Origin of the sequence: Pandoraea thiooxydans (assembly GCF_001931675.1) — a bacterium.
Taxonomy (GTDB): domain Bacteria; phylum Pseudomonadota; class Gammaproteobacteria; order Burkholderiales; family Burkholderiaceae; genus Pandoraea; species Pandoraea thiooxydans.
Window position 1 is genome coordinate 3,539,395 of the sequence record NZ_CP014839.1, and the last position, 110,890, is coordinate 3,650,284.

At 62.3% G+C, this 110,890-nt stretch carries 120 protein-coding genes, 1 tRNA gene and 1 pseudogene (2 of these 122 running past the window's edge); 55 read left to right on the forward strand and 67 right to left on the reverse strand.

The window, feature by feature from the left end; translation table 11 throughout:
• The 3 genes in view from PATSB16_RS16160 to PATSB16_RS16170 are tightly spaced (at most 47 nt apart) and all read left to right on the forward strand, a layout consistent with a single transcriptional unit that may run on beyond the window.
• A protein-coding gene (locus tag PATSB16_RS16160; RefSeq protein ID WP_047215089.1) for a 2-aminoethylphosphonate ABC transporter permease subunit crosses the window boundary here: on the forward strand, positions 1-684 show its 3' portion. 195 nt of this gene lie to the left of the window's left edge; 684 of the gene's 879 nt are visible here — the last part of the coding sequence; the start codon falls outside the window, past its left edge; the stop codon is at positions 682-684.
• Positions 668-1,465, forward strand: a complete 798-nt coding sequence (locus PATSB16_RS16165; RefSeq protein WP_047215090.1) for an ABC transporter permease subunit — start codon at positions 668-670, stop codon at positions 1,463-1,465. Before PATSB16_RS16160 ends, PATSB16_RS16165 begins: the two co-directional genes overlap by 17 nt.
• 47 nt (positions 1,466-1,512) lie before the next feature.
• Entirely contained in the window at positions 1,513-2,646 is a 1,134-nt protein-coding gene (locus PATSB16_RS16170; protein WP_047215091.1) for a 2-aminoethylphosphonate--pyruvate transaminase, read from the forward strand.
• A gap of 57 nt (positions 2,647-2,703) precedes the next feature.
• Here PATSB16_RS16170 and purU read toward each other — a convergent pair whose 3' ends face one another.
• From purU to PATSB16_RS16190, 4 genes are all read right to left on the reverse strand, one after another.
• Positions 2,704-3,576 (reverse strand): formyltetrahydrofolate deformylase, encoded by an 873-nt coding sequence (purU, locus tag PATSB16_RS16175; RefSeq protein WP_047215092.1) that lies wholly within the window; start codon positions 3,574-3,576, stop codon positions 2,704-2,706.
• A 61-nt stretch (positions 3,577-3,637) separates the two neighbouring features.
• A complete protein-coding gene (locus tag PATSB16_RS16180) occupies positions 3,638-4,489 on the reverse strand; it encodes an NUDIX hydrolase (RefSeq protein ID WP_047215093.1) in 852 nt (283 codons plus the stop codon).
• 74 nt (positions 4,490-4,563) lie between these two features.
• Positions 4,564-7,044, reverse strand: a complete 2,481-nt coding sequence (locus PATSB16_RS16185) for a GcvT family protein (protein ID WP_047216670.1) — start codon at positions 7,042-7,044, stop codon at positions 4,564-4,566.
• A gap of 164 nt (positions 7,045-7,208) precedes the next feature.
• Positions 7,209-7,592 (reverse strand): carboxymuconolactone decarboxylase family protein, encoded by a 384-nt coding sequence (locus PATSB16_RS16190; protein WP_047215094.1) that lies wholly within the window; start codon positions 7,590-7,592, stop codon positions 7,209-7,211.
• A gap of 98 nt (positions 7,593-7,690) precedes the next feature.
• Here PATSB16_RS16190 and PATSB16_RS16195 point away from each other — a divergent pair, with 98 nt between their 5' ends.
• Positions 7,691-8,593 (forward strand): LysR family transcriptional regulator, encoded by a 903-nt coding sequence (locus tag PATSB16_RS16195; RefSeq protein WP_047215095.1) that lies wholly within the window; start codon positions 7,691-7,693, stop codon positions 8,591-8,593.
• A gap of 30 nt (positions 8,594-8,623) precedes the next feature.
• Here PATSB16_RS16195 and PATSB16_RS16200 read toward each other — a convergent pair whose 3' ends face one another.
• The 4 genes from PATSB16_RS16200 to PATSB16_RS16215 all read right to left on the reverse strand — a co-directional run bounded on the left by PATSB16_RS16200 (position 8,624) and on the right by PATSB16_RS16215 (position 12,732).
• Positions 8,624-9,379 carry a DeoR/GlpR family DNA-binding transcription regulator gene (locus PATSB16_RS16200; protein ID WP_047215096.1) on the reverse strand — a complete coding sequence of 252 codons (756 nt, stop codon included), beginning with the start codon at positions 9,377-9,379 and terminating at the stop codon, positions 8,624-8,626.
• Positions 9,380-9,447: 68 nt separating this feature from the next.
• Positions 9,448-10,068: a LysE family translocator gene (locus PATSB16_RS16205; protein WP_047215097.1), complete on the reverse strand. Its 621-nt coding sequence runs from the start codon at positions 10,066-10,068 to the stop codon at positions 9,448-9,450.
• Positions 10,069-10,125: 57 nt separating this feature from the next.
• Positions 10,126-10,677, reverse strand: a complete 552-nt coding sequence (locus tag PATSB16_RS16210) for an adenine phosphoribosyltransferase (protein WP_047215098.1) — start codon at positions 10,675-10,677, stop codon at positions 10,126-10,128.
• A gap of 75 nt (positions 10,678-10,752) precedes the next feature.
• A complete protein-coding gene (locus tag PATSB16_RS16215) occupies positions 10,753-12,732 on the reverse strand; it encodes a monovalent cation:proton antiporter family protein (RefSeq protein ID WP_047215099.1) in 1,980 nt (659 codons plus the stop codon).
• A 124-nt stretch (positions 12,733-12,856) separates the two neighbouring features.
• Here PATSB16_RS16215 and PATSB16_RS16220 point away from each other — a divergent pair, with 124 nt between their 5' ends.
• From PATSB16_RS16220 to rapZ, 11 genes are all read left to right on the forward strand, one after another.
• Positions 12,857-13,840 carry a KpsF/GutQ family sugar-phosphate isomerase gene (locus PATSB16_RS16220; RefSeq protein WP_047216671.1) on the forward strand — a complete coding sequence of 328 codons (984 nt, stop codon included), beginning with the start codon at positions 12,857-12,859 and terminating at the stop codon, positions 13,838-13,840.
• Entirely contained in the window at positions 13,837-14,379 is a 543-nt protein-coding gene (locus PATSB16_RS16225; protein WP_047215100.1) for a KdsC family phosphatase, read from the forward strand. The genes PATSB16_RS16220 and PATSB16_RS16225 overlap by 4 nt, the downstream gene beginning before the upstream one ends.
• Before the next feature lie 9 nt (positions 14,380-14,388).
• Entirely contained in the window at positions 14,389-15,012 is a 624-nt protein-coding gene (lptC, locus tag PATSB16_RS16230) for an LPS export ABC transporter periplasmic protein LptC (RefSeq protein WP_047215101.1), read from the forward strand.
• Positions 15,013-15,031: 19 nt separating this feature from the next.
• Positions 15,032-15,673 carry a lipopolysaccharide transport periplasmic protein LptA gene (lptA, locus tag PATSB16_RS16235; protein WP_047215102.1) on the forward strand — a complete coding sequence of 214 codons (642 nt, stop codon included), beginning with the start codon at positions 15,032-15,034 and terminating at the stop codon, positions 15,671-15,673.
• On the forward strand, positions 15,666-16,433 hold the full coding sequence (lptB, locus tag PATSB16_RS16240) for an LPS export ABC transporter ATP-binding protein (protein ID WP_047215103.1): 768 nt from the start codon (positions 15,666-15,668) through the stop codon (positions 16,431-16,433). The genes lptA and lptB overlap by 8 nt, the downstream gene beginning before the upstream one ends.
• 109 nt (positions 16,434-16,542) lie before the next feature.
• Complete coding sequence (locus PATSB16_RS16245; protein ID WP_047215104.1) at positions 16,543-18,030, forward strand: RNA polymerase factor sigma-54; 1,488 nt, start codon at positions 16,543-16,545, stop codon at positions 18,028-18,030.
• Between the two features lie 122 nt (positions 18,031-18,152).
• A complete protein-coding gene (hpf, locus tag PATSB16_RS16250; protein ID WP_047215105.1) occupies positions 18,153-18,497 on the forward strand; it encodes a ribosome hibernation-promoting factor, HPF/YfiA family in 345 nt (114 codons plus the stop codon).
• 218 nt (positions 18,498-18,715) lie between these two features.
• Positions 18,716-19,171: a PTS sugar transporter subunit IIA gene (locus tag PATSB16_RS16255; protein ID WP_047215106.1), complete on the forward strand. Its 456-nt coding sequence runs from the start codon at positions 18,716-18,718 to the stop codon at positions 19,169-19,171.
• 43 nt (positions 19,172-19,214) lie between these two features.
• Complete coding sequence (gene hprK / locus PATSB16_RS16260; protein WP_047215107.1) at positions 19,215-20,183, forward strand: HPr(Ser) kinase/phosphatase; 969 nt, start codon at positions 19,215-19,217, stop codon at positions 20,181-20,183.
• Positions 20,184-20,271: 88 nt separating this feature from the next.
• Positions 20,272-20,550 (forward strand): PsiF family protein, encoded by a 279-nt coding sequence (locus tag PATSB16_RS16265; RefSeq protein WP_047215108.1) that lies wholly within the window; start codon positions 20,272-20,274, stop codon positions 20,548-20,550.
• Between the two features lie 134 nt (positions 20,551-20,684).
• Positions 20,685-21,557 (forward strand): RNase adapter RapZ, encoded by an 873-nt coding sequence (rapZ, locus tag PATSB16_RS16270; RefSeq protein WP_047215109.1) that lies wholly within the window; start codon positions 20,685-20,687, stop codon positions 21,555-21,557.
• 8 nt (positions 21,558-21,565) lie between these two features.
• Here the strand turns inward: rapZ and mutY are convergent, their stop codons facing one another.
• A complete protein-coding gene (gene mutY / locus PATSB16_RS16275) occupies positions 21,566-22,681 on the reverse strand; it encodes an A/G-specific adenine glycosylase (protein ID WP_047215110.1) in 1,116 nt (371 codons plus the stop codon).
• A 29-nt stretch (positions 22,682-22,710) separates the two neighbouring features.
• A complete protein-coding gene (mutM, locus tag PATSB16_RS16280) occupies positions 22,711-23,541 on the reverse strand; it encodes a bifunctional DNA-formamidopyrimidine glycosylase/DNA-(apurinic or apyrimidinic site) lyase (protein WP_047215111.1) in 831 nt (276 codons plus the stop codon).
• Positions 23,542-23,620: 79 nt separating this feature from the next.
• On the opposite strand from mutM, the gene PATSB16_RS16285 reads away from it, so the two are divergent.
• The 7 genes from PATSB16_RS16285 (at position 23,621) to pth (ending at position 29,543) form a co-directional block, all read left to right on the forward strand.
• On the forward strand, positions 23,621-25,429 hold the full coding sequence (locus PATSB16_RS16285) for a tetratricopeptide repeat protein (protein WP_072628672.1): 1,809 nt from the start codon (positions 23,621-23,623) through the stop codon (positions 25,427-25,429).
• The gene (gene lolB / locus PATSB16_RS16290) at positions 25,426-26,043 is read left to right on the forward strand and encodes a lipoprotein insertase outer membrane protein LolB (RefSeq protein WP_156884784.1); all 618 of its coding nucleotides are present in this window, start codon (positions 25,426-25,428) and stop codon (positions 26,041-26,043) included. The genes PATSB16_RS16285 and lolB overlap by 4 nt, the downstream gene beginning before the upstream one ends.
• Positions 26,044-26,066: 23 nt before the next feature.
• On the forward strand, positions 26,067-26,924 hold the full coding sequence (gene ispE, locus PATSB16_RS16295; RefSeq protein ID WP_047215112.1) for a 4-(cytidine 5'-diphospho)-2-C-methyl-D-erythritol kinase: 858 nt from the start codon (positions 26,067-26,069) through the stop codon (positions 26,922-26,924).
• A 47-nt stretch (positions 26,925-26,971) separates the two neighbouring features.
• Positions 26,972-27,048 (forward strand) — tRNA-Gln (locus PATSB16_RS16300).
• Between the two features lie 48 nt (positions 27,049-27,096).
• Positions 27,097-28,047 (forward strand): ribose-phosphate pyrophosphokinase, encoded by a 951-nt coding sequence (locus PATSB16_RS16305; protein WP_047215113.1) that lies wholly within the window; start codon positions 27,097-27,099, stop codon positions 28,045-28,047.
• A 143-nt stretch (positions 28,048-28,190) separates the two neighbouring features.
• Positions 28,191-28,814 (forward strand): 50S ribosomal protein L25/general stress protein Ctc, encoded by a 624-nt coding sequence (locus PATSB16_RS16310; protein WP_047215114.1) that lies wholly within the window; start codon positions 28,191-28,193, stop codon positions 28,812-28,814.
• Positions 28,815-28,949: 135 nt separating this feature from the next.
• Complete coding sequence (gene pth / locus PATSB16_RS16315) at positions 28,950-29,543, forward strand: aminoacyl-tRNA hydrolase (RefSeq protein ID WP_047215115.1); 594 nt, start codon at positions 28,950-28,952, stop codon at positions 29,541-29,543.
• Between the two features lie 56 nt (positions 29,544-29,599).
• Here the strand turns inward: pth and PATSB16_RS16320 are convergent, their stop codons facing one another.
• The 3 genes from PATSB16_RS16320 to rsmD form a co-directional block, all read right to left on the reverse strand.
• A complete protein-coding gene (locus tag PATSB16_RS16320) occupies positions 29,600-29,860 on the reverse strand; it encodes a YfhL family 4Fe-4S dicluster ferredoxin (RefSeq protein ID WP_047215116.1) in 261 nt (86 codons plus the stop codon).
• A gap of 69 nt (positions 29,861-29,929) precedes the next feature.
• Complete coding sequence (gene coaD, locus PATSB16_RS16325; RefSeq protein WP_047215117.1) at positions 29,930-30,415, reverse strand: pantetheine-phosphate adenylyltransferase; 486 nt, start codon at positions 30,413-30,415, stop codon at positions 29,930-29,932.
• A gap of 36 nt (positions 30,416-30,451) precedes the next feature.
• Positions 30,452-31,054 (reverse strand): 16S rRNA (guanine(966)-N(2))-methyltransferase RsmD, encoded by a 603-nt coding sequence (rsmD, locus tag PATSB16_RS16330; protein WP_047216674.1) that lies wholly within the window; start codon positions 31,052-31,054, stop codon positions 30,452-30,454.
• 205 nt (positions 31,055-31,259) lie between these two features.
• Here rsmD and nodI point away from each other — a divergent pair, with 205 nt between their 5' ends.
• Complete coding sequence (gene nodI / locus PATSB16_RS16335) at positions 31,260-32,174, forward strand: nodulation factor ABC transporter ATP-binding protein NodI (RefSeq protein WP_047215118.1); 915 nt, start codon at positions 31,260-31,262, stop codon at positions 32,172-32,174.
• Positions 32,175-32,216: 42 nt separating this feature from the next.
• Positions 32,217-33,002, forward strand: coding sequence for an ABC transporter permease (locus tag PATSB16_RS16340; protein ID WP_206093654.1), 786 nt, complete (start codon positions 32,217-32,219; stop codon positions 33,000-33,002).
• Positions 33,003-33,023: 21 nt separating this feature from the next.
• Here PATSB16_RS16340 and PATSB16_RS16345 read toward each other — a convergent pair whose 3' ends face one another.
• Both PATSB16_RS16345 and PATSB16_RS16350 read right to left on the reverse strand, forming a co-directional pair.
• Complete coding sequence (locus PATSB16_RS16345) at positions 33,024-34,394, reverse strand: M16 family metallopeptidase (protein WP_052892723.1); 1,371 nt, start codon at positions 34,392-34,394, stop codon at positions 33,024-33,026.
• Between the two features lie 32 nt (positions 34,395-34,426).
• Positions 34,427-35,827, reverse strand: coding sequence for a M16 family metallopeptidase (locus PATSB16_RS16350; protein ID WP_047215120.1), 1,401 nt, complete (start codon positions 35,825-35,827; stop codon positions 34,427-34,429).
• A 134-nt stretch (positions 35,828-35,961) separates the two neighbouring features.
• On the opposite strand from PATSB16_RS16350, the gene ftsY reads away from it, so the two are divergent.
• Complete coding sequence (ftsY, locus tag PATSB16_RS16355; RefSeq protein WP_047215121.1) at positions 35,962-37,050, forward strand: signal recognition particle-docking protein FtsY; 1,089 nt, start codon at positions 35,962-35,964, stop codon at positions 37,048-37,050.
• Positions 37,051-37,081: 31 nt separating this feature from the next.
• Here the strand turns inward: ftsY and maiA are convergent, their stop codons facing one another.
• Positions 37,082-37,729: a maleylacetoacetate isomerase gene (gene maiA / locus PATSB16_RS16360; protein WP_047215122.1), complete on the reverse strand. Its 648-nt coding sequence runs from the start codon at positions 37,727-37,729 to the stop codon at positions 37,082-37,084.
• A 52-nt stretch (positions 37,730-37,781) separates the two neighbouring features.
• Positions 37,782-38,480: a fumarylacetoacetate hydrolase family protein gene (locus tag PATSB16_RS16365; RefSeq protein ID WP_047215123.1), complete on the reverse strand. Its 699-nt coding sequence runs from the start codon at positions 38,478-38,480 to the stop codon at positions 37,782-37,784.
• A gap of 148 nt (positions 38,481-38,628) precedes the next feature.
• Between PATSB16_RS16365 and ybiB the strand changes: the two genes are divergently transcribed.
• Positions 38,629-39,603: a DNA-binding protein YbiB gene (gene ybiB, locus PATSB16_RS16370; RefSeq protein WP_047215124.1), complete on the forward strand. Its 975-nt coding sequence runs from the start codon at positions 38,629-38,631 to the stop codon at positions 39,601-39,603.
• Between the two features lie 28 nt (positions 39,604-39,631).
• On the opposite strand, the gene PATSB16_RS16375 is transcribed toward ybiB, so the two are convergent.
• Positions 39,632-40,012, reverse strand: a complete 381-nt coding sequence (locus tag PATSB16_RS16375) for a nuclear transport factor 2 family protein (RefSeq protein ID WP_047215125.1) — start codon at positions 40,010-40,012, stop codon at positions 39,632-39,634.
• A 244-nt stretch (positions 40,013-40,256) separates the two neighbouring features.
• On the opposite strand from PATSB16_RS16375, the gene rpoH reads away from it, so the two are divergent.
• The 6 genes from rpoH to cydX all read left to right on the forward strand — a co-directional run bounded on the left by rpoH (position 40,257) and on the right by cydX (position 46,110).
• Positions 40,257-41,189 (forward strand): RNA polymerase sigma factor RpoH, encoded by a 933-nt coding sequence (gene rpoH / locus PATSB16_RS16380; RefSeq protein ID WP_047215126.1) that lies wholly within the window; start codon positions 40,257-40,259, stop codon positions 41,187-41,189.
• Between the two features lie 113 nt (positions 41,190-41,302).
• Positions 41,303-42,328, forward strand: a complete 1,026-nt coding sequence (locus PATSB16_RS16385; protein ID WP_047215127.1) for an IS110-like element ISPath1 family transposase — start codon at positions 41,303-41,305, stop codon at positions 42,326-42,328.
• Positions 42,329-42,961: 633 nt separating this feature from the next.
• On the forward strand, positions 42,962-43,255 hold the full coding sequence (gene cydP / locus PATSB16_RS21280) for a cytochrome oxidase putative small subunit CydP (protein ID WP_072628674.1): 294 nt from the start codon (positions 42,962-42,964) through the stop codon (positions 43,253-43,255).
• Positions 43,245-44,822: a cytochrome ubiquinol oxidase subunit I gene (locus tag PATSB16_RS16395; protein ID WP_047215129.1), complete on the forward strand. Its 1,578-nt coding sequence runs from the start codon at positions 43,245-43,247 to the stop codon at positions 44,820-44,822. The genes cydP and PATSB16_RS16395 overlap by 11 nt, the downstream gene beginning before the upstream one ends.
• 15 nt (positions 44,823-44,837) lie before the next feature.
• Complete coding sequence (gene cydB, locus PATSB16_RS16400; protein WP_047216676.1) at positions 44,838-45,977, forward strand: cytochrome d ubiquinol oxidase subunit II; 1,140 nt, start codon at positions 44,838-44,840, stop codon at positions 45,975-45,977.
• A 10-nt stretch (positions 45,978-45,987) separates the two neighbouring features.
• Positions 45,988-46,110 carry a cytochrome bd-I oxidase subunit CydX gene (cydX, locus tag PATSB16_RS16405; RefSeq protein ID WP_047215130.1) on the forward strand — a complete coding sequence of 41 codons (123 nt, stop codon included), beginning with the start codon at positions 45,988-45,990 and terminating at the stop codon, positions 46,108-46,110.
• A gap of 62 nt (positions 46,111-46,172) precedes the next feature.
• Here cydX and cyoE read toward each other — a convergent pair whose 3' ends face one another.
• The 4 genes from cyoE to PATSB16_RS16425 all read right to left on the reverse strand — a co-directional run bounded on the left by cyoE (position 46,173) and on the right by PATSB16_RS16425 (position 49,668).
• Positions 46,173-47,078 carry a heme o synthase gene (cyoE, locus tag PATSB16_RS16410; RefSeq protein WP_047215131.1) on the reverse strand — a complete coding sequence of 302 codons (906 nt, stop codon included), beginning with the start codon at positions 47,076-47,078 and terminating at the stop codon, positions 46,173-46,175.
• An 18-nt stretch (positions 47,079-47,096) separates the two neighbouring features.
• Positions 47,097-48,227, reverse strand: coding sequence for a COX15/CtaA family protein (locus PATSB16_RS16415; RefSeq protein ID WP_047215132.1), 1,131 nt, complete (start codon positions 48,225-48,227; stop codon positions 47,097-47,099).
• A 73-nt stretch (positions 48,228-48,300) separates the two neighbouring features.
• Positions 48,301-48,948, reverse strand: a complete 648-nt coding sequence (locus PATSB16_RS16420; RefSeq protein WP_047215133.1) for an SCO family protein — start codon at positions 48,946-48,948, stop codon at positions 48,301-48,303.
• Between the two features lie 6 nt (positions 48,949-48,954).
• Positions 48,955-49,668, reverse strand: coding sequence for an SURF1 family protein (locus PATSB16_RS16425; protein ID WP_047215134.1), 714 nt, complete (start codon positions 49,666-49,668; stop codon positions 48,955-48,957).
• A gap of 118 nt (positions 49,669-49,786) precedes the next feature.
• Here PATSB16_RS16425 and PATSB16_RS16430 point away from each other — a divergent pair, with 118 nt between their 5' ends.
• On the forward strand, positions 49,787-49,990 hold the full coding sequence (locus PATSB16_RS16430; RefSeq protein ID WP_047215135.1) for a twin transmembrane helix small protein: 204 nt from the start codon (positions 49,787-49,789) through the stop codon (positions 49,988-49,990).
• Positions 49,991-50,076: 86 nt separating this feature from the next.
• Here the strand turns inward: PATSB16_RS16430 and PATSB16_RS16435 are convergent, their stop codons facing one another.
• The 8 genes and pseudogenes from PATSB16_RS16435 to bioC form a co-directional block, all read right to left on the reverse strand.
• On the reverse strand, positions 50,077-50,937 hold the full coding sequence (locus tag PATSB16_RS16435; protein WP_047215136.1) for a cytochrome c oxidase subunit 3: 861 nt from the start codon (positions 50,935-50,937) through the stop codon (positions 50,077-50,079).
• Between the two features lie 40 nt (positions 50,938-50,977).
• Positions 50,978-51,199, reverse strand: a complete 222-nt coding sequence (locus PATSB16_RS16440; RefSeq protein ID WP_047215137.1) for a DUF2970 domain-containing protein — start codon at positions 51,197-51,199, stop codon at positions 50,978-50,980.
• Positions 51,192-51,764: a cytochrome c oxidase assembly protein gene (locus tag PATSB16_RS16445; protein ID WP_047215138.1), complete on the reverse strand. Its 573-nt coding sequence runs from the start codon at positions 51,762-51,764 to the stop codon at positions 51,192-51,194. The genes PATSB16_RS16440 and PATSB16_RS16445 overlap by 8 nt, the downstream gene beginning before the upstream one ends.
• A gap of 26 nt (positions 51,765-51,790) precedes the next feature.
• Positions 51,791-51,952, reverse strand: a complete 162-nt coding sequence (locus PATSB16_RS20930; protein ID WP_156884786.1) for a cytochrome oxidase small assembly protein — start codon at positions 51,950-51,952, stop codon at positions 51,791-51,793.
• 31 nt (positions 51,953-51,983) lie between these two features.
• On the reverse strand, positions 51,984-53,573 hold the full coding sequence (ctaD, locus tag PATSB16_RS16450; protein ID WP_047215139.1) for a cytochrome c oxidase subunit I: 1,590 nt from the start codon (positions 53,571-53,573) through the stop codon (positions 51,984-51,986).
• Positions 53,574-53,657: 84 nt separating this feature from the next.
• Positions 53,658-54,839: pseudogene (gene coxB, locus PATSB16_RS16455) on the reverse strand (cytochrome c oxidase subunit II); the annotation flags it as partial.
• A gap of 21 nt (positions 54,840-54,860) precedes the next feature.
• Positions 54,861-55,331, reverse strand: coding sequence for a DUF2244 domain-containing protein (locus PATSB16_RS16460; RefSeq protein ID WP_047215141.1), 471 nt, complete (start codon positions 55,329-55,331; stop codon positions 54,861-54,863).
• Positions 55,332-55,511: 180 nt separating this feature from the next.
• Entirely contained in the window at positions 55,512-56,432 is a 921-nt protein-coding gene (gene bioC / locus PATSB16_RS16465; protein WP_047215142.1) for a malonyl-ACP O-methyltransferase BioC, read from the reverse strand.
• A gap of 104 nt (positions 56,433-56,536) precedes the next feature.
• Here bioC and PATSB16_RS16470 point away from each other — a divergent pair, with 104 nt between their 5' ends.
• Both PATSB16_RS16470 and trmL read left to right on the forward strand, forming a co-directional pair.
• Complete coding sequence (locus tag PATSB16_RS16470; protein WP_047215143.1) at positions 56,537-57,286, forward strand: ComF family protein; 750 nt, start codon at positions 56,537-56,539, stop codon at positions 57,284-57,286.
• Positions 57,287-57,307: 21 nt separating this feature from the next.
• Positions 57,308-57,778, forward strand: a complete 471-nt coding sequence (gene trmL, locus PATSB16_RS16475; protein ID WP_047215144.1) for a tRNA (uridine(34)/cytosine(34)/5-carboxymethylaminomethyluridine(34)-2'-O)-methyltransferase TrmL — start codon at positions 57,308-57,310, stop codon at positions 57,776-57,778.
• On the opposite strand, the gene PATSB16_RS16480 is transcribed toward trmL, so the two are convergent.
• The 4 genes from PATSB16_RS16480 to PATSB16_RS16495 all read right to left on the reverse strand — a co-directional run bounded on the left by PATSB16_RS16480 (position 57,751) and on the right by PATSB16_RS16495 (position 60,071).
• Positions 57,751-58,785, reverse strand: a complete 1,035-nt coding sequence (locus tag PATSB16_RS16480; protein WP_047215145.1) for an NAD(P)H-dependent glycerol-3-phosphate dehydrogenase — start codon at positions 58,783-58,785, stop codon at positions 57,751-57,753. The genes trmL and PATSB16_RS16480 overlap by 28 nt on opposite strands.
• A gap of 34 nt (positions 58,786-58,819) precedes the next feature.
• Entirely contained in the window at positions 58,820-59,323 is a 504-nt protein-coding gene (gene secB / locus PATSB16_RS16485; RefSeq protein ID WP_047215146.1) for a protein-export chaperone SecB, read from the reverse strand.
• Between the two features lie 66 nt (positions 59,324-59,389).
• Positions 59,390-59,653, reverse strand: a complete 264-nt coding sequence (grxC, locus tag PATSB16_RS16490; protein WP_047215147.1) for a glutaredoxin 3 — start codon at positions 59,651-59,653, stop codon at positions 59,390-59,392.
• 10 nt (positions 59,654-59,663) lie between these two features.
• Positions 59,664-60,071: a rhodanese-like domain-containing protein gene (locus tag PATSB16_RS16495; RefSeq protein WP_047216677.1), complete on the reverse strand. Its 408-nt coding sequence runs from the start codon at positions 60,069-60,071 to the stop codon at positions 59,664-59,666.
• A gap of 108 nt (positions 60,072-60,179) precedes the next feature.
• On the opposite strand from PATSB16_RS16495, the gene gpmA reads away from it, so the two are divergent.
• From gpmA to PATSB16_RS16510, 3 genes are all read left to right on the forward strand, one after another.
• Positions 60,180-60,926 (forward strand): 2,3-diphosphoglycerate-dependent phosphoglycerate mutase, encoded by a 747-nt coding sequence (gene gpmA / locus PATSB16_RS16500; protein WP_047215148.1) that lies wholly within the window; start codon positions 60,180-60,182, stop codon positions 60,924-60,926.
• Between the two features lie 162 nt (positions 60,927-61,088).
• Positions 61,089-62,627, forward strand: a complete 1,539-nt coding sequence (locus PATSB16_RS16505; protein WP_047215149.1) for a S41 family peptidase — start codon at positions 61,089-61,091, stop codon at positions 62,625-62,627.
• A 76-nt stretch (positions 62,628-62,703) separates the two neighbouring features.
• A complete protein-coding gene (locus PATSB16_RS16510) occupies positions 62,704-63,471 on the forward strand; it encodes a HesA/MoeB/ThiF family protein (RefSeq protein WP_047215150.1) in 768 nt (255 codons plus the stop codon).
• 7 nt (positions 63,472-63,478) lie between these two features.
• Here PATSB16_RS16510 and ptsP read toward each other — a convergent pair whose 3' ends face one another.
• The 9 genes from ptsP to PATSB16_RS16555 form a co-directional block, all read right to left on the reverse strand.
• Positions 63,479-65,215, reverse strand: a complete 1,737-nt coding sequence (ptsP, locus tag PATSB16_RS16515; RefSeq protein WP_047215151.1) for a phosphoenolpyruvate--protein phosphotransferase — start codon at positions 65,213-65,215, stop codon at positions 63,479-63,481.
• A gap of 101 nt (positions 65,216-65,316) precedes the next feature.
• Complete coding sequence (locus PATSB16_RS16520) at positions 65,317-65,586, reverse strand: HPr family phosphocarrier protein (RefSeq protein WP_047215152.1); 270 nt, start codon at positions 65,584-65,586, stop codon at positions 65,317-65,319.
• Between the two features lie 9 nt (positions 65,587-65,595).
• Positions 65,596-66,006, reverse strand: coding sequence for a PTS sugar transporter subunit IIA (locus PATSB16_RS16525; protein ID WP_047215153.1), 411 nt, complete (start codon positions 66,004-66,006; stop codon positions 65,596-65,598).
• Positions 66,007-66,155: 149 nt separating this feature from the next.
• Positions 66,156-67,094 (reverse strand): glutathione synthase, encoded by a 939-nt coding sequence (gshB, locus tag PATSB16_RS16530; RefSeq protein ID WP_047215154.1) that lies wholly within the window; start codon positions 67,092-67,094, stop codon positions 66,156-66,158.
• Between the two features lie 85 nt (positions 67,095-67,179).
• Positions 67,180-68,214 (reverse strand): helix-turn-helix transcriptional regulator, encoded by a 1,035-nt coding sequence (locus PATSB16_RS16535; protein ID WP_047215155.1) that lies wholly within the window; start codon positions 68,212-68,214, stop codon positions 67,180-67,182.
• 226 nt (positions 68,215-68,440) lie between these two features.
• Entirely contained in the window at positions 68,441-69,730 is a 1,290-nt protein-coding gene (gene gshA, locus PATSB16_RS16540) for a glutamate--cysteine ligase (protein ID WP_047215156.1), read from the reverse strand.
• A 197-nt stretch (positions 69,731-69,927) separates the two neighbouring features.
• Positions 69,928-71,322 carry an ammonium transporter gene (locus PATSB16_RS16545; RefSeq protein ID WP_047215157.1) on the reverse strand — a complete coding sequence of 465 codons (1,395 nt, stop codon included), beginning with the start codon at positions 71,320-71,322 and terminating at the stop codon, positions 69,928-69,930.
• A 27-nt stretch (positions 71,323-71,349) separates the two neighbouring features.
• Positions 71,350-71,688 carry a P-II family nitrogen regulator gene (locus PATSB16_RS16550; RefSeq protein ID WP_047215158.1) on the reverse strand — a complete coding sequence of 113 codons (339 nt, stop codon included), beginning with the start codon at positions 71,686-71,688 and terminating at the stop codon, positions 71,350-71,352.
• A gap of 115 nt (positions 71,689-71,803) precedes the next feature.
• The gene (locus PATSB16_RS16555) at positions 71,804-72,604 is read right to left on the reverse strand and encodes a TorF family putative porin (RefSeq protein WP_047215159.1); all 801 of its coding nucleotides are present in this window, start codon (positions 72,602-72,604) and stop codon (positions 71,804-71,806) included.
• A 340-nt stretch (positions 72,605-72,944) separates the two neighbouring features.
• On the opposite strand from PATSB16_RS16555, the gene PATSB16_RS16560 reads away from it, so the two are divergent.
• Together PATSB16_RS16560 and PATSB16_RS16565 are read left to right on the forward strand one after the other, a co-directional pair.
• Complete coding sequence (locus PATSB16_RS16560; RefSeq protein WP_047215160.1) at positions 72,945-73,190, forward strand: accessory factor UbiK family protein; 246 nt, start codon at positions 72,945-72,947, stop codon at positions 73,188-73,190.
• A 152-nt stretch (positions 73,191-73,342) separates the two neighbouring features.
• Positions 73,343-74,857, forward strand: coding sequence for a YifB family Mg chelatase-like AAA ATPase (locus PATSB16_RS16565; protein WP_047215161.1), 1,515 nt, complete (start codon positions 73,343-73,345; stop codon positions 74,855-74,857).
• Between the two features lie 73 nt (positions 74,858-74,930).
• Here the strand turns inward: PATSB16_RS16565 and PATSB16_RS16570 are convergent, their stop codons facing one another.
• Positions 74,931-75,395, reverse strand: a complete 465-nt coding sequence (locus PATSB16_RS16570; protein WP_052892725.1) for a hypothetical protein — start codon at positions 75,393-75,395, stop codon at positions 74,931-74,933.
• A 302-nt stretch (positions 75,396-75,697) separates the two neighbouring features.
• On the opposite strand from PATSB16_RS16570, the gene PATSB16_RS16575 reads away from it, so the two are divergent.
• Positions 75,698-76,222, forward strand: coding sequence for a TlpA family protein disulfide reductase (locus PATSB16_RS16575; protein WP_047215162.1), 525 nt, complete (start codon positions 75,698-75,700; stop codon positions 76,220-76,222).
• Positions 76,223-76,266: 44 nt separating this feature from the next.
• On the opposite strand, the gene PATSB16_RS16580 is transcribed toward PATSB16_RS16575, so the two are convergent.
• The 5 genes from PATSB16_RS16580 to PATSB16_RS21030 form a co-directional block, all read right to left on the reverse strand.
• Positions 76,267-77,157, reverse strand: coding sequence for an N-formylglutamate amidohydrolase (locus tag PATSB16_RS16580; RefSeq protein WP_052892726.1), 891 nt, complete (start codon positions 77,155-77,157; stop codon positions 76,267-76,269).
• 234 nt (positions 77,158-77,391) lie between these two features.
• The gene (locus PATSB16_RS16585; RefSeq protein ID WP_072628675.1) at positions 77,392-78,579 is read right to left on the reverse strand and encodes a glycosyltransferase family 9 protein; all 1,188 of its coding nucleotides are present in this window, start codon (positions 78,577-78,579) and stop codon (positions 77,392-77,394) included.
• A gap of 37 nt (positions 78,580-78,616) precedes the next feature.
• Positions 78,617-79,624 (reverse strand): lipoyl synthase, encoded by a 1,008-nt coding sequence (lipA, locus tag PATSB16_RS16590; protein ID WP_047215164.1) that lies wholly within the window; start codon positions 79,622-79,624, stop codon positions 78,617-78,619.
• Positions 79,625-79,669: 45 nt separating this feature from the next.
• Entirely contained in the window at positions 79,670-80,344 is a 675-nt protein-coding gene (lipB, locus tag PATSB16_RS16595) for a lipoyl(octanoyl) transferase LipB (protein WP_047215165.1), read from the reverse strand.
• Positions 80,345-80,422: 78 nt separating this feature from the next.
• Positions 80,423-80,752 (reverse strand): DUF2917 domain-containing protein, encoded by a 330-nt coding sequence (locus PATSB16_RS21030; protein ID WP_047215166.1) that lies wholly within the window; start codon positions 80,750-80,752, stop codon positions 80,423-80,425.
• Positions 80,753-80,851: 99 nt separating this feature from the next.
• On the opposite strand from PATSB16_RS21030, the gene PATSB16_RS16605 reads away from it, so the two are divergent.
• Positions 80,852-81,787, forward strand: a complete 936-nt coding sequence (locus PATSB16_RS16605; protein ID WP_047215167.1) for a transcriptional regulator GcvA — start codon at positions 80,852-80,854, stop codon at positions 81,785-81,787.
• A gap of 29 nt (positions 81,788-81,816) precedes the next feature.
• Here the strand turns inward: PATSB16_RS16605 and PATSB16_RS16610 are convergent, their stop codons facing one another.
• From PATSB16_RS16610 to PATSB16_RS16645, 8 genes are all read right to left on the reverse strand, one after another.
• Positions 81,817-82,086 carry a DUF493 family protein gene (locus tag PATSB16_RS16610; protein ID WP_047215168.1) on the reverse strand — a complete coding sequence of 90 codons (270 nt, stop codon included), beginning with the start codon at positions 82,084-82,086 and terminating at the stop codon, positions 81,817-81,819.
• Between the two features lie 112 nt (positions 82,087-82,198).
• Positions 82,199-83,371 carry a D-alanyl-D-alanine carboxypeptidase family protein gene (locus tag PATSB16_RS16615; RefSeq protein WP_047215169.1) on the reverse strand — a complete coding sequence of 391 codons (1,173 nt, stop codon included), beginning with the start codon at positions 83,369-83,371 and terminating at the stop codon, positions 82,199-82,201.
• Between the two features lie 214 nt (positions 83,372-83,585).
• Positions 83,586-83,912, reverse strand: a complete 327-nt coding sequence (locus PATSB16_RS16620) for a (2Fe-2S) ferredoxin domain-containing protein (protein WP_047215170.1) — start codon at positions 83,910-83,912, stop codon at positions 83,586-83,588.
• 92 nt (positions 83,913-84,004) lie between these two features.
• Positions 84,005-85,177, reverse strand: coding sequence for a VanZ family protein (locus tag PATSB16_RS16625; RefSeq protein WP_047215171.1), 1,173 nt, complete (start codon positions 85,175-85,177; stop codon positions 84,005-84,007).
• A gap of 19 nt (positions 85,178-85,196) precedes the next feature.
• Positions 85,197-85,802 carry an ABC-type transport auxiliary lipoprotein family protein gene (locus PATSB16_RS16630; RefSeq protein WP_047215172.1) on the reverse strand — a complete coding sequence of 202 codons (606 nt, stop codon included), beginning with the start codon at positions 85,800-85,802 and terminating at the stop codon, positions 85,197-85,199.
• A gap of 10 nt (positions 85,803-85,812) precedes the next feature.
• A complete protein-coding gene (locus PATSB16_RS16635) occupies positions 85,813-86,775 on the reverse strand; it encodes an MlaD family protein (protein WP_047215173.1) in 963 nt (320 codons plus the stop codon).
• Complete coding sequence (locus PATSB16_RS16640) at positions 86,765-87,607, reverse strand: ABC transporter ATP-binding protein (protein WP_047215174.1); 843 nt, start codon at positions 87,605-87,607, stop codon at positions 86,765-86,767. Before PATSB16_RS16640 ends, PATSB16_RS16635 begins: the two co-directional genes overlap by 11 nt.
• On the reverse strand, positions 87,604-88,725 hold the full coding sequence (locus PATSB16_RS16645) for an MlaE family ABC transporter permease (RefSeq protein WP_047215175.1): 1,122 nt from the start codon (positions 88,723-88,725) through the stop codon (positions 87,604-87,606). The genes PATSB16_RS16640 and PATSB16_RS16645 overlap by 4 nt, the downstream gene beginning before the upstream one ends.
• 99 nt (positions 88,726-88,824) lie before the next feature.
• On the opposite strand from PATSB16_RS16645, the gene PATSB16_RS16650 reads away from it, so the two are divergent.
• The 3 genes from PATSB16_RS16650 to PATSB16_RS16660 are packed head-to-tail and all read left to right on the forward strand — an operon-like array spanning position 88,825 to position 91,327.
• A complete protein-coding gene (locus PATSB16_RS16650) occupies positions 88,825-89,721 on the forward strand; it encodes a biotin--[acetyl-CoA-carboxylase] ligase (protein ID WP_047215176.1) in 897 nt (298 codons plus the stop codon).
• Positions 89,718-90,542 carry a type III pantothenate kinase gene (locus tag PATSB16_RS16655; RefSeq protein ID WP_047215177.1) on the forward strand — a complete coding sequence of 275 codons (825 nt, stop codon included), beginning with the start codon at positions 89,718-89,720 and terminating at the stop codon, positions 90,540-90,542. Before PATSB16_RS16650 ends, PATSB16_RS16655 begins: the two co-directional genes overlap by 4 nt.
• Positions 90,539-91,327: an SPOR domain-containing protein gene (locus tag PATSB16_RS16660; protein ID WP_047215178.1), complete on the forward strand. Its 789-nt coding sequence runs from the start codon at positions 90,539-90,541 to the stop codon at positions 91,325-91,327. The genes PATSB16_RS16655 and PATSB16_RS16660 overlap by 4 nt, the downstream gene beginning before the upstream one ends.
• A gap of 15 nt (positions 91,328-91,342) precedes the next feature.
• Here the strand turns inward: PATSB16_RS16660 and PATSB16_RS16665 are convergent, their stop codons facing one another.
• From PATSB16_RS16665 to PATSB16_RS16675, 3 genes are all read right to left on the reverse strand, one after another.
• The gene (locus PATSB16_RS16665; protein WP_047215179.1) at positions 91,343-92,365 is read right to left on the reverse strand and encodes an asparaginase; all 1,023 of its coding nucleotides are present in this window, start codon (positions 92,363-92,365) and stop codon (positions 91,343-91,345) included.
• Positions 92,362-92,841: a D-glycero-beta-D-manno-heptose 1-phosphate adenylyltransferase gene (gene rfaE2 / locus PATSB16_RS16670; RefSeq protein WP_047215180.1), complete on the reverse strand. Its 480-nt coding sequence runs from the start codon at positions 92,839-92,841 to the stop codon at positions 92,362-92,364. Before rfaE2 ends, PATSB16_RS16665 begins: the two co-directional genes overlap by 4 nt.
• A gap of 111 nt (positions 92,842-92,952) precedes the next feature.
• Entirely contained in the window at positions 92,953-93,825 is an 873-nt protein-coding gene (locus PATSB16_RS16675; RefSeq protein ID WP_047215181.1) for a ferritin family protein, read from the reverse strand.
• A 449-nt stretch (positions 93,826-94,274) separates the two neighbouring features.
• Between PATSB16_RS16675 and PATSB16_RS16680 the strand changes: the two genes are divergently transcribed.
• On the forward strand, positions 94,275-94,718 hold the full coding sequence (locus tag PATSB16_RS16680) for a nuclear transport factor 2 family protein (protein WP_047215182.1): 444 nt from the start codon (positions 94,275-94,277) through the stop codon (positions 94,716-94,718).
• 15 nt (positions 94,719-94,733) lie between these two features.
• On the opposite strand, the gene PATSB16_RS16685 is transcribed toward PATSB16_RS16680, so the two are convergent.
• From PATSB16_RS16685 to PATSB16_RS16700, 4 genes are read right to left on the reverse strand one after another with little or no spacing between them, the layout of a single operon-like run.
• On the reverse strand, positions 94,734-95,951 hold the full coding sequence (locus tag PATSB16_RS16685; RefSeq protein ID WP_047215183.1) for a patatin-like phospholipase family protein: 1,218 nt from the start codon (positions 95,949-95,951) through the stop codon (positions 94,734-94,736).
• 50 nt (positions 95,952-96,001) lie between these two features.
• On the reverse strand, positions 96,002-96,628 hold the full coding sequence (locus PATSB16_RS16690) for a PhaM family polyhydroxyalkanoate granule multifunctional regulatory protein (RefSeq protein WP_047215184.1): 627 nt from the start codon (positions 96,626-96,628) through the stop codon (positions 96,002-96,004).
• Between the two features lie 58 nt (positions 96,629-96,686).
• Positions 96,687-97,502: an enoyl-CoA hydratase/isomerase family protein gene (locus PATSB16_RS16695; RefSeq protein WP_237170248.1), complete on the reverse strand. Its 816-nt coding sequence runs from the start codon at positions 97,500-97,502 to the stop codon at positions 96,687-96,689.
• Positions 97,503-97,562: 60 nt separating this feature from the next.
• Complete coding sequence (locus tag PATSB16_RS16700) at positions 97,563-98,714, reverse strand: ABC transporter substrate-binding protein (protein ID WP_047215186.1); 1,152 nt, start codon at positions 98,712-98,714, stop codon at positions 97,563-97,565.
• Positions 98,715-99,058: 344 nt separating this feature from the next.
• Between PATSB16_RS16700 and PATSB16_RS16705 the strand changes: the two genes are divergently transcribed.
• Positions 99,059-100,294 carry a DUF6528 family protein gene (locus PATSB16_RS16705; RefSeq protein WP_047215187.1) on the forward strand — a complete coding sequence of 412 codons (1,236 nt, stop codon included), beginning with the start codon at positions 99,059-99,061 and terminating at the stop codon, positions 100,292-100,294.
• Between the two features lie 24 nt (positions 100,295-100,318).
• Here PATSB16_RS16705 and PATSB16_RS16710 read toward each other — a convergent pair whose 3' ends face one another.
• Positions 100,319-101,308, reverse strand: coding sequence for a fumarylacetoacetate hydrolase family protein (locus tag PATSB16_RS16710; RefSeq protein ID WP_047215188.1), 990 nt, complete (start codon positions 101,306-101,308; stop codon positions 100,319-100,321).
• A gap of 126 nt (positions 101,309-101,434) precedes the next feature.
• Here PATSB16_RS16710 and PATSB16_RS16715 point away from each other — a divergent pair, with 126 nt between their 5' ends.
• The 3 genes from PATSB16_RS16715 to PATSB16_RS16725 all read left to right on the forward strand — a co-directional run bounded on the left by PATSB16_RS16715 (position 101,435) and on the right by PATSB16_RS16725 (position 103,891).
• Positions 101,435-102,259, forward strand: a complete 825-nt coding sequence (locus PATSB16_RS16715; RefSeq protein WP_047215189.1) for an IclR family transcriptional regulator — start codon at positions 101,435-101,437, stop codon at positions 102,257-102,259.
• 67 nt (positions 102,260-102,326) lie between these two features.
• The gene (locus PATSB16_RS16720) at positions 102,327-103,469 is read left to right on the forward strand and encodes a DUF3108 domain-containing protein (RefSeq protein ID WP_052892727.1); all 1,143 of its coding nucleotides are present in this window, start codon (positions 102,327-102,329) and stop codon (positions 103,467-103,469) included.
• A gap of 164 nt (positions 103,470-103,633) precedes the next feature.
• On the forward strand, positions 103,634-103,891 hold the full coding sequence (locus PATSB16_RS16725; protein ID WP_047215190.1) for a BTH_I0359 family protein: 258 nt from the start codon (positions 103,634-103,636) through the stop codon (positions 103,889-103,891).
• A gap of 68 nt (positions 103,892-103,959) precedes the next feature.
• Here the strand turns inward: PATSB16_RS16725 and PATSB16_RS16730 are convergent, their stop codons facing one another.
• Positions 103,960-104,352 carry a rhodanese-like domain-containing protein gene (locus tag PATSB16_RS16730; RefSeq protein ID WP_047215191.1) on the reverse strand — a complete coding sequence of 131 codons (393 nt, stop codon included), beginning with the start codon at positions 104,350-104,352 and terminating at the stop codon, positions 103,960-103,962.
• Between the two features lie 189 nt (positions 104,353-104,541).
• Between PATSB16_RS16730 and PATSB16_RS16735 the strand changes: the two genes are divergently transcribed.
• The 4 genes from PATSB16_RS16735 (at position 104,542) to PATSB16_RS16750 (ending at position 109,651) form a co-directional block, all read left to right on the forward strand.
• A complete protein-coding gene (locus PATSB16_RS16735; RefSeq protein WP_047215192.1) occupies positions 104,542-105,612 on the forward strand; it encodes a homocysteine S-methyltransferase family protein in 1,071 nt (356 codons plus the stop codon).
• 30 nt (positions 105,613-105,642) lie between these two features.
• The gene (gene metH, locus PATSB16_RS16740; protein WP_169834627.1) at positions 105,643-108,357 is read left to right on the forward strand and encodes a methionine synthase; all 2,715 of its coding nucleotides are present in this window, start codon (positions 105,643-105,645) and stop codon (positions 108,355-108,357) included.
• Positions 108,358-108,498: 141 nt separating this feature from the next.
• Positions 108,499-109,209 (forward strand): MgtC/SapB family protein, encoded by a 711-nt coding sequence (locus tag PATSB16_RS16745; protein WP_047215194.1) that lies wholly within the window; start codon positions 108,499-108,501, stop codon positions 109,207-109,209.
• A 166-nt stretch (positions 109,210-109,375) separates the two neighbouring features.
• On the forward strand, positions 109,376-109,651 hold the full coding sequence (locus PATSB16_RS16750) for a hypothetical protein (RefSeq protein ID WP_047215195.1): 276 nt from the start codon (positions 109,376-109,378) through the stop codon (positions 109,649-109,651).
• Between the two features lie 222 nt (positions 109,652-109,873).
• Here PATSB16_RS16750 and PATSB16_RS16755 read toward each other — a convergent pair whose 3' ends face one another.
• Positions 109,874-110,194 carry a DUF1840 domain-containing protein gene (locus tag PATSB16_RS16755; protein WP_047215196.1) on the reverse strand — a complete coding sequence of 107 codons (321 nt, stop codon included), beginning with the start codon at positions 110,192-110,194 and terminating at the stop codon, positions 109,874-109,876.
• A gap of 148 nt (positions 110,195-110,342) precedes the next feature.
• Here PATSB16_RS16755 and argS point away from each other — a divergent pair, with 148 nt between their 5' ends.
• Positions 110,343-110,890, forward strand: partial view of an arginine--tRNA ligase gene (gene argS, locus PATSB16_RS16760; protein WP_047215197.1) — the beginning only. The gene runs 1,210 nt beyond the window's last position; 548 of the gene's 1,758 nt are visible here — the first part of the coding sequence; its start codon is at positions 110,343-110,345; the stop codon falls past the right edge of the window.

Here is a 110,890-nt window from a genome sequence, read left to right on the forward strand (position 1 = left end):
TTTCGCAACGCGCTGTTTCACACCATCACGATCGCCGTGAGCGCCACGGCCGGCTGCTTGATCCTGGGTTTCGTGTTCTCGCTGATCATCGCTTTCATCCCGTTTCCCGGGGCGAAGTTGATGTCGCGCCTGATCGATACGTCGATCGCGCTGCCCACGTTCCTGGTCGCGCTGTCCTTTACCTTCATCTACGGCTCGGCCGGCATCCTCAATGAGTCGCTGATGCATTTGCTGCATCTGCGGCTGCCGCCGATCGACTTCCTGTACTCGCAGTGGGGCGTGATCCTGTCGGAAGTAACGGTCTACACCCCGTTCGTCATGCGCCCGCTGCTCGCCGCCTTTTCACAGATCGATCCGGCGCAGATCGAGGTCGCCAGCAGTCTGGGGGCACGCTTTTGGCGCATCGTGCGGCAGATCATTCTGCCCGCCGCGCTGCCCGCCCTGCTCGCCGGCGGCAGCCTGTGCCTGCTGTTGACGGTCAATGAATTCGGCATCGTCCTGTTCATCGGCGCCAAGGATGTGATCACGCTGCCGCTGCTGATTTACGAAAAGGCGATCCAGGAATTCGACTACACCGCTGCCTGCGTCATTGCAGTGGTCAACCTGACGCTCTCGCTCGGTCTGTACGCGCTCTACCGGCTTGTCGTCGCCCACTTCGGAGGTCGCCGTGCTGGTTTGGTCTAAAACGGGTCGCTGGCTTGCCTGGGCGCTCGTCGCGCTGCTGTTCTGCGTGGTCTATGGCATGCCGGCCAGCATGATCGGGCTGGCCAGCATCAGCGGCCAATGGAACGGCATTTTGCCGACGCACCTGAACCTGCACCATTACGTCAACGCGGTGCATGGCGACTCCTTCGAGCAGCTACGGGCCAGCATCCTGACGGGCGTCGCGGCCAGCGCGGTCGCCCTGATCTGCGGCACTTGGGCGGCGCTGGCGCTGCGCCGGGTCACGCCCATGCCCAAACGATTGCTCGACGCGGTGTTTTTCATTCCGAGCGCCGTCCCGTCGGTATCGGTCGGCCTGGGCCTGCTGGTCTCCTTCAGCCGCCCGCCGGTGCTGCTCAACGGCACCACGCTGATCGTGCTGATCGCGCATTTCGTGCTGATCTCGGCATTCACCTACGGCAACCTCTCGGCCGGCCTGGCAAGGCTGCCGGCCGATTTCGAGCAGGTCGCGGAAAGTCTCGGCGCGCGCCCCTTCTACCGGCTGCGGCGAGTCACATTGCCGCTCATGACGCCCTATCTGATCGCCGCATTCAGCCTGAGCTTCGCCCTGTCGATGGGCGAACTGGGCGCCACTGTCATGGTGTACCCGCCGGGCTGGGTCACGCTGCCGGTCGGCATTTTCGCGCTATCGGACCGCGGCGCGATTTTCGACGCGGCGGCGCTGACCGTGATTCTGGCGTTGTGCACCCTGATCGTGCTGATCGGGCTGTCGCGGATCCCGACCAAGGCATCGGTGCGCTAGCGCAAAGCCCTGTCCAATCGTTTAACGCTGCCTCCCAGGAGACCACCATGATCATCGGCGACGACCCTATTCTCCTTACCCCGGGGCCACTGACGACCTCATCCGCGACCCGGCAGGCGATGCTGCGCGACTGGGGCTCGTGGGACGCCGGCTTCAACCGCATTACCGGCAGCCTGTGCCGCGATCTGGTGGATATCGTGCACGGCGGCGACACCTACGCGTGCGTGCCGCTGCAAGGCAGCGGCACCTTCTCGGTCGAGGCCGCGATCGGCACGCTCGTGCCGCGCGACGGCAAGGTACTGGTGCCGCAAAACGGCGCCTACTGCCAGCGCATCCTGAAGATTTGCAAATACCTGGGACGCGCACATGTCGAACTGAAGATTCCAGAAGACCAGGTGGCCACGCCAGCGGCCATTGAAGCGGCCCTCGAGCGCGACCCGTCGATCACCCATGTCGCCCAGGTTCACCTCGAGACCGGCGCGGGGCTGCTCAATCCGCTACGGGAGATCGCCGCAGTGTGCCAGCGCCATGGCAAGGGCCTCGTGGTCGACGCGATGAGCTCGTTCGGCGCACTCGAGATCGACGTGCGCGATACCCCGTTCGACGCATTGATCGCGGCCAGCGGCAAGTGCCTGGAGGGCGTGCCGGGCATGGGTTTCGTGATCGCGCGCAAGAGCCTGCTGGAGGCCTCGCAGGGCAATAGCCACTCGCTCGCGATGGACTTGCATGATCAGTATGTCTACATGCAAAAGACCACGCAGTGGCGCTTCACGCCGCCCACTCACGTCGTTGCCGCGTTGCGCGCGGCCCTCGATCAGTATCTTGCCCAGGGCGGCCAGGCGGCACGTGGCGCGCGCTACCGGCGTAACTGCGAGACACTGATCGCCGGCATGGCGGCGCTCGGCTTCAAGCCATTCCTGAAACCCGAAGTGCAGGCGCCGGTGATCGTCACGTTTCATGCGCCGGCTGATTCGCATTACGACTTCAGGACTTTCTATGAAGCGGTGCGGGACAAGGGTTATATCCTGTACCCCGGCAAATTGACCACCGTGGAGACGTTCCGGGTCGGCTGCATCGGCGCAATCGACGAGCATGAAATACACAACGCGGTCGATGCCATCGCCCGCACGCTCGAGACCATGGGCGTACGGCACATCGCGCCGCAGGAAAGCGTCGGCTAGCGCACCCCGCCGCGGCGGCGCCCGCTGCCCGCTATCTGCCGCAGCCGACCGGTCGGATTATTTGAAGACCACCGTCTTGTGCCCGTTCAGAAGGATGCGGTGCTCGACATGCCAGCGCACCGCGCGTGCGAGCGCCACGCATTCGACGTCGCGCCCGATCGCGGTGAGCTGATCGGGATCCATGGTGTGATCGACCCGCTCGACTTCCTGCTCGATGATCGGGCCTTCGTCGAGATCGGTGGTGACGTAATGCGCGGTCGCGCCGATCAGTTTGACCCCGCGCTCGAATGCCTGCGCATACGGCTTGGCGCCCTTGAAGCTCGGCAGGAACGAGTGATGGATATTGATCGCGCGGCCCGAGAGCTTCTGGCACAGGTCTGGCGAGAGCACCTGCATATAGCGCGCCAGCACGACCAGATCGACGTCGTTTTCCCGCACCAGCTCCCACACCTTGGCTTCCTGAACGGCTTTGGCTTGCGGCGTCGCGTTTGTCAGCGGCATGTAGTGAAAGGGGATGTCGTAACTGGCTGCGAGCTGATAGAAGTCCCTGTGGTTGGAGACGATCGCCGGTATCTCGATGCGCAGTTGCCCGGTTTTGTAGCGGAACAGCAAATCGTTCAGGCAGTGGCCGAACTTCGACACCATCAGCATGACCCGGGGTTTGGCGCCGGCGTCGACCAGCTCCCAGGCCATCTCGAACTCCCCGGCCAGGGCGTCGAAGTCGTCCCGCAGCGCGGCCAGGTCGCCGTTACCCGTCAATTGCTGGAAGTGGGTGCGCATGAAAAAGCCGCCGGTGAAGCGATCGTTGTATTGCGCGGAGTCGAGGATGTTGCCGCCCCGGGCGGCCAGGAAGCCGGACACGGCATGCACGATGCCGGGCCGATCGGGGCAGGCAAGTTTGAGGATGTAGCTGTTTTCGACGGGGGTCATCACTGCTCCTTGGTTGGCTGGGTCCGCACCCGCTCGCGCCCGAGCGGGTGATCCAGCGTCGCTATTCGTTGGCGGGTTCGCGCAGGGCCGCCAGCCCTTCGCAATCGGCAGATGTGATGCAGCCGGCGCGCCACAGAAAATCGAGCGATACGAGGCTCGCATCGACCGTCATGTGGCCGCGCTCGATGGCCCGCATGACTTGCGCGACCGGCGCCAGCCAATGCCCGCTGGCCTCGCCGTCCTGGTTGCGCGGCACGCAGCCGGCCGGTAACGCCAGATCGTAGATAAAAATCTGCTCGGCCTGCACGCCCTCGGGGATTTCCGCCAGCACATGCAAGGTATTGCCGTAGCGCGCCTGACGCGACATCCATGGCGGCAACCCGGCCTCTTCCCAACACTCCTTGGCAAGCGTCTCGAGCACGCCATAGCCATTGCCGATACCGCCGCCCACGGCGTTGTCCAGTTGGCCCGGGTCGGTGGCCTTGAGCACGCTGCGCCGTGCAATCCAGAGTTGCGGCGCGACCCCCGCGTGGCGGCCCGGCACGTACGCATTCACATGCACCGCGTAGGTGTTGGTGCCGAAGAATCGGGCCGCGGCGCGTTCGATCCAGGCCATCGGCGCGTCGGCAAACGCATTGCGCACCGCATACTGCTCATCGCGCCAGCCGGTGATCACGCCTTCGGCCGCCAGCGCCTGGACCACCGGAGCGAGCGCCTCGGTGCGCGCGGCGCAGTGATCGAAGCGCGGATGAATCCGCACCGCCAGCGAGCTGCACTCGAATACCTCGGGCCAGCGCAGCAGATGCTCGGCGTCGCGACGGCGAATCCAGCCGAAGCGTTGCGCGCCGATGACCAGTGGCACATGTGAAGCGAAATGAAAATGGCGGGCAGCGGCAATACAGGGGAGCGTCATACGGCGGGGGGCGCGGCGCCTGACGGCGCTCATTCCGGGCAAAGCGCCATTTTACCGTTGGTCGCCGGCCGGCCTCAGATTCTCACGCGGTGGCCCTGCGGATCGTAGGGTGCCTTCAGATGTACGCGCGCCTCGAACAACTCGCCGGCCAGATCGACCTGATAGCGGCCTGCGGCGAGGTAGGCGCCATCGCAAATACCCTCGGCACGGCCCACGTAGCCGAGCCCCACCGGGCAACCCAGCGTATGGCCGAATGCGGCGGAGCTGAGGAAGCCGACCGGGACGCCGTCGCGCAAGATGGCTTCGCCGCCCCACAGCATCCTGTCGGGCGCGCCGTCGAGCATGACCGTCACCAGGCGGCGCTGCACGCCGCGCGCGCGGATCTCGAGCAGCGCCTCGCGCCCGACGAACGGGATGGCCTTGTCGAGCTTGCAAGCGAAGCCGAGCCCGGCCTCGAACGGATTGGTGTCGGGCGTGAGTTCCCGGCCCCAGGCGCGATAGCCCTTTTCGATGCGCAGCGACTCGATCGCGTAGTAGCCGCCGTTGACCAGCCCCCATTGCTTGCCGGCGGCCTGCAGCACCTCGAACACTCCCACTGCGAATTCGACCGGCACATACAGCTCCCAGCCCAGCTCGCCGACATAGGTCAGACGCGTCGCGCGCACGGTGGCATAGCCGATGTCGACTTCCCGGCTCGCCCCGAAAGGAAATGCCCGGTTGCTCCAGTCGGCCTTGGATACGCTTTGCAGCAACGCACGCGCGTGTGGCCCCATCACCGCCAGCACCGCGAACTGCCCGGTGACGTCGACCACCGTGCAATGCCTGTCGAGCGGAATGCGCCGCTCGATCATGTCGAGATCGCGCGTGGCCTGGGCCGAGCCGGTGACCATCAGGTACTGGTCGTGCGCCAGGCGCGTGAGGGTGAAGTCGGACTCGTAGGTGCCGCGCTCGTTCAACATGCCGGTGTAGACGGTGCGGTCCGGCGCCACCGCGACATCGTTGGTGCACAGGGACTGCAGCACGCTTTCGGAATCTCGTCCCTTGATGAGAAATTTCGAGAAGGAGGTCATATCGAACAGCGCCACGCCTTCACGGCACGCCCGGTGTTCGGCGGCGCTCCAGGAGTGCCAATTTTGTTGTCCGAACGAATATTCGATGACCGCCTGCGCCGCACTGGGAGCGAAGAAATTTGGGCGCTCCCAGCCCATTTTGCTGCCGAAACAGGCGCCGGCGTCACGCAGCAGGTGGTACAGCGGCGAGCGGCGAAACGGCCGCGCGGTATCGAGTTCGCGGTTGGGCCATGGCATGGCGTAATGCAGGCCGAGGGTTTCCTTGACGCGATCGTGCAGCCAGGCGTCGTTGCCATTGAAACGGGCGAAGCGGCGAATGTCGACCGGCCAAAGGTCCATCGTCGGCTCGCCCGCGACGATCCACTCGGCCAGCGCCATGCCGGCGCCGCCTGCCGAGGCGATTCCCATCGAGTTGAAGCCCGCGCCGACGAAGAAGTTGCGCAGCTCGGGCGCTTCGCCCAGCATGAAATTGTTGTCGGGTGTGAACGATTCCGGACCGTTGTAGAACTGCCGGATCTGGGCGTGCTCGAGGGCCGGCACCCGCGCCAGCGCGTTTTCCATCAGGATTTCGAACTGGTCCCAATCATCGGGCAGCAGCTGGAATTCGAACTCGTCGGGAATACCGTTCATGCCCCAGGGCTTGGCGTTCGGCTCGAACCCCCCCATCACGAGCCCGCCGACTTCTTCCTTGAAATAAATGTAGCCGTCGGGGTCGCGCATGACCGGCAAGTCGGGGTGCACCCCCGCGATACGCTCCGTCACGATGTAGTAATGCTCGGCCGAATGCAGCGGCACGGTGACGCCGCACAGGCGACCGACCGCCTTGGCCCATTGTCCGGCGCAGTTCACCACAATCTCCGCATCGAGCCGCCCTGTCTGGCCCTCCTTGCTACGCCAAGTCACACCGGTGGCCATGCGCCTGCCGGCTTTTTCCTCGGCGTGGACTGCCGTGACGCGCACGTGTTCGGCAATCGTCGCGCCTGCGGCGCGGGCGCCTCGCGCCAGCGCCTGAGTCAAATCGGTCGGGTTCGCCTTGCCGTCGCCGGGCAGCCACACGGCCCCGAGCAGGTCGTCGGTGCGCATCACCGGCCACAACTCGCCGGCCTCTTTGGGCGAGATGACTTCACACTGCACGCCATAGGCGCGGGCGCCGGCCGCGGTGCGCTTGAGCTGCGCCATGCGCTCGGCGGTGCGCGCCACGCTCAGCGAGCCGCATTGCTTCCAGCCGGTACCGAGCCCGGTTTCCGCCTCCAGCTGGCTATAAAGCCTGGTGGAGTAGCGAATCAGCCGGGTCATGCTCTCCTGCGCGCGCAATTGGCCGACCAGGCCGGCGGCATGCCAGGTGGTGCCGCACGAGAGTTGGCCTTGCTCGAGCAGCACGATATCGCGCCAGCCGAGCTGGGTGAGGTGGTATGCCACCGAGCAGCCGATGATGCCGCCTCCGATGACGACGACTCTGGCATGGCTGGGCAGGGTTGCGGGCATCGCGATCTCTCCGATTGACGAGGCGCCGTCGATATCGTTGGGCGCCATGGATCGCATCATAAGCAAGGTTGTTTAATTTTGCAATATTTTGCAAAATTAATAACCATATTGCCACAAAACTGTCACGATCCAAGGCGCGCCGGTTTCGCCATGCGGCCGGTCGGTCAAGCCACCGCGTCGCGCGCCTCGAACACCTCCCTGGCCGCGAACAGACCATTGAGGGCGGCCGGAAAACCCGCGTAGACAGCCATCTGCATCAACACTTCGACAATCTCCTGGCGCGAGCATCCGACATTGAGTGCGCCGTGCAAATGCACCTTGAGCTGCGGCGCCGCATTGCCAAGCGCCGTGAGCGCCGCCACGACCGCAAGTTCGCGGGCCTTGAGATCGAGCCCCGGGCGACTGTAGATATCGCCGAACGGAAATTCGATCAGATAATCGGCGAAATCGGGGGCGATGCCACTGAGTGCGGCAATGACCTTTTCCCCTTGCTCGCCGTCGATTTCCTTGAGCTTTTCCCAGCCGCGCAAATAACGATTGCTGTCCATCGATGTTCTCCTTGGTTTCAGTAGTGCGTTGTGAACAGGTGCACTGTAGGGCGAGCCTCAAGGCGCTTCCAATACCATTTGTGTGATACCTTTTCGGTATGAACAACAGGATCGATCTGCGACAGTTCCGCTACTTCCTGGCAGTGGCCGAGACGCTCAATTTCGGCCGCGCAGCCGAGCGCCTGCATTTATCGCAACCTCCGCTGAGCCGTCAGATCCAGCAACTGGAAGAGGCGCTGGGTGTGGCGCTTTTCACGCGCGCCAAGACCGGTGTCGCACTGACAGAGGCCGGACGCGTCTTTTTGCCGGAAGCGCGACGCACGCTTGCGCAGGCCGACAAGGCGGTGGCCGCCGTCCAGGCGATGCGCGGCCGAGCCGCGGCCCGCCTGGTCGTGGGGCACACGACGGTGTTCGACCCAAGCGCCTTCACCGATATATTCGATGCCTTTGGCCGTCGTTTTCCGCAGTGGCCGCTGATCGTCAAAAGCCGGCATTCGATCGGCCTGGTCAAGGAAATCCGCAACGGCACGATGGATGCGGCCTTGATCGGACTGCATACGGAAGCCCCCGGCCTGAAGATTGAAAGCGTTCGGCAGGAGCCGCTGGCGGTCGCGCTGCCGGCGCATCACCGCCTCGCGAGAAAGCGCAGCATCGGCTTGCGGGAGCTGGAGGGCGATCCTTTTTTTTGGTTCGAGCGGCGCCTGAATCCGGGGTTTTACGACTATTGCCAAGCCTACTTCGATCGCATCGGCTTTGCTCCCACCGTCGTTCCGGAGCCCCCCGATCATCACGTGCTGCTGGGGCTGATCGCCGCCGGTCAGGGCCTGGCCTTGGTGCCCGCGTCGTTGCGTAGCATCAAGCGCAACGGCGTCGCCTTTCGCGCGCTCAAGGAAGGCGACGAGCTATCGATGGGTGTGGCGCTGGTCTACGCCGAGGGACATTCGTCCGAAGCGCTCGACGCGTTCATCGGATGCGTGCGGGCCCAGGCCAGCCGCAGGTGAAATACCGGCGGAGCGCATCGATGCATCGGACTACGCAATGAGCAGTTCCGGACCTCGCTGCCGCAGTTTGTGCAGGATCGGCTTGGCCGGCGCGGCGTCGCTGATGACGTAACGCGCCGCCTCGAAATGACGAATCTGCACCGGCGTCGTACGGCCGAACTTGGTGGCGTCGGCCACCACGACCGCCATGTTTGCCGAGAGCAGCATGCGCGCGCGCAATTCGGCGGCAGCCCGCGTGTAATCGGTCAGTTCGGCCTCCGCGGTAATTGCGCCGGCCCCGACAAACGAGATGTCTGCATGATACTGCGCCAACTGGTTGACCGCGTCCCAGCCCTGCACGGCATCCTCGTTGTCCTGCAGCTCGCCGCCCAGCAGGGTCACGCGATTCTCGTGCTGGCGACCCAGCATGCGCGCGATCTGCCAGTCATTCGTGTAGACCGTGAGGCGGTGCTTTTCCAGCAGCGCCTGCGCAATCGCGCGAGTGGTCGTGCCTGAGTCGATGATCAGCGAAGCGCCATCGGCCACCAGTTCGGCCGCACGCACGCCGATCGCGCGCTTGCCTGGCGCATTGACCGTCTCGCGCAGCGTCGAGTCGGGCTCGGCACGCTCGGTTGCCAGCGCGCCGCCGTGCGTCATCAGCAGCAGGCCGCGCGCCGCCAGGGTATTGAAATCGCGCCGCACGGTCTCGCGCGAGACGCCCAGCTCGCGCACCACGTCACTGATGGCGAGCGCGCCGCTTTTGGCAAGTTGCTCCAGCACGTATTGTTGTCGTTGCTCGGCTAGCATGGGTGAGGAGAAGTCATCGCAAAAGGAAGCCACAGGATACACCGGCGCCGGGCGGTCATCACCGCGCCTCAGCCCGGCAAGGCGACTCGCACGCCCAGTGCGATAAAGGTCGCGCCGGCGGCCCTGTCGAGCCAGCGCCCGGCACCGGGCCGCCGTTTCAGCCAGGCGCCCAGCGCCCCGGCAAACCAGCCGTAGACGCTGAAGATCACCACGGTCTGCAGCATGAATACCAGGCCGAGCATGAACATCTGCAGACTCGGCCGGCCGCCATGGGCGTCGACGAATTGCGGCAGGAACACCAGAAAGAACAGCGTCACTTTGGGATTCATCAGGTTGCCGAGCACGCTCTGGCGGTATACCTGCCACAGTGGCTTGCCGGCCTGCCCGTGAGCCACGCCGAGACCGGCGCGACTCGTCAGGGCCTTGAGCCCGATCCAGATCAGGTAGGCCGCGCCCGCCAGCTTGATGGCCTGGAACGCCCACGGCGAGGCGCGCAGCACGGCGGCCAGACCGAGCGCGGCCAGCGTCGTATGAAACAGCAGGCCGCTGGCGAACCCATAGGCCGCAACCAGGCCGGCAGCGCGCCCCTGCGCAATGCCGCGCGCCAGCACCTGCAGGTTGTCGGGCCCCGGCGCCACGGTAATGACGATCGAAGTTCCGAGGAATACCAGCAGGTGGGGTAGCGTCATGTCGGTTTCAGCACATGCGATGGAATGGAGAATTGCCGTACCGGGCGGGCCCCGCGATCAATGCCCGTCGAACGAACACACCAGGAACAACGGCAAGCCGGCCTCGCGCAACAGCCGCGAGCCGCCGAGTTCGGGCAGATCGACGATGGCCGCGCCCTCGACGACATCGGCGCCAAGCTTTTCGAGCAGCTTCTTGCCGGCCAGCATGGTGCCGCCGGTGGCCACCAGATCGTCGATCAGCAAGACCTTGTCGCCGGCGTCGCAGGCATCGGCATGAATCTCCACGGCGGCGCTGCCGTATTCGAGTTCGTATTCTTCCGACACGGTCTGGTAGGGTAGCTTGCCTTTCTTGCGGATCGGAATGAAGCCCGCGTTGAGCTCGTGCGCCAGGATCGAGCCGAGAATGAAACCGCGCGCGTCGATGCCGGCGACGTATTTGAGTTCGGTCTGCATGTAGCGATGCACGAATACTTCGATCAACAGCCTCAGCGTGCGCGGGTCTTTCAGCAGCGGCGTGATATCGCGAAACATCACTCCCGGCTGCGGCCAGTCAGGCACGGTGCGAATTTGGCTCTTGATGTAATCGGCGGGAGATTGATCGATCTGCACGGCATCCTCGGTAAAAGAGGCGCCGCACTACACCGCGCGCCTCGTGACTGGCCTGTCATTATGCCAAAGCGCGGCTCACTCGCCGAGCAGGCGTGCCTCGGCATCGGCCAGCGCTTCGGACGGCCCGCTCAGCACGACGATGTCGTCGGCAATCAGTCGCGTTGCGACGTCCGGCTCCAGACCCCGGATGCCGCGCCGCCGAATCGCGGTCACGGCCACGCCGAGCTTGCCGAGCTGCAGCTCGGCAATGGTGCGTCCGATCGCCGCCGCGCGCTGTCCGAGCGGCACGGATTGCAGTCGCACCTGTTCGTGGTCGGCAGTATCGTCTTCGTCACCTGTACCGCGGAAATAGCCGCGCAACAGTCCGTAGCGCGCATTGCGGGCTTCCTCGATGCGCCGCAGCACGCGCCGCATCGGCACACCCACCAGCACCAGCGCGTGCGAGGCCAGCATGAGGCTGCCCTCGACGATCTCGGGAACGACTTCGGTGGCGCCTGCGGCGAGCAGTTTATCGATGTCGCTATCGTCGACGGTGCGCACCACGACCGGCAGGGTGGGCTCCAGGTCGTGAACGTTGGCGAGCACCTTGAGCGCCGCCGGCGTACTGTCGTAGGTCACCACCACGCCGGCGGCACGGTGAATCCCGGCAGCCACCAGTGCGTCGCGCCGGGCCGCGTCGCCGAACACCACCGATTCGCCGGCACTGGCCGCGGCCAGCACGATATCGGGGTCGAGTTCGAGCGCGATATAGGCGATGTCTTCCTGCTCGAGCAGGCGCGCCAGATTTTGGCCGCAGCGGCCGTAACCGCAGATGATGACGTGCCCGGCGGTCTTCATGCTTTGCGAGGCGATTTTGGTCATCTGCAGCGCCTGCAGCATCCACTCGTTGGAGGCGAATCGCAGGGCGATCCGGTCGGCGTTCTGAATCAGAAATGGCGCCAGCAGCATCGACAGGAGCATCGAGGCCAGGATCGCCTGGATCAGCGCCGGCTCGACCAGTGCCTGCCCGCGAATCATATTCAGCAGCACGAAGCCGAATTCGCCGGCCTGCGCCAGCCCCAGGCCGGTACGAATCGCCACGCCGGGACTGCCGCCGAACAGGCGCGTGAGCCCGGCAATCACACAAAACTTGAGCGCAACCGGCCCGATCAGCAAAGCCAGCACCAGCGGCCACTGCCGCGCGACCAGATGCGGATCGAGCAGCATGCCGGTGGTAATGAAGAACAAGCCAAGCAGCACATCGCGAAACGGCTTGACGTCGTCTTCCACCTGATGCCTGAAAGGCGTCTCGGCTATCAGCATGCCGGCGATAAAGGCGCCCAGCGCCATCGACAGGCCCAGCAAATCGGTCAGATAGGCCATGCCGAGCGTGAGCAGCAGCAGGTTCAGCATGAACAGTTCCTGCGAGCGCCGCGCCGCCACCACATGAAACCAGCGGCCGACGAGCCGCTGCCCCACCCAGAGCAGCAGCGCGAGCGCGCCGGTGATTTTGAGCGCCGCCAGCGCCAACGCCATGAGCAGCGCTTTCGGATTGCCGCCGAGCGCCGAGATCAGAATCAGCAGCGGCACCACCGCGAGGTCCTGGAACAGCAGCACGCCCATGATGTTGCGGCCGTGTTCGGACTCCAGCTCGAGACGCTCCGACAACAGCTTGCTGACGATCGCCGTGGACGACATTGCCAGCGCCCCGCCCAGCGCGAGCGACGCCTGCCACGACAGCGGATACCACCAATTGATTGCCAAACCCGCCAGCACGCTGGCCAGAATCGTGAGCACGACCTGCGACACCCCGAGCCCGAGGACGACACGCCGCATCGCCTTGAGCTTGGGCAGGGAAAATTCGATGCCGATCGAGAACATCAGAAACACGACCCCGAATTCGGCCAGATACTGCATGCGCTCGGAATCGCCCACCACGCCGAAGGCGTGCGGGCCGATAATGACCCCGACGACCAGATAGCCGAGGGTCGGCGGCAGACGCAGGAAGCGGAACAGGACCACCCCCAGCGCCGCGGCCAGCAACAGGATAAGCGTCAGTTCGAGTGGCGAGATCATCGGCACGACTTTCCGGTAGACGTTCGAAACAGGGGAAAGCGCCCTGGATTGCCGCTTTATGGCGCGCTTACGCGCTCCGGCGCGGCCCGCCATGCGGCTTGCGTTGGTTTGCTATACTCCGCGCATGATAGCGAAAATCAATTCCGACCGGGCACTTGCGCTTGCCCGCGAGGTGTTGCGCATTGAAGCTTCCGCAGTGGAACGCATCGGCGCACAGCTCGATGAAAGCTTTGCCGCGGCAGTCGGCTTGCTGCTGGCATGCAAGGGCCGGGTCGTCGTCAGCGGCATGGGGAAATCAGGCCACATCGCCCGCAAGATCGCGGCGACGTTCGCCAGCACCGGCACACCCGCATTCTTCGTTCATCCCGCCGAGGCAAGCCATGGCGATCTCGGCATGATTACCGCCGAGGACATCGTGGTCGCGCTGTCGAACTCAGGCGAAACGGCGGAGTTGGTCAGCATCCTGCCGGCGGTCAAGCGCTCCGGCGCGGCGTTGATCGCCCTGACCGGTAACGCGGCGTCGAGTCTGGCCAAGCTGGCCGATGTGCATCTCGACGCCAGCGTCGAAAAAGAAGCCTGTCCGCTCAATCTGGCTCCCACGGCGAGCACCACCGCCGCACTCGCACTGGGCGACGCACTGGCGGTCGTCCTGCTCGACGCGCGCGGCTTCGGGGCGGAAGATTTCGCGCGCTCGCACCCGGGCGGCGCGTTGGGCCGACGGCTGCTGACCTACGTCAGAGACATCATGCGCACGGGCGAACAGGTGCCCCAGGTGACGCTTGACGCGAGTCTGTCGCAAGCCCTGCTCGAAATCACCAAGAAACGCCTCGGCATGACGGCCATCGTCGATCGCGACAACAAGGTAGCCGGCATCTTCACCGACGGCGACTTGCGGCGATTGATGGAACGCACGCTCGATTTTCGCGAGCTCAAGCTGACCGAAGTCATGACCGCGCGGCCGCGCACCATCGGGCCCGACCACCTGGCTGCCGAGGCCGCCGAGCTGATGGAGCGCTACGGTATCACGCAGTTGCTCGTCACCGATGCCGACGATCGCCTGCTCGGCGCCTTGAACATTCACGACCTGTTCGCGGCCAAAGTGGTATGACCCAATCGCACGATCTTACCGTCGCCCGGCAGCGCGCCGCTCGCATCGACCTGATGATTTTCGATGTCGACGGCGTGTTTACCGACGGTCGCCTGCTGTATGGCCCGCAGGGGGAATTCGGCAAGCAGTTCTCCACCCTGGACGGTCACGGCGTGAAATTGCTGGCTGCCAGCGGGGTCGAGGTCGGCATCATTACGGGCCGTCGTTCCGAGACGGTGGCGCTGCGCGCGGCCGAGCTAGGCATCGCGCATGTCCATCAAGGCGCCAGCGACAAGCGCGCCGCGCTCGACGCGTTGTGCGCGGCCACCGGCATCGCGCCGGCGTCATGCGGCTACATGGGCGATGACTGGCCCGACTTGCCGGTGCTGACGCGGGTGGGTTTTGCCGCGGCTCCCGCCAACGCCCACCCCGAGGTGCGCCAGCGCTGCCACTGGATCGCCGAGCAAAGCGGCGGCGCCGGCGCAGTGCGCGCGCTGTGCGACTTCGTGCTGCGCGCGCGGGGCAGCTACGACGATTTGCTGAACCAGGTCCTGGCATAGCACCGCCCGATGCAACGCGTAACCCCGACCTCGATCCTGGCGACCATCCTGCTGGCCGCATTGGCCTCCGGAACCTATTGGCTGGTGCAGCGCACGCTGCCGACCAGCGAGCCGTCGGCGGAACGTCCCAAGCATCACACGCCGGACTACTACGCCGACAATATCTCGATTTCGATGCTCTCGGCCACTGGGCAAACCCAGTACCGGATCAATGCGGCCACCATGGTGCACTACGAGGACGACTCGACCACCAGCGTGACACGCCCGGCGATTCGCGCCTTTACGCCCGGGCAGCCGGAGGTGACCGCGACGGCCCTGCGCGGCACGATCAACAGTGACGACTCGGTGGTCGACCTGTACGATCAGGCCGTTATCACGCGCGCGCCCGATGCGACCGATCCTGGCATGAGAGCGACCTCGCAGCACTTCCAGGTGCTGGTCAACGACGATGTCGTGCGCACCGAGATGCCGGTGCAGTTGACGCGCGGGCAGTCGGTGATGACCGCCAGCGGCATGAATTTCAATAACGTTACCCGGGTATTACAATTGCTCGGCAACGTGCGCGGGACCATCATGCCCGCCGAATTGAACGGCTCACGGGGCACCGCCAAACCAACCGGGGCAAAACATTAAAGCCATCACAACAAGACTCATGACCGACCGATCCATCTTCTGGCGCCTGGGCTGCGCGGCGCTGACCATCCTCGCGTGCGCGTTGCTGTTCTCGATGCCAGCGCGTGCCGAACGCGCCGATCGCGATAAGCCGATGAACATCGAGTCGGACCAGATGCGCTACGACGATCTCAAGCAGGTCAACGTATTCACCGGCAACGTGACGATCACCAAGGGCACCATCGTGCTCAAGGCCGACCGCGTCGAGGTGCATCAGGATCCGGAGGGCTATCAGTACGCCACCGCCTATGCCGCGCCGGGCAAGCTCGCGTTCATGAAACAAAAGCGCGACGGTCTCGATGAATATATCGAAGGCTGGGGCGAGCAAATCGATTACAACGGCAAGACCCAGATCGCCACGCTGACCAAGCATGCGGTGCTCAAGCGGCTCGCCGGCGCCAAGGTGATGGACGAGGTGCATGGCAGCGTGATCACTTACGACACGTATAACGAAGTCTATACGGCCGTCGGCGGCAAAGACCAGGTCAGCGAAAACAACCCGGGCGGCCGCGTGCGGGCTACCCTGGCGCCAAAAACCGCCAGCACCCCGGGTGCCGCGGCGCCGAGCGGGGCCGGCACCGCCCTGAAACCCTCCAACAGTCTCGGCAATCCGCGTGAATAGCCCATCCCAACAGCCCGTCAAGAGCGTCCTGACCGTACGCAACCTGAAAAAGCGTTACGGCACGCGCACTGTCGTCAAAGACGTTTCGCTGGATGTAAAAAGCGGCGAGGTGGTCGGCTTGCTTGGTCCCAACGGCGCCGGCAAGACGACCTCTTTTTACATGATCGTCGGACTGGTGCCGGCCGACGCGGGGCAGATCAGCCTGGACGACACCCTGTTGAGCGACATGCCGATTCACCGGCGCGCCAGACTCGGTTTATCGTATTTGCCCCAGGAAGCCTCGGTGTTTCGCAAACTGAGTGTCGAGGAAAACATCCGCGCAGTGCTTGAACTGCAAAACGGCGACGACGGCAAGACGCTGCCCAAGAAAGACATCGACGAGCGCATCGAATCGTTGCTCGACGAATTGCAGATCGCGCACTTGCGCGCCAATCCGGCGATGTCGCTGTCCGGCGGCGAGCGCCGCCGCGTCGAAATCGCGCGGGCGCTGGCCACTCGGCCGCGCTTCATCCTGTTGGATGAGCCGTTCGCCGGTGTCGACCCGATCGCCGTGCTGGAGATTCAGCGTATCGTGCGGTTTCTCAAGGATCGCAACATCGGGGTGTTGATCACCGACCACAACGTACGCGAGACGCTCGGCATCTGCGACCACGCCTACATCATCAGCGAAGGCAGCGTGCTGGCCGCCGGCACGCCTGACCAGATCGTCGCCGACGAGAGCGTGCGGCGCGTTTATCTGGGCGAGAACTTCCGCATGTAATGGGTGCGGGCACGTCCCCCGCCACGCCTCCCCGAACACGCCGCCGCGCTGGTGCGCGCATCGGTTCCCTTGTCCTGGCAAAGCCTCTACAATTGAACCAGGATACGATATGAAACCGACGCTTCAACTACGCACCTCCCAGCATCTGGCCCTGACCCCTCAGTTGCAGCAATCGATCCGTTTGCTGCAACTGTCGACGCTCGAGCTGCAGCAGGAAGTGGAACACGCGCTGACACAAAACCCGATGCTGGAGCAGGCCGACGACTGGCTCTCGGGCTCGGTTCGCGTCAACACCGACGGTTCCTTGCGCAGCGAGCGCGGCGCATCCGCCGCCGAGCCACCGCTTGGCGGCAGCCGCGAAGCGGCATCGCCCGAGGGCGGCGGCGACCAGGACGGCAGCGATTATGGCGAACCCCTGCGGGACACCGCCGGCGACTGGACGCTCAACGATTTCAGTCGCAATGGCAACGCCCAGGACGACGACGACGCGTCACAGCCGCAACTGCATGTCGACCAGACCAGCCTGCGCGAACATCTGCTCGCGCAACTGAATCTGACCCAGGCCAGCCAACGGGACCGTGCCCTGGTGGGCTTCCTGATCGAATCCCTCGATGAAGACGGCTATCTGGGAATTACGCTGGATGAAATCCAGCATGAGCTGTTGTCGGAGCTCGAGCTCGAAACCGAGGAACTGAATGCCGCACTGGCCCTGCTGCAAAGCTTCGATCCGGCGGGCGTGGGCGCGCGCAACGCCGCGGAATGCCTGAAACTGCAGTTGCAGCGCCAGCCGGCCAATGCAGTCCGGGCGCTGGCGCTGCGGATCGTGCAGGACCATCTCGAGTTATTGGCGGCCCGCGACTTCACTCGACTCAAACGCCTGCTCGGCGCGAGCGACGCCGAATTGCGCGCGGCTCATGCAGCGATCCGCGCGCTCGATCCATTCCCCGGCTCGGCTTATGGCGGCCCCACCACGGACTACGTCATTCCGGACGTCCTGGTGCGCAAGTCAGGCAAGACCTGGCACGCGGAGTTGAATCCGGAGATCATGCCGAAGCTGCGCATCAACGAAATGTATGCGCGGATTCTGCGCAGCAATCGCAACGACCCGGGCGCCGGCAATCTCCAGCAGCAACTGCAGGAGGCGCGCTGGCTGATCAAGAATATTCAGCAACGCTTCGATACCATCCTGCGCGTCGCGCAAGCCATCGTCGAGCGGCAAAAGAATTTTTTCACGCACGGTGAAATCGGCATGCGGCCCTTGGTTTTGCGGGAAATTGCTGATACGCTAGGCTTACATGAATCGACCATTTCACGCGTAACGACCAGCAAGTACATGCTCACGCCGTTCGGCACGTTCGAGCTGAAATATTTTTTCGGCAGCCATGTGGCAACCGACACCGGCGGGGCGGCCTCCTCGACCGCCATTCGCGCCCTCATCAAGCAACTGATAGGAGCAGAAGAGTCCAAAAACCCCCTTTCCGACAGCCGCATAGCTGAACTGCTGGGTGAGCAGGGTTTCGTGGTGGCACGGCGCACCGTTGCCAAATACCGCGAAGCGTTACGGATCCCGGCAGTCAATTTGCGCAAATCTTTGTAAGGTCCGATGCGCTAACCCGCATCGGGGTCGCCCTGCCGCGGCGCTCATTCCGTGACGATGCAAGCAACCGCCAACTGAATCGCCACACCCAACACCGCGGCGCCCCAGCAAGGAGAGCAGCTATGAATCTCAAGATCAGTGGACACCATCTCGACATCACGCCAGCGTTGCGCGAGTATGTGGTCAACAAGCTGGACCGCGTGGTCCGGCACTTTGACCAGGTGATCGATGTCAGTGTGCTACTGTCGCTCGACAACCATAAGGAAAAAGAGAAACGGCAAAAGGCGGAAATCACCCTGCATTTAAAGGGCAAGGATATATACGTAGAAAGTTGCGACGGCAATCTGTACGCTGCCGTCGATATGCTGATCGACAAGCTGGACCGCCAGGTGATTCGGCACAAGGATCGTCTTCAGGAGCATCAGCATGAAGCAATCAAACATCAATCGCCAGATCTACCTCAATAGATTCAATCAATGAGCAGTCGCCGGCCAGAACGCCGGCATGTGACCAGGGCCGCAGCAGCGGCCCTTTGCTTTATGTGCCGAGACATCCGCCGGATACGTCAAATCGGGATGCATGCCACAATAAGATTGATCCGAGAGCGACAACGCCTCGCTGGTCTATAATGCGTGGTCGATTCCCGGGGTTTCGGTTCCACGCCATTTGAGCGCCGCATCACAAGATGAACCGTCTAGTCAAACTTTTACCTATTACCAATATTGTCCTGGGACTGAATGTCACCAGCAAGAAACGCGTCTTCGAACAAGCCGGACTGTTGTTCGAGAACAATCACGGGCAAGCGCGCGGCGCTGTGACCGACAATCTGTTTGCCCGCGAACGGCTCGGCTCGACCGGCCTGGGCGAGGGCGTCGCCATCCCGCACGGGCGCATCAAAGGGCTGAAGCATCCGCTGGCTGCGTTTATTCGCCTGGCCGATCCGATCCCGTTCGAAGCGCCGGATGGGTTACCCGTATCCTTGCTGTTTTTCCTGCTTGTGCCGGAGCAAGCGAACCAGCAGCACCTGGAAATTCTGTCGGAAATTGCCCAGTTACTGTCCGATCGTTCGATGCGGGAGATACTCGCCAGCGCTACCGAGCCGGAAGTCATTCATCAGGCCCTGAGCACTTGGCAACCTTGATGCCGCCCCCGTCAACGGCAAGCACGTCTCAAGAGGGAATACGGTGGAACTGAACGGCATTAACGCCCAAAGTATTTTCGACGACAATGCGGCCACGCTCAAACTGAGCTGGCTGGCCGGCCACGAGGGCTGGGAACGGGGCTTTGCTCCGGAGACAGTCTCCAACGCCACGTCGAGCGCGGATCTGGTCGGTCACCTGAATTTGATCCACCCGAATCGCATCCAGGTGCTCGGAGAGGCCGAACTCAAGTATTACCAGCGCCTCTCCGAAGAAAACCGCAAGCACAACATGACCGAGCTGATCGCGCTCGAGCCGCCGTTTCTGGTGGTCGCCGACGGCCTGGCCGCGCCGCCCGACCTTGTGCTGCGCTGCACCCGCTCGTCCACGCCGCTGTTCACCACGCCGCTGTCGACCGCATCGGTCATCGATAGCCTGCGTTTGTATATCTCCCGGGTCTTCGCCCCATGCTGCACGATGCATGGTGTTTTTCTCGACATTCTCGGCATGGGCGTGTTGCTGACTGGCGACTCCGGCCTTGGCAAGAGCGAACTGGGACTGGAACTGATCAGCCGCGGCCATGGACTGGTGGCGGACGACGCCGTGGATTTTGTCAGATTGGGCCCGGATTTCGTCGAGGGACGCTGCCCGCCGCTTTTACAGAATCTGCTGGAAGTGCGCGGCCTGGGCCTGCTCGACATCAAGACGATCTTTGGTGAAACCGCCGTACGGCGCAAAATGAAGTTGAAGCTGATCGTCCAGCTGGTGCGCAGGCCGGATGGTGAATTCCAGCGTTTGCCACTGGAAATGCAGACCGTCGACGTCCTGGGATTGCCGATCGGCAAGGTCACGCTGCAAGTGGCTGCGGGCCGCAACCTCGCGGTGCTGGTCGAGGCTGCGGTGCGCAACACCATTTTGCAGCTGCGCGGCATCGACACCCTGCAGGACTTCATGGAACGCCAGCGACTGGCAATGCAGGAGCCCGACGGCGGAGCCCAAGGCAGGCTGCTTTGACGCATCGGGTGAATTTGCGCGCCCTGCCCTTTCATGCTGTAATGCTTGCGCGGCTTGCCGCCCCCCTCACCGACGTCAGGAGATAACCATGAAGAAAGTCTTGGCTATGCTGCTGTTGCTTGCCCCCCTCTATTATTCCGCACCGACGTTTGCGCAAAATTCGCAGCAAAGCAAGATGACCGAATGCAACCGTCAGGCCGGCAGCAAAAAGGGCGATGAGCGCAAAGCATTCATGAAGGAATGCCTGTCGGCCAAAAAGCCGATGTCGCAGCAGGAGAAAATGAAAGCCTGCAACAAGGAAGCCACCGGCAAAAAGGGTGACGAGCGCAAGGCCTTCATGAAAGAATGTCTGAGCGGCAAGCACTGAACCCGTGCGTCGCCTCGTAGGTCGCACATCGATCGCAAGGGCAGCCCGGCTGCCCTTTTTTTCGACCGGCCCAGACTGACCATGCGAGTTGGACTCGTTACCAACGGGGATCGCGCTTCGCTTCAGACCAGACCATGAAAATCGTCCTCATCACGGGAATTTCCGGCTCGGGAAAATCGGTCGCACTCAATGTGCTGGAAGACGCCGGCTATTACTGTGTCGATAACCTGCCGTCCAGATTCCTGCCTGAGTTGGCCGAGTACCTCGACATGCAGGGTCACGGCCAACTCGCCGTGGCCATCGATGCACGCAGTGGCGGCGCGCTCGACGATCTCCCTCCGATCATCGGCGGATTGCGGCGTTTCGGCCACGATGTGCGCGTGCTGTTTCTCAACGCGAACACGCAAACGCTCGTGCAGCGCTATTCGGAAACCCGGCGCCGTCATCCGTTGTCGACGCTGCCGAACGGTTCGTTTTCCGACAGCGGTTCGCTGGTCGAGGCCATCGAGCACGAACGGGATTTGCTCAGCGATCTGACCGAGCTCGGCCATCAGATCGACACCAGTAATTTGCGGGCCAGCGCGCTGCGACGCTGGATCAAGGAATTCGTTCAGCAGGATCAGCAAGGCCCGACGCTGATGTTCGAATCATTTGGCTTCAAGCATGGCGTGCCGCTCGACGCCGATTTCGTGTTCGACGTGCGCTCGCTACCGAACCCGTATTACGACCTTCAATTGCGGCCGCTGACGGGCCGCGATGCACCTGTGATCGATTTTCTCAGCAGCGTGCCGGAAGTCCTCGAGATGATCGACGACATCGCTGCCTATGTGGAGAAATGGCTTCCCAGCTTCATGCGGGACAACCGCAGCTACCTGACCGTTGCGATTGGCTGCACTGGCGGGCAGCACCGCTCGGTCTACATTGCTCAGACATTGGCGACCCGTTTCAGCGGCCGCACCAGTGTCATCGTGCGGCACCGGGAACTGCCGGCCGACGTGCAATCCTAGCCGGCCTTTCAATCGGCAGAAGCCAGGCCAAACGACAGCTGCTTGCCGTTGCCCTTTAGCGCCAGGGCGATGCGGCGAATCGGAGCCGGCAAGCCAGCCGCGGCAATTTCGTGCGCTGCCAGCCACGCTTGGCCGGTGTCTCGCGGGCCGCTTGCTCGCGTCAATGTAATCAGCCATGGCTGAAGATTCAGCTTGAAATGCGTGAAGGTATGCGAGAGCGCCGCCATGCGTTCGATCTCGCGCACCTGCCCATAGCGCCCCGCCGCGTCGGCAATATCGCTCGACGAGACCGATTCGCCGGGCACCGCGGTCGGTGGAGCAAATTCCGGCAGGCTCCATAATCCGCCCCAGATACCGCTGTCGGGCCGGCGCTCGAACAATACGCGCTCGCCATCGCACATCACCAGTATGTCGCAATGCTTTTCGGGAACGGTCTTGCGGGGCTTGCCCGTGGGCAGCAGCCGCTCGCGACCGGTGGCCCGGGCAACGCAATCATCGGCAAACGGACAGGCCGAACATAGCGGCTTGCCGCGCACGCACACGGTAGCGCCCAGATCCATGACGCCCTGCGTATACGCCTGCAAATCGGTGCCGGGCAGCAGTGCATCGGCCAGCTGCCACAACTCGCGTTCGACCCGGGTCTCGCCGGGATAGCCTTCGATGCCGAATACGCGCGTGAGCACACGCTTGACATTGCCATCGAGAATCGCCGCATGCGCGCCGTAGGCGAAAGCCGCTATGGCTGCCGCCGTCGATCGTCCGATGCCCGGCAGACGCGCGAGCGCCTCGACGTCGCGCGGGAATTGCCCGTCATATTCGTCCACCACGTGCTGCGCGCAGCGATGCAGATTCCGTGCGCGGCTGTAGTAGCCCAGTCCGCTCCACAGCGCCATCACCGCATCCTGCGGCGCTGCGGCCAACGCCGCCACGGTGGGAAATTGCCGCAGGAAGCGCTCGTAATAGGGAATCACCGTGGCGACCTGCGTCTGCTGCAACATGATCTCGGACAGCCAGATGCGATAGGCGTCGGTGGTGTTTTGCCACGGCAAGTCGTGACGGCCATGACGCTGCTGCCAGGCGATCAGGCGAGGCGCGAAAGAGGTCTGAAGCGAGCTGGGGGGCATTGGCGAACGAGGTTTGTACGAACGGTGGTTCAGCGCTGGCAGCGCGGACAATAAAAGGTCGAGCGCTGGCCCTGCACGATGTGGCGAATCGGCGTCTCGCATACACGGCACGGCTTTCCGGTCCGGTCGTACACGAAGTAATCGAGCTGGAAATAGCCGCTTTGGCCGTCGCTGCCGACGAAGTCGCGCAAGGTGCTGCCGCCCTTGTCGATGGCGGCGGCGAGAATTTCGCGAATGGCCTGAGCCAGGCGATCGTAGCGGGCCCGGGAAATGCGGCCGGCAGCCGCGCGCGGATGGATGCCCGCCCGGAACAGGGTCTCCGACGCATAAATATTGCCCACCCCGACCACGATATCGCCGGCCAGCAACGCCTGCTTGATTGCCACACTGCGTCCGCGCGTGCGGGCATGCAGCAGCGCGCCGCTGAAGTCGTCGGAAAAAGGCTCGACGCCCAACGTGCTCAGTAACGGGTGGTGCAAAACGTCGCCGGCCGTGGCCGGATGCCACAGCACCGCGCCAAAGCGGCGCGGGTCGCGATACCGCAATATGCAGCGCTCGAACACGAGATCGACGTGATCGTGCTTGCCGGCCGCCGGCAGCGCCGTCACATCGGACAGCACGCGCAAGGTGCCGGTCATGCCGAGGTGAACCAGCAGCCAGCCCTGGTCACACCCCAGCAGCAGGTACTTGCCTCGCCGCTCGACCCGGCGCAGTGTCTGGCCGCGCAATAACGCGTCCAAACCGGGCGGCACGGGCCAACGCAGAGCGGGCACCCGCACGTCGGCACGGGTGATGCGCTGGCCTGCGACATGGGGGGAAATGCCCCGGCGGGTTACTTCGACTTCCGGCAACTCAGGCATACTGTCGAACGTTTCTTGAGGATTTAGACTCTATTGTAGCGAGCGCGCTACAATCCATTGAAACACGCATCGGACCATTATGCCGACCATTATCCGCCCCCGCTTTCAGAAGTACTTGCCGCGGCTCACAGCCTGCTGGCGCACCCTGGCCGTTTTAGGCACACTGTTCGGTGTCACCACGCTACATCCGGTTTTTGCACAGAGTGAAGCCCCTTCGCCGGCCATGCCGGCGTCGTCAATCATCGCCAACCAACCGGCCGCACAGCAGGAAAAGCTGCCCAACGTCGCGCTTAACAGCGAAATCATGTTCCAGGTGCTGGCGGCGGAAATCAGCTTGCAGCGGGGCTTGCTGGCGCCTGCATACAATACTTATCTGGCGCTGGCCAAGGAAACGCACGATCCGCGCATGGCCCGCCGCTCGGTGGAAATTGCGCTTGGTGCCCGACAACTGGGCGACGCGCTGGTTGCCGCTCGCCAGTGGCACCGCCTGGATCCGCAATACCGTCCCGCCAGTCAACTGCTCGCCAGCCTCGAGGTCGGTACCGGCCACCTGAAGGAAGCCGAGCCGCTGCTCGCCGAAGAACTCGCGGCAGTGCCCGAGGCGCGGCGCGGCGAAGCCATCCTCGAACTCCAGCAGTTGTTGTCCCGCGCACCGAACCAGAACGACGCGTTGGCGGTACTGACACGCATGCTCGTCAACGACATGCAGCGCCCCGAAGCACAACTCGCGATGGCCCGCGAGCAACTGGCTGCCGGCCAACCGGCCGCTGCCATGACGTCGCTCGATACCGCGCTCAAAATCAAGCCGGATTACCAGGCCGCCGCGCTGCAATTATCCGAAGTCGGCGCTTCCGAACGCCCCATTGCGATTGCCCAGCTGCAGGCGTTTTTGGCCCGCAACCCCGATGCCAAGGAAGTGCGCTTTGCTTATGCACGATTGCTGCTGGCAGACAATAAGCTCGACGCCGCGCAACAGCAGTTCGAACTGCTTGAAAAACGCTATCCTCACGACCTCTCAACCCTGATGGCGCTGGCGTTGCTCAACTTGCACAGCCAGCACAACGCACAAGCCGAGCAATACCTGCGCAAGTATGCCGACGAGGCGGTTCAGCAGAATACCGACCCGGCCCAAGCTTATATTTATCTCGCTCAAATCGCCGAAGACCGCAAGGATTATCAGGCGGCCGATCAATGGCTCACCCGCATCTCGGTTGGCAGTGCCGCGTACATCCCCGCCCAGATCGGGCGCGCCCAGCTCCTGAGCGACCAAAACAAGGTGGGGGCCGCGCTCGCTCTGCTGCGCTCCGTGCAAACGAGTGACCCGCTGGATCAATTGACTCTCAAGCGCGGCGCGGCGGACATCCTGGTCAAGGCCAAACGCTTCGGCGCGGCCGAAGAACTGCTCGCCAAACTTTCCAAGCAGTATCCGAGCGACGGCGACCTGCTGTACCAGTACGGCATGGCAGCCGAACTCAACAAGCACTACGAGGTCATGGAAAAGGCCATGCGCCGCCTGATCGCGATTCAGCCGAACAACGCGCAGGCGTACAACGCGCTGGGCTATTCGCTCACCGAGCGCAATACCCGTCTGCCGGAGGCGTTGAAGCTGCTGCAAAAGGCGTCCGCCCTGGCGCCCAATGACCCTTACATCATGGACAGCCTGGGTTGGGTCAAATTCCGCATGGGCGACAAGAGCGAGGCCGTCGCCCTGCTCAAGCAGGCATTTACCATCCAGGCACAAGCCGAGATCGGTGCACATCTGGGCGAAGCGCTGTGGGAATCCGGCCAACAGGATGAAGCGCGCAAATACTGGCGCGAGGCCTACAAGGTCGACCCCAACGACGACACGCTCAAAGCGACGCTCAAGCGCTTCCACTTCAATCCATGAGTATGAGCTTGATGGCAAGACCCACGCTTTGGCTGCGCCCGTTTCTGTTGAGCGGCTTGCTGGCAACCGCCTGCGTTCTGCCCGGCTGTGCCAGTTTGCAGGCGCCTTCGGTCGCGAATACGGCCGCCGGTAGCGCCGTTCAGGATTACGACGGGCGGTTTGCCGTGCGCTATGAGCAAAACGGCGAAATCAAAAACGCCTACGGTAATTTTGCGTGGCGGCAACGCGGCGATGCCGTCACGCTGCAACTGCTCAATCCGCTCGGCCAGACCCAGGCAATCGTCTACAGCACCCCAGGCGAGGCCAAACTCGAACTGCCCAACCGCGCCCCGCTGACCGGCCCCAGGCTGGAGCAGGTCATGCGCGATGCGCTCGGATTCGCTCTGCCGGTGGCGGGCTTGCGCTATTGGCTGCAGCTCGAAGCCGCGCCCAATACGCACGGCACTCTCACGCGCGACCCGCAAACCGGGCGTATCACGCAATTGCAGCAGGACGGCTGGACAATCGACTACCTCAGTTACACAGACACTCAGCCAGCGCACATCAAGCGCGTCAACCTGTCGCGCGAAGTCAACGGCGAACCGCTCCAGGTCAAGCTGGTGCTCGATAATTAATCCGATAGACAAACAAACCGGTCATGTCCGACACGCTGCGCGATTGCCCCGCCCCGGCCAAGCTCAATCTCTTTTTACATATCACTGGCCGGCGCGCCGACGGCTACCATGAGTTGCAGACGGTCTTTCAATTGATCGACTGGGCCGATACGCTACATTTCCGGCGACGCGCCGACGGCCGGATCATGCACGAAACACCCCTGCCAGGCGTGCCACCGGAGAGCGACCTCACGGTACGCGCGGCGCGCTTGCTGCAAACTCATACCGGAACAGGGTTCGGTGTCGATATCGCCATCGAGAAGCGCCTGCCGCAAGGCGCCGGCCTCGGTGGCGGCAGCTCCGACGCCGCTACCACGCTGCTGGCGCTCAACCGGCTCTGGCAACTCGATCTGCCGCGCGCCGAACTGGCCCGATTGGGCCTTCAACTCGGGGCCGACGTGCCGTTCTTCGTGTTTGGCCGCAACGCCTTTGCCGAGGGACTGGGCGAGCGCCTGCAGGCAGTCGATTTGCCGCAACGGTACTTCCTGGTGGTCACGCCGCCCGTGCAAGTGCCGACTGTCGAAATTTTCAACGATCCCCGATTGACACGTAATACGAAATCAATCACAATTACGGACTTTCTCGGGCACGGTAATTACGATGTCTTCGGCCGCAACGATATGCAGCCGGTTGCCACCGAGAAATACCCGGAAGTCGCTGCGGTACTCGAGTGGTTCAAGCCGTTCGGTACCGCCCGCATGACCGGTTCCGGCGCCAGTGTCTTTGCGGCATTTGGCGATCGGATCCAGGCGCAGGAAGCGTACAGCAGGTTACCGGAGCACTGGCAAGGCCGTATTTGTACCAGTCTCGATCGTCATCCGCTGTTTGGCTTTGCGTCATAAGAAGTTTTTCTTCGTCGCGGTTGTCGCGGCGAGGTATCGGTCAGCGTAGGGGAGTCGCCAAGTTGGTTAAGGCACCGGATTTTGATTCCGGCATGCGAAGGTTCGAATCCTTCTTCCCCTGCCAGTTTCTCTTTAGTTCAGCTTCGCCCACACCCAGTCCCGCAGGTGCCAGATGAGTAGCGATGGCTTAATGGTATTTACCGGGAACGCCAATCCCGCCCTGGCCCAAGAGGTCGTCCGCATTCTCGGCATTCCGCTCGGCAAAGCGATGGTGAGTCGCTTCTCGGATGGCGAAATTCAGGTTGAAATTCAGGAAAACGTACGCGGCAAGGATGTCTTCGTCCTGCAATCCACGTGCGCGCCGACGAACGACAACCTGATGGAACTGTTGATCATGGTCGACGCGCTCAAGCGTGCCTCGGCCGGACGCATCACCGCGGCGATTCCCTATTTCGGATATGCACGGCAAGATCGCCGCCCCCGTTCGGCGCGCGTGGCGATCTCAGCCAAAGTGGTTGCCAACATGCTGCAGATCGCGGGCGTGGAGCGCATCATCACGATGGATCTGCATGCTGACCAGATTCAGGGTTTCTTCGACATCCCGGTCGACAATATCTATGCTTCGCCGCTGCTGTTGGGCGACTTGCGCAAGCAGAAGTACGAAGACCTGCTGGTCGTGTCGCCCGACGTCGGCGGCGTGGTGCGCGCCCGTGCGATGGCCAAGCAACTTCATTGCGATCTGGCGATCATCGACAAGCGTCGCCCCAAAGCCAATGTGGCCGAGGTGATGAACATCATCGGCGAGGTCGAAGGCCGCACCTGCGTGATCATGGACGACATGGTCGATACGGCCGGCACGCTGTGCAAGGCCGCCCAGGTCCTTAAGGAGCGCGGAGCCAAGCGGGTTTTCGCTTACTGTACCCATCCGGTGCTGTCGGGTGGCGCGGCCAAGCGAATCGACGAGTCCGATCTGGATGAAGTGGTCGTCACCGATACGATTCCGCTGCGCGGCGACTCGCAGGGTCAAAAAATTCGCCAACTGAGCAGCGCCGGCCTGTTGGCCGAGACGTTCTCGCGCATTCGCCGGGGCGATTCGGTCATGTCGCTGTTTGCCGATCTCTGATCGATACGCATTTTTTCGGCGGCGTCGCGCCGCCGATATCAGTGGGCAGGGAAATATCCCTGCCCTTTTAATCGCCGGATCCCCGGGTTTCGGGTGTTGCCGGCACTTCACCGCCTGGTCGCGGGCGGTCACTGGGAGTCATCATGAAAGTAGTCGCTTTCGAGCGTAGTCTGCAGGGAACGGGTGCGAGCCGCCGCCTGCGCAATACCGGCAAAACCCCCGGTATCGTGTATGGTGCGAACGTCGACCCGAAACTGATCGAACTCGATCACAACGCGCTGTATCACGCGCTGCGCAAAGAAGCCTTCCATTCGTCGATTCTCGACCTGGAAGTGGGCGGAACCACCGAGCAGGTGCTGTTGCGTGACGTTCAATATCACCCGTTCAAGCAACTGGTGCTGCACGTCGACTTCCTGCGCGTCGATCCGAATCACAAGATTCACATGAAGATTCCGCTGCACTTCGTCAACGCGGAAGTGTCGCCGGCGGTCAAGCTGGGCAGCGGGATCGTCAGCCACGTGATGAACGAAATCGAAATCAGCTGCCTGCCCGGCAAGCTGCCGGAATTCCTCGAGATCGATCTGAGCAAGCTGGAGCTCGGCCAATCGCTGCATGCCAAGGATGTACCGCTGCCGCAAGGCGTCGATCTGGTGCCGCACGTCGAACAGGAAAATCCCGTGATCGCCACGGTGAGCGTGCCTGCCGGTGCAGTGTCGGAAGAAGCCGCAGCAGCGCCTGCTGCCGGAGAAGCCCCCGCGGCGTCCTGATTTCCGCGCAGTAGCGCTTGTCTCGCAACCCGCCGAACCTGTCTGGGCTCGGCGGGTTTTTTCATACGGAGCCATCAAATTGGCCTGCCACTACGAGGCAACGGCGGCGCCACCCTACTTGCTGAATCGAACGCTATGATCAAGCTGATTGTCGGGCTGGGCAATCCCGGTGCCGAATATGCGGGCACCCGGCATAACGCGGGCTTCTGGTTCGTCGATGCGCTGGCGCAGGACGCTGGCGCCGCGCTACGCGCAGAGTCGCGATTTCACGGCCTGGCTGCCCGTGCACGCGTTGCGGGAGCGGACGTCTGGCTGCTCGAGCCGCAGACCTTCATGAACCGGTCGGGCCTGTCCGTGGTGTCATTGGCCCGGTTCTACAAGATCCTGCCTGACGAAATACTGGTCGTTCACGATGAGTTGGATTTACCCCCTGGCACGATCAAGCTCAAGCGAGGCGGCGGCAGCGGCGGGCACAACGGCCTGAAAGACATCAGCGCGCACTTGTCGACGCCCGACTACTGGCGCCTGCGTATCGGCATCGGACACCCGCGCACCCAACTGCCCGCAGGCAACCCGCAGGTGGTCGACTTCGTCCTCAAACCACCTCGCAAAGAGGAGCAGGAAGCGATCGATCAAGCGATGAACCGGGCACAGGAAATCATCGCGCTGACGATCAAGGGCGACATGGAAAAAGCCATGCAGCACTTGCACAGCCAAGGCAGCCGGTAGCTGCCTGTATCTCGCATCGCGCGCAGGAGGGGCACTGAGCCGACAGCCAAAGTCGGCTAGGCACCCTTCTTGGCGGCTTGCAATGCCAGGTATTTTTGCATCAGCGCGTCCTTGCTTTCGACGCGCTCCGGGTTCAACGGGATGCACTCCACCGGACACACCTGCTGGCACTGCGGTTCGTCGAAATGCCCGACGCATTCGGTGCACTTGTCCGGATCGATCTGATAGATCTCGACGCCCATCGAAATGGCATCGTTCGGGCACTCCGGCTCGCACACATCGCAATTGATGCATTCATCGGTAATCATCAAAGCCATACGGCCATACTCCCGCGATACGACTCACACGCGCACTGAATGGATCGGTGCGAACCGCTCGCTGCTACATCAAGACAGTTGGCTGACCTTGTCGACCAGCCATTTTTCTACCGACGGGAAAACGAATTTGCTGACATCGCCACCCAACTGCGCGATCTCGCGCACAATCGTTCCCGAAATGAATTGATACTGGTCCGAGGGCGTCATGAACATCGTCTCCACGTCCGGCAACAAATAACGATTCATTCCGGCCATCTGAAACTCGTATTCGAAATCCGACACAGCACGCAAGCCACGCACGATAACGCGGGCCTGGTGCTTGCGAACGAAATCCTTGAGCAATCCGGCAAACCCCTCGACCGCGACATTCGGGTAGTGACCCAGCACTTCGCGGGCGATATCCAGCCGTTCGTCGAGTGTGAAGAACGGCTTCTTGTTACGGCTGTCCGCGACCCCCACGACCAGCTTGTCGAAAATGCCCGCCGCCCGACGCACCAAATCCTCGTGTCCGCGCGTTAGCGGGTCGAAGGTTCCCGGATAAATAGCTACCACCATGCCAACGTCTCCCCCCCTGCTCAGGGTCTGCTCATTTCAGTCATTGTCGTCACTTGCGATCGACACGGATTGCAACAAATGATAATGCACCGCGCCCGCTTTCGCCTGCCGCGCAACGCGCAGGCCTGTCGCAGCCAGCAAATCGGCCGCCACCGGCGCCTCGGCCTCGACATATAAAACACCCCCCGGCGCGAGCAACCGTGCGGCATCGGGCAACACCTGAGGTAGCCAGTCCTGGCCGAACGGCGGATCGAGGAAAATCACATCGAACGTGCCGGCGCCAAGCTTGCCGGCCAGGCGCAGCGCGTCGCCATGCAGGATTTCGATCTGCGTAGCGGCCAGCTTCTGGCGAATTGCCTCGAGTTGCCGCACCGATGCCACCAATTTCTCCACCAGCACCACACGTGCCGCGCCACGCGAGGCTGCCTCGAATCCCAATGCGCCGCTGCCGGCAAACAGGTCCAGGCACCGCAGACCGCTCAAATCCTGCCCAAGCCAATTGAACAGTGTTTCGCGGACGCGATCGGGCGTAGGCCGCAGCCCCTCCCCGATCACCACGGGAAGCGGCGTACGCTTCCATCGCCCGCCGATGATTCTGACCTGTTGCGGCGGCGATTTCGCCCCTCTGACGGCACTCATCGCCAATCCCGACCAGTTGGCGGCATTTTTGCAGCACCTTTCATGAATATTTCCGGATAAAAATCAGCCATCATCGACCAATACCGCCCCACCGAGAGCGCCACATTACCACAATGCGCGCCAAGCAACGGCTCTGCGCACCGCGTCTTGTTACACTGTCGGGCTGTGTCCCGCACGGGGTCATTCGCCGTATCGCCCGATTGCCATGTCTGCCACCGCACTCGCTTTACATGATGTCTGCAAACTCTATGACGGCAAGCCTGTCGTCGATAGCTTGAGTTTTTCCGTCGCGCGCGGCGAATGCTATGGCCTGCTGGGGCCAAACGGTGCCGGCAAGACCACCACGCTGCGCCTGCTGCTTGGGCTCACCACGCCTGACGGCGGCTCGATCCGGCTGGGCGGCGAGGACATCCCGATTCATGCCCCGGCCGCCCGCAAACGGGTGGGCGTCGTGCCTCAATTCGATAATCTCGACCCCGACTTCACGGTACGCGAGAATCTTGAAGTATTCGGCCGTTACTTCGATATACCGAAAAACGAAATGCGCCGACGCATCCCCGCGCTGCTCGAATTCGCGCGCCTCACCCAGAAGGCCGATGCGCGCGTCAACCAGTTGTCGGGCGGCATGCGGCGCCGGCTCACGCTGGCCCGCGCCCTGGTCAACGATCCCGACATACTGGTTCTCGATGAACCGACCACCGGGCTCGACCCGCAGGCACGGCACCTGATCTGGGAGCGCCTGAAGTCGCTGTTGGCCGAAGGCAAGACCATTCTCCTGACAACCCATTTCATGGAGGAGGCTGAACGGCTTTGCCACCGCCTGTGCGTCATCGACAACGGCCACAAAATCGCCGAAGGCACCCCGCCCGGACTGATCGACCAGGAGATCGGTTGCGACGTAGTGGAAGTTTTCGGCGATATCCCGGCGAATCTGCGCGATACATTGACCGCACTGGCCGAGCGCGTCGAGACCAGCGGCGAAACGCTCTACTGCTACGTCCGTGAGGCCGAGCCCCTATTGCTGAGTCTGAAAAACACCGTGGGCATACGGTATCTGCATCGGCCGGCCAACCTCGAAGATGTGTTCCTCAAACTCACCGGACGGGAGATGCGCGATTGAGCGCGCATGATCCTGCCGGGCGATCATAACGAGACAGCGCTCATGCGTTACCCGCAGCCCTTCTTCCCTTCGAACGCCACACTTTGGTTTACCGTGTGGCGACGTAACTTCCTGGTATGGAAAAAACTGGCCATCGCATCGCTGTTCGGCAATCTTGCCGACCCCATGATCTATCTGTTCGGCCTCGGCTTCGGCCTGGGTCTGATGGTGGGCGAAGTCGACGGCACGTCCTACATCGCCTTTCTGGCCGCGGGTACGGTCGGCTCGAGCGTGATGATGTCAGCCAGTTTCGAGGCGATGTATTCCAGCTTCTCGCGCATGCACGTCCAGCGAACCTGGGAGGCGATCATGCATGCGCCGCTGACGCTCGGCGACGTCGTGCTGGGCGAAATTGTCTGGGCCGCCAGCAAGGCAATTCTCAGCGGCCTGGCCATACTCGCGGTCGCCAGTGTGCTGGGCTATGCGCACTGGCCTGCCGCGCTCTATGCGCTACCTGTAATCGCATTGGCGGGCCTGACATTCGCCAGCCTGGCGATGATCGTCACCGCACTGGCGCCCAACTATGACTTTTTCCTGTTTTATCAGACCCTGGTGATCACGCCGATGCTACTGCTGTGCGGCGTATTCTTCCCGCTTTCCCAACTGCCGCCGGCGGTGCGCGAGGTCACCGGCTTGCTGCCGCTGGCCCATGCGGTTGAATTGATACGGCCGGCGATGCTCGGCCGGCCGATGGATCACGCGTGGCTGCATTTCGCGGCTCTGGCGATCTATGCGGCCGGTGGGTGGCTCACCGCTTTGGCCCTGTTGCGTCGGCGTCTGCTGCGCTGAATCGTCAACGCCGCGCCGAATCTATTGCGACTTCGCCGAAGCCGCGACATTCGATGGTCCGACCACCACCGTTGCCATCCGGGCCGGGTTGAGGTGACGCGCAAATGCCTGTCGGATGTCGGCCAGCGTGACCTGCTTGACCCGTTGCGTCCAGGTGTCGAGATAATCCAGTGGCAAATCGTAAAAGCCAATCGCGGCCACATTGGCGATCAGCTTGCGGTTGCTGTCGATGCGCAGCGCGAAGCCATTGACGAGGTTATCCTTGGCGGCTTGCAACTCCGCGGCGCTCGGGCCCTCCTGGATAAAGCGATCGAGCGTGGCGCGCACGACCTGCAGCGCTTGCGCCGCCCGGTCGCGCCGTGTCTGCAGACCGATCACGAACGGGCCCGCCTGGCGTAACGGCATGAACTGGCTGGTCACGCCGTAGGTCAGGCCACGCTGCTCGCGTACCTCCTGGGTCAGGCGCGAGACGAACCCGCCGCCGCCCAGGATGTAATTGCCAACCAGCAAGGGAAAATAGTCCGGATCGTTGCGCGCGATCGCAGGTTGTCCGATCAGAATGTGTGCCTGTTCCGCCGGGTGCGGCAAATCGATCGACAGCGCGGCCGACAGCGGACTGACCGGCGGCAAATCCGGCAGCACGCCGCCAGGGGGCAAGCCGGCACTCAGTTGCGTGGCGATTTGCTCGGCCTGGTCCCGCGTGATGGCCCCCACCATAGCGATAACGGCGCGCCTGGCACTGTAGGCATTTCGGTAAAAGCCGACGATATCCTTCCGATCGATTGCCGCCACGCTCCGCGGCGAGGCGCTGACGCCATAGGGATGCGCGGCATACATCGAGCGCCACAGTGCTTTCTGGGCGATGACTTCGGGCTTGGTATCGGCCTCCTGGATACCTGCAATCAAACGGCCTTTTTCCCGTGTCAGCACGGCCTCGGGAAACGACGGATGCTGCAGGCATTGCGCCAGCGTGTCAGTCGCGCGCCGCAACGCGTCGGCGGTGACCAACGTGCGCAGAGACACCGTCGCGTAGTCGCGACCGGCCAATATCGATTGTTGCGCGCCAATATCGGCGAAGCGATCGGCAATTTGCGACTCGCTCAACGCTGCCTGAGCGCCGGCAGCCTCAGTCCCCGTATCGAGCATGTCCGCCGTCAGTGCCGCCAGGCCCGCCTTGCCGGTGGGGTCAAAGCGACTGCCCGCATCGAATTCGATCCGCACGTCGAGCATCGGAATCGCATCGCTTTGCACGAACAACACTTTGGCTCCGCTGGCGGTATGCCACGCCTGGATCGGCAACGCGGCGCGAGCGTTCGATGCCCCACAGAAAACGGTAACCGCCAGCCCCATATAAAGCGCGCCGGCACGGGCTATGCGCACTGCAATGCTCATCAACGAGTCGATTCTCATCGGGCGGCCCTTGGTTAACGCAACTGATTGAGATTGCCGGCGCCCTGGGCGCGGCGCTTCAACGTTTGCGCGTCGATCGGCTGGGGCACCAGGGTCGCTACCGTCAGCCGGTCGTCGCCGAAATACTTGCCGGCCACGGCCTGCACCTGAGCCGGCGTCACCTGGGCAATTTTCTCCAGCATCAAATCCAGTTCCCGCCACGATATGCCGTCCATCTCGTTCGCTCCGATCTCCATTGCCTGCCCGAGCAGCGAATCGCGCTTGTAAACCTGAGCGGCCACGACTTGCGCCTTGACGCGCCGCAGTTCCGCCTCGGTGACGCCGTGCGCGGCGATGTCGGCGATTTGGGCGCGTAACGCCTGCTCCAGTTGCGCGGCAGTGTGGCCTTGTGCCGGCACGCCGTCCAGGATGAAAAATTGCGGGCCTCGCCCGATGCCGTCGTAGCTCGCGCCGGCCTCGTTGGCCAGACGTTGCGCACGAATCAATTGGCGTGTCAGACGCGCGTCGCTGTAGCCATCGAGCACACCGGCCAGCACCTGCAGCGCGTAGACGTCATCGTCCGCGGCTACGTCCTTCAGGCGCGGCACGCGAAACGCCAGCGCCACATAAGGGTTTTCGGCCGGCGCCTTGACGCTGATGCGCCGCTCACCGAGTTGCGGCGGCTCCGTCTGGGGGCGACGCTGCGGCAACGGGCGAGCGGGAATGCCGCCAAAATACTTTTCGGCCCACTGCTTGACCTGTGCTGGATTGACATCCCCGCACACGACGACCACGGCGTTGTTCGGCGCATACCAGCGCCGGTACCAGTTTTTCGCATCCGACACGCGCATGTGCTGCAGATCGTTCATCCAGCCGATGATCGGCCGGCGGTAGGGATTGGCGATCAGCGCTGTGGCCATCAATTGCTCGAACAGCAGCGCGCGAGGCTGGTCTTCGGTTCGCAGACGCCGCTCCTCCATCACGACCTGGATTTCCTTGTTGAACTGGCTGGCCGACAGGGCCAGATGCTGCATGCGATCGGCTTCCAGCGCCATCATCTCCGGCAGGTGGGATTTTTCGATTTGCTGGAAGTACGCCGTGAAGTCCTTGCTCGTGAAAGCGTTCTCGTGACCGCCCAGCGCCGCCACGCGGCGCGAGAACTCACCCGGCCCGATCCGCCGGGTACCGCGAAACATCATGTGTTCGAGTACGTGCGCCACGCCGGTGGTGCCGTTGAACTCATCGATCGATCCGGCGCGATACCAAACCATGTTGACGACCGTCGGCGCGCGGTGATCTTCCTTGACGATCAGGCGCAAACCATTGGGCAAGGTGAATTCCGTCGTTTTGTTTTCGACGCTCGGGAGTGTCCCCGCATGACCGAGCGCCACGAATCCCGCCAACGCGATCCCAACCCATGCTTGCCGCCAGCGCATCGCATCCCCTTTTTGGCCCGACCGGGCTCGCTCGTGAATCCCGTCTGATAAAATGTGCCCCATTCCCACGGAGCACGGCGCCCATTATTGTATGGCGATTCCTGCTTTGCTCCTCTGCCGAGTTTCCCCCAAGCATGTTCAGCTTTTTTAAACGCTTCAAGTCCGGCGCGCCGGCCCAGGACGAGCCGGAAAATCCCGCGCCGCAGACCGTTGTCGAGCCCCTTCCCAGCGAACCCGTAACAGTTCCCGAACCCGAACCGAGCGAGGAGGCCGCTGCAAGCGAAGGTGAAATCATCGCTGCGCCGCCGCCGGAGCCGGCGGCCAAGCGCTCGTGGATCGGCCGCCTGAAGTCCGGTCTGGCCAAGACCAGCGCCGGACTGACCGGCGTTTTCGTCGGCGTCAAGGTCGACGAATCGCTGTTCGAGGAATTGGAAGACGCCCTGCTGATGAGCGACGCCGGCGTCGAGGCAACCCAGTATTTGCTCAAAGCGTTGCGCCAAAAGGTCAAGACCGACCGGCTAACCGAAGGCGAGCAGGTCCGGCTGGCACTGCGCGATTTGCTGGTTGAACTCCTCAAGCCGCTCGAGCGCACGATGGTGCTGGGCCGCGAGCAACCGCTGGTGATCATGATCGCGGGGGTCAACGGCGCGGGCAAGACTACCAGCATCGGCAAATTGGCCAAGCATTTCCAGGCGTACGGGCAATCGGTGCTGCTGGCCGCCGGCGATACGTTTCGAGCCGCAGCCCGTGAGCAATTGGCGATCTGGGGAGAGCGCAACGGCGTGACGGTCGTGTCCCAGGAGAGCGGCGATCCCGCGGCGGTGGTATTCGATGCGGTCAACGCCGCGCGCGCGCGCAAGATCGACATCGTGATGGCCGATACCGCTGGCCGCCTGCCGACCCAGTTGCACCTGATGGAAGAACTGAAGAAGATCAAGCGCGTTCTGGCCAAAACCGGGCACAATGCGCCGCACGAGATCCTCCTGGTGATCGACGGCAACACAGGGCAAAACGCCCTCAGCCAGGTCAAGGCATTCGATGACGCCCTGCAACTGACCGGCCTGATCGTGACCAAACTCGACGGAACCGCCAAGGGCGGCATTCTGGCGGCCATTGCGAGGCAGCGCCCGGTCCCCGTCTACTTCATTGGCGTAGGGGAAAAGGTCGAGGACCTGCAACCCTTTTCGGCCGAGGAATTCGCCGACGCCGTGCTGGGCATTTGAACGACGCCGGCGTCAGCCAACCCGCACCGGGCTATTCTGCGTCGGGCTGAGCGCCCGGCGCCGCCTTGGCAAACGCATCGAGCGTCATGCAATGAGCGTGAATCCGGCGAATGGTCGGATAGGGGCTCAAGTCGACATCGAAACGCTGCGCATTGAATATCTGAGGAATCAGACAGCAGTCGGCCATCGTCGGGGTATCTCCGAAGCAGAAATCCCCGGCCGGCGGCGAGGCGTTCAACCGCTTCTCGAGCGACGCGAAGCCGAGCTCGATCCAGTGGCGATACCAGCCGTTTTTCGCTTCCTCCGGCACTTTCAACTCATGCTTGAGATATTTCAGCACGCGCAGGTTGTTGAGTGGGTGAATCTCGCAGGCCACGTCCAGCGCCAAGGCTCGCACTTGCGCGCGATCGAGCGCAGCTTTGGGTAACAACGCGGGAGTCGGGTGTATTTCGTCCAGATACTCGATGATTGCCAGCGATTGATGCAGCGCCTGGCCACCGTCGAGCAGTACCGGCACCAGCGCATCCGGATTGAGCGCCCGGAATTCCGGCAGGAGTTGTTGGCCCCCATCGCGCACCAAATGCACCGGCACGCTTTCATAGGGCAACCCCTTGAGATTGAGTGCAATTCGCACCCGAAACGAGGCGGAACTGCGGAAGTAGGTGTACAGCGTAAGCATGGTGCTCCTTGGAAATACCGGTCCGTGGAATGTCGTTCTCGCCGCTTGGGACTCAAACGACCTCGACGTGCAACTCACCAAGACCCTCGACACCCCCGACCATCAGGTCTCCCGGCACAATCGCGCCGACGCCCTCGGGCGTGCCGGTGAAGATCAGATCGCCAGGCTGCAATTCGAAAAAATTGGAAAGGGAAGCGACCGTCTCGGGAATCGACCAGATCATGGCGGCAATGTCGCCGCGCTGCCGTTGTTCGCCATTGACGCTCAGCCAGATAGCGCCGCGCACGGGGTGGCCGACGTCGATGGCGCGATGCAACGGCCCCATCGGTGCGCCATGATCGAATCCTTTGCCGGTGTCCCAGGGCCTGCCGGTTTTCTTCGCCTCATTCTGCAGATCGCGACGCGTCATGTCCAATCCCAGCGCGTAGCCGTAAATGTGCTCGTTGGCCTGTTCGACCTCGATGTGCTTGCCCCCCTTGCCGATCGCGGCAACGAGCTCGAACTCGAAATGGCAATTTTTGGTTTGCGGCGGGTAGGCAAACAGCCCAACCGTACCCGGCTCGACATTGACAACCGCATCGGCGGGCTTGCAGAAGAAAAATGGCGGTTCGCGATCGGGATCGGACCCCATTTCACGCGCATGGTCCGCATAATTGCGGCCGACGCAGTAAATGCGATGCACAGGAAATTGCTGATCGATGCCCACCACCGGCACCGCGACAGGCGCCGGGGGTTCGAACACATAACGCATTGCGGTCTCCTCGAGGGGGGATGCACCCAAACCGACATAGTACTTGAAGCGTTCTGACTTTTGCTGGCCACCTCGATGAGGCGACTGCTTTATATTACGGCTAATAGGCGGCGCGATCGGCTGCCGCCCCTCATTCGCGCTCGACACGATGACTGCCCCCTTTGCCTGCTCCGATTTGCTCAAGACCATCGCGCGCGGTGGCGCCGGCGCTCGCGCGCTCCCTCGCGACGACGCCCAAAGGCTGTTCGCCGCGATTCTCAACGGGCAAGTTGGCGACATCGAACTCGGCGCTGTCCTGGTCGCCTATCGCATCAAGGGTGAGACGCCGGACGAGCTGGCCGGCATGCTCGCAGCGGCGCAGGCTTGCATCGCGCAGCTGGTGTGTCCGGGCGAACGCCTGCCGGTCGTTTTACCCAGTTATAACGGGGCGCGCAAACAGCCAAATCTGACCCCATTATTGGCGTTACTGCTGGCTCGCGAAGGGGTGCCGGTCCTGGTACACGGGGTGAGCGGCAACTCTTCCTCGCGGGTGACCAGCGCCGCCATTTTTGCCGCCCTGGGTCACGCTCCCGCGCTCTCGGTCGATTCGGCCCAGGACGCTCTGGCGCGCGGATATCCGGCGTTTATGCCAATCGAAGCGCTGTCTGCCCCGCTTGCCCATCTGCTGGAGATGCGTGCGGTGATTGGCGTTCGCAATTCCGGACACACGCTGGTCAAGTTACTGCAGCCGTTTCGGCAGCCAGCGCTCAGGTTGGTCAATTTTACCCACCCGGAGTATCGGGACACCCTGACGACACTGTTCACCGATCCGGTGTTCGCCGGACCGGCCGGAGTGCTGCTGGCGCGCGGCACCGAGGGCGAGCCGGTCGCCGACGCCCGCCGTCAGGCGGCGATGGATTGGCTGCGGGGGGGACGAAAAAGCTGCCTGGTAGCGGCCGATGCCGGTCCGCTGGAGCAGGTTCCGGCGCTGCCGGCAAGCGACGCGAACAGCACCGCGGCCTGGATTCGGGAGGTTTTGAGCGGCAAAACCCCCGTGCCGGCACCGATCGCGCGACAAGTCGACGCGATCCTGCAGATCTGCCGGCAACACCCGTCACCCGCGGCCGGTGTGCCGGCTGCCTGAGCTCACGGCCCGGCTTTCGGCGGTTGCGTCACTCCGATGCCATACGGGTCGCCTGCCATGAAATCAGCTGCCACTGGTTTTTCTGCAGCACGTGAACGGCGATATAGGTCATCAACGACGACAATGGCCCGGTGGCACTCTCCAATTCGATACGGAGCTTGCCCGTGACAAGCACTGTGTCGCCGAATTCGCGCAATTCCTGGGTTTGGATCTCGATATCGTGGTAGCGGCGTCGGCCCGCTGACAGCGCACCGAGGAATTGCTCCTTGGTTTCGCGCTTGCCGTTCGAATGCACATAAAGGAGATCATCGTAGAGCATCGCATCGAGCTGCTCCACGTCGCCCTCGATCATTGCCGCATAGCGGGCTGATTCCAGGGCGCGAACCGTGTCGATATTCTTGACAGGCATGCATGCCTCCCACGCATCATGAGTCGGAAGGATAAACTCAGGTAAATCTCAGCAGCGATATTTTCTGGAATTTATACCATGACGGCCGAGTTTGAGATGAATCAAGAAAATTCTCAGAGAAAATCCCTACATTTAATTAGAGAGTTCGCTTGAAACTTGCTGACACGAGGGCCCTCTAACGCTTAGCACTCTTCAATCGAGAGTGCTAAAATGCCTCGTAACCGATGAACAGGAGCAACCCCGCTTGAGCGACGCCATGACGACCCAGTCCCATTCTCCGCTTGCCGTTAAGGCGCAGGAGGCGCGCGCCCTGACGCTTTCCCCATCCGCGATGCTACCCGCCAGCGTGGGTAATATTGACGCCTACATCCAGGCCGTCAATCGGATTCCCCTGCTGACGGCCGACGAGGAGCGCCAACTCGCCACCGAATACCGCGACCATGAAAATCTCGATGCTGCCCGCCGGCTCGTGCTGTCGCATCTGCGCCTGGTTGTGTCGGTCGCCCGCAACTACCTGGGGTATGGCCTGCCGCACGCGGACTTGATTCAGGAAGGGAATATCGGCCTCATGAAGGCAGTCAAGCGCTTCGACCCCGCCCAGGGTGTGCGATTGGTCTCGTACGCCATCCACTGGATCAAGGCCGAGATCCATGAATATATCCTGCGCAATTGGCGCATGGTCAAGGTCGCCACCACTAAGGCGCAGCGCAAGCTGTTTTTCAATCTGCGCAGCCATAAACAAGGGGTGCAGGCGTTCACACCGGAAGAAATCGAAACGGTCGCCAAGGAATTGAACGTCAAGCGCGAGGAAGTTGCCGAAATGGAAACCCGCCTGTCGGGCGGCGACATCGCGCTCGAGGGCAAGGTCGAAGACGGCGAAGAAGCATTTGCGCCGATCGCCTACTTGGCCGACACCCACAATGAGCCCACCGCTGTGTTGGCGGCGCGCCAACATGACCGGCTGCAAAGCGACGGTCTCGGCAGCGCGCTGGATAAACTCGATGCACGCAGCCGCCGCATCATCGAGGCACGCTGGCTCAACGTTCGCGACGATGGCTCGGGTGGATCGACGTTGCACGATCTGGCCGACGAATTCGGTGTCTCTGCGGAACGAATTCGGCAAATCGAAGTGACAGCCATGAAAAAAATGAAAACGGCCCTGCAGGCATACGTCTAAGCCGTCAATTGAAGTAACGTCGCAAACGCCCCTTCCACGGGGCGTAATGAGATGGTCACCCCCACCCTACACGCGGGTTACGCTGTAGGGTGTTTTTCTTTCTGGAGGCCATCATGCAGAATGTTACGCTGGTTGGAATCGATCTAGGCAAGCACTCGTTTCACCTTCATGGTCAGGACCGGCACGGCAAGGCCGTGTTTCGCAAGAAGGTGAGCCGCAAGCAACTGGTCGAGTTTTTCGCTACGTTTCACGCCTGCACGCTGGTCATGGAGGCCTGTGCCGGGGCCCATCACATGGCCCGCCAACTGGCCGGGTTCGGACACCAGGTCAAGCTTATCTCCCCCCAGTTCGTGCGGCCCTTCGTCAAGAGCAACAAGAACGACTTCGTGGACGCCGAGGCGATCTGCGAGGCGGCGTCGCGCCCGTCCATGCGGTTCGTCACGCCCAAGACGGAGTCGCAGCAAACCTTGTCGGCCCTGCACCGGGTCCGTGAGTCACTGGTGCGCGATCGCACCAAAACTATCAACCAGATACACGGCTTCCTACTGGAGTTCGGCATCAGCCTGCCGGTTGGCAACGCTGTCATCACGCGTCTGCCGGCTGTGCTCGCCGAACATCGGTTACCGCCGCGCCTGATCGCGATCCTCGAACGCCTGCACGCTCACTTCAAGTACCTCAGTGAGCAGATTGGCGAAATCGACAAGGAGATGGCCCGCCAACTCGCCGATGACGAGCTCGGCTGCCGCCTGCTGTCGATCCCAGGCGTCGGCCCTATTACAGCCAGTGTGCTTGCCAGCGAGATGGGCGATGGTCAGCAGTACGGGTCCAGCCGCGATTTCGCTGCGTCGATTGGCTTGGTGCCGCGCCAGTACAGTACTGGCGGCAGGGCCAACCTGCTGGGGATCAGCAAGCGGGGTGACAAGAATCTCCGGCGCCTGCTAGTCCAGTGTGCCCGCTCCTACATGCAGCGACTCGATCGGCACAGCGGTCGGCTCGCCGACTGGGTCCGCGCCATGCTGAGGCGACGGCACTCGAACGTGGTGGCCTGCGCGTTGGCGAACAAGCTGGCGCGCACCGCGTGGGCGCTGGCGACTCGTCGCACCACCTTCGATGCGGGCGCGAGCGCCATGCCTGCCTAAGTACCCGATTGCACAACACGCTTTACCGAAGTCCACCCACCTGGTTTTGCGACCGCTGAAATTGGATGACGTGAACGGCACACCGGCCTGACGGACAACCTGACATAAAGAACGGCTCTCGAAGCCGCGGGCGTTTTAAGGACCGTCAGGCGCGACTCTCATCGTGGCGCGGGGAGTGATCCCCAAAACGACGCCGGATAGATTTACGCAAGCCAATCACAACGTCAAAAATCAGTGTTGCAAAAATGGGGGTGACCATAGATTTTTCATTGGCTCGCGAACATCATGCTGCACTACGGGCAGCCGCGACATATTGCCCCACATCGAGGCATCTCTAAAATAAAAAGATAGAATACCTACCGATCTGTTCGATCGAGTTTCGACGTTACCGAGTATCCGCTCTGCGTGAAGCTGTCGCGCACAGTGCGCGCCAAGCCCAGCCAGCGCCTCTCCCGCGAACAGACACCAAAAGCCTCAATACGGCAGCGGCATCTTTGTCGCTCGCCTTTCGTTGTGCCCCCCAAATATTAGGACCTGTCTTATGACGGCAGCTTCATCATATTTTTTATTCAGGCACGATCAAATAACAATTTTGTACTCCAATACGATAGCCGACCACAAGAATGATTGGTCATGGGAAGGCAACGCGTGAAGTCAGAATCCCCACACTCCTTTGCCAGCGACCCACGCGCCTTTCGTCTGTGGATCGCAAATCCGGGGCAATTTCGGCATTGGCTTCGGCGGCACCCATTCGGCCGGGATATAGCAGTCGTTCTGCTGGCCAAGGTAGCTTTGCTGGCGGCCATCAAGTTCGCTTTTTTCAATCGCCCCGTCGCGGAACATATGCGCCTGCCGCCGAACGAAGTCGCGCGTGCTCTGCTTTCCCCACAAATCGCTCAACAAGAAGGTGCTCGCCATGCCCAGTAGCGAAATCGTCGATCTCTCTCGCCTGCAGTTCGCCATTACGGCGCTTTATCACTTTCTGTTTGTCCCCCTGACCTTGGGGCTGTCCTGGCTGCTCGTCATCATGGAGTCGGTTTATGTGATGACCGGCAAGCAGATATACAAGGACATGACCCAGTTCTGGGGCAAGCTGTTCGGCATCAATTTCGCCATGGGCGTCACGACAGGATTGACGCTGGAGTTTCAGTTCGGCACGAACTGGGCGTACTACTCTCACTATGTCGGCGATATTTTCGGCATCCCGCTGGCAGTCGAAGGCCTGATGGCATTCTTCCTTGAATCGACATTCGTTGGCCTGTTCTTCTTCGGCTGGGACAAGCTGTCGAGCGTGAAGCACTTGATCGTGACCTTCCTGGTCGCGCTCGGCTCCAACCTCTCGGCGCTGTGGATATTGATCGCGAATGGCTGGATGAACAACCCGGTTGGCGCCAAGTTCAACTACGAGACCATGCGTATGGAACTGGTCAGCTTGAGCGAAGTGATCTTCAACCCGGTAGCCCAGGTAAAGTTCGTTCATACCGTTGCCGCTGGCTACGTCACTGCAGCCATGTTCGTGCTCGGCGTGTCGGCTTGGTATCTATTGAAAAAACGCGATGTCCAGTTCGCGTTGCGCTCTTTCGCCGTGGCCGCTGGGTTCGGCCTCGCTTCGACGCTGTCGGTCATCGTGCTTGGCGATGAGTCCGGTTACGCGACCGGTGAAGTGCAGAAAGTCAAATTGGCGGTCATCGAATCGGAATGGGAAACCAACCCCGCTCCCGCGCCATTTACGGTATTCGGCATTCCAAACCAAAAGGAAGAGCGTACGGACTATGCATTACGCATCCCGTACGCGCTCGGTCTGATGGCCACCCGTTCGCTGGATACGCCAGTTATCGGCATCAAGGATCTGAAACAGGAGCACGTGCAGCGAATCAAGCGCGGAATGATTGCCTATGCCGCGCTCGAGAAACTCAAAGCCGGCGATAAATCACCGGCCACGAAGGCCATTTTCGAGGCTAACGCTCACGATCTCGGGTATGCGCTGCTCTTGAAGAAATACACGCCCACCGTCGTCGATGCCACGCCGGAACAGATACGGCAAGCGGCAGACGACTCGATTCCACGTGTCGCGCCTGTCTTCTGGTCGTTCCGCTTCATGGTCGGGCTGGGATTCACGTTCCTGCTGACATTCATACTGGCCTTCTGGTATTGCGCGCGCCGGAAACTGACGTCCAACGGCAAACGCTGGTTCCTGCGCTGGGCCGTGATCGCCATCCCGCTTCCCTGGATCGCTGCGGAATTGGGTTGGATCGTTGCCGAGTATGGCCGGCAGCCCTGGACCATCGCGGGCATCCTGCCGACCCATTTGTCGGCGTCGACGCTTCAGCCGGGCGACCTGTATTTCAGCCTGGCCGGCTTCATCTTCTTCTACACGTTGCTGTTCGTCATCGAGATGTTCCTGATGATCAAATACATTCGCATCGGCCCATCGTCGCTCCATAGCGGGCGTTACCACCATGAACAGACGCCGCAATCCGTCACGTCCAATTAACGGGAGCTAGTCATGTTGGATTACACAACACTTAAATTGATCTGGTGGGTGCTGATCGGCGTGCTGCTGATCGGCTTTGCGTTGACCGACGGTTTCGACATGGGTGTCGGCGCGCTACTGCCGTTTCTCGGCAAGACTGATAGCGAAAGACGCATCATCATCAACACGGTCGGACCAACCTGGGAGGGCAACCAGGTCTGGTTCGTTACCGCCGGCGGCGCCATATTCGCCGCCTGGCCGCTGGTGTACGCCAGCGCGTTTTCTGGGCTCTATGTCGCGTTGCTGCTGGTGCTCTTTGCTCTCTTTTTCCGGCCGGTCGGCTTCGATTACCGCAGCAAGCTGGACAACCCGCAGTGGCGAAGCGCCTGGGACTGGGCGCTGTTTGCCGGCAGTACCGTGCCCGCACTCGTGTTCGGAGTCGCCTTCGGCAATCTGCTGCAGGGCGTCCCGTTCTTTTTCGACCGGGATCTGCGCGTGACGTACACAGGCTCCTTCTGGGCGCTTTTGAATCCGTTCGCACTGCTGTGCGGGCTGATCAGCCTGCTCATGCTTGTCTCGCACGGCGCGGCATTTCTGAGAACCAAGACGGATGGTGCGGTCGCTGCCAGGGCGTCACGAATTCTTCGGATCACGTCGCTGCTCACCGTGTCGCTATTTCTGGTCGCGGGCGTCTTCGTCGCGAAAATCATCCCGGGTTACTACCTCCTGACGGATTCGACAGTGACCGACGGCCCCGCTAACCCGCTGTTGAAATCGGTATTTAGCGCTCCCGGGCTGTGGCTGAGCAACTACTCGCAATATCCATGGATGATCATCGCGCCGCTGCTCGGATGTGTCGGCGCCCTGCTCGCCGCGTTGCTGGCGAATTCCCGGCTGCAAAAATCCGGATTCATGGCAACCGGCTTGATGATTATCGGCATCATCCTGACTGCGGGCTGCTCGATGTTTCCGTTCGTCATGCCCTCGTCGAGCTCGCCGCAAAGCAGCCTGACGCTATGGGATGCCGCGTCCAGCAAATTGACGCTCGAAATCATGCTGCTCACCGTGATCGTATTCCTGCCTGTCGTGCTGCTGTATACCGGCTGGGTCTATCGCGTGATCCGCGGCCGTGTCACGGCCGAAACGATCGAGCAGAACAAACATTCGATGTATTAAGGAGTCGGCAATGTGGTATTTCACCTGGATTTTGGGCGTCGGTGTCGCCCTGGCCTTTGGCATCATCAATGTCATGTGGCTGGAGGCCCATGAAGACTTTGAGCGCCGCGAGCAGGACGGCAACGCAAGCTGAATGCCCAAAAACAAACCGGCGCACCCTGCTTGGCGCGCCGGCTTCTTGCATCTGCTTCGGGCTCAGACGTGGGCGAAGATACGTATGTAATGATCGATCAGGAGCGCGGCAAAAATCAGGGAGAGATAGACAATCGAGTACCTGAAAGTTTTGCGCGCCAATTGATCCGAGTAAGCGCGCCAAAGCTTCCAGGCGTAAGCCAGGAAAATCCCGCCGAGAATCACTGCTCCGGTCAAATACGTGAGTCCGTTCATGCCGTACGCATAGGGCATCAGCGACACGGCGAACAGCACGATGGTGTAGAGCAAGATATGCAGGCGGGTGAATCGCTCGCCGTGTGTCACCGGCAACATCGGCAGACCCGATTTAACGTAGTCTTGACGCCGGTACAAAGCCAACGCCCAAAAATGCGGTGGCGTCCACACAAAGATAATCAGAACCAGCATCCAGGCTTCCGGTGGTACCGAGCCCGTGACGGCCGCCCAACCGAGAGCCGGGGGCATGGCGCCAGCAGCGCCTCCAATAACGATATTCTGCGGCGTCGCCGGTTTGAGAACGATCGTATAGATGATCGCGTAACCGACGAACGTGGCGAAGGTCAGCCACATCGTCAGTGCATTGGCAAAGGTATCGAGTACCCACATGCCCGTGCCGCCGAGCACAGCCGAGAAGACGATGATCTGCAGCGGGGTGATTTCCCCGCGTGCCGAGGGGCGCCAGGCCGTGCGACGCATCAGCGCATCGACTTTCTGCTCGACCAGGCAATTGATGGCGAACGCGGCGCCCGCGAGCAGCCAAATACCAATCGTGCCGCCGATCAGCACTTGCCACGGCACCATCCCGCGCGTCGACAGAAACATGCCGATGACGGCGCAAAACACCGCCAACTGCGTGACGCGAGGTTTGGTAAGCGACCAATACTGTGCGAAGCGATTGGCCGGGAGTGAGGGGGCAGTGGTACTTTCCATGGCGCGTGTTGTCGTGCGCTACACCGAGCGGGAGCCTGCGTTGCCAAGCGAGTCAGCCTGGGGCGAGTGCTGGCGTGTCTGAGCACGTGCCAAACGCCCGGCCGTAACGATGTGATAGTTTAACATAACAAGCAATAACAGCATGAAGGCCGCGCCGCCCGTGTGAGCCACGGCGATAGGCAGCGGCCATTTAAGTAAAATATTCCCCAATCCAGTAAGCAATTGCGCCAGCAGCATCAGCAAGAGCAGCGTAGCTGTCTTTCTCAGGGCGGTCACGCGACGCAATCGAACGCCGAGCCAGGTCAAATACGGAATGACGACGAAGGCGAAGGTGCGGTGCACCCAGTGAATCGCCACCAATGCATCCATCGGAATAATTTCCCCGCCGGCCGTGCGCCCAAGTGCGCGCCATAACTTAAAGCCATGGGCGAAATCCATGGGAGGGATCCAATCACCGCGACATTTCGGGAAATGGGTACATGCCAGCACTGCGTAATTCGTGCTGACCCATCCACCGAGCGCAATCTGCATCGCCAGCAACACCAAGCCACCGAGCGCGAACCAACGCCATCGCAGCAACGTCCCGTCTGGCACAACGATCTCCTGACGCGAGGCCAGCCAGGTCAGCACGCCCAATAACGTGAGCGCCAACAGCAGGTGCGTGGTGACGATGATGGGCTGCAATTTCATCGTCACCGTCCAGGCGCCGAAGGCCCCCTGCAAACAGACCAGAAGAAAAGCGCCCGTTGGCAGCCACGGCGACTGCTTGAGTTCCTTGCGCTTTACCCAGGCCAGCACCATCAAGGTAATGATGAGAACGCCAATGGCCATCGCAAAATAGCGATGGATCATTTCGATCCATGCTTTCGTGAAAGTGACCGGTCCGGTGGGCAGGGCCGTTTCGGCTGCACGAATCTCACTGTGTGCAAGAAATGGCGTAGCTGTGGCGTAACAACCCGGCCAGTCCGGGCATCCCAGCCCGGAGTCCGTCAAGCGGGTGAAACTGCCGAACATGATCAGGTCGAAGGTGAAAAACACTGCTACCCACGCCAATTTGCGAAATTTGTTGCGATTCCCTTTAGTCTTGACGTAAAGCAGCGGGATCAGCGCGATAGACAGGCCGATCAGCCCCAATTGAAGGACATACATACCGAATAATTTCCGATTACCGGCAACACAACGCCGGGCTACTTGCCAATCGGCAAAACTCGCGCCGGCAATGTCAGCCGACGCTCGACCATTTAAGCAGTTTCACCAGATCCTGATTGATTTTTACCGGATCCGGATTCTTGGGAAATATCATCATCAGGTGACCGACCGGATCCACCAGATAGATATGATCACGCAGACTGGTGTCGGCAGACGCCGGCAACCATGCCCGCAATGCAGCCGGATCGGCCCGTAGCATACGTGTCTGGGCATAGGCGGTGCGGATTTTCGGCTGAATTGGCGCATCGTCGGTTACCAGCCAGACGGGGAGAACGCGAGCGCGCTGCTCACCTTGCAGCGTCCGAATCTGGCGCATGTAATAAAGTTTCGTCACACACGCCTTGTCGCATGTACCGCTGTCAGCGCTTACCATTAGCCACTTGCCCTTGAACGCGGCCAGTGCGATTGGCCTGCCCGCTTCATCAAGCACCTGGAGATCCGCGGGAATCGGGCGCTGCGGTGCAATCAACTCACCATAGTTGGTCTGGCCGCCGTGCGGCTTGACGACAAAATAAGCGAAAAATGCAGCCACGATCGGCGCCGCGCACACGACAAATATCGCGATGATCGTCAGCCGGGCGCGGCATCGCCTCCGCGCCGCCGAAATCCGGGCGGTCGAGTGCATGGTCAATTCGGTTTCACCGGAGTCCGATGCCTTCATATGGGGTCACTCATTGGGGGTTTTCTCTGCCGACCGGATCACGGCTCGTCCGCGCTTGTATGCCATGCGCAAGCTCATCAGCAACAGCACCAGCGCCAAGCCGAACCATTGCGCGGCATAGCCATAATTGCGCGCCACGTCCATCGTCGGCTTTGGCCAATCCCGTATCAGGTGGTCGTTCAACGGACTGGTCTGCATGATAACAAACGGCTGCAATGTCAGCCCCGTCTCTTTCTCATAAGCGGCCACGTCAAGGTTCTGCCGAATCGCTGCGCCCGGCGGGGAGCCATTGCCGAGCTCGAACGCCCGGCTGGGATTGGCCCTGGCGATGCCTTCGACCTCGACCAGACCCACCGGGGTGGGATAGGGCATGATCGCGGTGCGATCCCGTAAATCGCGCGGCAGCCAGCCACGATTGACCAGCACATAGCGCGGAGCGCCCGAGCCATCTATCTCCAGCGGCATCACCACGTAAAATCCGGGCAGGCCGTTATGCGGCCGGTTATCCAAATATACGGCGCGCTCCGGCAGGAACCGTCCGACCACCCTGACGCGGTGATACGCCACAGCCGACAGGCTCAACGGCGCCCGCCCGACCTGAATGGGCGCGGCATCCGCCCACTGGTCGATCCGCGCCTGGCGCGCCAGCCTCTCGTGCGCCCGCTGCAATTGCCACACGCCCAACCCGCAGGTCAGCGCGATGCCCAAAAACACCGCCATGGCCGATCGCGGCCGGCATCCCCGCCATATAGTTCTAAACACGCTCACCTCGTCGATCCGTCATTCCATCCCCGTGCGATGGTGCGATAATGCAATCTCAAGCGCTCTCTGACAGATCATGCGTATTATTGTTGCCATTGCATTTGTCCTGATTCTCGGAAGCCTGGCTTCCGCGCTGGTCTTCATGATGAAGGACAAGGGAACGACCAACCGCGCGGTTCATTCGCTGATGTTCCGGGTCGGCTTTTCGATCAGTCTGTTCCTGTTCATTTTATTCGCCAACTGGATGGGCTGGATTCACAGCACCGGCATCCGCTACTGAGCTCTTGCCGGGTTCATCACCGGAGCCAGCGAACCCACCAAAGAAAAACGCCGCCGAATCTGGCGGCGTTTTTGCAATGGCAGGCGCTAGAGCCAATACACTACGACGTAAAGCCCCAGCCAGACGACATCGACAAAGTGCCAATACCAGGCCGCTCCTTCAAAGCCGAAGTGATGTTCCGGCGTGAAGTGGCCCTTCAGAATACGGATCAACATCACGCTCAACATCACCGTGCCCATCATGACGTGAAAGCCGTGAAAGCCGGTCAACAGGAAGAAAGTCGAGCCGTAGATGCCCGAGGTCAGCTTCATGTTGAGCTCGTGGTAGGCGTGGAAGTATTCAAATCCCTGAAACCCCAGGAAGGTAACCCCAAGGCAAATCGTCAGGAATAACCAGAAGGCCGCGCGAGCCCGCTGGTTGGCACGCAAGGCGTGGTGGGCAATCGTAATCGTCACACCCGAACTGAGCAGCAATGCCGTGTTGAGCGTCGGGATCGGCCACGGGCCCATCGTACCGAATTTATCAACCGTGCCCGCCGGCCCGAGGGTTGGCCAAACGGCGGTGAAATCGGGCCACAGCAGCTTGGCGTCGAGCCCTGCCAACTGGGGCAGCGCGAAATTCCGCGCGTAGAACAAGGCGCCGAAGAAGGCCGCGAAAAACATCACCTCGGAGAAGATGAACCAGCTCATGCTCCACCGATAGGACACGTCGACGTTGCGGCCGTAATGCCCGCCCTCCGACTCGCCGATGGCATCCGCAAACCATCCGCGCAGCACGAGCAGCAACCCAAGCATGCCGACCGTGAAAGTCCACGGCGCGAAAGACAGGCCGTTGACCCAGCCAGCCGCCGATGCCAGTATCACCAGCAAACCGGTGCTGGCAAGAACAGGGTAGCGCGACGGGGCTGGCACGAAATAGCGAGATGCCGTCTGGTGTTGACCGCTCATTGTTGTTTCTCCACTTGAGTCCAGTTTTTCCGCATTCTTGTTACTTGGCCAAATTGATCGCCACTCGAACCAACAAAATCAATATCGCAATGAACAGCGCCGCCCCCACCAGCCCCGCCACGATCACATGTACCGGATTGAGCTGCGCCATATCGCGGTCGTGATCCTTGCCCTTGCGTACGCCAAAAAACGACCAGAACACAGCGCGCATTGATTGGCCGAACGATGGCTTGCGTCGAACCGCCCGCTTGAGGTCATCCATCGTCATTCTCCCGTTGATCCGTCGCGGCATCGGTCGACGTCGCGCCTAACTCAAAAGAAGTATAGGACAGCGTGATCGCCGGAATCCCCTTGGGCAACTTGGGATCGACGACGAAAACCACAGGCATCTGGCGGCTCTCATTGGGTTGCAGCGACTGCTGTGTAAAGCAAAAACACTCGATCTTCTTGAAGTGGCTGGCCGCTTCGGCCGGCGCGTAGCTGGGGATCGCCTGCAGACGAACGGCGTGGTCTGTCCGGTTGCTCACTTGGTACAACACCTGGGCAATTTGCCCGGGATGCACCGTCATGCTCCGCTGCAACGGCTCGAATCGAAACGCGCCTCGCGCGTTGGCATCGAATTCGATGGTAATCGCGCGGCTCTCATCGACCTGCGTGTTACGCACCAGTGCAAGCGAGCTTTTATCGCCCACGCGGTTAATCCCGGTCAAATTGCAAAAAGCGCGATAGAACGGCACCAACGCGTAACCGAATCCAAACATAAATGCGACCAGCAGCAACAATTTGCCGAAAGTGCGTCGGTTTGCGCGCCGGTTGCGCTCGATCATGACGGATTCCTGAAATGGTTATCGCACTAGAAACCCAGCAATTTGACTTTCACCATGACACCAAAGAAAAAGATCGCCACGATCGATACCAAGATCCAGGCCAACCTGATGTTCCTGGCGCGAGCATCCTGTCGCGATTTTTTCTCTTCCTGCTGCGAAACCATGGCATCCCCGAGCGGGATGAGCAATCACGCTCATCCCCGTGTTGACCGGACCGGCTCAGAGAACCTGAGGCGGCGTCTCGAAGGTATGGAACGGCGCCGGACTCGGCACCGTCCACTCGAGCCCCTCCGCACCATCCCATGGCTTGTCCTCGGCTTTCTTGCCGCCCCGATAAGCCGGCAGGGCGACGCAAAAGAGGAAATACACCTGCATCAGCCCGAACCAGAAGGCCCCGACAGTGGCAATCTGGTTGAAATCCGTAAATTGCGCCGGATAGTCAGCGTAGCGGCGCGGCATGCCGGCCAGTCCCAGGAAGTGCATCGGGAAGAACGCCACGTTGAAGGAAATCAGAGAACCCCAGAAGTGGATCTTGCCGCGCAGCTCGCTATACATATGGCCAGTCCACTTGGGCGACCAGTAATACCACCCCGAGAACAGCGCGAACAGCGAACCGGCAACCAGCACGTAATGGAAATGCGCCACCACATAGTACGTGCCGTGCAGTTGAATATCGATCGGCGCCATGGCCAGAATCAGGCCGGTGAAGCCGCCCATCGTAAACACGAACAGGAAGCCGAGCGCGAACAGCATCGGTGTCTCGAAGGTCAGCGAACCGCGCCACATCGTTGCCACCCAGTTGAACACCTTCACGCCGGTCGGCACCGAAATCAGCATGGTCGCGTACATGAAGAACAACTGGCCGGTCACCGGCATGCCGGTGGCGAACATATGGTGCGCCCAGACCATGAACGACAGAATCGCGATCGACGCGGTCGCATACACCATCGAGCTGTAGCCGAACAGCCGCTTGCGCGAGAACGCCGGGATCACCTGCGAGATGATGCCGAACGCCGGCAAAATCATGATGTACACCTCGGGGTGCCCGAAGAACCAGAACACGTGTTCGTACATGATCGGGTCACCGCCGCCGGCCGCATTGAAAAACGACGTGCCGAAATGGCGATCGGTCAGCAGCATGGTGAGTGCGCCAGCCAGCACCGGCATCACGGCGATCAGCAAATAGGCCGTAATCAACCATGTCCAGCAGAACATCGGCATCTTCATCAGCGTCATGCCGGGCGCGCGCATATTCAGAATGGTGACGATAATGTTGATCGCCCCCATGATGGACGAGGCACCCAGAATATGGCCGGCAAAGATCGCCATGTCCTGGCCCGGGCCCATCTGAATGGACAGCGGCGCGTACATCGTCCAGCCGGCGGCAGTCGCGCCGCCCGGCGCGAAGAACGAACCCAGCAACAGCGCGCCGCCCACCGGCAGCAGCCAGAAGCTGAAGTTGTTCATCCGCGCGAACGCCATGTCGGGTGCGCCGATCTGCAGCGGAATCATCCAGTTCGCGAAACCCACGAACGCCGGCATGATCGCCCCGAAAATCATCACCAGGCCGTGCATCGAGGTCAGTTGGTTGAAGAATTCGGGCCGCATGATCTGCAACCCGGGCTCGAACAGCTCGGAGCGGATCAACAGGGCCATCACGCCACCGGACAGCAGCATGACAAACGAAAAGCACAGATACATCGTGCCGATGTCTTTGTGATTCGTCGCGAACAGCCACCGACGCCACCCATGCGGATGGTCGTGTGCGTGAACGTGATCCGCCACATGATCGTGAGCGATGGAACTCATACCGAATCTCCTTCTTGAAACTCGTCGAACCGCACTTTAATTATTTTCTGATCGAACACGACACCCGGGCGGCACTCGCACTCAGGGCATCTTACCGTTGCGTGCCGCCGCCACTTGCCGGGGCTGCAACACATCACCGGTCTTGTTACTCCACGAATTACGTTCGAATGTGATGACCGAAGCGATCTCGACGTCGCTCAAGTGGCTCCAGTTCGGCATGACGTTCTTGCCATGCAGCACGATATAGACATGATTGGCAATCGGGCCGTTGGCGATCTTCGAGCCGTCAAGCGCGGGGAACGGACCACCGCCCTTGCCGTTCGCCTGGTGACATGCCGCGCAATTCGCCATGTAAACCTGACGGCCACGTGCCATCAATTCGGCCATCGTGTAAGTCTTGTTCGGGTCGTCCGCCAGAGCCGCCATCTTCTGCTTTTCCGCATCGACCCACTTGGTGTAGTCAGCCTGCGACACGACCTTGACCACCACCGGCATGAAGGCGTGCTCCTTGCCGCACAGCTCGGTGCAGAAGCCGCGATACACGCCAACCTTGTCCGCCTTGAACCAGGTATCGCGCACGAAACCCGGGATGGCGTCCTGCTTGACCCCGAAAGCGGGAACATACCAGGAGTGAATCACGTCATTGGACGTTGTGATGATGCGGATTTTCTTGTTGACCGGCACAACCAGCGGGTTATCCACCTGTTGCAGATAGGTATTGCTCTTGGGCTGCTGACCGTCGATCTGTTCGCGCGGCGTCGAGATAGTGGAAAGGAAGCTGATGCCTTGTCCTTCGCCATTGATGTAATCGTAGCCCCACTTCCATTGATAGCCCGTCACCTTGACCGTCAAATCGGAGTTGCTGGTGTCTTTCATCGCCACCACGGCTTTGGTCGCGGGCAATGCCATCAAGATCACGATGATGAACGGCACGACCGTCCAGATCACCTCGACCGTCGTGCTTTCGTGGAAATTGGCCGCCTGATGGCCCTTGGACTTACGGTGCATGATCACCGAATAGAACATCACGCCGAACACGCCGATGAAGATCACGAAGCAAATGATCAGCATCATCGTATGCAGGCTGTACAGCTCTTGTGCAATTTTGGTCGCAGGCGGCTGGAAGTTGAGCTCGTTGACCGCCGGGCCGCCCGGCATATTGGTCACGGCCATCGCGGGAACACAGGCAAGCAGCATGCCACTCGCCAGCAAAGCCGCCCAGGCACGTTTCATTGTTTTCATAGCTTCCTTACCCAAAATTACAATTCAATTCTTATCTGCTCGCCTTCAGGCGCACCGCCGAAGCCAGCCTCGCAGTTCGCGGGCAAACGGCTCACGCCGATGGTACGCCAGATACTTCCCGAGGGGCAGCGCCTGCCGCCCTGCGCATAAAGTGATGCGCGTGCGCGGCTGGCCGTCCACCTCGATGCGCACCCAGCGCGGGTTGAACGCATATTGCGTCAACCGGTCGGCAGACTGCTGCTCCACCACAAGTTGCTCTGGTGATAGCCGAATGTACTCGTAATCCGTTGCGTGTCGGGCATAAACAACAAAAGCTGCGCTCACGGCCAGCAAGTCCAACCCAGTAAAAGGCAACACAAGCCATGCGCCGCGGATCGCCACCAGAACAGCGACACCGAGCGACGCGGCCACCAGCGACAGGTAACACATGACGAACTGGCGTGGGGACATGGCGCAATTTCGCTTGAGCATCCAGTCCTTGAGCACAACGTCGGTGTCCCGGCAGATCGCTTGCATTGGTTTCACCCTGAGGTAAATCGCTGCTTTCTGGCCTTTATCCCAAAAGTTCCCTCCTTCTGGGCGACAAACTGCCGCATTATAGACCTGCGTCTTTGCGAACGACAAGTTTGATACCGGGTATTAAAAAGTACGTAAGAAGGGGGGCCGCCCCCGTCAATCCAACGCTCGCAACGCGTATCAGATGACGGTTGACCTGCGTCCGCCGATGTCCTGCAATCGCACTACCGCGTTGCCCTGCTCGTCAGTTTTTTCGGGCGTGCGCCAAGCGTGGCCGTAAATGAATTCAAAGGTGAGCGCTAACACACCATCCGGGCGGCGCTGCTGCTCCAGCGCACGGCATAGGGCGCGGTATCGCCGACGTCCCGTTAATCCGCGAAAGCGTTCCGGCATCGGGTTGCCGCCAAGCAACCTGACGTCCCGCAACAGGGCAGCCGGCGTTTCATAGGTAACGGTAAACGTCTCCATATCGACCACCGGCAGGCCGAAACCGCTCTGCACCATCATATCGCCGAGGTCATGCATATCCGTGAAAGCGATAACATGTGGCATCGCGTCGACGGCAGCCCAGGCAGCGCGCAATTCGCGCAGGGTGTCCGGGCCGAACGTCGAAAACAACAACAGCCCATCGGTGCGCAGCACCCGATGCCATTCGGGAATCACGCGGTGAGGGTCCTGGCGCCAGTGCAGGGCCAGATTCGACCAGACCAGATCCAGCGCACCGTCCGCGAGAGGCAGCGCGCCGAAATCCGCCTGAACGACTCCCTGCGGCGGCGCACGCCTGAGCCAGCGCCGCCAGCCGTCGGCCGCGCCTTGCTCGGCGGCGGTGCGCGCCATGCCCAGCGACAAGTCGGCCCCGACCACATAGGCTTGCGGATAACGCGCGTGCAATGCCGGAAAATCGGCCCCTGTGCCGCAGCCTGCATCCAGGATGCGTGTTGGAGCCAGCTTGATGTAGTCCAGACGTTCGAGCAACCGATGCGCCACCTCGCGCACCAAAAAATCGGTATCTGACCAGCGCGGCGCGCGGCGGTCGAACACGCGGCGCAAATGGCGGGAATCGAAGTTCGATCGGGCTTCGGCGGCGGAGGGTGGTTTCATGGCGGAGCTCATTGAGGCGGCAGTATACTCGCCACTGCGGCAGGCCGTCTCAGACCGGCTTTCACCGGCCGCGAAAACCGGTTTGCCTGGAGTATGACGTCCCTGTGTTTGTCCATCCGCTGTCATCGAAGATTCGCCGCAAGCTCGCAGTGAGCCTGCAACGGGTGCTTGACGCCGCTCTGCCCAATACTTGCCGGCTGTGTGACGACGTCGCCCACGGCCTGGTGTGCGCGGCATGCGCACGTGATTATTGGCACGACCAGAGCCGAGGGCGTTGCGACGTCTGCGGGATCCCGCTGGCGCCGGGCATGGACACGGGTCGCTGCGGCAATTGCCTGGCGCGGCCTCGCGCATTCGATGCCACGGTCACGCTACAGGATTATCGGGCGCCACTGGATCGCTTGATACTGGCCCTGAAATTTCGCGCCGACCTTCCCCTGGCCCGCGAGTTTGGCTATCGCCTGAGCCAGGCACTGCGGCCGCGCGTTGCGGGCCCCGACGCGCTGATCGTGCCCGTGCCGCTCTCGCCAGACAGGCTGGCCACACGGGGCTTTAACCAAACCTGGGAAATTGCCCGCAACGTTGCTCGCCACCTGGGGCTGGCCAGCCATCCGCATGCCCTGCATCGCGTACGTGAGACGGCGCCGCAAAGCGGCCTGGACATCGCCGCACGGCGGCGCAACGTGCGGCAGGCGTTTGTCACTGGCACAGAGGTGCGAGGGCGTGAAATCATCGTCGTGGACGACGTCATGACCACTGGCGTCACCCTCGACGAAATCGCCAAGACGCTCAAGCGGCAAGGCGCGGCGCGCGTCGTCAATGCGGTCGTGTTGCGTACGCCGCCGTCCAACTGATTACTTTCAACATCAAACGCTATGTTCAATGTCGTTCTGGTCGAGCCGGAAATCCCCCCTAACACCGGCAACGTTATCCGTCTGTGCGCCAACACCGGCGCACGGCTCCATTTGGTCGAGCCGCTGGGATTCCCGCTCGATGACGCCAAAATGCGCCGCGCCGGGCTGGACTATCACGAATACGCGCAAATGCACGTGCATGCGAGCTGGCAGGATTTCCTCGAGACGGAAAGGCCGTTGCCCCAGCGCATGTTCGCGCTGACCACACGCGGCACGCGCCGCTTCGGCGAGCTGCCGCTGGAGGCAGGAGACTGGTTCATCTTCGGGCCCGAGACTCGCGGCCTGTCTGCTTCGATTCTGGAGACCTTTGCGCCAGAGCAGCGCGTCAGGCTGCCGATGCGCCCGACGAGCCGCAGCCTGAATCTCTCCAATACCGTAGCGATCGTCGTGTTCGAGGCGTGGCGTCAGAGTGGTTTTTCGGGCGGCGTGTGAGCCCTCTCGGCGCGGGCGTCGCGCTTCAATAGCGATTCGACTGCCGCGCGAGGCGTCAACTGCTCAAACAGGACGGCGCACACCGCCTCGGTTATCGGCATCGTGACCTGATGCTGGCGGGCGAGCGCCAGCACGGTCTGAGCGCAACGCACGCCCTCGGCCACATGTCCGAGCGCGGCAAGGACCTCGTCCAGCGTGCGGCCCTGTGCCAATTGCAAACCGACGGTCCGGTTGCGCGACAGGTCGCCGGTGGCGGTCAGAATCAAATCGCCCACGCCGCTGAGCCCCATGAAGGTCTCGGGCCGCCCGCCCAATGCCACGCCCAGGCGCGTCATTTCTGCCAACCCCCGGGTCACGAGTGCGGCCCGGGCATTCATCCCCAGGCCAAGGCCATCGCTGATGCCTGTCGCGATTGCGAGCACGTTTTTGACCGCGCCCCCGACTTCGACACCGATCAGGTCGTCGCTGGAATAAACGCGCAATGCGCCGTGATGGCAGGCGCGGATCACGCGGTCGCACAACTCGGTGGAACGGCTCGCCACAGTGAGCGCGGCCGGCAGGCCCTGGGCCACTTCCCGAGCGAAGCTCGGCCCCGACAGGATGCCGGAATGCGCCGCGGCTTCGTCGCCCAGGACCGCCGCGACGACCTGGTGCGGCAGCAGTCCGGTGCCGGCCTCGAAGCCCTTGCACAACCAAAGCAGTTGCATGGGTGCGGTGCCGCTGTCGCGCAGGCGTTCGCACAGCCCGCGCAGGCCCGCTACCGGTACCGCGGCCACGCACAATGTGTCGGCGCCGGCCGCATGGGCCAGCGCACGATCGAAATCGGCATCGAAGCGCAGCGCCGGCGCCAACGTGCAGCCCGACAAGTAGACGGCATTCTCGTGCGTAGCCGCCATTTCAGCGGCGCGCCCGGCGTCTCGCGCCCACAGCAACACGTCATGACGCTGCGCCATGTGGCTTGCCAGCGCAGTTCCCCATGCGCCTGCGCCAAATACCGAGACTCGCATGAAATGTGTGGCGGGAGGGCGGTTTGCCAAGCGCTTAGTGAGGACGCGCGGCAGAGCCGTCGGGCATCACGATCCCGCTGTCATCGGCGCCGGTCTCGCCTTGCTGCTCGGCCAGTGCGGCCAGGCGTTGCTCGTAGAGCGCCTGGAAGTTGATTTCCGACAGATGGATCGGCTGGAATCCGGCACGGCTGATCGCATCGGCGATGTTCGAGCGCAAGTACGGATAGATGATCGTCGGGCAAGCGATGCCGATCAGCGGATCGAGTTGCTCGGCGGGCACATTGCGAATGTCGAATATCCCGGCTTGCTTGCCTTCGACCAGAAATGCGACTTTCTCGTTGACCTTGGCCGTTACGGTGCCGATCACGACGACCTCGAACACACCTTCGGCCAGTTGCTCGGCGCCCACATCGACCTGCACTTCGACCGTGGGCATATCCTGCTCGAGGAAAATGGCCGGCGAATTGGGCTGCTCCAGCGACAAATCCTTGAGATAGACGCGCTGAATATTGAAAAACGGCTGTTGCTGGTCGGACATGGGATTTCCTTGAAAAATGAACAGCCGCGCATGCGCGCGGCCGATGAAGCCAAAGAGGCCGTGACCCTAGGCGACTTGCTGCAGCAAAGGCACCAGGCCGCCGGCTCTGTCGAGTGCCGAGAGATCGTCGTATCCGCCGATATGCCGATCGTCGATGTACACCTGCGGGACCGTGCGACGACCGGTGCGCGACATCATTTCCTCCCGTCGACCGGGTTCCTTGTCGATCAGGATCTTTTCCACGTGCTCCACGCCACGCGAGCGAAGCAGGCGCTCCGCCATCTGGCAATAGGGGCACACCTGAGTGCTGTACATCACAACTTTGGCCATTGCAAATTCCTTATTTCACGATCGGCAGGCCGGCTTGCTGCCATGCCTCGACGCCGCCCTGCAGGCTGAAGGCTTCGGCGTAGCCGAGCTGGCGCAGAATCGCCAGCGCCTTTGCGGACCGTTGGCCGCTGCGGCACACCAGCAAAACGGGTGTAGTCTTGTTCTTGGCCATCTGGCCCGCCTTTTTTTCGAGCTCCTCGAGCGGCACGTGCTTCGCTTGAGGCAAATGCCCGCCGCTGAACTCCTCATCGGTGCGCACGTCGAGAATCAGCGCATGCCGGCGGTTGATCAATTGCGTCGCTTCGATAATCGACACCCCGCGGCCCCGCCGCGACAATACAGGCCAAGCCAGCAACCCACCGGAAATCAGGGCGATCGCGATCAGGACGAGATTGGAGTAATCAGCAAAAAACTTCACGAACCACCCGAAAAAATCAAAATAATCCAACCATTATAAAATAATCCGTTTGGCGTGCCTGTCGTCCCGGGCTGCGCGCACAGATTTTTTACTCTAATTGAACCGCTTATGTACAAACTCGTGCTCATCCGTCACGGCGAATCGCTGTGGAACAAGGAAAACCGCTTTACAGGCTGGGTCGACGTCGACCTCACCGAGAAGGGGGCGACCGAGGCACGTCATGCCGGCCAGCTGTTGCGCGAAGCCGGCTTCGTTTTCGATCTGGCCTATACCTCCGTGCTCAAGCGCGCCATCCGCACGTTGTGGCACGTTCAGGACGAGATGGATCTGATGTGGATTCCGGTGGTTCACTCGTGGCGCCTGAACGAGCGGCATTACGGCGCCCTGACCGGGCTCGACAAAGCCGAGACCGCCGCCAAATATGGCGATCAGCAAGTTCTGGTGTGGCGCCGCAGCTATGACACCCCGCCGCCGGCCCTGACCGCGGGCGATTCGCGCGACGCCTGCAGCGACCCGCGCTACGCCAGACTCAAGCGCGAGGAGATCCCATTGTCCGAGTGCCTGAAAGATACCGTCGCCCGGGTCATGCCGGTCTGGAATGAATCGATCGCGCCGGCGATCCGCTCGGGCAAGCGCATCGTGATTGCCGCCCACGGCAACTCGCTGCGTGCGTTGATCAAGTATCTGGACGACGTGTCCGATCAGGACATTGTCAACCTGAACATCCCGAACGGTATTCCCATCGTCTATGAACTGGACGAGAATCTCAAACCGCTGCGCCATGAGTATCTCGGCAACCAGGCCGAAATCGCCAGCGCCATGGCATCGGTAGCCAGCCAAGGCAAGGCGCGTTAACCGGCACTATTTTCGGATTCGCCGGAACCTGCGCGAACCACCCGCGCGGGTTCCGGTCGAATGCGAAGGCCGCGTCGCCGGGCCGGCAAAAGGTTATACTTCGCGAATTGTGCGTCGATTTTTCGAGTATCGGCGTGCCGTCAAACCGGAATTGATCCCCCTATGCGCCAACACCTCAAACACATCGGCCTCATCACCCTGGGCCTGATTACGGGCATTGCGGCCACCCTGGCTTTTTCGCTGGCATCCGCGCAAAGTGCGCCCTCCCCCTTGCCGCTGGACCAGCTGCGCCTGTTTGCCGAGGTGTTCGGCCAGATCAAGCAGGAATACGTCAAGCCGGTCGACGACAAGAAGCTGATCACGGCAGCCATCAAGGGCATGGTTGCCAGCCTCGATCCGCACTCCGCGTACCTGGACAAAAAGGACTACAAGGAGCTGCAGGAGCAGACCAACGGGCAATTTGCCGGCCTGGGCATCGAAATCGGTCAGGAAGACGGCATGGTGAAAATCATTGCTCCGATCGAAGATACGCCCGCGTTCCGCGCCGGATTGCGTCCGGGCGACCTGATCACCAGCATCAATGACAAGCCGGTACGTGGCATGACGCTGGACCAGGCGGTCAAGAACATGCGCGGCGCACCCGGCACCAAGGTCACGCTGACGATCTATCGCAAGACCGATCAGCGGACTTTCCCGGTAACCATCACGCGCGCCATCATCAAGGTGCACAGCGTCAAGTTCAAGATCGTCTCCCCCGGCTACGCGTGGGTTCGCATCACGAGCTTCCAGGAGCGCACCGTTCCGGATCTCGCCAAGACCCTCCAGCAAATCGCCAAGGAACAGCCCCATCTGAAAGGCCTGGTGCTCGACCTGCGCAACAACGGAGGCGGCATTCTGCAATCCGCAGTCGGCGTGTCGGCGGCCTTCCTGAAGCCGGATGCGGTCGTCGTCACCACCAACGGGCAGATCGCGGACGCCAAGCAGACCTATCGCGCAAACTTCGACAACTATCGCCTGAGCGCCAGCCCCGAAGATCCGCTCAAGAACGAACCGGCGATCTTCAAGACCGTGCCGATGGTGGTGCTGGTCAACGCCTACACCGCGTCAGCCTCCGAGATCACCGCCGGCGCGCTGCAGGATCACAAGCGCGCGATCATCATGGGCAAAACGACCTTCGGCAAGGGCTCGGTGCAAACCGTACGCCAGTTGTCGCCGGACACCGCGCTGCGCCTGACGACCGCTTATTACTACACGCCGAGCGGGCGCTCGATCCAATCGATCGGCATCACGCCGGATATTCCGGTTGACCAAAGCGCGAATGGCGATCCGGACGATATCCTGGCCACGCGCGAAATCGATTATTCGAATCACCTGCACAACCTGCAGGACCCGAACGAGCAGAAGCAGATCGAGCAACGCGAGAAATTGCGCCTGGAAGCGCTGCGCCGGCTCGAGATCGAAAATGCCAAGAAGACTCCCGCGGAGCTCGAAAAAGAAAGCAACGCGCGCCTGCCGGACTTCGGCAGCTCGGGCGACTTCATGCTGCAACAGGCGTTGCACGAACTGAAGGGCGAGCCGGTTCAGCGCTCCAAGTCGCCAGTTGCAACGGCCGACGCAACGACTTCGGCACAGGCCCCGGGCAGCGCTTCGGCACCCGCGGCGCCGGGCCCCGCCAGCAAGGCGCCTGCCGGCAAGAAGTAATTGACTTACACTGACAGCCGGACCTGGCAACCGCCGGTCCGGCTTTTTTACGTCTGCACTTTATCGCGCCGCATCCATGGACGATTCACAGTTACTGCGTTACTCCCGCCACATCCTGCTCGATGAAATAGGTATTGAAGGCCAGCAACGCCTGATGGACGCCCATGCGGTGATCGTCGGCGCCGGCGGGCTGGGCTCGCCCGCAGCTCTTTACCTGGCCGCATCGGGCGTCGGCAAGCTCACGCTGCTCGATGACGACACGGTGGATCTGACCAATCTGCAGCGGCAGATCCTGCATGACACGCAAAGCGTCGGACAACCCAAGGCGGCATCGGGGCAAGCCCGCCTGGCACTGATCAATCCCGAGGTGCGGGTCGATGCGGTTGTGCTGCGTGCCGATCAGGCGTTGCTGGAAGAAATGGTGGCCGAGGCTTCGGTGGTGCTCGACTGCAGCGATAATTTCGCGACGCGACATGCGATCAACCGGGCCTGCGTCAGCCAAGGGGTGCCGCTCGTTGCCGGCGCCGCCTTGCGTTTCGATGGGCAGGTCAGCGTGTTCGACCCGCGCGACAACGCCTCCCCCTGCTATGAGTGTCTTTTCCCTGCCGACCAGGAGTTCACCGAACAGCAATGCGCGACGATGGGCGTGTTCGCGCCGCTGGTCGGCATCATCGGTGCGGTGCAGGCGGCCGAGGCGCTAAAGTTGATTGCCGGGATCGGGGTATCGCTGGCGGGGCGACTGCTGATGCTCGACGCACGCACCATGGAGTGGAGCACGATGCGCTGCGCCGCCAATCCGACCTGCCCGGTCTGCTCGAGCCGGCGAGCTCACTCGCCGCAATGAGACGGGGTTAAACGGTGGCAAGCCGCGCCAGCGCAGCCTGCAAATCCTCCGGCTCGACGGCCGCCAGCACATCCTTGACCACCGGCTCCAACGCGGGCAGATAAGCCCGCAGCACCTCCTGCTTGACCTGGAGGATCTGGCTCGGATGCATGGAAAACTCCCGCAGCCCCATGCCTAGCAAGAGACGCGTGAGCATCGGATCGCCGGCCATCTCGCCGCATACGGCGATCGGCACCCCGGCGGCCCGGGCCTCCCGAATCGTGCGCGCAATCAATTGCAGCACGGCCGGATGCATCGGGTCGTACAAATGTGCCACCGCATTGTCGGCACGATCGATTGCCAGCGTATATTGGATCAAATCGTTGGTCCCGATCGAGAGGAAATCCAACCGCTTGAGAAACATCGGCAACGCCAACGCGGCCGCCGGCACCTCGACCATCGCACCCAACTTGACATTCGGATCGTAAGCCAATCCGGCCGCATCGCACTGCCGCTTGGCCTCCTGCACCAGTTCGAGCGTTTGATCGATCTCCTGGGCATGCGCAAGCATGGGAAACAAAATGCGCACCGGACCGAGGGCCGACGCGCGCAGCAGCGCACGCAACTGGGTCAGAAACATGCGCGGCTCGGACAGGCTCCAGCGAATTGCGCGCAGCCCCATCGCCGGATTTGCGCCGTTTTCATAACTCTCGTGGCCATCCAGCGATTTATCCGCGCCGACGTCGATCGTGCGGATCGTCACCGGCAATCCCTGCATGGTCGCAACCGCACGGCGATAGGCTTCGAATTGCGCCTCTTCGTCCGGCATGTCGGCCTGGTTCATGAAGAGAAATTCGCTGCGGAACAGGCCCACGCCGACCGCGCCCGCCGCGACCGCCGCCTCGGCGTCTTCCGGCAATTCAATGTTGGCCAGCAGCGCCACCGGCGTGCCGTCGATGGTTTGCGCGGGCGAATAGCGCAAGCGTTGCAATCGCCGCTGTTCGAGCACCTTTTCGCTTTGGCGATAGCGATACTCCTCAAGGATCATCGGCGCCGGATCGATGATCACTACCCCTTGATCCCCGTCGATAATGATCAGATCGCCTTGCTCGATCAATTGGCTGGCGTGCTGCACCCCCACGGCCGCGGGAATGCCCAGGCTGCGCGCCACGATGGCGGTATGCGACGTCTTGCCGCCAAGATCGGTCACGAAGCCTCGAAACACCTGGGTCTTGAATTGCATCATATCGGCCGGCGCGATATCGCGCGCCACCACGATCATGTCGTCGCGAGGCGCCTGGACCGCGACCGACCGAATACCGGGCACCCCTGCGAGCACCTTCAGCATGCGGTCGGCAACTTGCTCGATATCGGCCTTGCGCTCGCGCAGGTATTCGTCTTCGATGTCTTCGAAACGGGCGATCAGCGCCTCGACTTGCGTCATCAAAGCCCATTCGGCGTTGTAATGACTCGAGCGGATCAAGTCCAGCGCCGTGTCGGCCAGCATGGCATCGTTGACGATCAGCGAGTGAACGTCGAGGAACGCCGACATCTCACCCGGCGCATCCGCCGGCAACTCGGCCTTGAGCGTATCGAGTTCCTGCTGCACGGCGCGGCGCGCCTCGTAGAAGCGGGCGATTTCGCTCTCGACTTGCGAGGGCTCGATCAGGTAATGCGGAACATCCAGTGTGGCTGCGGCAAGCAGATAGGCACGTCCGATGGCGATGCCTTGAGACACCGGTATTCCATGCAAGGTGAACGACACGCGGGACTCCCGATTTTATTGTCGTAGACGCTGGGAACCGCCGATATGTTCCAAATATTCGGCAGTCGCCAACGGCATTTCAAGCGCGGCGCAGCGCCCTGCTATTCCCCTTCGCCGAATCGATCGGCAATCAGCTGGAGGATGGCGTCCATGGCTTGCGTCTCATCCTGGCCCTCGGTCTCCACCTCGATCGTGGATCCGATACCGGCTGCCAACATCATAACGCCCATAATGCTCTTTGCGTTGATACGGCGGCCGTTCCGGGTGAGCCAGACTTCGCTCTGGAAACGCGCGGCCAGTTGCGTGAGCTTCGCCGATGCACGCGCATGCAGGCCAAGTTTGTTGATTATTTTGGTTTCTTGTCGAAGCATGTATTGACTTCAAGAGGATTGAAGAGTCGGCGCAGAACACGCCCCAACTTGCAGAATGCCCTGGGCGCCCCCGGCCAGCACCTTATCGACCAGCGTCTCGAGCGGCACCGTGCGATAGCAGACCGCCTTGATCAGCATCGGCAGGTTGACACCCGCCAACACGCGTACATCCGGTGCCGCAAGCTGCGCCGCGATATTCGACGGCGTAGCGCCGAACAGATCGGTCAGCACCAGCATGCCGTTGTCTTCGCGCAGCGCCTGAACCTGTTCGCGAGCGGCAACCAGCAGGGCCGCAGGATCCTGGTCCGCCTCGACGTCGAGCGCACCGATATGCGAGGGACAACCGCAATAGATGTGTGAAAGGCATTCCCGCAGCGCCGTGGCGTACGGAGCGTGAGCGACTATTAAGATTCCTGCCATACCAGCCCGGCCTTCATGTGCCTGCCACGCCCCGGCGCGACCAGCCATGGTTTACCGCGATAAGTTTCCGAGGAACGCATTGTAACAGGGCCAAAAAGCCCGATTTCCTACATCTCCGGGCGCCATTGGACAGCCGCTTTGCACCGTGATCAAACGGCCCGCTCCAACGCGTCCACAAACATCTTCGCGACATCGAACCCCGTCTGTTGCGTGATTTCCTGAAAGCAGGTCGGACTCGTCACGTTGATTTCGGTCAGGTAATCGCCGATCGCATCCAAACCAACCAGCAGCAAGCCTCGTGCCCACAATCGGGGCCCGAGTTCGCGGGCGATCTCGCGGTCTCGCGGAGTCAGCGGCTGAGCCTTGCCCAGGCCGCCGGCCGCCAGATTGCCACGCACTTCGCCTCCCTGAGGAATCCGCGCCAGGGAGTACGGCACGGCTTCGCCGGCAATCACCAGAATGCGTTTGTCGCCAGCGCTGATTTCAGGGATGAACCGCTGCGCCATCACCGACCGACGCCCATTCTCGCTCAAGGTCTCGATGACGGAGCCCAGATTCATTCCTTCGGACGTGATGCGGAAAACACCGGTCCCGCCCATACCGTCGAGCGGCTTGAGAATGATGTCACCGTGCTCGGCGTGGAACGCACGCAAACGCTTCTCGTCCCGCGTCACCAGAGTCGTCGGCATGAACTGCGGAAATTCGGCGATCGCAACTTTCTCGGAATGATCGCGAATCGCCTGCGGCTTATTGAAAACCCTGGCACCGGCCCGCTCCGCCACTTCGAGCAGCCACGTCGACGTGACGTATTCCATGTCGAACGGAGGGTCTTTGCGCATCAAAATCGCATCGAAATCCGACAGGGCGACGACCTTGCTTTCAACCTCTTCGTACCATGCATGGGCATCGCCGGTCAGTCGAATATGCGTGACCCGCGCTTCGACGCGGCTGCCCTGCCAAGCCAGATCACCGGGGCCACACGCGTAAATTTCATGCTGCCGGGCCGCCGCCTCGCGCATCATCGCAAAGGTCGTATCCTTGTAGATCTTGAAATGGTCGAGCGGGTCGGCAATAAAGAGAATATGCATTGCACAGTTGCGACGAGCGAAAACTTCATTTTAGCCGAGCGCATCCAAGTGCGCTTGAGCACCCGCGATGACCAACCGCAGCCCATCAGACACCAATGAGCGATAACAGATCGGCGGCATGCTGACCATGCAGGCGACCGCGTATCTGCCGCAAATGGGTTTTCATCGTCTCGGCCCCGATGCGGCAATCGCGCCGCACTTCCTCACGCGTGGCCCCGGCTGCGAGCCGGCAAGCGATGCGCTGCTGAGCCGGCGACAATGTCGTGTCTCGCAGGCAGCGCAGCAGATACAGTACCGTTGGTATCTGCTCGCGCAGCGTGACGCTCACCGCCGCGTCCCGCCGCCCGCCGCAGGCCGACAGCCGCGCCGCACGTAACCACACGCGCCCGCCCGGGACAGTCATAAACCGCTCGACGGGTGCGGCACGCTCCCCGCCCCCATCGATCAGTGCGGCCAACTCGTTGCAGCAGTGTGCCACCGGCGCGATATCGAGCCATCCTCCACCGGCGCAGCAACGCAGTCGCTGCTGGAGCAGTTGATCGGCTTCCGCGTCGCTCCATTGGGGAAGTCCGTGGCGAATAACCAGCGTCCCATCCGTGCCGCTGTCGCGAAATACCGGCACCGCACGCTCGGGCGCGGTCAGTTGGCTAAGCAGCGGCAACCACTGCGCGGCGCGTTCGCGCTCGCGCCGGCCGAAGCGCTTCTCCGACGGTGACCTGAACAGCAACAGTACGGCATCGGCGCGCTGCCCGCGCTGGAGCCAGATATCCAGCACATGCCCGAATGCCCCGGGCTCCAGCAGGTACCGCTGGATATCCGATTCACCCGTGCGCTCCACACTCATCGCCCCTAGCCCGCGCAGTCGGGTAGCCAGTTGGCACCGCTGCGTCAAACTCAGTTGCGGAAGCCAAAAATCCGCGGGCCGGCCGCGCGAGTCCAACCAAAGACAGCCGGCCGCACTGGATGGAATCAGCGTCCGCAACGCCGTCAGCACATCGGGCATGACAATCCGGCTATCCCAGCCGGTACGACACAATTGATCGAGATACGCAGTGAAATTGGCCTGTTTACCCACATCGATCCTTATAGGAGCAATCTGATATTGAACTTGCTTCGCCATTCATCCCCTCATTGGGGGATGTTTCGATCCGGAAAAGCAAGCATCATTCTGTGGCGCGAACACGATTGAACGCTTGCAAGGTCAACCGGCAAGACAGGCAAATCAGGGAGTCGATAATAAGGTTCTGCGCCCACCGCGTATGCGGTGCGAGAATTTGCCGCACATCGCTCGCATGTGCGGCAAATATAGTGCCCGGCTTGTCGGGGGGCCGGCCGGGCACATTTTTTTAATACACTTCTTGATCTGGATCCGTACGCTCCAGCTCAAGCGATGCAGCCAACAACGCCAAGCGCGCCACGACACCGTACATATAGAAGCGATTGGGCGGCGCCGCACCCGGCTTGGCATGCACATCCGGCAAGGCCGTATGCTCGAACGCCAGCGGCACGAAGTGCATGCCCGGCGCATTGAGATTTTCGTCGACCGCCCGTCCCGTGTGAACCCGATAAAATCCGCCGACCACGTAGCGGTCGATCATATACACGACCGGTTCCGCAACCGCTTCGTTGATCTTCTCGAAGGTGTGCACCCCCTCCTGCAGCAGGACGTCGCTCACGGGCAACCCTTCCTGCGCCACGCTCATCCGGTTGCGCTCCTTGCGAGGCAGGTGTTTGACTTCCGCGGCGTCACGCACAGTCATCACACCCATGCCATACGTTCCGGCATCGGCCTTGATGACGATAAAGGGCTTTTCTTCGATGCCGTACTCGCGGTATTTCTTGTTGATCTTTTTGAACAGCGCGTCCACGCTGTCGGCCAGGCACTCCTCGCCGGTACTGTGCTGAAAATCGACACCACTGCATTTGGTGAAATACGGATTCAGCATCCACTGATCGACGTCGATCAATTTCGCAAACTTCTTTGCCACGTCGTCATAACACGCGAAATGCTGGCTCTTGCGACGCACGGCCCATCCTGCGTGCAATGGCGGCAGCAAATACTGTTCGTGCAGATTTTCCAGGATCGGCGGAATGCCCGTCGACAGATCGTTGTTCAGCAGGATCGAACACGGGTCGAAATTTTTCAGACCCAGGCGGCGCGATGTGCGCTCCAGCGGCTCGATCACGAGTTGCTGGCCGTCCGGCAACTCCACCGTCGTCGGTTCGGTGATATCCGGCGACAGGCTGCCCAGACGCACGTTCAAGCCGGCATGCCGCATGATCGCGGACAATCGCGCAATGTTTTGCAGGTAAAACGTGTTGCGCGTGTGCTGCTCCGGAATCATCAGCAAATTTTTCGCGTCCGGGCAAATCTTTTCGATCGCGGCCATGGCCGCCTGCACAGCCAACGGCAACATTTCCGGCAACAGGTTGTTGAAACCGCCCGGAAACAAGTTGGTGTCGACCGGCGCGAGCTTGAAACCCGCGTTGCGCAAATCGACAGAACAGTAGAACGGCGGGGTGTGTTCCTGCCATTCCATGCGGAACCAGCGCTCGATTGCCGGCGTGGCATCGAGGATTTTTTTCTCTAGATCAAGCAGCGGCCCCTTGAGGGCCGTAACGAGGTGCGGGACCATGCGCTTCTCAGATGCAAATGAAGCTCCGATTGTAGAGCAAATAGTTCTTTGAATATCTGCGGCCGTCCAAAGGGAATTCAAGCAAAAAAAACGGGTGCCTGGCACCCGTCCCAAACGCCCGGACCGCGTACCTTGCGGCCCGGGCGACTCTCCTCGCGCTTACCCCTTAACCCCAAAAGGTTATTCCGCAAGATGCTCTATTCGACATGTTCCCCGTGCAGCGTCACGTCGAGACCCTCGCGCTCCTGCTCTTCACTGACGCGCAGGCCCATCACCTTATCGATGACTTTCAGGAGGATGAAACTCACCACGCCACTGTAAATCAGCGTCGTCAACACCCCTTTGGCCTGAAGAATCACGCTGCCATCGACGCCGCCGATATCCTTGACCGCGAACACGCCCGTCAGCAGTGCGCCGACGATACCGCCGATGCCATGCACGCCGAACGCGTCGAGCGAATCGTCATAGCCGATCTTGCCCTTGAGCCAGGTTGCCGACCAGAAGCAGATCACGCCCGCAGCAATCCCGATGACGAAGGCTCCCGTGACGCCGACAAACCCGGACGCCGGCGTAATGGCCACCAACCCGGCCACGGCGCCCGAGGCGATGCCCAGCACCGATGGCTTGCCCTTAGCGATCCACTCGACGAACATCCACGCCAGTGCCGCCACGGCAGTAGCCACTTGGGTGGTCAGCATCGCGAAACCGGCACGGCCGTCGGCAGCCACCGCCGAGCCGGCGTTGAAGCCGAACCAGCCGACCCACAGCATCGCGGCGCCGATGAGCGTCAGCACCAGGTTGTGCGGAGCCATCGCCTCCTTGCCGTAACCCACCCGCTTGCCCAGTACCAGGCAGCACACCAGGCCGGCAATACCCGCATTGATATGCACCACCGTGCCGCCGGCGAAATCGAGGATGCCGGCGCCAGCGAGCCAGCCGGTCGGCTCCCACACCATATGGGCGATCGGGGCATAGACGATGACCGACCACAGCGACATGAAGATCAACATGGCGGAGAACTTCATGCGATCCGCGAACGCGCCGGTAATCAGGGCCGGAGTGATGATCGCAAATGTCATCTGGTAGACGAAATACACTGTCTCCGGAATCGTCGGCGCCAGGTGACTCACCGTGAGCGTGGTCGCTTTATCTCCCTTGATGTAATTCATCCCTTCGAGGAAGACGCGCGAGAGCCCGCCGATGAACGGCCCGCCGGGCGTGAACGCCAGGCTGTAGCCGATGACCGTCCAGAGCACCGTCACCACGCAGGTGATCGCGAAGCTTTGCATCAACGTCGCCAGCACGTTTTTCTTGCGCACCATGCCGCCGTAAAACAACGCCAGGCCGGGAATCGTCATGAACAGCACCAGAGCGCTGGAAGTCAACATCCAGGCCGTGTCGCCCGCGCTGATCTTCGATGCGTCGACCGAAAATGGCGCAGTCGGCGCGGCGGGGGCCGCCACCGGGGCCGCTGGGGCGGTCGCCGCCGGCACTGCCGCGGCCGGCGCGGACGCATCGTCCGCCATCGCCGCGCCGACCCCGCCGGCGAGCAGCGAGCCGGTGAGCAACAAGAACACCAATAATTTACGCATCTTCGTTTTCCTCTTGTCCCTATTTTTTTACAGAGCGTCCGCGCCGGTCTCGCCGGTGCGGATCCGAATCACTTGCTCGACGGATGTGACAAAAATCTTTCCGTCGCCGATCTTGCCGGTACGAGCGGCCTGCTCGATCGCTTCGACGGCCTGATCGACCACGTCGTCGCCGACGACGACCTCGATCTTCACTTTGGGCAAAAAGTCCACCACGTACTCGGCGCCGCGATACAGCTCCGTGTGCCCCTTTTGCCTTCCGAAGCCCTTGACCTCGGTGACCGTGATGCCCGAGACGCCGATCGCGGACAACGCTTCGCGCACCTCGTCGAGCTTGAATGGCTTAACTATGGCGATAATCAACTTCATGATGTCTGACTCCTTGTAGGTTGCTGCAATCGGGCGAGACGCTGGCGATCGCCCGACGCAGCCGCATGCGACGCGGGTAGGCCGAGCCCGGCTCCCGCATCACGCCCTGATCGCTTCAAAACGTCCTGGTAATGCTGGCAACTACCGTGGCACCGCCCAAAAACCTGCCGTTGTTGGCAGCCGAATAAACTGATTTGTCCGCGTTGGTATCGATATAGGCGAGCGAGGCGCTAAAGCCCTTGCCGAGGTCCTTGTTCAAGGCGATCTTCCAGTCCGTGTACGACGCCTTGCTGTAGTTATGGACAAACTGGTGGCCCACATGGCCCGTCGCGCTCAAGCCCCACCAGCCAAGGTCGAAATTCCCGGTCAGATCGATATATCCGCTGTTGGTGGTCGATGCGCCAGTCGTGGGGTTAACCAGTCCGAACAGACGCGTCAGGGAGTTCGAGTATTTCAGCGTGAAGGGCCCGTAACCCAGTTGCGCGTAAAGCTCGAACGTATGCGGGCGCGGGAAATATTGATTGCTTGGATACGAACCCGGGTAGTAGTACTGCAAGCCGCCAACGTCGAAGGTCAGCCCCTTGACGATCTCCCCGCGATATCCGCCATAAAAATCCATTTCGACCGGGGCGCTTACCGCCGAATTGCCATCCGAAATCCAGCTAATGTTGGAAGCCCATACCCCCGCATACAAGCCGCTCGTATGCGTGAGATCGAAACCGCCTTGTACGGCAGGATTCTTGTTGGTCTGGGAAATACCGCGGAACCGGTAGTCCGACGCCAGGCCCACGTTGGCCGTGATCGTCAATGCACTGGCAGGAGATGCCGGTGCCGACTGCGCCCGCGCAGCGCCAACCATGCCCGCCATCGCGCCACCAAATAGACACCCCGCCATCACAGCTGATACAGTTTTCATATCGCGTTACCCCGGTTGAATTCGTTGAATGACAGTTGCTTGCGACCCACCTTCCATCGATGGGATAAGCAACTCCTGTGCCACCTGAAATCAACCAGTGCGAAAAACGCGCTTGGCTGGCCGTCGGCGGTGCGCCACCAGGGCAGCCTCCCAGCGCGCTGGCCGGAACGTTTGCGAGCCAAACACGAAAGAAATTCCGTGATACAGTTCCGGGCATTTCGGAACGCTCCGTCCGGCAGCTCGCCTCGTGCCCAATAGTGCGTTCCAAATGCACGGATTCGGTGCATGCACTACCGCGGTGCCCGTTTGAATGAATGCCCCTGCCAAGGAGGAATAGGCGATGAAACCCAATGACATCCTGACCGACATGCAAGCCAAGTTCGGAGAAATGCTCAAGAATTCGCCGGTCCGCGACATCGAGCGCAATGTCAAGGCGATGATGGTGCAGGGCTTCAATCGGCTCGATCTGGTCACGCGCGAAGAATTCGATGTCCAGGCTCAGGTCCTGGCGCGCACCCGGGAAAAACTCGAAGCCCTGGAGCGCCGCATCGCCGAACTCGAAGGTCGTTCTCATCATCAGGACTGAGCTCGGATTTTTTCCGTTGCTCAGCTCCCGCATTCCGATTTTGCCCCTCACTACTCCCGCCGGCGGTCGATGCCTCGTATAGTGCTCGGCTAACGAGGCGCAGCCGAGTCATCCTGGCAACACCGGCTCGCCGCCACAGGGAGAAACACGTCATGTCGCTCGCGGTCGTCAAAAGCCGCGCGCTAGCTGGAATGCGCGCGCCCGAGGTGACGGTCGAAGTTCATCTCGCCAACGGTCTGCCGTCGTTGACGATCGTCGGATTGCCCGACACCGAGGTCAAGGAAAGCCGCGACCGGGTTCGCTCCGCGATCCAGAACTGCCGCTTCGAATTTCCCGCACGCCGCATCACCGTCAATCTGGCGCCGGCAGATTTACCCAAGGAGTCGGGCCGCTTCGACCTGCCCATTGCGCTGGGCATCCTGGCGGCCAGCGGGCAAATCCCCGCCACGGCGCTCGCCGATCACGAATTCGCGGGCGAACTGTCTCTGTCCGGCGAGTTGCGGCCAATACGCGGGGCCCTGGCCATGGCACACGCGCTCGCGCATGCCCAAGCACCGACCGCGTTCGTCCTGCCGGCAGCCAATGCGGACGAAGCGGCACTGGTCGGCCGCGCAACCGTCTATCCCGCCAGATCGCTGCTCGACGTTTGCGCGCACCTGATGGCCCGGGACGACGGCGACCGACTCGTCGCTCACCGACGAGCGGCTCCCGCATGCGTGTGCGACTATCCCGACATGAGCGAGGTCAAAGGGCAGGCGCCAGTCAAGCGCGCCCTGGAAGTTGCCGCCGCCGGCGGGCATCACGCGTTGTTGATCGGCCCGCCCGGCACCGGGAAATCCATGCTGGCAAACCGCTTTCCCGCCCTGCTGCCGCCGCTGAGCGAAGCGCAGTCGCTCGACGTCGCCACCGTGCTCAGCCTCAGCACGCAGGGCTTCGACCCGGCGAGATGGGGCCTGCGGCCATTCCGCGCGCCCCATCACACCGCATCGGCAGTGGCGCTGGTCGGCGGCGGCGGCACCCCCAGGCCCGGCGAAATCAGCCTGGCCCACCACGGTGTCCTGTTTCTCGACGAATTACCGGAATTCGACCGCAAAGTTCTGGAGGTCTTGCGTGAACCGCTGGAGTGCGGCCGTATAACGATCTCGCGCGCCTCCCGGCAGGCGGAATTTCCCGCCGAATTTCAACTGATCGCGGCCATGAACCCCTGCCCCTGCGGCTATCTCGGCCATGCGTCAGGGCGCTGTCGCTGCACTCCCGAGGCTGTTGCCCGTTACCAGGGCCGCTTGTCGGGGCCGCTGCTCGACCGGATCGACGTGCAAATCGAGGTGCCCGCCCTGAGCGCCGACGATCTGGCCAACCAGCCCGCGTGCGAATCGAGCGACGATATCGCACGCCGGGTCGGTGCGGCACGCGCCCGGCAAATCTCCCGCCGAGACAGGCCCAATCACGCGCTGCAAGGGCGGGATATCGACCGGTTCTGCCAACCGACGTCAGCGGCCGCCGGCATGTTGCGTCATGCCGCAAATCGGCTGCATTGGTCGGCTCGCGCCTATCACCGGGCGCTCAAAATCGCACGCACGATCGCCGATCTGGATGACGTCGACACGATCGACAGCGCTCATATCGCAGAAGCGATTCAATATCGGCGCGCCGTCTCGGCCAAATGAGCGTCGCGAAGCCAATGCGACCGAATCGCTTGGCCATCCAAGGTGTCGCCCGGTCCGCGACGCGCCGGCCGGGCTACTCGAGTGTGAATGAATCGAAGAATTGTTCGATCTGGTCTTGCGGCGGCGCCTTTTCACCGAGCACGACAACCTGATAGACCCGGTCACCATGCGCGACGAAGCGCGCATCGACGAAGCGCTGTGCCTTGCCGTCGACAGCCTGCCCTCGCGCGTAGACTCCGATGCCCGTCACGAAAGGCGGCGACTGCGACGCCACACGGATCTGCACCGTCTGCACTTGCGATTGCGCGGCGCCCAGGTTGGCGAGCAATCCCTTTTGCAGATCGGCCATCACTTGCGCGCGCAAGGCGAGGTCTGCCCTCGGCAACTTGATCACGCCCACGGCAAATAACGCCTGGTCGACCCGCGCTGCCTGCATGTGCATTGGCAACACGCCCGTGGACAAATGCACTTCACGCGCGTCGCTGCTTGGCTTGGCTGGGTAAGTGATGCTGTACGCGCCGTCATCGGACTGAACCACGCGCCAATCATAGTGCGGAGAACACGCCGCTATCCATACCAGGCATCCAATCGCGGCAAGCCGCTGGATCGCCAAACGCCGAAAAAATAATCGCGCCACTCGCCGCTCCCCCGTAAAACTGCATTATCCATCACGCCGCCGGCGCCCGACGGCGCACGCAACAATAAGCTCGTGATGCGCAGACCGAGGCATTTCCATGACGGCCGTCAAGCTTGGGGGCGCCATGGGCGGCACGGTTTTCGCGGCAACCTACAATTCAGGGTAGAATTATTTGCCTCGAGTCGACTGTTTGCAGAATCACAATGACGACAACTTCCTCACGCCCGTTTTCTCTGGGAAAACTGCTTGCCGCGGCGGTAGCTGTCATCATCGCCGTGACCGCCTTTGTTGCGTTCACTGGCCGCAAGCAGGCGCCAGACGTCACATTCACCCTGCTCTCGGGACAAAAGATCGACAGCGCCCAATTGAAAGGCAAGGTCTATCTGGTCAACTTCTGGGCGACCAGCTGCACGACCTGCATGCAGGAAATGCCGTCGATGGTGCAGACGTACGATAAATTCAAAAGCCGCGGGCTGAAATTCATCGCGGTCGCCATGAATTACGACTCGCCGACATATGTCGCCAATTACTCACAATCCCGTCAGTTGCCGTTCATGGTGGCGATGGACTCGGATGGCAGCGTTGCCAAGAAATTCGGCGACGTACAGCTCACGCCGACCACTTTCGTAATCGGCAAGGACGGCAAGATCCTCAAGCAGTATGTCGGCCCGCCATCCTACGCGGAGCTCGATAAGCTGTTGAACCGCGCGCTCGGCAAACAGGCCTGAGCCAGCGGTTGAGACGCCAAAGCCCCGCTGACGCGGGGCTTCTTTCATTGCGAAGGACGTTCGTCAGCCGAAAGCCGCTGCCCGACGAAATCGCACAACTCGCGCAGGAATTGGCCGATATTCTCCCGCACGACGTCAAATCCCTCGTGCTTCTCGCACGTCGTCTCATCCATGTAGAGTGCCCGATTAATGGCGATCTGCACACTGTGCCGTTGCCGCGGCGGATCGCCGTAGCTGCGAATCAGATCGCCACCCTGATGAAGCGCATCGGCCCCAACCCGATAGCCCATCGCCTCGAAACGTGAAACGACCCATTCGGTAAACGCCGGATCCGCTGTGCTGCCGTGATTGTCGCTGATCGCGACGTCGGGCCGAGCCTGCCCGCTGTCGCGATTCAAATTGCCGCCGCGCGAGCGCATCGAGTGGCAATTCAGGTGCCATACCATGCCGTTGCGCTGCCACGCCTGCTCCAGCGCGTCGCTCAACGCCTGGCGATAAGGTTGATAGTAGTCGTGCAGGCGACGCTCGACCTCGGCCACATTGAGCCGGCGGTCATACATCGGCACGCCAGGTGCGGCGTAGCGGCGGATCAGGCCGACGCCGCGCTGGCTGCATTCGCCCGGCTGGGCGTCATGCGGCCACAACTGTGCCAGCAAATCCGGATCGATATCGTGAATTGCCCGGTTGGGATCGATATACGCGCGCGGAAACAGCGCCCCCAGCAGCACCGCGCCGAACCGCGGGGCCTCTGCCCACAATTCGTCGACGTGAGCATCCCAACTGGTGTAAATCGCCTCGAGCGGCGCACTCGTCGCGAAATCGGCAGGGAACACGATCCCGCTGTGGGGCGAGTCGCACACGACGGGCACGCACGCCTCGAGAGGCGCCTCGACAAAATACCGGCCATCCACCACGTGACGGGGCAACATGGTCATCTCTCCGGTGAAGCGGCGCGGCGGGTACGACGGCGCATCACACGCCGCGTGCACATGCCGCTATTGGCATTCTAGGCCTCAAAACGGCTCGCCGCCCCGCTCGGGTCGACCCGCCGTGCCGTGATCGTCATGAGAGCGCGCCATTGGAAGGGTCGTCGCTGGTCAACGCTCGCCAATCCGGCAAACCAGGCTCGAAAAAAATGAATCAGCCGAGCCGTGGCTCAGCGATTTTTGTCACCGCTCGGCGTGCGGCGGCGCGGCAGGTACCGAAACGGCTCGCTCGACATCCTTGGCACCCTGCTTGCAGCGTTTGAGTTCGAGCATAACCTGCGCGGCCGCGATGACCTGCGAGGCAGGTAAATTTTGCAGACAAGCGCTGTCGCTGTCGAGGTGTCGGTCACAGCCCTCTTCCCCGCACGGCACGCATTCGCCCGGGCCCTGCACAAGATAGACGTTGCCTCGATGGGCGCTGCCGCGCCGTTGCCACGGATTGTCCAGCGAATCCCAGGTGTGTGGCCACGGCCCCCACCGATCCGGCGGGGTCGGCCCGAACATCGTGACCACCGGCGTTCCGGTAGCCGCCGCCGTATGCGTGGTCGCCGTATCCGGGCCGACATAGAGTTCAGCCGATGCGATCAAAGCAGCCGTCTGGGCGAAACTCAGCTTGCCAGCCAGATTCAGCATGCCCGGCAGCCGTTGCGCCAGCGCGTCGACATAGGTCAACTCATCGGCATCGCCGCCGCCAGTGAGAACGACCGCCAGACCGCGCTGCTGCAGCCACTGCGCCAGGGCAAACCAGCCGTCGTCGGTCCACATCTTGTAGCGATATTTCGGTCGCAGGTGCAACACGGCGTAAGCGCGCCCCGCCAGGGGCGCGAGCGACTGCCGCAACTGCTGCCGTTCTGCCTCGGTCGGCACCGGCGGCACAACCTCGCCGGTGGGCACGGCCGCCATCTCGCGGGCAATGCGCATGGAATCCTGCACCACATGCGACCCATCGTCGGGGATCGTCATGGCCCGGCTGAGCATCAGCCGCTTGGGCCAGTCACGCAGCTTCGCTTCCACCACGCCCAGACGCCAGCGCCCTCCCATCCAGAGATACATGCGTGACCGATCCGACGACATCGCCGTGATCGCGATATCGTATTTGCCTCGAATCGAGCCCAGATCGCGCAGCGTTTGGCGCCACGGCTGCCGGTGTGCCACGGCAATGACCTCATGCAGATCGGGATTGCCTTTGAGCACGCCCTCGGTGCCGCGAAACACGAGCATGTCGATCGCCGCGCCGGGCCATTTTTTCTTCAGGGATCGGATCAGCGGGGTGGTGAGCAGGACGTCGCCGATCCGGCGCGTGCAGACGACCAGGATTCGCGCCGGTGCCTTGGCAAACGGCCCTCGCTTGAGAAGCGCATTCAAGCTCATCGAGCAGCGGAAGCAAAAATCGATCGATGCGCCAGCGTCACACGACACCAGCTTCGTGCGCCTGCACGTCGGCGTGGTAGCTCGATCGCACCATCGCGCCGACGGCCGCATGCGAGAACCCCATTTTGAGCGCCTCTTCCTCGAACATCTTGAAAGTCTCGGGAGTGACATAGCGGCGCACCGGCAGGTGATGCTCGGACGGCTGCAGGTATTGCCCGATCGTCAGCATATCGACGTCGTGCGCCCGCAGGTCGCGCATCACCTGCAGGATTTCCTCGTCGGTTTCGCCCAGGCCGACCATCAGGCCCGATTTGGCGGGCACCTCCGGATGCAGCCGCTTGAATTCCTTGAGCAGATTCAACGAATGTTGGTAGTCGGATCCCGGCCGGGCTTCCTTGTACAGGCGCGGCACTGTTTCGAGGTTGTGATTCATCACATCGGGCGGCGCGGCATTCAGGATGCCCAGGGCCCGATCCAGGCGCCCCCGAAAATCCGGTGTAAGAATTTCGATGCGGGTTGCCGGCGAATGCTCGCGCACTTGCCGAATGCAATCGACGAAGTGCTGCGCCCCGCCGTCGCGCAGGTCATCGCGATCGACGCTGGTGATCACGACATATTTCAGTTTCAGGGCGGCGATGGTCTTGGCCAGATTCAGCGGCTCTGCCGCGTCCAGCGGATCGGGGCGGCCGTGACCGACGTCGCAGAAGGGGCAGCGGCGCGTGCATTTGTCACCCATGATCATGAAGGTGGCCGTGCCCTTGCCGAAGCATTCGCCGATGTTCGGGCAGCTGGCCTCCTCGCAAACCGTGTACAGATTATGATCGCGCAGAATCTGTTTGATTTCGTAAAACCGCGAGTTCCCGGTGGCAGCCTTGACGCGAATCCACTCGGGTTTCTTGAGTTTTTCCGCCGGCACGATCTTGATCGGGATACGCGCGGTCTTGGCCTGCGACTTTTGCTTGGCCGAAGCATCGTAGGGGCCGTCGATACTGCGGACTTCCTGCGAGGAAGGTTGGCTATCGTTGGGTGACACGGTATTCGTCATAAAGCGTCCAATCCCGCGGCGCGGCAACCCGCAGGCAAGAAAAACTCAGCCCGCCAGCGAGGCGAGCCGCAAGGTATGCTGCTCGAGATGAAAAGACAGCCGTTCGGCCAGCTTTTGCGCCACCTCGTTCCAGCCGGCGGCCACACCGAGCGTGGCCATGTCAATGGTTTGCAAGCCGGCATAGCCGCACGGATTGATCCAGGAAAATGGGCGCAGATCCATGGCCACGTTCAAACTGACGCCATGGTAGCTGCACCCGTTGCGGATCTTCAGTCCCAGCGCTGCGATTTTGGCGCCGCGATACGGATCTTGAGCGGCCGTCGGGGCCACGTAAATCCCCGGCGCGCCGGCTTTGCGCTCACCCGCGAGATTATACGCCGCCAGCGTATCGATCGCCGCCTGCTCGATCAGATTGACGAATTCCCTCACCATCAACTTGCGCCGCCGCAGGTCGATCAGCGTATAGGCAACCACCTGGCCCGGGCCGTGATAGGTGATCTGCCCGCCGCGATCCACCTTAACGAGGGGGATGCCGGTATCGGCCAGCAGCAGATGGGCTGGATTGCCCGCCAGACCCAGCGTATAGACGGCGGGGTGCTCGACCAGCCAGAGCTGGTCGGGGGTATCGGGCACGCGTGCGTCGGTATAGGCGCGCATCGCGTCGAAACTGCGCTGGTAGTCTTCGGTGCCGCGCCAGCACACGTCAATCGAGAAAGTCATTCGGCTAGTTTAGCGAAACCCACCTGAGCGTGCTCGCCTGCGCGCCGCGTCGAACCCATCGGCGCAAAAAGGATGCACTCAGGTCGGCGCGCCGCAGTGCTGCTGTGCGGGGCGCCGCAGATGCCCGGCGCGGGCCAGCAGTTGGCGCCACGCTCCCAGGCGGCGTGGCGCGGCGCGCCCGATCAGAATGTCGCCAGACGCTTCCGCCGAGACCCAGTGCTGCCGGTGCGGTTCGAGTTGCAGCGATTCGCCGGGCGCCAGCCAATAATCGGTCGCGTCATGCGCACGGGTGATCCAAAGGCGCGTCGAACCCGCCGTCAGCGTGTGCGCGCTGGACAGCTTCAGCGCCAGAACGTCATCCTGTTGCAGGCTGTAAACGTATTGGATTTTTGTTAGTTTATTTGTCATTTTCGGGCTCCGCGTTGCGTTGGTCGATGTGTTGATAATATGACTTGACGCCTCAACGGCCAAAGGATAAATTTTTCCTTTCTTGTCAATATTTTTCACATGGACATTCGCAAGCTCCCGAACCTTGGCGCCCTGCGCGCATTCGAGGCGGCGGCGCGCCAGGAGAGCTTTTCGCGCGCCGCGGAAGAGCTGTTCGTCACCCATGGTGCGATCAGCCACCAAATCCGGGCACTCGAGGAAGAACTGGGTACTCCATTGTTTGCTCGGCACGGCAAGCGTGTCAGCCTGACACCGGCAGGCCGCACCTACGCTGCCTGCGTGCGCGACGCGCTGCTCGATATCGCCCGTGCGACCCAGGCGCTGCGCGCCGGCGCCCGTCACGAGCGGCGGCTGGTCCTGAGCACCATGCCGTCGTTCGCAGCCCGCTGGCTGACACCGCGCATCGGACGCTTTATCGAACTGCACCCGCAACTCGAAGTGGAACTGCGCTGCAGCATATCGCTGATCGATTTCACCCGGGACGACGTCGACGTCGTCATCCGACTCGGCAATGGGACGTGGCCCGGCCTGCACGCGGAGAAGGTGCTGGACGAAGTGTTTTTCCCCGCCTGCAGTCCCGGTTTCAACGGCGGAAAGCTTCCGGCCCAACCTGGCGATTTACGTCACTGCACCCTGCTGCGCTCGGTCGACGAACCCTGGCAGCCCTGGTTCGAAGCCGCCGGCATTCACGATATTCCGGAGCCGCGCAGCGGCATTCTCTACGAGGATTCGGCAATGATGCTGCAGGCCGCGATCGACGGCCAGGGCGTAGCCCTGGTGCGCCGTTCGCTCGCCACCAACGACCTGGCCGCCGGCCGGCTCGTGCGGCTGTTCGACATCGATAGCGCCTATGCGTGGGACTATTATTTCGCGTGCCCGCCCGCACTGCTCAAGACCCAGCGGGTGAGCGCATTCCGTGACTGGTTCATGGACGAAATCGCCCTGTTCCGTACCGAATACATGCAACTGGAGCGGGCGCACACGATTGCCGCCTGAACCACGTGGCCAGACGCCGCACAGCGCCGTCACAACACCACGGTCACCATCGGATGAGCGGTCAAGGCGCGGTAGATATCGTCGAGATGGGCACGGCTCGTCGCTCGCACGGTCACCGTCAGACCGAGGTAATTGCCGGCCCGGGACGGCCGCATTTCAATGCGCGCGGCGTCGAACTCAGCATCGAATTGCTGCATCAGTTGGGCAATGCTTTGCGCAAACTCAGGCTGCATCCTGCCCATCACCTTGATGGGAAAATCGCACGGAAATTCGAGCAGGGTTTCGTTGACGGGACTCATGGGTTTTCCTTGGCGCGCCCAAGCCTGGCGCGCAACAGCTTACAAAAAATTTGGCTCGGCATGGGGGGCGTCGCCGATGCCGATCCGGGATGCCATTGATGCGGGCCGATTCTCATTTTTTCAAGAACTTCAATCGCAGGGCATCCCAAGCACGCCCCAGAATGCCGGCCTGCGGCACATCCTGCAGCGCCACCACCGGGAACGCAGCGACCTGCTTGCCATCGGCCGTGATGTTCACCGTACCGACCACCGCGCCCTTGGCCAGCGGCGCGATCAGCGGCGCGCGCACTTCCAGCACAGGCTTGATTTTATCGCCCAGCCCCTTGGGAAGGGTGACAAAGGTGTCCTTGTCGACACCGATCTCGACGGTATTGGCCCGGCCCTTCCAGATGCGCGGCTTGGCGATCACCTGACCCGCGCCGTATACGCGCAACGTATCGAAGCTCTGATAAGCGTAGTTCAACGCGCTGAGCGTGTCTTGCACACGGGCACGTTCGGTGGTGTTGCCAACTGCGATGGCCAGCACGCGTCGATCCACACCCGGCACATTCGGCATGGGCCGGTGCGCGGAGGCAATCAGGCAATAACCCGCCTCTTCGGTATGCCCGGTCTTGAGCCCGTCGACCGTCGGATCCAGGAACAACAGGCGATTCCGGTTCCATTGACGGATATGGTTATAGGTGAACGACTTGACCGCATAAATCGGGTAGTACTCGGGAAAATCCTCGATCAGCCGGGCCGACAGAATCGCCAGGTCGGCAACCGTCGTGTAGTTCTGCGGATCGGGCAGGCCGTCGACATTTACATAATGCGTATTCTTCAGTCCCAGCCGCTTGGCCTCATGATTCATCATGTTGACGAAGTTCGCCTGCGAACCGCCAATCAACTCGGCCAGTGCAATCGTCGCGTCGTTACCCGACTGCACGATCATGCCGTACACCAGATCGTGCACGCTGATCGGTTTGCCCGCTTCGATGAAGGTGCGCGATTCGTCAGCCCCGACCGAGCGCACGGACTCGCTTGGCCGCACCGTCTGATCCATCGAGATACTTTTATTCTTGAGTGCCTCGAACACCAGATAAGACGTCATCAGTTTGGCCAGCGAGGCGGGCGGGATGCGCTTATCGGGATTGCCTTGCGCGAGGAGCTGGCCACTCGTCAGATCGCTGATCAGCCAGGCCTTGGCGCTCATCGGGGGTGGCGGAACCTGCGCCTGCGCAGTCAACGAAACGGCAACGAGCGTCGCTACGCAAGCGACACGGGAAAACGCGGTGGAAATATTCATTGGCGATTCACGAAACGGGGTGCTAAGGCAGTAGCCATCGAATGTCTGACTACTTCGGCGGGGGCGCCGCCGTCAGACAATCCACACCAACCATTAGTTCAGCGAATGATATTCCCTGCGCCCGGGCGGGCACCAGGAGATGTCCCGAGCCAGCCCAACCGGCTCTTTCGCGTGCCTGTCGGGCTTCGCCGCTCAGCCGTTCGATGAAAACCCGTCAGGGAGCATCGATCAGCAGGCGTTCGACGATCTTGCCGTTGACCAGGTGACTATCGACGATCTCGTCGATATCGGCTTCGTCGATGTAGGTGTACCAGACGCCTTCCGGATAAACCACCACGGTCGGCCCGTCTTCGCACCGGTCCAGGCAACCGGCCTTGTTGATGCGCACCTGGCCCGGGCCCGCCAGGCCGAGAGCCTTGACGCGCTTTTTCGCATACTCCTGCATCGCTTGCGCGTTGCAGTTCGCGCAACTCGGACGCGGCGCATCGGGCTCGCGCTGGTTCAGGCAAAAGAAGACGTGATGCCGGTAATACTGGGACATGGGAAAAGGGGGCCGAAGCGTGCGATATCAATGGATACGAACCATTCTAACCGAGCCACGCAAAATCAGTGCGCCGCGCCTGGACAGGCGGCTCAAGGCTTGTCCGGCGGGAGTCTGGGGTGACCCCGGTGAGTCGGGTCGAACATCGCCAACAAATAAACCAGCGCCAAATAGGGCCAGATCAAATCGATCCATCGCGCCAGCACGTTGAAATGCAGATATTGTCCCTGGCGCCACGCATCGAGCGCCATTTGATAGTAGGGGTTGACCGGCAGCACATTGACCAGCAACAAACCCACCGACAGGGCCAGCAGGGCAACGCCACCCCGCATGCCGCGCGGCAGCCGGGCCGTCAGCAGCAGGAGAACCAAACCGCTCGCCAGGCCCAGCACGGCGCCCGGCGTCACCCAGTCAAATGCCTGGGCCGGGGAAAATTGCAGCGCGGCGGCAGCCGTCTTGACGGCGATTCCTGCGCTCAGCAAGGCCAGTATCAGGCGCAAACGCGGCGCCGAGCGGCGCATCGACAGGGTCGGCAACAGGCCCGCCACGAGCGTGCCGCTGGCTGCCACCATGGCCTCCCAGGCAAACTGTCCGGCGATCGGGTCAAGTGTCGCGACATCCCGCCGCAGGTGCGCCAGACCGGGAACCCAGCCAAGCAGCGTGCCGGTCGCGCCGGGGTCCAGACTCAACCAGATCTGCCGCATCAGGGCGCCCGTGCCGAAAAGAAATTGCTGCGGGTAGGCCTGCGCCAGCGGCCACAGGCCGAGCAGCGCCAATGCGGCGCTGGCGCGCCGGTCGAACCAGGCCAGACGCCAATGGCGCAGCCAGCCGCGATCGAGCAACGGGCTGGCCAGCGGCGCGGCAATCGCACCGCCGATCAGCGCGCCCAACGCGTTGGTTGCCAGATCGACGTTGGACGACACGCGAGACGGCAAATAGGTCTGCAACGACTCCATCGCCCCCGACAGCACCAGCCCCGCGGCAAATGCTGCAAATACGGCCCTGGCGCCGCGCCAGGCCGGATGCAATGCCAGCACCACGGCGATGCCCAGCGGCAAATAGCCGAGCACGTTGACGATCACGTCGAACCAGGTCAGATAACGCGGCAACGGCGCCAGCACGAAATCGAACGGGCCGACCGTGGCGCCCTGCCAGTCGAACGGATACAGGCTGGCGTAGACCATCAGCACCACCAGGGCCAGCAGGGCCTGGCGCACCAACGGCGAAGCGCGGCGCTGCCAGGGTTTGAGCGAACCGCCGCTCACGGTTCGCGCCCGCCGCGCGTCAAGACAGCGGCACCGTGGCGAGCCATCGCACCAGCGCCGCCTGGGCCGCATCGGTAGCCGCACGCAAGGCTGCCACGCCGCCACGTGCGTCGTTGCTCGGTGCCGGACGCGTCACGTGCAGCGTGGTTTGCGCGACCAACCTGTCATGATCGAAAACGCTGGCGCGCAGCACGACCGCGCCGTGACTGCGGCTACGGCTGTCGAACACCTGAGTGAATTCGTCCAGCTCGATCTTCAACAGCGGCGCCGCCACCGGGTCGCCGGCATTGAGCACGCTGCGCTGGCTCGCCAGCCGCGCTCGCAGGCGCTCGCCGAACAGGCGCTGGGGCGGCGCCAGCCAACGGCTGTCGGCATAGGCACGCGCCTGGTCGCCGTCGGCGCCCGGCAGGCGGTAGTACATCGATTCCTGGTCGAGCCAGGTGGGCGCCGCCACCATGACTTTGATCGGCGCCAGGGTGCGCCCGGAGTTCGCCGGGGATCCAGGCGCAGCCACCGGCGGCGGCCCGAGATCAAAGCGCTCGATATTCGCTGGCAATGGGCCGCTGGCGCATGCGGATAACAGAAGCGCAGCGGCACACGCGAAGAGAAGGCACAGTCGTTTCATGGATCGACTCTCAATTTTGCGGAACGGTTGACGGCCACGCAAAGCCACTCTCGCCCGGGCCAGGGGTCGGCGGTGTGACGCCGAACAGCAGGCTGCGGGGATTGCGGCTGACGGTGTCGGCGGCAGCGCCCAATGACTGCATAGTCGTGCGGGCCTGATCGCTCAGCACGTTAAAACGCGGCAGCGACTCTTGCTCCAGCGTGCCGCTCAGCTCGATGGTGGTCTGCTGCAGCGCCGCCAGACTCGCCGTCGCCTGGCTGGCGGCCTGGCCAATGCTGTTCAAATTGCGCGTGAGCGGCCCGTGCGGATCCGATAGTTCGGTCGCCAGCCGGTTGGTCGAGGCCAAGGTGCGATCGAGCGTATCGAGCGTCTGCGGCAGTTGCCGTGCCGCCGGCGCCAGCTTGCCGGTCAGGTCGCTGAGATTGTCCGCCGCCGATTTGATGCCGGCCACCATACTCATCATCTCGTCGCGATTGGCCCGGCTGAAAAGTCGATTGAGCGAGGTGCTCAGCTGTTGCACCTGGTTCAGCAGGGTCGTGCCGCGCTGCTGCAACTCATCGAGAAAACTCGGCCGCATATAGAGACGCGCCACGTGTGCCGGCGTCGAGACGAGCGGAGCCTTGTCGCGGCCGGTATCGTCCAGCTGCACATAGGCAATGCCGGTCACGCCCTGGAACCCGAGATTGGCAAAGGTCGAATGCGTCATCGGCGCGTCCTTGTTGACCAGAATGCGAATCACGATCTGCCCCGGATTGGCGGGATCGAAGTGAATGCTCTGGACCTTGCCAACGTCCAGGCCACGGTAACGCACCGCTGCCTCGGGATTGAGTCCGTTGACGTTAGTGCGGGAGATCAAATCGTAGGGCACGCGCTCGGTATTGTCGCGATTGAACCACAGCAGCGTCAGGATCACCGCGGCCACCAGGCCGATGGTGAACAGGCCCGCCAGGAAGGCGTGGGATTTATTTTCCATCTTGCAATATCTCCGAGAGCGCGGCACGGCGCTGGGGCGGCAAGGCCCCGAGCGCCCGGCGGCCCCGCGCGCCGAGGAAGTAGTCGTGAATGAAAGGATGATCGACCCGCACCACATCTTCGACCGGTGCATTGACCAGTACCCGGCGCTCGGCCAGTACCGCCACGCGAGTAGAAAGCAGCACCATGGTATCGAGGTCGTGCGTCACCATCACCACGGTCAGACCCAGTTCACGATGCAGATCGCCGATCAACGAAACAAACTCGTCGGAGGCCTGCGGATCGAGCCCGGCGGTCGGCTCGTCCAGAAACAGCAATTCGGGCTCCATCGACAGGGCCCGGGCAATGCCGACGCGCTTGATCATGCCCCCCGAGAGTTCGGAGGGCATCAGCATGGCCGCCCTGCATGGCAGCCCGACCATATCGAGCTTGAGCATCACCACATCGTTGATCAGGTCTTCGGGCACCGTATGGAGCTCCCGCAAAGGCTGGGCGATATTGTCGAACACGTTCAACGCCGAAAACAGGGCGCCGTGCTGGAACAGCATGCCGGTGCGGCGGCGCAGCAGGTGCACCGTCCTCGCATCGGCATTGGTGATGTCGTGTCCAAGCACCGTGATGCGGCCACTGCTCGGGGCCTCCAGCCCTATGATCTGGCGCACCAGCGTGGTCTTGCCCGAACCGGATCCGCCGACCAGCGCAATCACTTCCCCACGGTTGATCGTCAGATCCAGATGTTCGTGAATCACCGCGCTGCCATAGCGCTTGCACAAGTCACGCACATCAATGACGGTCTCGGCCGGCGCATGGGCGGCGAGGTGGGGCGAACTCATCGGACACCCACGCCGGAGAACACGATGGCAAAAATAGCGTCCGCCAGGATCACCACCGTAATGGAAGTGACGACCGATGTCGTGGTGCCCTCGCCCAGGCTGCGCGTATTCGGTTTGATGCGCAGGCCGAAATGGCATGCGACAAAGGCGATCAGCATGCCGAACACCACCCCTTTGCCAAGACCGATCCAGAGATTGGCCAGCGGCACCGCGCCCGGCAGCGCAAAGATGAAGTAATGGTAGCCAATGCCAAGTGCAGCGTTCGCCGCCACCATGCCGCCGATCAAGGCAATGACGTTGGTCCACATCACCAACAGCGGCATCGAGATGCCCAGCGCGATCACCTTCGGCAGAATCAGTCGGAGTCCGTGGGGAATATCCATCACCCTCATCGCATCGAGCTCCTCGGTCACCCGCATGACGCCGAGTTGCGCGGTGATCGCCGAGCCCGAGCGTCCCGCGACGAGAATCGCCGAGAGCACCGGCCCGAGTTCGCGGATTACCGACAGGCCGAGAATGTTGACAATAAAGGTGCTGGCGCCGAACACCTTCAACTGCTGAGCAGACAGATACGACAACACAATGCCGATCAGAAATGCCACCAGGGCGGTAATGCCCAGCGCCTGGGCGCCCGTGCTGTAGATATTCGCGGAAATTTCCCGCCACGGCCCACGCAGCGGATGCCGCACTACATGCATCAAATCAAGCACGAACTGGCCCAGCATCGTCACGCCGCCGCGCAGATGATCGACGAGCGAGAACACGGCCAGCCCGAGCCGGCTGACGATGTCGATATGCGGCGGCGGTTTGGGCGTTTCGCGGCGCTGATCGAATGCCGCCAGACGCTCGAACATGGTTCGCTGGTTTTCGCTCAGGGCGATGCGCGCCGGCAGACGCCGTTGCCAATAACGCCACAGCGCCTGAGCGCCCACGTGGTCGAGCCGCTCCACGGCATTGAGGTCCCAGCCGAGCTCGCCCGACGGCAACGCGCGCATCAGGCGCACCACGGTTTTCTTGCGGCGCGCCAGCGCGAAAGCAGTCCACAGGCCTTGCAACACCACGACGTGGCCTTGCGCATCTTGCTTGAGTTCCAGGCTCGGTGGAATGTCACGCTCCAATGCTGGTTTCTCCCGACACGAAATTGAGCTTCGCCATTGTAAGCCAGAAGCCAACGCAGCCCCCCGCCCGATGCCGGCGCGCCGTTACAATACCGTCCTATGAAAACCCCATTTTCCGATTCTTCCCCGGGCGCCGGCGACCAGGCGCCGGCGCGGCAAATCGACCGCGCTCGCCTGGCGGCCTTGACGAGTCGCGCGGTCACCGGCTGGGATATCGAATTGGTCGAGACAACCGGCTCGACCAACACCGATTTGCTCAACCGTTGGCGCAACGCCTCGCCGGGTAAGCCCACCATGCGGCTGGCTTACCGGCAAGAAGCGGGGCGCGGCCAGCGAGGCCGTGTCTGGCGCGGCATGCCGGGCGACAGCCTGATGTTTTCAGTGGCCTGCGGTTTGCCTCTCACGCTGCCGCAATTGGCCGGCTTGAGCCTGGCCACCGGGGTCGCCGTGATCGAGGGCCTGCAGCGGCTACCGCTTTCGGCGCCGCAAGCGTTGACGCTGAAATGGCCCAACGACGTCTTGCTGGCCGGCCGTAAATTGGCCGGTATTCTGATCGAAGCGAACGGGGCCGAGGCGGGACGCACCACGGTCGTCATCGGCATCGGCCTGAACCTGCGACACACGCAGGCACTCGATGCGCAACTGGCCGCCGACCAGGCCGAACAGCCTCAGGCGTTGGCCGCAGCGCGGCCCGCCGCGCTGGAAGAAATTCTGTCGCAAGTCGATATGACCCACACGCTGGCAGTCCTGCTCGATCAACTCGAGCAGATGCTGACGCGCTTTGCCGTCGACGGCTTCGCGGCATTCCGTCCCGCCTGGGAGGCGCTGCACGGCTTCGCTGGCCAGCCCGTGCGACTGGTACAGCCGGGGATGGCCGACACCGAAGGCATTGCGCTGGGTGTCGACGACAGCGGCTGCCTGCGGCTGGGCACCGCCGACGGCGTGCAACTCGTCACCAGCGGCCAGGTTTCGCTGCGGCCCCGGGAGCGCGCGTGAGCCCCGCCCTCTTGATCGATGCGGGCAATACGCGCCTGAAGTGGGCGCTCGCGCCCATGCCGCGGCCGCAAAACTGGCAACCTCGCCAGCCCGCATATTCGGCCAGCGGCGCCGTCGCCCAACGTGACTGGCCGGCGCTTGCCGAGCAACTTGCGGCGGCGACGGCCACTGCGCCGCCGCACGTCTGGCTATCCAACGTCGCCGGCACGGCGGCCGAACAGGGATTGCGCGACACCCTGCGACAACTCTGGGGGAAGGCCGCGCCCGTGCCCCGTCTGCACAGCATCCGCGCCCAGGCAACCCAGTGCGGCATTGTCAACCATTACACCGAACCCGCGCAGCTCGGCTGCGACCGCTGGGCAACGCTGATCGGCGCGCGCGCGGCATTCCCCGGCGAGCATCTGCTGGTCGCCACGCTGGGCACGGCGACCACGTTGGAGAGCCTGAGCGCCGTCGGCGACTTTCTCGGCGGACTGATCGCCCCCGGACCGGCATTGATGCTGTCGTCACTGGCCAACGGCACCGCGCAACTGCCCGCCGTATTGCCCGAGCAACCGGCCGATGCCCCATTCGCAACCAACACTCGCGCGGCCATGCTGGCCGGCTGCCTGGCCGCCCAGGTGGGTCTGATCGAGCGCAGTCATGCCGCCCTGCGCGCACGGCTCGGCGAGGTGCGGTGCGTGCTGACGGGCGGCGCCGGGCGGTGGCTGTCGCCCCATCTTTGCATATCTCACACCGCGCACGATAATCTGGTCCTGGCCGGCCTGTTCGAAATTGCCTCCTCGGAATCAAACGCGTCTTTGGAAAGCCACACACTATGATTCGCGCGTCATTGCTGGTCGGGCTGCTGCTCGTCAACGCAGGCTTGCTTGCGGCTCAGTTGGGCTGGTTGCCGGTGGGCAACGGCGAACATGACCCCGGGCGGCTGGCGCGGCAGATTCATCCGGAAAGACTGCGTGTGCTGCCGCCCGGCGTAAGCGTCGCGCTCGCCACGCCAGCCGTCGCCAATGCCGTGCCGCTGCCCGCCCCGCCGGTGGCGACGCCGCTGGAGCCGACGCCTCCGACACCCGCCTCGCCGGCACAAACCGCGTCATCGGCCAGCGCGCCGCCGCCGGCATCGGCGCCGTCCGCCCCCGGCGCGCCGGCCGATTGCGTCGAAATCGGTCCGCTCGGGGCGGCCGAGGCAACCCAGGCCAAGGGGCTGATTCTGGCCACGATGCCGGCCGGGCAAGGTGACCTGCAAAGCGTGCCCAGCGTTGCACGGTGGTGGGTACACCTGCCGAACGTCGGCAGCCGCGCCGAGGCGGATCAATTGACCGCCCAACTGCGTCATGCCGGGGTCACCGAGTACTACGTGCTCGACAGCCAAGGCAAACCGGGATTCGCGATATCGCTCGGCTTATTCAATGAGAAAGCCCGGGCCGAACGACTGGCCGGCTCACTGAAGCAGAAAGGGTTTGCGCCGCTGGTCACGGAAAAGGCCGCGAGTGGCAGTCAATTGACCTACCGAGTGTCCAACCTCAGCAAGGCAACGGCTACCTCACTCATCGCCATGGCCCACCAACAATGGCCGTCGACACCGGTGCAGCAATGCGCGGCGCGGTAGCGCGCCGCGGTGCTCTCAAGCCGCCCGGCGCAGCGCGAGCACGGGCCGGACTTCGCCGGTACGCAGTCCGCGCGCGTTAGTCAACTGGGGCCGGACCCAGGGGGCAAGCGGCGTTTGCATCGGGTCCTTCACCAGGCCCAGTTGAACCAGCACCTCGACAGCCGCCGTATACAGCGCACGCATATTGCCGTCGACAGTCTTGATGGCAATACCTAACCCGGCCGAGCGGATGCCCAGCGCCTGAACCCCGTCAGCGCCGATTTTCGCGACCCAGTCGCCCGGCATCGTGCGCATGAACGCCAGATCGTTGCGATTGGTTCCCGAGACCAGCTCGGGATGACCCGTCATGGCAGCGTACAGCTCGGCCAGGCCGGCGCCATACCGCGACTGTGGCTCGGCCTGCGCCAGACGCGCGTAGGCGGCGGCCAAATGGCTCAGCGGCAGCGCGTAATTCGGCGCCGAGCACCCATCGATCCCCATGGGCAGCGCCTCGCCATCGACTGCGGTCACGTCGGCAACGGCGCGCCGGATCTCGCGCTGCAGCGTATGCGCCGGGTCGAGATACGTCTCAAGCGGCAAGCCGTGCTGCACGCAGTACGCGAGGAACCCGGCATGCTTGCCGGAGCAATTGTGATGCAGTTGGGTCAGTTGCAAATCGGCCGGCACCGGCTCACCGACGCTGGCGTAATAGGTCGGTACGTGGCACCCGCATTGCAGGTGGTGCTCGTCGCAACCGCTTTTGTCCAGCAGGCGCGCAACCGCCTGCACATGCATGGTCTCGCCCGAGTGACTGGCGCATAGCATCGCCAGCTCGCTGGAGTCCAACGAGAAATGCGCGGGCCCGCCGCCATGCACAAAAGGCAATGCCTGAAACGGTTTGAGCGTGGAGCGCGTGAAGGTCAGGAAATCGGGATCGCCAGCGGCATATTGGATGCGGCCGTGTGTGTCAACCACCGCCACCGCGCCGTAGTGGACACATTCGACCGTATCGCTCCCCTGCGCGCCACGGGTGACTTCAACCAGCGGTGCCAATTTCATGATTGCCTCACTTTGCGCAGCAGCGCCGTCGTGGAGCGCTCGTAATCGAACGGAATCGCCAGGGCACGCCCGCCCCAGCTGCGCACCAGCGCGGTTTCGGCCAGCCGCTCCATATCGTAATCGCCGCCCTTGACGAGTATGTCGGGGCGCAGTGCTTCGATCAATTGGTAGGGCGTGTGTTCTTCGAACGGCACGACCCAATCGACACTGGCCAGCGCGGCCAGCAACGCCATGCGGTCGTCGAGCGAATTCACCGGACGGTCGTCCCCCTTGCCGAGCGTTCGCACCGACGCGTCGCTGTTGACCCCCACCACCAGGCAGGCGCCCAGCGCTCGCGCCTGCGCCAAATAAGTGACGTGCCCGCGATGCAGAATATCGAACACGCCATTGGTAAACACGAGCGGGCCTGGCAATGTCGAACGGCGCGCGCACAGCGCTTCTCGGGTGGTGATTTTGCTCTCGAAATCAGCGTTCATCGAAAAAGTGAGTGAAAGAAGTGGCGACGCTATTGTCCCACGCTCATTGCTCGAGTCGCCAACAAAAAGGGGCCCGCAGGCCCCTTTGACAATGTCGCGTATCGGCGCCGATCAGACCGAGTGCGTCGCGTTTTGAATTGCGCTGCCCAGACGGGATGTGATTTCCTTACGATAGCGGTTCAGATCCTGCGCCGTCGAGAAACTGCGCTCGAACAGCAAAGACAGGTTGTGCAGAATCCGGTCGACGACCTTCTTCTCCCAGCCGTCGTCGAACTTGATCTGCTCGTCGAGCCAATGCTCGAGCCACGCCGGGTCGGGCAGCTTCGACTGCACCGTGTCGTTCGGGAACATTTCTTTGTTGACGTGCAGATTGGTCGGGTGCAGCGGCTTTTCCGTGCGGCGCGCCGAAGCCATCAGCACACCGATCTTGGCAAACGCCGAACGCGCCGTGTCGCCGAAGCGCGTCATCGCCTTCTTCATGTAGCGCAGATAGGCGCCGCCGTGACGGGCTTCATCGCGCGAAATGGTTTCATAGATGCATTTGATCACCGGCTCGGTGTGCCACTCGGCAGCGCGGCGATACCAGTGATTCAAGCGAATTTCACCGCAGAAATGCAGCATCAGGGTTTCCAGCGGCGGTGCCGGATCGAACGGGAAGCGCACCGCATGCAGCTCTTCCTCGGTCGGCATCAGATCCGGCCGGAAGCGGCGCAGGTATTCCATCAGCACCAGCGAATGCTTCTGCTCCTCGAAAAACCAGATGCTCATAAACGCCGAGAAATCGCTGTCGTCGTGATTGTCCCTCAGAAACATCTCGGTGGCCGGCAGAGCCGCCCATTCCGTGATGGCGTTCATCTTGATCGTGCGAGCCTGCTCGTCGGACAGCAGGGATGCGTCGAACTGGCTCCATGGAATATCCTTTTCCATGTTCCATCGCACGGCCTCCAGCGACCTGTATAGCTCCGGATACAACATTCCGTCCATTTCATTACCCCCAAGAAGAAGGCCCAAGCCTTCCACATCACCGATCTCAATTCTTAATGAAGTTTACGCAAATAGCAGTGTTTTGGATGTCGCACGCGACATCCGGGCGCTGCCATCCCGCGCCCCAATGAGAGTGAGTCGGTCAATCCACCTGCCCAACCTGCCCGCCAACACCGTCCCAAGCACGCGTCGATTGCCCACCTCCCGGGAACCATGGTAATCACCATGGAAATGATGCCTTGTCAAAGTCATTTGCCCGGACCACCCAAAAATCCGAGACAAACCGTTGAATAATAACATAAAATTCCCAATCAACCCGATTCGATTCGCACCTCGGGCGGCACGCTGGCCGCGGCTCACTGGCCGCTCATGGCTTGCCAAGTCGTGGCTGCTGCCTTAGCGTTGGCATTGACGAGTCCGCTCGCCTTCTTTTCGGCACAGAAACGCCCATGGAAATCGACCACACAGCGGCCGTGAATCGGCTGATTCGCTTCTTCGAAACGCTGACGCTGCAGAGTATCGCCAGTCTGGGTGAGTTTTATGTCAGTACCGCATATTTCAAGGATCCGTTCAACGAGGTGCGCAACGTGCAACAGATCGCCGGGATCTTCACGCACATGTTCACCCAGGTCGATGCCCCGCGCTTCGAGGTGACCGCCACCATCGTGCAGGGGCACCAGGTTTTTCTGGCGTGGAACTTTCATTTCCATTTGAGAAATCGGTCCCACGAAGCGTGGCAGATTCGCGGCGCCACACATCTGCGCCTGGCCGCCGACGGCCGTGTCGCTTACCATCGTGATTATTGGGATGCGGCCGAGGAACTCTACGAAAAACTGCCGGTGCTGGGTTTGCTGATGCGCTTCCTTCGCCGGCGCGCCAGCGCCGCAAGGTAAGCTCCGGCGCCGCCGTCAATCAGCGGCCATCGCCGGCGGCGGCATGCTGCCCGGAGCGCCCGACGCAATGGCCCTTGGCCCGCCGAGCCACAGCTCGACCTTATCGCGCTGCGCGAACGTGTCGGCCTCACCCAATGCGATCAATTCCCGGGTGTACTCCGACTCGAACAGCAAATAGCTGGCGAATGCCGCGCCCGGCGCATCGGCCGCACCCAATCCGCGCAGAATCGCGCGCACCGGCACTGGCAGGCATTTGATGTGGCGTGCCGCGATGGGCTCGATGCGCTGGCTGGGCGCGATCACCAGCACTTCCACCGGACGCCAGCCGCTGCCGCTCAAGTCAGCATCGGCAACGTAACGCAGCACGTTATTGATGTGGTTCAGACGCTCGACGTCGGCGCTCAGGCCATCGAGAAATACACTGGCAAGCGCCTGCCCGCCAATTTGCGCCAGGCTCGGATAGCCGGGCGCCGGCTCACCGCTGCTGTCCACACCGTATTGCGCATGGGCCGCGCCGATCACCAGGATCCGCGAGGCGCCAAGATGGATCGGCGGGCTCAGCGGCGCGATCTGGCGCATCGATCCGTCGCCGAAATATTCCCGATGCCCATCCAGCTCGAGCGGCACTGCCGGGAACAGAAAAGGGATGGCGCTGGAGGCCAGCAGGTGGTCCACGCCCAGCCGGACCTGGCGGGCAATCCGTTGCGTGCGCACCCACGGCTGGATCGGCTGGGCGCCCTGGTAAAAGGTGACATGCTGGCCGGACGAATAGCTCAGCGCCGTCACCGACAGCGCATGCAGTATCCCTGCGTTGAAGATACGCTCGAGGCGATCCAGATCCATCGCTCGATGCAGCAACACGGCCAGCGGCGAGCAATCGAACAACGAACGCGGAGCGCGGCGCAACGCCCAACCCAACGACAAGGCGGTCAACCAGCGCGAGCCGACCGCCATGATGCCCAGAGAGTCGGCGCGAAAAACCTGGTCGGCGTGAAAACCCTCCCACACCTGCACCAAATCGGCAATGCCCGCGTGGAAGTCATCCGCGCGGCAAGCCACCGCGGCGGCGTTGATGGCGCCGGCCGAGGTGCCGCAAATGACGGAAAAAGGCGACGCGCGCCGGGCGGGGGTGAGTTCGCGCATGATTTCGGCAATACCCTTGAGCACGCCGACTTGATATGCAGCTCGTGCCCCACCGCCCATCAGCACAACCGCCGTTCTTGGCGCCGCCATATTCGGTCTCGCTGCTACCGGCCGGCCCGGGTACCGGCCGTTCCTGCGAATCAGGCCGCGCCGGCTGGCTTGCGCGGCGACTTATCCGCTGTCTTCTTGCCGGCGCTCTTGGTCGTTGCCTTCGCGGCGGGCTTGGCCGCCGTCGAGGGACTCGATGCAGCCGACGCCGACTGCGCCGCGGCGGCGATCTGCTCGAACTGGTCACGCACCGCATTCCACCAGAGACTGGGGTCCAGCGCCGCATAGGCCGATGCCGCCTCCGCAAACGGCGACTGGCCGGACGTCGCGTCGCCGTCCGCGCGCGCCCCGCCCGGTTGCTCCGGCGCGGACGCCTCGGACTTGCCGTCCTGCGCCGGTGCGGCGTGCGCCTTGGGTTGCGCGCCCTGCGCGGCGGCCCCGAAGCTGGCACCGAACGAGCGCAGCGTGGCATAGGTCGCGCGCTGCACTTCGAATGCTTGAATGGTGGAGCGCAGCATATTGACGTTGAGCGTGAGCCACTGTTCGACCGCTCGCATCTCGGCGATGCGCTTTTCCAACTCCTCCGGGCTCAGTAGTGGCGCACTGTTCTCCATCAGTTGGGTCAAGGGTGCGGTAAACGCCGAGGGTGGCGTAAAGGCCTCCCACATTTTCTGAAGGATTTCGAAGCCGTTCGGCAATGCAGCGGATGCGTCGCTCATCGTTGTCTCCCGCAAGGACGTTATCGGATGGTACTCATTACATCATACGCCGCGAGGTTCAAAACGGCGCATCCGGCGCGAACCCGGGCGCGCGACGCTCGCGCAGCGAGGCAATGCCCTCCTTCACGTCGGGCCCGGAAAACCCCATGAATTCGAGCGCCAGCGACGTGTCGAACGTGGGACCGGCCGCGCGCAGCCAATTGTTGAGCGCGTATTTGGTCCAACGCATCGCACTTTGCGAGCCATGGGCGAGTTTACCGGCGACTTCGAATGCCTTGGGCAGCAACTCCGACTCGTCGACAGCAAGCGACACCAGCCCGATGCGCTCGGCCTCCTCGCCGCTGACCGGCTCGCACAGCAACAGGTAGTACTTGGCCTTGGCCATGCCGCACAGCAACGGCCAGACGATCGCCGCATGGTCGCCCGCCGCCACCCCCAGCCTGGTGTGGCCGTCGATGATGCGGGCATTCCTCGCGACAATCGAAATATCGGCCAGCAGCCCTGCCACCAGGCCTGCGCCGACGGCCGGCCCATGCATGGCCGAGACGATCGGCTTGCTGCAATTGATCACGTTGTAGACCAGATCACGCGCCTCGCGCCAAACGCGCGCGCGCACATCGAAATCGTTCGCCATCTCCTCGACCAATCCCAGGTCGCCACCGCCGGAAAATCCCTTCCCCTCGCCACGAATGACCACCACGCGGGTCTCGGGGTCCCGATCGATGTCACGCCAGACGTCGGCCAACTCACGATGCATTGCCTGATCGGCGGTCGCCAGGCCACTGCGGTTGGCGCCCGTCCCGTTCATGATCAACTCGAGTATCCCATCGGGGTGCCGCTTGAACTCCAGCGCGTGATAATCAGCGTAATCCATCCTTGACTCCATAAAAAATCCCCGCCGCAGCGGGGATATCCGACTCGGCGCAGCGGGCGCTTACTTCACCAGCACCCACTTGCCATGTTCGATCTCCACCATCACACGGGAGCGTTGGTCCAGCCCTTGGTGGTCGGTCTTGCTCATATTGACCACCCCGTTGCTCACGTGCAAGCCGTCGGTCGACTCGAGCGCATCGCGCAGCGCCTGACGGAACGCAACCGTGCCCGGTTTGGCGGTCTTCAGTGCCTGCGGAATGGCGTGCTGCAGCAGCAAGCCGGCGTCCCATGTGTACGAACCGAATTCCGATACGGAACCCGGGCCATATTTGCCATCGTACACTTTAGTGTAATGCAGGGCCGGCGCCTTGGCCGGGTTGTTGTCGGGCAATTGCGCGGCGACCACCACCGGACTCGCGGCCAGGTAAGTGCCATTGCAATCCGCGCCGCACACGCGCAGGAAGTCGTTATTGGCCACGCCATAGTTGTGATAGATCAGGCCCTTATAACCGCGCTCGACCAATGTGCGCGGCGGCAAGGCAGCCGGGGTGCCGGCCGCGCCCACCACCACCGCGCCCGGCTTGACCTCCAGGAGGTGCAGCACCTGGCCCAGCACGCTCGGGTCGGTCCGGTTGAATCGCTCGTTGGCGACGATCTTGATTTGATGCAGGGCGGCGAACTTGGCGATTGCATCGTAAAACGATTGGCCGAGCGCGTCGTTCTGGCCAATATAGGCAAGCGTCTTCACGCCATGATCGCTGGCGTGCTGGACAATTGCCGAAGCCATCTGCGTGTCGGTCTGCGGCGTCTTGAAGACCCAGGCCCGCTTGGCGTCCATCGGCTCGATGATGTGCGCCGACGAGGCCAGCGAAATCATCGGTGTCTTGCCCTCGGCCACCACGTCGATCATTGCCAGCGAGTTCGGCGTGATCGACGAGCCGATAATGGCATCCACATGATCGTCGTTGATCAATTTCTTGGTGTCTCGCACCGCGGCGGTCGTGTCCGAGGCGTCGTCGAGCACGATGTACTGCACCGGCTGGCCACCAATTTCATGCGGCAGCAAGGCGATCGTGTTGCGCGCCGGGATGCCCAGCGAGGCGGCCGGCCCGGTCATCGAAAGGACCGCGCCGATCTTGATCTGCGCAGCGGCGGTACCCGCCACGGTCAGCAACAGCGCGGCAGCCAGAGTATGCAACGAAGAAACACGCATTCAGGATCCCCTCAATATATAGTTTAGGAGTAAAAGAATAACTCAGTCACCGCCAGCCGGCATCAGGGTAGACCCGTACACGGCCGCCCGCACCGGCCGGCCCATCCACGGCGATTCACCTTCACATTTTCTTGTCCTAAATTCAGAAATTTCTGCATCTCCAGGTTGTTGTTTCTCCGCGGTTGGTCGCGGTAAATTTCCGGCGTCGGCGCGCTTCACACCACTTCCGCGCGAACGCCGAGATCGCCATTGATCCGGCATCCGAAACGTCTCGTGTATGCGCCACCAGGCACGTCAATGGTCACGCACGTCCGAGCATTCAACCGCCACGATAGACCTACCCCATGCATATGCGCAAACTGTTCGCCATTTGTCTGCTCGCCGCCACCTGCCTGGCCGGCGCAAACGCTGTCGCCGCGCCAACGGTCGACTTCACCGTGGCATTTCCCGACAAGGAGCCGACCTCACTCAAGAACGGCCGCAAAACCTACAAAGTGCGGGCCTACCGGGTCGCGCTCGATCCACAGCAGGTGCGCCGCGCAACCCACACGGTCAGCGACAGGGACATGGTGTGGGATTCCGGCGACCTGGTGCTCGGCACGTCGTCGGAAATCAAGCCCGTGACCTACCAAGGGCAAAAGGCCCTGCTGCTCGACACGGACAGCGGCGCCATCATCGTCGCCTATGATGAGAACAAGCCGAAGAATGCGCCGGCCAAGGTGCTGTTTCATCGCGAGCTGACCGGCGACGGAGCCGATTCCATGAACGTGCACAGCGCCGAAGTGCTGCCCGATGGCAACGTGGTCATCGCCGATTCGAACGGCTACCTGTACCTTCTGACCAAGCCGCGCGACGCACGCGACGTGCACCAGCCAATGGCGCGATCGAAATGGTACGACCTGGATTTCGCGCACGGCGTCGTGTGGGACCAGCGCAGCGAACGGCTTTACGCGCTAGGGCACGACAAGATTGCCGTGTTTGCCTACCGCGCAGGCACTACCCCCGAGGCATCGGCGCTGGTGTTGCAGACCACGTTCGACATTGGCCGCTACTATGAGCGCTGCCAACGCTATCCCGCGGTTTGCCCGGAAGACGGCAACTGGAAAGATGGCGGCCACGACCTGTATCCGGTGCCGGGCACGCGCAAGCTGTTCGTGACCACCGGGGAGCGCGTCTTCACGTTCGATCTCGATGCCAACCGGGCGGGCGCCGCCGCGGTGCTCGAGCCCTACACCCCGATGTTCGCCATCGACAGCACCGTGTCACGCGCGCTGGAGAAAAAGTCGCCCAAAACCGGCCGCAGCCGTGCCGAGGAATTGCGCGTGGTGCTCAGGAAGGGCGGCGTCAAGAGCATTTCCCAGATTCCCGGCAGCCAGATCGTGCTGGCCCAGGCGGCGCCCTGGTTCGCCAGCGGCAGCGAGCATAGCTACCACTACGACCGCAATACGCTGCTGGTGGCCACACGCGCGAGCGACCGGCCCGATGTCGACCTGAGCGACGCGCTCAAAATCCAGCTGCCGAAATCGACCTGGTTCTACAAGGCGCGTGTGCTCCATTGGGAAGCACCGGCGCAGGAATGACCCGGCCGGCATAGCGAACCTGCCTCAGGCAGCGGCCAGCGGCACCACCTCCTGGTCGATGGCGCCAAAAATCGACTTGCCGCCGGCATCGGTCATCTCGATGCGCACGGTGTCGTGAAATTTCATGAAGCCGGTTTGCGGCGCGCCATGCTCGATCGTCTCCAGCATGCGGCGCTCGGCGATGCAGGCACTGCCCTTGCTGCGATCGACATTGGAAATCGTCCCCGAGCCGACGATCGTGCCGGCACCGACGTTGCGCGTGCGGGCAATATGAGCCACCAGTTGCGCGAAATCGAACACCATGTCGGTGCCGCAATCCGGTGCGCCGAATTTCTTGCCGTTCCATTGCACCATCAGCGGCCGGTGCACCTTGGCGTCGCGCCAGGCGTCGCCCAATTCGTCGGGCGTTACCGCCACCGGCGAGAACGCCGTGGCCGGTTTGCTCTGGAAGAAACCGAACCCCTTGGCGAGTTCCGCCGGAATCAGATTGCGCAGACTCACGTCATTGACCAGCATCAACAGGCGAATGCCGGCCAACGCGCGCTCTCGACTCGCGCCCATCGGCACGTCGGCCGTCACCACCGCCACTTCCGCCTCGAAGTCGATACCGAAATCCTCCGACGCGCATACGATGTCATCGCATGGCCCCAGCAGATCGTCGCTGCCGCCCTGATACATCAGCGGGTCGGTCCAGAACTCCGGAGGCATCTCGGCGCCGCGTGCCTTGCGCACCAGCTCGACATGATTGACGTAAGCCGAGCCATCGGCCCACTGATAGGCGCGCGACAGCGGCGCCATGCACTCACGCGGATCGAAGGCGAAAGAATGCCGGCCGCGACCATGATTGAGGGCGTCATAGACCTCCTGGAGTTGCGGCGCGTAAAAATCCCAATCGTCGAGCACCCGCTGCAGGGTGGGTGCGATACCATCGGCGACTTGCGCGGTGGCGAGATCGCGGGAGACAACGATCAGCAAACCGTCGCGGGAACCATCTTTGAGCGTAGCGAGTTTCATCGTGAAATCAGAGCGGACCGAATTGGAGGCGAGGTTAGCACGCCGGCCAAAAATTATGATTAGTTAAATTTATTCTATAGTTGTGAATTACCTTCATGCTTGCCCAGGCGAGCCGACGTATATTTCATGAACAGTGTACCTAACGCCGAATCCGCCGATCTCGAACCGGAAGAAAAACTGCGCTCCGGCATTCAATCCATCGAAGTCGGCTTCAAGCTGATCGAGGTCCTCACGCATGCCACGCAGGCATTGATGCTGCGCGATCTGGCCCAGTTGGCCGGCATGAGCCCGGCCAAGGCCCATCGCTATCTGGTGAGTTTTCAGCGACTCGGCCTCGTCATTCAGGATCCGATCTCGGGCCGCTACGATCTGGGCCCGTTCTCGCTGCGCATGGGCCTGGCTTGCCTGTCGCGCGTGGACGCCTTCAAGCAGGCCCGGATCGCGCTGACCGATCTGCGCGACAGCATCGACCAGACCGTCGGCATCGCCGTCTGGGGCAATCATGGTCCGACCGTGGTGCACTGGATGGAGGCCTCGCACACGCTGCGCGTGAGCCTGCGTCTGGGCGACGTCATGCCGATGCTCACCTCGGCCACCGGCCGCCTGTTTGCCGCGTATTTGCCGCCTCGCCACACGGCCCCGCTGATCGAAGCCGAGCTCGCCGAGGTGCAGGGCACGCGGCTGCAGGGCATGCCGACTACCCGCCAGGCCTACGACGCGCTGCTCGACGACGTGCGCGCGCACGGGGCCGCGCGCGTCGAAGGCACGCTGCTGCCGTCCATCCACGCCTTCTGCATGCCGGTGCTCGACGCCACCGGCCAACTGGTGATGGGGCTCCTGGCGCTCGGCTCGGAGGCCCGTTTCGACAGCCGATGGGGCGGGCCGATAGACACCGCGCTGCGCACGCTGTCGCAACGCCTGTCGGCGGATATGGGGTACATTGAACCCTAAGCCGGTTCGCCGGCACCGTTGACCCCCAGGTTTTTCGAGCCGGGCACGCTCGCCCGGCGCCCCCCGCATGCCCAGCCGCGCTGCCCAGTCCGTCTCGTTTGCACCTGCCTTGCGCGCGCCGCGCAGGCCATGGCTGCGCTCACTGGCGGTACTCGCGTTCGTGGCCTTGCTGCACCTGCTGGGCGGCGTCTGGTTTGCGCGGCGCGAAGTCATGCCGCCCTCACCGAACGCGCCGCCGCTGCGCGTCACGCTGATACCCCTTGCGCCGGTAGGCGACGCGCCGATAAAAAAACCTCTCCCTCCTCGGGCGGCGCCGCGTCGTCACGCCAAATCGCCGGGGCATGCCGTGAAAGCCCCGCCCAGACCGCCCGCTCGCCCCGGCCCGACTCCGTCACCCTTGCCGCCCACTGCGACCGGAGAGCAGGCGGCGCTGGGCGGCATGCCGGCGGCAACGGCGCCACCATCAGCCGGGCCGCCGCAGTCACGCCAGGGCGGTGGCACCCCCTTCGCACCGCCGCCCTCGGCCGATCTCGAATACGACGCCTTCGTCAATGGCGTACGCAACCAGACCGGTATGATCCGCTGGCACAACGACGGCCGCCATTACTCGCTGCAAGTTGCCATACCGCTGCTGTTCGTCGGCACCTTCAGCTATACCAGCGAGGGCGGCTTCGACGCCTACGGCATCGCGCCCGCCCGGTATACCGAACAGCGCGGCAAGCATGCGCCGGCGGTCACCACCTTCGTGCGCGGCGCGCACCCCGAAATCACCTTCAGCAAGGTCGGCACCGTCCTGCCGCTGCCCGCCGGCGCACAGGACCGTTTCAGCATGGTGTTCGAGCTGGCGAGCCTGGCGCGCGGCGACCCCCGCCGTTACAGGCGCCCCGGTGCGACGCAGCCGTTCTATATCGCCGATACCGACAGCGGTGAAATCTGGCCGATCGAATACGTCGGCCCGCAGACAATGCCCGGTCCCGACGGGTATCTGGAGACCCGGCATTTCACCCGGCTGGCGCGCCGCGCCGGCGACCGCCGCAAAATCGACGTCTGGCTCGCGCCGGCCTTGGACTGGCTGCCCGTGCGGATCCGCCAGACCGAGCCCGACGGCACTGAATTCGACCTGGTGCTGCGCTGCGGTCCGGGCGCCGCCAATGGACCAGAACCAGGAACCGGCGCCCCGGTCTGGGAGTCAACGTTTAAACAGCCATGAACGTTAATTGAAATAACCACGTCACCACGGAGCGTTCTCAAGAAATCACGCCTGCAGGCCGTTAAATCATTCAAAGCGCCAGCACTCAGGGCCCTCTTGAATTCGTCCTTAAGAGCACCATTTACGTGCCGAGAATATTTTTGCAGGAATACCGGAGAGCCGTCATGCTGATGATCTACAACAGCCCTAATTACTGCGTCGTGGAGTTTGCCGCTCTGAGCGACAACCGCTCGCTTTCCGCGGGTGGCTACGAGATTGTCGACAAGCACGCGCGTCGAGAAATCTTCCTGGACGGCGAATTGGCCGCCCAATTTCGGCAAGAAGTACAGAAATTGATCGCCACCGAACCCTCGGAAGACGAAGTCGACGACTTTCTTGGCCAGTTCGACAGCCTGATGACACATCCCGTCATACTCCACTGACGTCTCGCTGGTTTACGGCCTACCACCAACCCCGCCGCCGGCGGGGTTTTTGTTTGCGCGGCGCTGGCTCAGCACTGCTCCCAGGGCAAACCCTCGCAGCGCCAGCCATTGGTCGCGTTGCGGTGATGGCGCGCATCGAGGTCGCCCTCGAAGCCGTGCAGCACACCATAGACGAGCGAAAAACCCTGCCGCTCGAGGGCCTCGCCGGCCGCCGCGCTACGGTTGCCGCTGCGGCAGATCAGGACGATCGGCCGGTCGGATCTGGCGCCCGCGAGCTTGCGCACCCCGACGATGAAATGCGGGTTGATCTCCCAATGCGGCCCGTCGTTCCAGGCCACGTGCGCGGCGCCGATCGGATGGCCGACGAACAGGTATTCCATCTCGCTGCGGCAATCGATAAACAGGGCATCGGCCCGCTGTTGAAGCAATTCGTGGGCGCGCGAGGGCGCGAGAAATTCCATTTGGCGTTCCGCTGGTCGAGGTGGCAGCCGAGAAAAAACCCTTCGCATCGTGCGCCCATCAGGGTAGCGCCCGATGCGTCAGGCGCAAAACCATTAGAATTATAGGTTTTAGCGCGGCCTGCGCCGACCGCTGCCCCCAAAACCGGCAAGCGGCCCGCCGGCGCCGCAGTGCCGTCAGGACTCTTAGCGATGAACCAAACCGTTTCCCTTCCCCGTGAGCACGCCCAGACCGAGCGCGGCTACACGCGCGGCCAGGCCCTGCCGGATCTGCTGCGCCAGCGCATCCTGATCCTGGATGGCGCGATGGGTACCATGATTCAGCGCTACAAGCTCGACGAAGCGCAATATCGCGGCGAGCGCTTTGCCGATTTCCCGCACGACGTGAAGGGCAATAACGAGTTGCTCTCGCTCACCCGGCCCGACGTGATCGGGGAGATTCATCGTCAATATCTGGCCGCCGGGGCCGACATCATCGAGACCAACACGTTCGGCGCGACCCGAATTGCGCAGGCCGATTACCACATGGAGCATCTCGCCGACGAGATGAACGTGGCATCGGCCCGTCTTGCGCGCGCCGCATGCGACGAATTCAGCACGCCCGACAAGCCGCGCTTTGCCGCCGGCGCCATCGGCCCGACCCCCAAAACCGCCAGCCTGAGCCCGGACGTGAACGACCCCGGGGCGCGCAACGTGACCTTCGACGCGCTGCGCGATGCCTACTACGAACAGGCCAAGGCCCTGCTCGAGGGCGGCGTCGACCTGTTCTTGGTAGAAACGATTTTCGACACGCTCAACGCCAAGGCGGCGCTGTTCGCGCTCGACCAACTGTTCGAAGACACTGGCGAGCGCTTGCCGATCATGATCTCGGGCACCGTCACCGACGCCTCGGGCCGCATCCTGTCCGGGCAGACCGTTGAAGCATTCTGGAATTCGCTGCGCCACGCCAAGCCGCTGACCTTCGGGCTGAACTGCGCGCTGGGCGCGGCCCTGATGCGCCCGTACATCGCCGAATTGGCCAAGCTGTGCGATTGCTACGTGTCGTGCTACCCGAACGCCGGCCTGCCCAACCCGATGAGCGACACCGGGTTCGACGAAACGCCGGACGTCACTTCCGGCCTGTTGCGCGAATTCGCCCAGGCGGGCCTGGTCAACATCGCCGGCGGATGCTGCGGCACCACGCCGGAGCACATCGCCGCGATCGCCCAGGCACTCAAACAGGTCAAGCCGCGCACGTGGCCCAACCAATATCGGGAAGCCTGAGCCCGTCAACCTTATTGCCGAACCGACACCATGCACACACCCATGCGCCTCTCCGGCCTCGAGCCGTTCCGTATCGACGACGACACACTCTTCGTGAACGTCGGCGAGCGCACCAACGTCACCGGCTCGAAGGCATTCGCGCGCATGATCCTCAATGGCCAGTTCGACGAGGCCCTGAGCGTGGCGCGCCAGCAGGTCGAGAACGGCGCGCAGGTGATCGACATCAACATGGACGAGGCGATGCTCGACTCCAAGGCGGCGATGGTCCGGTTTCTCAACCTGATCGCCTCCGAGCCGGACATCGCCCGCGTGCCGATCATGATCGACTCATCCAAGTGGGAGGTCATCGAGGCCGGGCTCAAATGCGTGCAGGGCAAGGCGATCGTCAATTCGATCTCGCTCAAGGAAGGGGCCGAAGCGTTCAAGCATCACGCCAAGCTGATTCGACGCTACGGCGCGGCGGCGGTGGTCATGGCCTTCGACGAACAGGGCCAGGCCGACACGTTCGAACGCAAAACCGGAATCTGCCGGCGCAGCTACGAGGTCCTGGTCAACGAAGTCGGTTTTCCGCCGGAAGACATCATTTTCGATCCCAATATTTTCGCCATCGCCACCGGCATCGAGGAACACAATAATTACGCCGTCGATTTCATCAACGCCACCCGCTGGATCAAACAGAACCTGCCCGGCGCGAAAGTCAGCGGCGGCGTCTCGAACGTGTCCTTTTCGTTCCGCGGCAACGACGTCGTACGTGAAGCGATCCATACGGTGTTTCTCTATCACGCGATCCAGGCCGGGATGGACATGGGCATCGTCAACGCCGGCCAACTCGGCGTCTACGAAGATCTCGACCCGGAATTGCGCACGCGGGTCGAAGACGTCGTGCTCAACCGCCGACCGGACGCCACCGAGCGCCTGCTGGAAATCGCCGATCAGTTCAAGGGCGGTGGCGCCAAGCGCGAGGACAATCTCGAGTGGCGCAACCAGCCGGTTGAAAAACGGCTGGCGCACGCGCTGGTGCACGGCATCACTCAGTTCATCATCGAAGACACCGAAGAAGTACGCCAGCAGATCGCGCAGGCTGGCGGGCGCCCGATCCAGGTCATCGAAGGGCCGCTGATGGACGGCATGAACATCGTCGGCGACCTGTTCGGCGCCGGCAAGATGTTTCTGCCGCAGGTGGTCAAGAGCGCGCGCGTGATGAAGCAGGCCGTCGCACACCTGATTCCGTTCATCGAGGAAGAGAAAGCCCGTACCGCGGCCGCCGGCGGCGATGTGCGCTCCAAGGGCAAGATCGTCATCGCCACCGTCAAGGGCGACGTGCACGACATCGGCAAGAACATCGTCTCGGTGGTGCTTCAGTGCAATAACTTCGAAGTCATCAATATGGGCGTGATGGTGCCTTGCAGCGAGATTCTCGCCAAGGCCAAGGTCGAGGGCGTCGATATCGTCGGCCTGTCCGGGCTGATTACGCCCAGCCTCGAGGAAATGGCCTACGTCGCCTCGGAAATGCAGCGCGACGACTATTTCCGCATCAAGAAGATCCCGCTGCTGATCGGCGGCGCCACCACGTCGCGAGTGCACACCGCGGTGAAAATCGCGCCGAATTACGAAGGCCCGGTCGTCTACGTGCCGGACGCCTCGCGCTCGGTCTCGGTGGCCTCCAACCTGCTGTCCGACGATGGCGCGGCCAAATACCTCGAAGAGGTTCGCGCCGATTACGAACGCATCCGCGTCCAGCATGCCAACAAGAAGGCACTGCCGATGGTCTCGCTGGCCACCGCGCGTGCCAACAAAGCGGCATTCGACTGGTCGGCCTATACACCGCCCAAGCCGAAATTCGTCGGCCGCCGGGTATTCAAAAACTACCCGTTGAACGAACTGGTCGACTATATCGACTGGGGTCCGTTCTTCCAGACCTGGGACCTGGCCGGGCCCTACCCTGCGATCCTCAACGATGAAATCGTCGGCGAATCGGCGCGGCGCGTATTCTCCGATGCCAAGAGCATGCTCAAGCGGCTGATTCTCGGGCGCTGGCTCACGGCCAACGGGGTGATCGCCCTGTTGCCGGCCAACACCGTCAACGACGACGACATCGAAATCTACACCGACGAATCCCGCACGCAGGTAGCGCTGACCTGGCATAACCTGCGCCAGCAAAGCGAGCGCCCGGTGGTCGACGGCGTGCGGCGGCCGAACCGTTGCCTGGCGGATTTCATCGCGCCGAAAGACAGCGGCGTGGCCGACTACATCGGCATGTTCGCCGTCACCGCCGGGATTGGCGTAGCCGAAAAGGAAGCCCAGTTCCTGGCCGATCACGACGACTACAGCGCGATCACGCTCAAGGCGCTGGCTGACCGGCTCGCCGAAGCCTTTGCCGAGCGCATGCACCAGCGTGTGCGGCAGGAATTCTGGGGCTATGCCAACGACGAGCAATTGAGCAACGAGCAACTCATTGGCGAAGCGTATCGCGGCATCCGGCCGGCGCCCGGCTACCCGGCCTGCCCGGAACACTCGGTCAAGCGCGCGATGTTCGACACCCTGCACTGCGACGAGATCGGCATGAGCGTCACCGAATCGCTGGCCATGCTGCCCGCGGCCAGCGTCTCCGGCTTTTATCTCTCGCACCCGGACAGCACCTACTTCAGCGTCGGTAAAATCCAGCAGGATCAGGTCGAGAGTTTCATCCAGCGCACCGGCTTCGACACCAACGCCGCGCGCCGCCTGCTCGCCCCACTGCTGTAACGAGACGCTTCGGCGCCGCCGCCGAAGCGTCTCACAACCTCCCCCCACCGCGTGACGCGATGCTTCGCGTCTGTTTCGCGCGCGTCATTGGTTTCCCATGGCGCCGCGCCAGCTTCGCCTGAATTTTGGAGCCGCACGCCGATGAATGCGCTGGACAACTTCCACCTCCTCCCTTTGCTCAACACGCTCCTGATTCTGTCGGTAGCCTTCGTCCTGGGCGGCGTCATCGGCTTTGAGCGGCAGTATCGCCAGCGCACCGCCGGGCTGCGCACCAATGTCCTGGTGGCCGTCGCCGCGGCCGCGTTTGTCGATCTGAGCATGCGCCTGATGCCTGGCGACACGCGTGTGATCGCCTACGTGGTATCCGGCGTCGGGTTTCTCGGCGCCGGAGCGATCATGAAGGAAGGCGCATCGATCCGCGGGCTCAACACGGCCGCGACGCTGTGGGGGTCGGCCGCCGTTGGCGCCTGCGCCGGCTCGGGGCTGCTCGCCGAGGCGGTGCTGACGGCTCTTTTTGTGCTGGCAGCCAACACGCTGTTGCGCCCGATGGTCAACCGTATCAACCGCGCGCCGATCAACGAGAGTGCTGCCGAGGCCACCTATGCGTTGTCGGTGGTCTGCACGCGCGACGTGCAACGCGACGTGCTGGCCCAGGTCGAACAGTGGCTCGAGCGCGCCAGCTATCCAGTGCGCGAGCTCGACATCCAGCCGTTTGGCGACGACGACATCGAAATCGAGGCCCAGTTGCTGCCGACCTCCGTGCAAAGCGACGAGCTGGACCGCCTGTGCGACCAGTTGAAGCAATTGAGCGGTGTCAGCCAGGTGTTCTGGAGCAGCCGTTCGGACGACTAATCTATCGCCCGGCGACGCAGATGCGGCGCTGGATCATTACAAATGATTACAACTCCTTACAGCATGGGCGGAGGAGCATTTTTATACTGAAGGCTCACTTTCCAAAGTGATAATCCGCCAGGCACGCAGGACCGCTTGCCGGACACAACCTCGAAAGGAGTGTTTCATGAAAAAATTGACGTTGACGCTTGCAGCAGTCTCACTGGCCGCCGCTTCGGCCCTGAGTTTCGCTCAAACCCAAACCGAGGGCGCCATGGCCAAGGGCCACGCGACCGAGCATGCCAAAACCAAAAAGCACAGCAAACATAGCAAGCTCAAGAAGAAAGAAGGCGAGGGCATGATGCGCGGCGGTACCGCCGGCCAAGGCAGCATGGGCACCTCGGCCATGCCGGCCGCGCCAGCTACGCCGGCTACCCCCGCCACCCCTGCCAAGCCGCAGTGACAGCGCCAGCCGCGCAGCGACGCGGTTTAGGGCCTGCCTGACCCCACAGACGGGAAACGCCACATGGGCAAGGCGTTTCCCGTTTCAACGAAGCGCGGCGCGACTCGTTCACCGAACACGCCTTGAATGAACAAAGCCTCCTGCACGCAGGAGGCTTTGTTCATTTGGGCCGATGCGGGCCGACGCTCGCTTGAGCCCGTCACGCGAGCACGCAGCGACCGCTCAGACGCCCCACATCACGTCGGCATTTTCCTTCCTGGCTTCACGCAGCATGTCGAGCAACGGATAAGCGCGCTGCGACAATCCCAGCAGCTCTTCTTCGTCCCGCTCCTCCGGGTCGGTGTGTTCCGCCTTCATTGCTTCGATGTGCTGTTTATCCTGCGCCATCGCCGCCTCGAGTTTGGCAATTGCCACGTCCATCTCGGTATGCGAGATCACACCGCGTTCCCCCAGCTTCTTGTCGATCAGGCCCAACAGGAAGCGGGCCAGATCGGTCTGCATGATCAGCGCGGGGGCCGCGGTCGACTTGAAAGTAATCAACATATTGCACCTACCTTTCTGCTCTTATGATTGAATCCAGGCGTGGGCCCTTGCGTTACGGCCTCTTGTCCATCATACACCTGTTAAAATTCATCACTCTCGAAAATGTCTCCTACATCCGGAAAATTCCGGATACTCCGGACTCTCCGCTATGTTGCCAGCACAGAAAAACACCATCGCCGTCCTCCTGGCCGATGCCGTCGCGCCATTCGTCGAAGCCGGCGCGAACTTGCCGCCCATCGTCCTCGAGCGGCCCAAAGCCGCTGCCCATGGCGATCTCGCCTGCAATATCGCGCTGCAACTGGCCAAGCCGCTCAAGGCCAACCCGCGCGACCTGGCGCAGCGCATTGCCGCCGCTGTCCAGGCAGATCCCCGTGCCGCCGGCCTGATCGAGCAGACGGAAATTGCCGGGCCCGGCTTCATCAACCTGCGGCTGAGCCCCGCGGCAAAGCAAGCGGTCGCACGTGAGATCGTCACGCAGGGCAACGCGTTTGGCTGCCAACCGCTCGATAAAACCAAACACGTCCTATTGGAATTTGTTTCCGCCAACCCGACCGGCCCACTGCACGTCGGTCATGGCCGCCAGGCTGCTCTGGGCGATGCGCTGGCCAACCTGCTCGCCACTCAAGGGTGGGAAGTCTACCGCGAGTTTTACTATAACGACGCCGGCGTGCAGATCAATACGCTGGCCATCTCGGT

Coding starts and splice junctions, on each gene's coding strand:
- PATSB16_RS16685 (WP_047215183.1), bottom strand. CDS start 95,951: ATGGCGGCGCCAAGAACGGCGGTTGTGCTGATGGGCGGTGGGGCACGA.
- PATSB16_RS16245 (WP_047215104.1), top strand. CDS start 16,543: ATGAAACCGACGCTTCAACTACGCACCTCCCAGCATCTGGCCCTGACC.
- lipA (WP_047215164.1), bottom strand. CDS start 79,624: ATGACGAATACCGTGTCACCCAACGATAGCCAACCTTCCTCGCAGGAA.
- PATSB16_RS16535 (WP_047215155.1), bottom strand. CDS start 68,214: ATGGCGAAGCAAGTTCAATATCAGATTGCTCCTATAAGGATCGATGTG.
- mutM (WP_047215111.1), bottom strand. CDS start 23,541: ATGCCTGAGTTGCCGGAAGTCGAAGTAACCCGCCGGGGCATTTCCCCC.
- PATSB16_RS16170 (WP_047215091.1), top strand. CDS start 1,513: ATGATCATCGGCGACGACCCTATTCTCCTTACCCCGGGGCCACTGACG.
- rfaE2 (WP_047215180.1), bottom strand. CDS start 92,841: ATGAACGCTGATTTCGAGAGCAAAATCACCACCCGAGAAGCGCTGTGC.
- PATSB16_RS16310 (WP_047215114.1), top strand. CDS start 28,191: ATGAAAGTAGTCGCTTTCGAGCGTAGTCTGCAGGGAACGGGTGCGAGC.
- cyoE (WP_047215131.1), bottom strand. CDS start 47,078: ATGGAAAGTACCACTGCCCCCTCACTCCCGGCCAATCGCTTCGCACAG.
- PATSB16_RS16435 (WP_047215136.1), bottom strand. CDS start 50,937: ATGAGCGGTCAACACCAGACGGCATCTCGCTATTTCGTGCCAGCCCCG.
- PATSB16_RS16395 (WP_047215129.1), top strand. CDS start 43,245: ATGCCCAGTAGCGAAATCGTCGATCTCTCTCGCCTGCAGTTCGCCATT.
- cydX (WP_047215130.1), top strand. CDS start 45,988: ATGTGGTATTTCACCTGGATTTTGGGCGTCGGTGTCGCCCTGGCCTTT.
- coaD (WP_047215117.1), bottom strand. CDS start 30,415: ATGGTGGTAGCTATTTATCCGGGAACCTTCGACCCGCTAACGCGCGGA.
- PATSB16_RS16345 (WP_052892723.1), bottom strand. CDS start 34,394: ATGAGCATTGCAGTGCGCATAGCCCGTGCCGGCGCGCTTTATATGGGG.
- PATSB16_RS16715 (WP_047215189.1), top strand. CDS start 101,435: ATGAACAGTGTACCTAACGCCGAATCCGCCGATCTCGAACCGGAAGAA.
- PATSB16_RS16385 (WP_047215127.1), top strand. CDS start 41,303: ATGCAGAATGTTACGCTGGTTGGAATCGATCTAGGCAAGCACTCGTTT.
- mutY (WP_047215110.1), bottom strand. CDS start 22,681: ATGCCCCCCAGCTCGCTTCAGACCTCTTTCGCGCCTCGCCTGATCGCC.
- PATSB16_RS16425 (WP_047215134.1), bottom strand. CDS start 49,668: ATGGCGGTGTTTTTGGGCATCGCGCTGACCTGCGGGTTGGGCGTGTGG.
- PATSB16_RS16695 (WP_237170248.1), bottom strand. CDS start 97,502: ATGGATTACGCTGATTATCACGCGCTGGAGTTCAAGCGGCACCCCGAT.
- PATSB16_RS16580 (WP_052892726.1), bottom strand. CDS start 77,157: ATGACCATGTTGCCCCGTCACGTGGTGGATGGCCGGTATTTTGTCGAG.
- PATSB16_RS16575 (WP_047215162.1), top strand. CDS start 75,698: ATGACGACAACTTCCTCACGCCCGTTTTCTCTGGGAAAACTGCTTGCC.
- ybiB (WP_047215124.1), top strand. CDS start 38,629: ATGACTGCCCCCTTTGCCTGCTCCGATTTGCTCAAGACCATCGCGCGC.
- PATSB16_RS16215 (WP_047215099.1), bottom strand. CDS start 12,732: ATGATCTCGCCACTCGAACTGACGCTTATCCTGTTGCTGGCCGCGGCG.
- PATSB16_RS16200 (WP_047215096.1), bottom strand. CDS start 9,379: ATGCTAGCCGAGCAACGACAACAATACGTGCTGGAGCAACTTGCCAAA.
- PATSB16_RS21030 (WP_047215166.1), bottom strand. CDS start 80,752: ATGACAAATAAACTAACAAAAATCCAATACGTTTACAGCCTGCAACAG.
- PATSB16_RS16720 (WP_052892727.1), top strand. CDS start 102,327: ATGCCCAGCCGCGCTGCCCAGTCCGTCTCGTTTGCACCTGCCTTGCGC.
- PATSB16_RS16755 (WP_047215196.1), bottom strand. CDS start 110,194: ATGTTGATTACTTTCAAGTCGACCGCGGCCCCCGCGCTGATCATGCAG.
- PATSB16_RS16750 (WP_047215195.1), top strand. CDS start 109,376: ATGAAAAAATTGACGTTGACGCTTGCAGCAGTCTCACTGGCCGCCGCT.
- PATSB16_RS16565 (WP_047215161.1), top strand. CDS start 73,343: ATGTCGCTCGCGGTCGTCAAAAGCCGCGCGCTAGCTGGAATGCGCGCG.
- PATSB16_RS16190 (WP_047215094.1), bottom strand. CDS start 7,592: ATGGACAGCAATCGTTATTTGCGCGGCTGGGAAAAGCTCAAGGAAATC.
- grxC (WP_047215147.1), bottom strand. CDS start 59,653: ATGGCCAAAGTTGTGATGTACAGCACTCAGGTGTGCCCCTATTGCCAG.
- PATSB16_RS16665 (WP_047215179.1), bottom strand. CDS start 92,365: ATGAAATTGGCACCGCTGGTTGAAGTCACCCGTGGCGCGCAGGGGAGC.
- PATSB16_RS16415 (WP_047215132.1), bottom strand. CDS start 48,227: ATGTATGTCCTTCAATTGGGGCTGATCGGCCTGTCTATCGCGCTGATC.
- lipB (WP_047215165.1), bottom strand. CDS start 80,344: ATGACTTTCTCGATTGACGTGTGCTGGCGCGGCACCGAAGACTACCAG.
- PATSB16_RS16700 (WP_047215186.1), bottom strand. CDS start 98,714: ATGCGTGTTTCTTCGTTGCATACTCTGGCTGCCGCGCTGTTGCTGACC.
- PATSB16_RS16650 (WP_047215176.1), top strand. CDS start 88,825: ATGAAAACCCCATTTTCCGATTCTTCCCCGGGCGCCGGCGACCAGGCG.
- PATSB16_RS16545 (WP_047215157.1), bottom strand. CDS start 71,322: ATGCGTAAATTATTGGTGTTCTTGTTGCTCACCGGCTCGCTGCTCGCC.
- PATSB16_RS16365 (WP_047215123.1), bottom strand. CDS start 38,480: ATGCGTTATGTGTTCGAACCCCCGGCGCCTGTCGCGGTGCCGGTGGTG.
- PATSB16_RS16375 (WP_047215125.1), bottom strand. CDS start 40,012: ATGCCTGTCAAGAATATCGACACGGTTCGCGCCCTGGAATCAGCCCGC.
- PATSB16_RS16660 (WP_047215178.1), top strand. CDS start 90,539: ATGATTCGCGCGTCATTGCTGGTCGGGCTGCTGCTCGTCAACGCAGGC.
- PATSB16_RS16585 (WP_072628675.1), bottom strand. CDS start 78,579: ATGAGCTTGAATGCGCTTCTCAAGCGAGGGCCGTTTGCCAAGGCACCG.
- PATSB16_RS16285 (WP_072628672.1), top strand. CDS start 23,621: ATGCCGACCATTATCCGCCCCCGCTTTCAGAAGTACTTGCCGCGGCTC.
- bioC (WP_047215142.1), bottom strand. CDS start 56,432: ATGAAACCACCCTCCGCCGCCGAAGCCCGATCGAACTTCGATTCCCGC.
- PATSB16_RS16205 (WP_047215097.1), bottom strand. CDS start 10,068: ATGACGCTACCCCACCTGCTGGTATTCCTCGGAACTTCGATCGTCATT.
- PATSB16_RS16555 (WP_047215159.1), bottom strand. CDS start 72,604: ATGAAAACTGTATCAGCTGTGATGGCGGGGTGTCTATTTGGTGGCGCG.
- nodI (WP_047215118.1), top strand. CDS start 31,260: ATGTCTGCCACCGCACTCGCTTTACATGATGTCTGCAAACTCTATGAC.
- gpmA (WP_047215148.1), top strand. CDS start 60,180: ATGTACAAACTCGTGCTCATCCGTCACGGCGAATCGCTGTGGAACAAG.
- PATSB16_RS16620 (WP_047215170.1), bottom strand. CDS start 83,912: ATGTCCCAGTATTACCGGCATCACGTCTTCTTTTGCCTGAACCAGCGC.
- cydP (WP_072628674.1), top strand. CDS start 42,962: ATGGGAAGGCAACGCGTGAAGTCAGAATCCCCACACTCCTTTGCCAGC.
- PATSB16_RS16615 (WP_047215169.1), bottom strand. CDS start 83,371: ATGAATATTTCCACCGCGTTTTCCCGTGTCGCTTGCGTAGCGACGCTC.
- PATSB16_RS16430 (WP_047215135.1), top strand. CDS start 49,787: ATGCGTATTATTGTTGCCATTGCATTTGTCCTGATTCTCGGAAGCCTG.
- secB (WP_047215146.1), bottom strand. CDS start 59,323: ATGTCCGACCAGCAACAGCCGTTTTTCAATATTCAGCGCGTCTATCTC.
- PATSB16_RS16505 (WP_047215149.1), top strand. CDS start 61,089: ATGCGCCAACACCTCAAACACATCGGCCTCATCACCCTGGGCCTGATT.
- maiA (WP_047215122.1), bottom strand. CDS start 37,729: ATGCTTACGCTGTACACCTACTTCCGCAGTTCCGCCTCGTTTCGGGTG.
- ispE (WP_047215112.1), top strand. CDS start 26,067: ATGTCCGACACGCTGCGCGATTGCCCCGCCCCGGCCAAGCTCAATCTC.
- lptA (WP_047215102.1), top strand. CDS start 15,032: ATGACCGACCGATCCATCTTCTGGCGCCTGGGCTGCGCGGCGCTGACC.
- PATSB16_RS16220 (WP_047216671.1), top strand. CDS start 12,857: ATGATAGCGAAAATCAATTCCGACCGGGCACTTGCGCTTGCCCGCGAG.
- PATSB16_RS16610 (WP_047215168.1), bottom strand. CDS start 82,086: ATGAGTCCCGTCAACGAAACCCTGCTCGAATTTCCGTGCGATTTTCCC.
- PATSB16_RS16340 (WP_206093654.1), top strand. CDS start 32,217: ATGCGTTACCCGCAGCCCTTCTTCCCTTCGAACGCCACACTTTGGTTT.
- PATSB16_RS16680 (WP_047215182.1), top strand. CDS start 94,275: ATGGAAATCGACCACACAGCGGCCGTGAATCGGCTGATTCGCTTCTTC.
- PATSB16_RS16305 (WP_047215113.1), top strand. CDS start 27,097: ATGAGTAGCGATGGCTTAATGGTATTTACCGGGAACGCCAATCCCGCC.
- PATSB16_RS16640 (WP_047215174.1), bottom strand. CDS start 87,607: ATGAGTTCGCCCCACCTCGCCGCCCATGCGCCGGCCGAGACCGTCATT.
- PATSB16_RS16735 (WP_047215192.1), top strand. CDS start 104,542: ATGAACCAAACCGTTTCCCTTCCCCGTGAGCACGCCCAGACCGAGCGC.
- trmL (WP_047215144.1), top strand. CDS start 57,308: ATGTTCAATGTCGTTCTGGTCGAGCCGGAAATCCCCCCTAACACCGGC.
- PATSB16_RS16630 (WP_047215172.1), bottom strand. CDS start 85,802: ATGAAACGACTGTGCCTTCTCTTCGCGTGTGCCGCTGCGCTTCTGTTA.
- PATSB16_RS16745 (WP_047215194.1), top strand. CDS start 108,499: ATGAATGCGCTGGACAACTTCCACCTCCTCCCTTTGCTCAACACGCTC.
- ftsY (WP_047215121.1), top strand. CDS start 35,962: ATGTTCAGCTTTTTTAAACGCTTCAAGTCCGGCGCGCCGGCCCAGGAC.
- PATSB16_RS16440 (WP_047215137.1), bottom strand. CDS start 51,199: ATGGATGACCTCAAGCGGGCGGTTCGACGCAAGCCATCGTTCGGCCAA.
- pth (WP_047215115.1), top strand. CDS start 28,950: ATGATCAAGCTGATTGTCGGGCTGGGCAATCCCGGTGCCGAATATGCG.
- PATSB16_RS16635 (WP_047215173.1), bottom strand. CDS start 86,775: ATGGAAAATAAATCCCACGCCTTCCTGGCGGGCCTGTTCACCATCGGC.
- PATSB16_RS16445 (WP_047215138.1), bottom strand. CDS start 51,764: ATGATCGAGCGCAACCGGCGCGCAAACCGACGCACTTTCGGCAAATTG.
- PATSB16_RS16265 (WP_047215108.1), top strand. CDS start 20,272: ATGAAGAAAGTCTTGGCTATGCTGCTGTTGCTTGCCCCCCTCTATTAT.
- PATSB16_RS16225 (WP_047215100.1), top strand. CDS start 13,837: ATGACCCAATCGCACGATCTTACCGTCGCCCGGCAGCGCGCCGCTCGC.
- PATSB16_RS16525 (WP_047215153.1), bottom strand. CDS start 66,006: ATGGCAGGAATCTTAATAGTCGCTCACGCTCCGTACGCCACGGCGCTG.
- PATSB16_RS16195 (WP_047215095.1), top strand. CDS start 7,691: ATGAACAACAGGATCGATCTGCGACAGTTCCGCTACTTCCTGGCAGTG.
- lptC (WP_047215101.1), top strand. CDS start 14,389: ATGCAACGCGTAACCCCGACCTCGATCCTGGCGACCATCCTGCTGGCC.
- PATSB16_RS16675 (WP_047215181.1), bottom strand. CDS start 93,825: ATGGACGGAATGTTGTATCCGGAGCTATACAGGTCGCTGGAGGCCGTG.
- PATSB16_RS16730 (WP_047215191.1), bottom strand. CDS start 104,352: ATGGAATTTCTCGCGCCCTCGCGCGCCCACGAATTGCTTCAACAGCGG.
- rsmD (WP_047216674.1), bottom strand. CDS start 31,054: ATGAGTGCCGTCAGAGGGGCGAAATCGCCGCCGCAACAGGTCAGAATC.
- PATSB16_RS16560 (WP_047215160.1), top strand. CDS start 72,945: ATGAAACCCAATGACATCCTGACCGACATGCAAGCCAAGTTCGGAGAA.
- PATSB16_RS16420 (WP_047215133.1), bottom strand. CDS start 48,948: ATGAAGGCATCGGACTCCGGTGAAACCGAATTGACCATGCACTCGACC.
- PATSB16_RS16460 (WP_047215141.1), bottom strand. CDS start 55,331: ATGCAAGCGATCTGCCGGGACACCGACGTTGTGCTCAAGGACTGGATG.
- PATSB16_RS16180 (WP_047215093.1), bottom strand. CDS start 4,489: ATGACGCTCCCCTGTATTGCCGCTGCCCGCCATTTTCATTTCGCTTCA.
- PATSB16_RS16550 (WP_047215158.1), bottom strand. CDS start 71,688: ATGAAGTTGATTATCGCCATAGTTAAGCCATTCAAGCTCGACGAGGTG.
- PATSB16_RS16725 (WP_047215190.1), top strand. CDS start 103,634: ATGCTGATGATCTACAACAGCCCTAATTACTGCGTCGTGGAGTTTGCC.
- ctaD (WP_047215139.1), bottom strand. CDS start 53,573: ATGAGTTCCATCGCTCACGATCATGTGGCGGATCACGTTCACGCACAC.
- purU (WP_047215092.1), bottom strand. CDS start 3,576: ATGACCCCCGTCGAAAACAGCTACATCCTCAAACTTGCCTGCCCCGAT.
- PATSB16_RS16510 (WP_047215150.1), top strand. CDS start 62,704: ATGGACGATTCACAGTTACTGCGTTACTCCCGCCACATCCTGCTCGAT.
- metH (WP_169834627.1), top strand. CDS start 105,643: ATGCACACACCCATGCGCCTCTCCGGCCTCGAGCCGTTCCGTATCGAC.
- PATSB16_RS16690 (WP_047215184.1), bottom strand. CDS start 96,628: ATGAGCGACGCATCCGCTGCATTGCCGAACGGCTTCGAAATCCTTCAG.
- gshB (WP_047215154.1), bottom strand. CDS start 67,094: ATGCATATTCTCTTTATTGCCGACCCGCTCGACCATTTCAAGATCTAC.
- lolB (WP_156884784.1), top strand. CDS start 25,426: ATGAGTATGAGCTTGATGGCAAGACCCACGCTTTGGCTGCGCCCGTTT.
- PATSB16_RS16705 (WP_047215187.1), top strand. CDS start 99,059: ATGCATATGCGCAAACTGTTCGCCATTTGTCTGCTCGCCGCCACCTGC.
- hpf (WP_047215105.1), top strand. CDS start 18,153: ATGAATCTCAAGATCAGTGGACACCATCTCGACATCACGCCAGCGTTG.
- gshA (WP_047215156.1), bottom strand. CDS start 69,730: ATGGTCCCGCACCTCGTTACGGCCCTCAAGGGGCCGCTGCTTGATCTA.
- PATSB16_RS16710 (WP_047215188.1), bottom strand. CDS start 101,308: ATGAAACTCGCTACGCTCAAAGATGGTTCCCGCGACGGTTTGCTGATC.
- PATSB16_RS16520 (WP_047215152.1), bottom strand. CDS start 65,586: ATGCTTCGACAAGAAACCAAAATAATCAACAAACTTGGCCTGCATGCG.
- PATSB16_RS16255 (WP_047215106.1), top strand. CDS start 18,716: ATGAACCGTCTAGTCAAACTTTTACCTATTACCAATATTGTCCTGGGA.
- PATSB16_RS16185 (WP_047216670.1), bottom strand. CDS start 7,044: ATGCCCGCAACCCTGCCCAGCCATGCCAGAGTCGTCGTCATCGGAGGC.
- rapZ (WP_047215109.1), top strand. CDS start 20,685: ATGAAAATCGTCCTCATCACGGGAATTTCCGGCTCGGGAAAATCGGTC.
- PATSB16_RS16350 (WP_047215120.1), bottom strand. CDS start 35,827: ATGCGCTGGCGGCAAGCATGGGTTGGGATCGCGTTGGCGGGATTCGTG.
- PATSB16_RS16320 (WP_047215116.1), bottom strand. CDS start 29,860: ATGGCTTTGATGATTACCGATGAATGCATCAATTGCGATGTGTGCGAG.
- PATSB16_RS16480 (WP_047215145.1), bottom strand. CDS start 58,785: ATGCGAGTCTCGGTATTTGGCGCAGGCGCATGGGGAACTGCGCTGGCA.
- PATSB16_RS16605 (WP_047215167.1), top strand. CDS start 80,852: ATGGACATTCGCAAGCTCCCGAACCTTGGCGCCCTGCGCGCATTCGAG.